Origin of the sequence: Rhizobium sp. ERR 942, assembly GCF_007828395.1 — a bacterium.
In the GTDB taxonomy this organism is placed as follows: Bacteria; Pseudomonadota; Alphaproteobacteria; order Rhizobiales; family Rhizobiaceae; genus Rhizobium; species Rhizobium dioscoreae.
Window position 1 is genome coordinate 1 of sequence record NZ_VIUA01000006.1, and the last position, 110,561, is coordinate 110,561.

Annotated in this window: 115 protein-coding genes and 3 pseudogenes (1 of these 118 running past the window's edge); 47 read left to right on the forward strand and 71 right to left on the reverse strand. The window is 59.6% G+C overall.

The window, feature by feature from the left end; all coding sequences use genetic code 11:
- The 3 genes from FBZ97_RS23250 to FBZ97_RS23260 form a co-directional block, all read right to left on the reverse strand.
- A partial coding sequence (locus tag FBZ97_RS23250) for a DUF4180 domain-containing protein (RefSeq protein WP_145322117.1) occupies positions 1–462 on the reverse strand: 462 nt, incomplete at its 3' end.
- Positions 463–626: 164 nt separating this feature from the next.
- Entirely contained in the window at positions 627–1,130 is a 504-nt protein-coding gene (locus FBZ97_RS23255; RefSeq protein WP_145322119.1) for a hypothetical protein, read from the reverse strand.
- Positions 1,131–1,206: 76 nt separating this feature from the next.
- Positions 1,207–1,551, reverse strand: coding sequence for a hypothetical protein (locus tag FBZ97_RS23260; RefSeq protein ID WP_233788606.1), 345 nt, complete (start codon positions 1,549–1,551; stop codon positions 1,207–1,209).
- 153 nt (positions 1,552–1,704) lie between these two features.
- On the opposite strand from FBZ97_RS23260, the gene FBZ97_RS23265 reads away from it, so the two are divergent.
- Together FBZ97_RS23265 and FBZ97_RS23270 are read left to right on the forward strand one after the other, a co-directional pair.
- Positions 1,705–2,676 carry a LysR family transcriptional regulator gene (locus tag FBZ97_RS23265; protein WP_145322121.1) on the forward strand — a complete coding sequence of 324 codons (972 nt, stop codon included), beginning with the start codon at positions 1,705–1,707 and terminating at the stop codon, positions 2,674–2,676.
- A 293-nt stretch (positions 2,677–2,969) separates the two neighbouring features.
- Positions 2,970–3,410, forward strand: coding sequence for a hypothetical protein (locus FBZ97_RS23270; protein ID WP_069611058.1), 441 nt, complete (start codon positions 2,970–2,972; stop codon positions 3,408–3,410).
- Positions 3,411–3,697: 287 nt separating this feature from the next.
- Here FBZ97_RS23270 and FBZ97_RS23275 read toward each other — a convergent pair whose 3' ends face one another.
- Positions 3,698–4,420, reverse strand: coding sequence for an SDR family oxidoreductase (locus FBZ97_RS23275; protein WP_145322123.1), 723 nt, complete (start codon positions 4,418–4,420; stop codon positions 3,698–3,700).
- 23 nt (positions 4,421–4,443) lie between these two features.
- On the opposite strand from FBZ97_RS23275, the gene FBZ97_RS23280 reads away from it, so the two are divergent.
- Complete coding sequence (locus FBZ97_RS23280; RefSeq protein WP_246661831.1) at positions 4,444–5,475, forward strand: AraC family transcriptional regulator; 1,032 nt, start codon at positions 4,444–4,446, stop codon at positions 5,473–5,475.
- Between the two features lie 201 nt (positions 5,476–5,676).
- Here FBZ97_RS23280 and FBZ97_RS23285 read toward each other — a convergent pair whose 3' ends face one another.
- Complete coding sequence (locus tag FBZ97_RS23285) at positions 5,677–6,726, reverse strand: aldo/keto reductase (RefSeq protein WP_145322125.1); 1,050 nt, start codon at positions 6,724–6,726, stop codon at positions 5,677–5,679.
- A gap of 81 nt (positions 6,727–6,807) precedes the next feature.
- On the opposite strand from FBZ97_RS23285, the gene FBZ97_RS23290 reads away from it, so the two are divergent.
- The gene (locus FBZ97_RS23290) at positions 6,808–7,371 is read left to right on the forward strand and encodes a TetR/AcrR family transcriptional regulator (protein ID WP_145322127.1); all 564 of its coding nucleotides are present in this window, start codon (positions 6,808–6,810) and stop codon (positions 7,369–7,371) included.
- Between the two features lie 235 nt (positions 7,372–7,606).
- Here FBZ97_RS23290 and guaA read toward each other — a convergent pair whose 3' ends face one another.
- The 3 genes from guaA to FBZ97_RS23305 form a co-directional block, all read right to left on the reverse strand.
- Positions 7,607–9,169: a glutamine-hydrolyzing GMP synthase gene (gene guaA / locus FBZ97_RS23295; RefSeq protein ID WP_069611063.1), complete on the reverse strand. Its 1,563-nt coding sequence runs from the start codon at positions 9,167–9,169 to the stop codon at positions 7,607–7,609.
- Between the two features lie 103 nt (positions 9,170–9,272).
- Positions 9,273–9,914: a 5'-methylthioadenosine/S-adenosylhomocysteine nucleosidase gene (locus FBZ97_RS23300; RefSeq protein ID WP_069611064.1), complete on the reverse strand. Its 642-nt coding sequence runs from the start codon at positions 9,912–9,914 to the stop codon at positions 9,273–9,275.
- The gene (locus FBZ97_RS23305; RefSeq protein WP_113329908.1) at positions 9,911–10,372 is read right to left on the reverse strand and encodes a PaaI family thioesterase; all 462 of its coding nucleotides are present in this window, start codon (positions 10,370–10,372) and stop codon (positions 9,911–9,913) included. The genes FBZ97_RS23300 and FBZ97_RS23305 overlap by 4 nt, the downstream gene beginning before the upstream one ends.
- A gap of 162 nt (positions 10,373–10,534) precedes the next feature.
- On the opposite strand from FBZ97_RS23305, the gene FBZ97_RS23310 reads away from it, so the two are divergent.
- A complete protein-coding gene (locus FBZ97_RS23310; protein ID WP_145322742.1) occupies positions 10,535–11,611 on the forward strand; it encodes a DUF2252 family protein in 1,077 nt (358 codons plus the stop codon).
- A gap of 14 nt (positions 11,612–11,625) precedes the next feature.
- Here the strand turns inward: FBZ97_RS23310 and FBZ97_RS23315 are convergent, their stop codons facing one another.
- The 10 genes from FBZ97_RS23315 to FBZ97_RS23365 form a co-directional block, all read right to left on the reverse strand.
- Complete coding sequence (locus tag FBZ97_RS23315; RefSeq protein WP_145322129.1) at positions 11,626–12,429, reverse strand: alpha/beta hydrolase; 804 nt, start codon at positions 12,427–12,429, stop codon at positions 11,626–11,628.
- 532 nt (positions 12,430–12,961) lie between these two features.
- Entirely contained in the window at positions 12,962–14,047 is a 1,086-nt protein-coding gene (locus FBZ97_RS23325) for a DUF1513 domain-containing protein (RefSeq protein ID WP_145322131.1), read from the reverse strand.
- Between the two features lie 5 nt (positions 14,048–14,052).
- On the reverse strand, positions 14,053–15,162 hold the full coding sequence (locus FBZ97_RS23330; protein WP_145322133.1) for an imelysin family protein: 1,110 nt from the start codon (positions 15,160–15,162) through the stop codon (positions 14,053–14,055).
- On the reverse strand, positions 15,162–16,721 hold the full coding sequence (locus FBZ97_RS23335) for a di-heme oxidoredictase family protein (RefSeq protein WP_145322744.1): 1,560 nt from the start codon (positions 16,719–16,721) through the stop codon (positions 15,162–15,164). Before FBZ97_RS23335 ends, FBZ97_RS23330 begins: the two co-directional genes overlap by 1 nt.
- A gap of 45 nt (positions 16,722–16,766) precedes the next feature.
- The gene (locus FBZ97_RS23340) at positions 16,767–18,056 is read right to left on the reverse strand and encodes an imelysin family protein (RefSeq protein ID WP_145322135.1); all 1,290 of its coding nucleotides are present in this window, start codon (positions 18,054–18,056) and stop codon (positions 16,767–16,769) included.
- Positions 18,057–18,277: 221 nt separating this feature from the next.
- The gene (locus FBZ97_RS23345) at positions 18,278–19,567 is read right to left on the reverse strand and encodes an RsmB/NOP family class I SAM-dependent RNA methyltransferase (protein ID WP_145322137.1); all 1,290 of its coding nucleotides are present in this window, start codon (positions 19,565–19,567) and stop codon (positions 18,278–18,280) included.
- Positions 19,568–19,775: 208 nt separating this feature from the next.
- The gene (locus FBZ97_RS23350) at positions 19,776–20,144 is read right to left on the reverse strand and encodes a septal ring lytic transglycosylase RlpA family protein (protein ID WP_069611070.1); all 369 of its coding nucleotides are present in this window, start codon (positions 20,142–20,144) and stop codon (positions 19,776–19,778) included.
- A 398-nt stretch (positions 20,145–20,542) separates the two neighbouring features.
- On the reverse strand, positions 20,543–21,415 hold the full coding sequence (locus FBZ97_RS23355; protein ID WP_145322746.1) for an SDR family NAD(P)-dependent oxidoreductase: 873 nt from the start codon (positions 21,413–21,415) through the stop codon (positions 20,543–20,545).
- Positions 21,415–22,572, reverse strand: a complete 1,158-nt coding sequence (queG, locus tag FBZ97_RS23360; protein ID WP_145322139.1) for a tRNA epoxyqueuosine(34) reductase QueG — start codon at positions 22,570–22,572, stop codon at positions 21,415–21,417. The genes FBZ97_RS23355 and queG overlap by 1 nt, the downstream gene beginning before the upstream one ends.
- Before the next feature lie 75 nt (positions 22,573–22,647).
- Positions 22,648–23,340, reverse strand: a complete 693-nt coding sequence (locus FBZ97_RS23365; RefSeq protein WP_015338534.1) for a glutathione S-transferase family protein — start codon at positions 23,338–23,340, stop codon at positions 22,648–22,650.
- A 151-nt stretch (positions 23,341–23,491) separates the two neighbouring features.
- On the opposite strand from FBZ97_RS23365, the gene FBZ97_RS23370 reads away from it, so the two are divergent.
- On the forward strand, positions 23,492–24,289 hold the full coding sequence (locus FBZ97_RS23370; protein WP_069611073.1) for an undecaprenyl-diphosphate phosphatase: 798 nt from the start codon (positions 23,492–23,494) through the stop codon (positions 24,287–24,289).
- A 68-nt stretch (positions 24,290–24,357) separates the two neighbouring features.
- On the opposite strand, the gene FBZ97_RS34515 is transcribed toward FBZ97_RS23370, so the two are convergent.
- The 7 genes from FBZ97_RS34515 to dnaN all read right to left on the reverse strand — a co-directional run bounded on the left by FBZ97_RS34515 (position 24,358) and on the right by dnaN (position 29,393).
- Positions 24,358–24,522: a hypothetical protein gene (locus FBZ97_RS34515; protein ID WP_047628464.1), complete on the reverse strand. Its 165-nt coding sequence runs from the start codon at positions 24,520–24,522 to the stop codon at positions 24,358–24,360.
- 288 nt (positions 24,523–24,810) lie between these two features.
- Positions 24,811–25,791, reverse strand: a complete 981-nt coding sequence (locus tag FBZ97_RS23375; protein WP_113351375.1) for a complex I NDUFA9 subunit family protein — start codon at positions 25,789–25,791, stop codon at positions 24,811–24,813.
- A 112-nt stretch (positions 25,792–25,903) separates the two neighbouring features.
- Positions 25,904–26,191 (reverse strand): DUF1330 domain-containing protein, encoded by a 288-nt coding sequence (locus FBZ97_RS23380; RefSeq protein WP_015338538.1) that lies wholly within the window; start codon positions 26,189–26,191, stop codon positions 25,904–25,906.
- Between the two features lie 27 nt (positions 26,192–26,218).
- Positions 26,219–26,911, reverse strand: a complete 693-nt coding sequence (gene pyrF, locus FBZ97_RS23385) for an orotidine-5'-phosphate decarboxylase (RefSeq protein WP_113329917.1) — start codon at positions 26,909–26,911, stop codon at positions 26,219–26,221.
- 1 nt (position 26,912) lies between these two features.
- Positions 26,913–27,500 (reverse strand): histidine phosphatase family protein, encoded by a 588-nt coding sequence (locus FBZ97_RS23390; protein ID WP_145322141.1) that lies wholly within the window; start codon positions 27,498–27,500, stop codon positions 26,913–26,915.
- Positions 27,501–27,519: 19 nt separating this feature from the next.
- A complete protein-coding gene (pmtA, locus tag FBZ97_RS23395; protein ID WP_145322143.1) occupies positions 27,520–28,113 on the reverse strand; it encodes a phospholipid N-methyltransferase PmtA in 594 nt (197 codons plus the stop codon).
- A 161-nt stretch (positions 28,114–28,274) separates the two neighbouring features.
- Positions 28,275–29,393, reverse strand: coding sequence for a DNA polymerase III subunit beta (gene dnaN / locus FBZ97_RS23400; protein ID WP_113329920.1), 1,119 nt, complete (start codon positions 29,391–29,393; stop codon positions 28,275–28,277).
- A 252-nt stretch (positions 29,394–29,645) separates the two neighbouring features.
- Between dnaN and rsmI the strand changes: the two genes are divergently transcribed.
- From rsmI to FBZ97_RS23455, 11 genes and pseudogenes are all read left to right on the forward strand, one after another.
- Positions 29,646–30,554, forward strand: a complete 909-nt coding sequence (gene rsmI / locus FBZ97_RS23405; RefSeq protein ID WP_145322145.1) for a 16S rRNA (cytidine(1402)-2'-O)-methyltransferase — start codon at positions 29,646–29,648, stop codon at positions 30,552–30,554.
- Positions 30,547–30,927 (forward strand): YraN family protein, encoded by a 381-nt coding sequence (locus tag FBZ97_RS23410; RefSeq protein ID WP_246661832.1) that lies wholly within the window; start codon positions 30,547–30,549, stop codon positions 30,925–30,927. The genes rsmI and FBZ97_RS23410 overlap by 8 nt, the downstream gene beginning before the upstream one ends.
- Before the next feature lie 100 nt (positions 30,928–31,027).
- Complete coding sequence (locus FBZ97_RS23415) at positions 31,028–32,023, forward strand: endonuclease/exonuclease/phosphatase family protein (RefSeq protein ID WP_145322147.1); 996 nt, start codon at positions 31,028–31,030, stop codon at positions 32,021–32,023.
- A 98-nt stretch (positions 32,024–32,121) separates the two neighbouring features.
- Positions 32,122–32,625: a cupin domain-containing protein gene (locus FBZ97_RS23420; protein ID WP_113329924.1), complete on the forward strand. Its 504-nt coding sequence runs from the start codon at positions 32,122–32,124 to the stop codon at positions 32,623–32,625.
- Positions 32,626–32,714: 89 nt separating this feature from the next.
- Complete coding sequence (gene gshB, locus FBZ97_RS23425) at positions 32,715–33,662, forward strand: glutathione synthase (RefSeq protein WP_145322149.1); 948 nt, start codon at positions 32,715–32,717, stop codon at positions 33,660–33,662.
- Between the two features lie 191 nt (positions 33,663–33,853).
- Positions 33,854–34,492: pseudogene (locus FBZ97_RS23430) on the forward strand (magnesium chelatase domain-containing protein); the annotation flags it as partial.
- Positions 34,493–34,884: 392 nt separating this feature from the next.
- Positions 34,885–38,256: a type ISP restriction/modification enzyme gene (locus tag FBZ97_RS23435; RefSeq protein ID WP_145322151.1), complete on the forward strand. Its 3,372-nt coding sequence runs from the start codon at positions 34,885–34,887 to the stop codon at positions 38,254–38,256.
- Between the two features lie 601 nt (positions 38,257–38,857).
- On the forward strand, positions 38,858–39,157 hold the full coding sequence (locus FBZ97_RS23440; protein WP_145322153.1) for a helix-turn-helix transcriptional regulator: 300 nt from the start codon (positions 38,858–38,860) through the stop codon (positions 39,155–39,157).
- Positions 39,147–40,076, forward strand: coding sequence for a reverse transcriptase family protein (locus tag FBZ97_RS23445; protein ID WP_145322155.1), 930 nt, complete (start codon positions 39,147–39,149; stop codon positions 40,074–40,076). Before FBZ97_RS23440 ends, FBZ97_RS23445 begins: the two co-directional genes overlap by 11 nt.
- Positions 40,077–40,177: 101 nt before the next feature.
- Complete coding sequence (locus FBZ97_RS23450) at positions 40,178–40,930, forward strand: hypothetical protein (protein ID WP_145322157.1); 753 nt, start codon at positions 40,178–40,180, stop codon at positions 40,928–40,930.
- A gap of 191 nt (positions 40,931–41,121) precedes the next feature.
- Positions 41,122–41,454, forward strand: a complete 333-nt coding sequence (locus tag FBZ97_RS23455; protein ID WP_145322159.1) for a hypothetical protein — start codon at positions 41,122–41,124, stop codon at positions 41,452–41,454.
- 76 nt (positions 41,455–41,530) lie between these two features.
- Here the strand turns inward: FBZ97_RS23455 and FBZ97_RS23460 are convergent, their stop codons facing one another.
- Entirely contained in the window at positions 41,531–41,911 is a 381-nt protein-coding gene (locus FBZ97_RS23460) for a putative Ig domain-containing protein (RefSeq protein ID WP_145322161.1), read from the reverse strand.
- Positions 41,904–43,163, reverse strand: a complete 1,260-nt coding sequence (locus FBZ97_RS23465; RefSeq protein WP_145322163.1) for a plasmid recombination protein — start codon at positions 43,161–43,163, stop codon at positions 41,904–41,906. The genes FBZ97_RS23460 and FBZ97_RS23465 overlap by 8 nt, the downstream gene beginning before the upstream one ends.
- A 118-nt stretch (positions 43,164–43,281) precedes the next feature.
- Between FBZ97_RS23465 and FBZ97_RS23470 the strand changes: the two genes are divergently transcribed.
- Together FBZ97_RS23470 and FBZ97_RS23475 are read left to right on the forward strand one after the other, a co-directional pair.
- The gene (locus tag FBZ97_RS23470) at positions 43,282–43,926 is read left to right on the forward strand and encodes a hypothetical protein (RefSeq protein ID WP_145322165.1); all 645 of its coding nucleotides are present in this window, start codon (positions 43,282–43,284) and stop codon (positions 43,924–43,926) included.
- The gene (locus FBZ97_RS23475) at positions 43,889–44,791 is read left to right on the forward strand and encodes a Kiwa anti-phage protein KwaB-like domain-containing protein (RefSeq protein WP_186449539.1); all 903 of its coding nucleotides are present in this window, start codon (positions 43,889–43,891) and stop codon (positions 44,789–44,791) included. The genes FBZ97_RS23470 and FBZ97_RS23475 overlap by 38 nt, the downstream gene beginning before the upstream one ends.
- 156 nt (positions 44,792–44,947) lie before the next feature.
- Here FBZ97_RS23475 and FBZ97_RS23480 read toward each other — a convergent pair whose 3' ends face one another.
- The 3 genes from FBZ97_RS23480 to FBZ97_RS23490 all read right to left on the reverse strand — a co-directional run bounded on the left by FBZ97_RS23480 (position 44,948) and on the right by FBZ97_RS23490 (position 47,697).
- Positions 44,948–46,768: a protein rep gene (locus FBZ97_RS23480; protein ID WP_145322169.1), complete on the reverse strand. Its 1,821-nt coding sequence runs from the start codon at positions 46,766–46,768 to the stop codon at positions 44,948–44,950.
- 433 nt (positions 46,769–47,201) lie between these two features.
- Positions 47,202–47,384, reverse strand: coding sequence for a hypothetical protein (locus FBZ97_RS23485; RefSeq protein WP_145322171.1), 183 nt, complete (start codon positions 47,382–47,384; stop codon positions 47,202–47,204).
- Entirely contained in the window at positions 47,377–47,697 is a 321-nt protein-coding gene (locus tag FBZ97_RS23490) for a hypothetical protein (protein WP_140828234.1), read from the reverse strand. The genes FBZ97_RS23485 and FBZ97_RS23490 overlap by 8 nt, the downstream gene beginning before the upstream one ends.
- 977 nt (positions 47,698–48,674) lie before the next feature.
- Here FBZ97_RS23490 and FBZ97_RS23495 point away from each other — a divergent pair.
- Entirely contained in the window at positions 48,675–48,947 is a 273-nt protein-coding gene (locus FBZ97_RS23495) for a hypothetical protein (RefSeq protein ID WP_145322173.1), read from the forward strand.
- Here the strand turns inward: FBZ97_RS23495 and FBZ97_RS23500 are convergent.
- Positions 48,907–50,589: a recombinase family protein gene (locus tag FBZ97_RS23500; protein ID WP_246661845.1), complete on the reverse strand. Its 1,683-nt coding sequence runs from the start codon at positions 50,587–50,589 to the stop codon at positions 48,907–48,909. The two genes, FBZ97_RS23495 and FBZ97_RS23500, sit on opposite strands and share 41 nt — an antisense overlap.
- On the opposite strand from FBZ97_RS23500, the pseudogene FBZ97_RS23505 reads away from it, so the two are divergent.
- Positions 50,590–51,492 (forward strand): annotated as a pseudogene (locus FBZ97_RS23505) (ATP-binding protein); the annotation flags it as partial. It abuts the gene before it with no gap.
- Positions 51,493–51,595: 103 nt separating this feature from the next.
- Here FBZ97_RS23505 and cysK read toward each other — a convergent pair.
- Positions 51,596–52,564, reverse strand: a complete 969-nt coding sequence (gene cysK / locus FBZ97_RS23510; RefSeq protein WP_145322177.1) for a cysteine synthase A — start codon at positions 52,562–52,564, stop codon at positions 51,596–51,598.
- Positions 52,565–52,700: 136 nt separating this feature from the next.
- Positions 52,701–53,318, reverse strand: a complete 618-nt coding sequence (locus FBZ97_RS23515) for a LysE family translocator (RefSeq protein ID WP_145322180.1) — start codon at positions 53,316–53,318, stop codon at positions 52,701–52,703.
- Positions 53,319–53,447: 129 nt separating this feature from the next.
- Between FBZ97_RS23515 and FBZ97_RS23520 the strand changes: the two genes are divergently transcribed.
- Genes FBZ97_RS23520 through FBZ97_RS23530 form a run of 3 tightly spaced genes read left to right on the forward strand, consistent with a single transcriptional unit; the run spans position 53,448 to position 55,286 of the window.
- Positions 53,448–54,005: a cysteine hydrolase family protein gene (locus FBZ97_RS23520; protein ID WP_145322182.1), complete on the forward strand. Its 558-nt coding sequence runs from the start codon at positions 53,448–53,450 to the stop codon at positions 54,003–54,005.
- A gap of 22 nt (positions 54,006–54,027) precedes the next feature.
- Positions 54,028–54,660: a LysE family translocator gene (locus FBZ97_RS23525; protein WP_113329929.1), complete on the forward strand. Its 633-nt coding sequence runs from the start codon at positions 54,028–54,030 to the stop codon at positions 54,658–54,660.
- A gap of 38 nt (positions 54,661–54,698) precedes the next feature.
- Positions 54,699–55,286 carry a hypothetical protein gene (locus tag FBZ97_RS23530; RefSeq protein ID WP_246661833.1) on the forward strand — a complete coding sequence of 196 codons (588 nt, stop codon included), beginning with the start codon at positions 54,699–54,701 and terminating at the stop codon, positions 55,284–55,286.
- A gap of 2 nt (positions 55,287–55,288) precedes the next feature.
- Here FBZ97_RS23530 and FBZ97_RS23535 read toward each other — a convergent pair whose 3' ends face one another.
- The gene (locus FBZ97_RS23535; RefSeq protein ID WP_113329931.1) at positions 55,289–55,591 is read right to left on the reverse strand and encodes an NIPSNAP family protein; all 303 of its coding nucleotides are present in this window, start codon (positions 55,589–55,591) and stop codon (positions 55,289–55,291) included.
- On the reverse strand, positions 55,588–56,502 hold the full coding sequence (locus FBZ97_RS23540) for a DMT family transporter (protein ID WP_145322185.1): 915 nt from the start codon (positions 56,500–56,502) through the stop codon (positions 55,588–55,590). Before FBZ97_RS23540 ends, FBZ97_RS23535 begins: the two co-directional genes overlap by 4 nt.
- A gap of 108 nt (positions 56,503–56,610) precedes the next feature.
- On the opposite strand from FBZ97_RS23540, the gene FBZ97_RS23545 reads away from it, so the two are divergent.
- A complete protein-coding gene (locus FBZ97_RS23545) occupies positions 56,611–57,075 on the forward strand; it encodes an Lrp/AsnC family transcriptional regulator (RefSeq protein ID WP_113351363.1) in 465 nt (154 codons plus the stop codon).
- A 77-nt stretch (positions 57,076–57,152) separates the two neighbouring features.
- Here FBZ97_RS23545 and FBZ97_RS23550 read toward each other — a convergent pair whose 3' ends face one another.
- Together FBZ97_RS23550 and dut are read right to left on the reverse strand one after the other, a co-directional pair.
- Positions 57,153–58,046 carry a GNAT family N-acetyltransferase gene (locus tag FBZ97_RS23550; protein WP_145322187.1) on the reverse strand — a complete coding sequence of 298 codons (894 nt, stop codon included), beginning with the start codon at positions 58,044–58,046 and terminating at the stop codon, positions 57,153–57,155.
- Entirely contained in the window at positions 58,046–58,516 is a 471-nt protein-coding gene (gene dut / locus FBZ97_RS23555) for a dUTP diphosphatase (protein ID WP_145322189.1), read from the reverse strand. The genes FBZ97_RS23550 and dut overlap by 1 nt, the downstream gene beginning before the upstream one ends.
- Before the next feature lie 91 nt (positions 58,517–58,607).
- On the opposite strand from dut, the gene FBZ97_RS23560 reads away from it, so the two are divergent.
- Positions 58,608–60,191, forward strand: coding sequence for a peptide chain release factor 3 (locus FBZ97_RS23560; protein WP_113329936.1), 1,584 nt, complete (start codon positions 58,608–58,610; stop codon positions 60,189–60,191).
- A 39-nt stretch (positions 60,192–60,230) separates the two neighbouring features.
- On the opposite strand, the gene FBZ97_RS23565 is transcribed toward FBZ97_RS23560, so the two are convergent.
- Entirely contained in the window at positions 60,231–60,536 is a 306-nt protein-coding gene (locus tag FBZ97_RS23565) for a hypothetical protein (protein ID WP_246661834.1), read from the reverse strand.
- A gap of 142 nt (positions 60,537–60,678) precedes the next feature.
- Entirely contained in the window at positions 60,679–61,071 is a 393-nt protein-coding gene (locus tag FBZ97_RS23570; protein ID WP_145322191.1) for a nuclear transport factor 2 family protein, read from the reverse strand.
- Positions 61,072–61,373: 302 nt separating this feature from the next.
- Between FBZ97_RS23570 and FBZ97_RS23575 the strand changes: the two genes are divergently transcribed.
- Both FBZ97_RS23575 and tsaA read left to right on the forward strand, forming a co-directional pair.
- A complete protein-coding gene (locus FBZ97_RS23575; protein ID WP_145322193.1) occupies positions 61,374–62,399 on the forward strand; it encodes an iron ABC transporter substrate-binding protein in 1,026 nt (341 codons plus the stop codon).
- A gap of 23 nt (positions 62,400–62,422) precedes the next feature.
- Positions 62,423–62,953: a tRNA (N6-threonylcarbamoyladenosine(37)-N6)-methyltransferase TrmO gene (gene tsaA, locus FBZ97_RS23580; protein ID WP_145322195.1), complete on the forward strand. Its 531-nt coding sequence runs from the start codon at positions 62,423–62,425 to the stop codon at positions 62,951–62,953.
- Positions 62,954–63,007: 54 nt separating this feature from the next.
- On the opposite strand, the gene FBZ97_RS23585 is transcribed toward tsaA, so the two are convergent.
- The 3 genes from FBZ97_RS23585 to FBZ97_RS23595 all read right to left on the reverse strand — a co-directional run bounded on the left by FBZ97_RS23585 (position 63,008) and on the right by FBZ97_RS23595 (position 65,764).
- Positions 63,008–63,217, reverse strand: coding sequence for a molybdopterin-binding protein (locus tag FBZ97_RS23585; protein ID WP_047628419.1), 210 nt, complete (start codon positions 63,215–63,217; stop codon positions 63,008–63,010).
- 64 nt (positions 63,218–63,281) lie between these two features.
- Positions 63,282–64,796, reverse strand: coding sequence for a choline-sulfatase (betC, locus tag FBZ97_RS23590; protein WP_145322197.1), 1,515 nt, complete (start codon positions 64,794–64,796; stop codon positions 63,282–63,284).
- Positions 64,797–64,816: 20 nt separating this feature from the next.
- Positions 64,817–65,764 carry a choline ABC transporter substrate-binding protein gene (locus FBZ97_RS23595; protein WP_186449542.1) on the reverse strand — a complete coding sequence of 316 codons (948 nt, stop codon included), beginning with the start codon at positions 65,762–65,764 and terminating at the stop codon, positions 64,817–64,819.
- 99 nt (positions 65,765–65,863) lie between these two features.
- On the opposite strand from FBZ97_RS23595, the gene FBZ97_RS23600 reads away from it, so the two are divergent.
- Positions 65,864–66,766: a LysR family transcriptional regulator gene (locus tag FBZ97_RS23600; protein WP_145322199.1), complete on the forward strand. Its 903-nt coding sequence runs from the start codon at positions 65,864–65,866 to the stop codon at positions 66,764–66,766.
- Between the two features lie 10 nt (positions 66,767–66,776).
- On the opposite strand, the gene otsA is transcribed toward FBZ97_RS23600, so the two are convergent.
- Positions 66,777–68,153 (reverse strand): alpha,alpha-trehalose-phosphate synthase (UDP-forming), encoded by a 1,377-nt coding sequence (otsA, locus tag FBZ97_RS23605; RefSeq protein WP_145322201.1) that lies wholly within the window; start codon positions 68,151–68,153, stop codon positions 66,777–66,779.
- A gap of 47 nt (positions 68,154–68,200) precedes the next feature.
- Positions 68,201–68,995 (reverse strand): trehalose-phosphatase, encoded by a 795-nt coding sequence (gene otsB, locus FBZ97_RS23610; protein WP_113329946.1) that lies wholly within the window; start codon positions 68,993–68,995, stop codon positions 68,201–68,203.
- Positions 68,996–69,543: 548 nt separating this feature from the next.
- Between otsB and FBZ97_RS23615 the strand changes: the two genes are divergently transcribed.
- Entirely contained in the window at positions 69,544–70,359 is an 816-nt protein-coding gene (locus FBZ97_RS23615) for a class II glutamine amidotransferase (protein ID WP_145322203.1), read from the forward strand.
- Here FBZ97_RS23615 and coaBC read toward each other — a convergent pair.
- Positions 70,346–71,557 (reverse strand): bifunctional phosphopantothenoylcysteine decarboxylase/phosphopantothenate--cysteine ligase CoaBC, encoded by a 1,212-nt coding sequence (gene coaBC, locus FBZ97_RS23620; protein ID WP_145322205.1) that lies wholly within the window; start codon positions 71,555–71,557, stop codon positions 70,346–70,348. The genes FBZ97_RS23615 and coaBC overlap by 14 nt on opposite strands.
- A gap of 236 nt (positions 71,558–71,793) precedes the next feature.
- Here coaBC and FBZ97_RS23625 point away from each other — a divergent pair, with 236 nt between their 5' ends.
- Positions 71,794–72,240, forward strand: coding sequence for an ester cyclase (locus FBZ97_RS23625; protein ID WP_181592401.1), 447 nt, complete (start codon positions 71,794–71,796; stop codon positions 72,238–72,240).
- A gap of 139 nt (positions 72,241–72,379) precedes the next feature.
- Here the strand turns inward: FBZ97_RS23625 and FBZ97_RS23630 are convergent, their stop codons facing one another.
- Complete coding sequence (locus tag FBZ97_RS23630; RefSeq protein WP_145322207.1) at positions 72,380–73,144, reverse strand: SDR family oxidoreductase; 765 nt, start codon at positions 73,142–73,144, stop codon at positions 72,380–72,382.
- 119 nt (positions 73,145–73,263) lie between these two features.
- On the opposite strand from FBZ97_RS23630, the gene FBZ97_RS23635 reads away from it, so the two are divergent.
- Positions 73,264–74,169: a LysR family transcriptional regulator gene (locus FBZ97_RS23635; RefSeq protein WP_145322209.1), complete on the forward strand. Its 906-nt coding sequence runs from the start codon at positions 73,264–73,266 to the stop codon at positions 74,167–74,169.
- Here the strand turns inward: FBZ97_RS23635 and FBZ97_RS23640 are convergent, their stop codons facing one another.
- On the reverse strand, positions 74,170–75,045 hold the full coding sequence (locus FBZ97_RS23640; protein ID WP_113329952.1) for a LysR family transcriptional regulator: 876 nt from the start codon (positions 75,043–75,045) through the stop codon (positions 74,170–74,172).
- A gap of 98 nt (positions 75,046–75,143) precedes the next feature.
- Here FBZ97_RS23640 and FBZ97_RS23645 point away from each other — a divergent pair, with 98 nt between their 5' ends.
- The 5 genes from FBZ97_RS23645 (at position 75,144) to FBZ97_RS23665 (ending at position 78,138) form a co-directional block, all read left to right on the forward strand.
- On the forward strand, positions 75,144–76,427 hold the full coding sequence (locus tag FBZ97_RS23645) for an MFS transporter (protein WP_145322211.1): 1,284 nt from the start codon (positions 75,144–75,146) through the stop codon (positions 76,425–76,427).
- Between the two features lie 15 nt (positions 76,428–76,442).
- Positions 76,443–76,829, forward strand: a complete 387-nt coding sequence (locus tag FBZ97_RS23650) for a VOC family protein (protein WP_145322213.1) — start codon at positions 76,443–76,445, stop codon at positions 76,827–76,829.
- Between the two features lie 91 nt (positions 76,830–76,920).
- A complete protein-coding gene (locus FBZ97_RS23655) occupies positions 76,921–77,262 on the forward strand; it encodes a metalloregulator ArsR/SmtB family transcription factor (RefSeq protein ID WP_145322215.1) in 342 nt (113 codons plus the stop codon).
- Positions 77,246–77,728, forward strand: a complete 483-nt coding sequence (locus tag FBZ97_RS23660) for an SRPBCC domain-containing protein (RefSeq protein WP_113351344.1) — start codon at positions 77,246–77,248, stop codon at positions 77,726–77,728. Before FBZ97_RS23655 ends, FBZ97_RS23660 begins: the two co-directional genes overlap by 17 nt.
- A gap of 5 nt (positions 77,729–77,733) precedes the next feature.
- On the forward strand, positions 77,734–78,138 hold the full coding sequence (locus FBZ97_RS23665) for a GFA family protein (RefSeq protein ID WP_145322217.1): 405 nt from the start codon (positions 77,734–77,736) through the stop codon (positions 78,136–78,138).
- Here FBZ97_RS23665 and FBZ97_RS23670 read toward each other — a convergent pair.
- The 11 genes and pseudogenes from FBZ97_RS23670 to ubiE all read right to left on the reverse strand — a co-directional run bounded on the left by FBZ97_RS23670 (position 78,135) and on the right by ubiE (position 89,845).
- A complete protein-coding gene (locus FBZ97_RS23670) occupies positions 78,135–78,539 on the reverse strand; it encodes a type II toxin-antitoxin system VapC family toxin (protein WP_145322219.1) in 405 nt (134 codons plus the stop codon). The genes FBZ97_RS23665 and FBZ97_RS23670 overlap by 4 nt on opposite strands.
- Positions 78,536–78,778, reverse strand: a complete 243-nt coding sequence (gene vapB / locus FBZ97_RS23675) for a type II toxin-antitoxin system VapB family antitoxin (RefSeq protein WP_145322221.1) — start codon at positions 78,776–78,778, stop codon at positions 78,536–78,538. Before vapB ends, FBZ97_RS23670 begins: the two co-directional genes overlap by 4 nt.
- 65 nt (positions 78,779–78,843) lie before the next feature.
- Positions 78,844–79,518 carry a hypothetical protein gene (locus FBZ97_RS23680; RefSeq protein ID WP_145322223.1) on the reverse strand — a complete coding sequence of 225 codons (675 nt, stop codon included), beginning with the start codon at positions 79,516–79,518 and terminating at the stop codon, positions 78,844–78,846.
- Positions 79,519–79,589: 71 nt separating this feature from the next.
- Complete coding sequence (locus FBZ97_RS23685) at positions 79,590–81,251, reverse strand: urocanate hydratase (RefSeq protein ID WP_145322225.1); 1,662 nt, start codon at positions 81,249–81,251, stop codon at positions 79,590–79,592.
- Between the two features lie 239 nt (positions 81,252–81,490).
- Positions 81,491–81,820: a TfoX/Sxy family protein gene (locus FBZ97_RS23690; protein ID WP_113351339.1), complete on the reverse strand. Its 330-nt coding sequence runs from the start codon at positions 81,818–81,820 to the stop codon at positions 81,491–81,493.
- A gap of 30 nt (positions 81,821–81,850) precedes the next feature.
- Complete coding sequence (locus FBZ97_RS23695; RefSeq protein WP_145322227.1) at positions 81,851–82,951, reverse strand: DUF917 domain-containing protein; 1,101 nt, start codon at positions 82,949–82,951, stop codon at positions 81,851–81,853.
- A pseudogene (locus FBZ97_RS23700) lies at positions 82,935–84,229 on the reverse strand (Zn-dependent hydrolase); the annotation flags it as partial. The pseudogene FBZ97_RS23700 and the gene FBZ97_RS23695, both read right to left, overlap by 17 nt.
- The gene (locus FBZ97_RS23705; protein ID WP_113329964.1) at positions 84,229–85,611 is read right to left on the reverse strand and encodes an amidohydrolase family protein; all 1,383 of its coding nucleotides are present in this window, start codon (positions 85,609–85,611) and stop codon (positions 84,229–84,231) included. The gene FBZ97_RS23705 and the pseudogene FBZ97_RS23700, both read right to left, overlap by 1 nt.
- A gap of 27 nt (positions 85,612–85,638) precedes the next feature.
- A complete protein-coding gene (locus FBZ97_RS23710) occupies positions 85,639–87,222 on the reverse strand; it encodes an aromatic amino acid lyase (protein WP_145322231.1) in 1,584 nt (527 codons plus the stop codon).
- Between the two features lie 209 nt (positions 87,223–87,431).
- A complete protein-coding gene (gene ubiB, locus FBZ97_RS23715; protein ID WP_145322233.1) occupies positions 87,432–89,006 on the reverse strand; it encodes a 2-polyprenylphenol 6-hydroxylase in 1,575 nt (524 codons plus the stop codon).
- 62 nt (positions 89,007–89,068) lie between these two features.
- A complete protein-coding gene (ubiE, locus tag FBZ97_RS23720) occupies positions 89,069–89,845 on the reverse strand; it encodes a bifunctional demethylmenaquinone methyltransferase/2-methoxy-6-polyprenyl-1,4-benzoquinol methylase UbiE (RefSeq protein ID WP_145322235.1) in 777 nt (258 codons plus the stop codon).
- Between the two features lie 246 nt (positions 89,846–90,091).
- Between ubiE and mutM the strand changes: the two genes are divergently transcribed.
- From mutM to dnaA, 4 genes are all read left to right on the forward strand, one after another.
- The gene (mutM, locus tag FBZ97_RS23725) at positions 90,092–90,982 is read left to right on the forward strand and encodes a bifunctional DNA-formamidopyrimidine glycosylase/DNA-(apurinic or apyrimidinic site) lyase (protein WP_145322238.1); all 891 of its coding nucleotides are present in this window, start codon (positions 90,092–90,094) and stop codon (positions 90,980–90,982) included.
- Between the two features lie 34 nt (positions 90,983–91,016).
- A complete protein-coding gene (locus FBZ97_RS23730) occupies positions 91,017–91,790 on the forward strand; it encodes an enoyl-CoA hydratase (protein WP_145322240.1) in 774 nt (257 codons plus the stop codon).
- A gap of 193 nt (positions 91,791–91,983) precedes the next feature.
- Positions 91,984–92,259: a 30S ribosomal protein S20 gene (gene rpsT / locus FBZ97_RS23735; RefSeq protein ID WP_004108374.1), complete on the forward strand. Its 276-nt coding sequence runs from the start codon at positions 91,984–91,986 to the stop codon at positions 92,257–92,259.
- Positions 92,260–93,130: 871 nt separating this feature from the next.
- A complete protein-coding gene (gene dnaA / locus FBZ97_RS23740) occupies positions 93,131–94,681 on the forward strand; it encodes a chromosomal replication initiator protein DnaA (RefSeq protein WP_069611125.1) in 1,551 nt (516 codons plus the stop codon).
- A gap of 78 nt (positions 94,682–94,759) precedes the next feature.
- Here dnaA and gcvA read toward each other — a convergent pair whose 3' ends face one another.
- Complete coding sequence (gene gcvA / locus FBZ97_RS23745) at positions 94,760–95,656, reverse strand: transcriptional regulator GcvA (RefSeq protein WP_186449543.1); 897 nt, start codon at positions 95,654–95,656, stop codon at positions 94,760–94,762.
- A gap of 155 nt (positions 95,657–95,811) precedes the next feature.
- Here gcvA and FBZ97_RS23750 point away from each other — a divergent pair, with 155 nt between their 5' ends.
- Positions 95,812–96,741, forward strand: coding sequence for a DMT family transporter (locus FBZ97_RS23750; protein ID WP_145322244.1), 930 nt, complete (start codon positions 95,812–95,814; stop codon positions 96,739–96,741).
- 294 nt (positions 96,742–97,035) lie between these two features.
- Here FBZ97_RS23750 and hemW read toward each other — a convergent pair whose 3' ends face one another.
- The 4 genes from hemW to rph all read right to left on the reverse strand — a co-directional run bounded on the left by hemW (position 97,036) and on the right by rph (position 100,228).
- The gene (gene hemW / locus FBZ97_RS23755) at positions 97,036–98,211 is read right to left on the reverse strand and encodes a radical SAM family heme chaperone HemW (protein WP_145322752.1); all 1,176 of its coding nucleotides are present in this window, start codon (positions 98,209–98,211) and stop codon (positions 97,036–97,038) included.
- 36 nt (positions 98,212–98,247) lie between these two features.
- On the reverse strand, positions 98,248–98,892 hold the full coding sequence (gene rdgB, locus FBZ97_RS23760) for an RdgB/HAM1 family non-canonical purine NTP pyrophosphatase (RefSeq protein WP_113351329.1): 645 nt from the start codon (positions 98,890–98,892) through the stop codon (positions 98,248–98,250).
- Positions 98,893–98,903: 11 nt separating this feature from the next.
- Positions 98,904–99,320 carry a VOC family protein gene (locus FBZ97_RS23765; RefSeq protein ID WP_113351328.1) on the reverse strand — a complete coding sequence of 139 codons (417 nt, stop codon included), beginning with the start codon at positions 99,318–99,320 and terminating at the stop codon, positions 98,904–98,906.
- Positions 99,321–99,511: 191 nt separating this feature from the next.
- Positions 99,512–100,228: a ribonuclease PH gene (gene rph, locus FBZ97_RS23770; RefSeq protein ID WP_145322246.1), complete on the reverse strand. Its 717-nt coding sequence runs from the start codon at positions 100,226–100,228 to the stop codon at positions 99,512–99,514.
- Between the two features lie 172 nt (positions 100,229–100,400).
- On the opposite strand from rph, the gene hrcA reads away from it, so the two are divergent.
- Positions 100,401–101,489, forward strand: coding sequence for a heat-inducible transcriptional repressor HrcA (gene hrcA, locus FBZ97_RS23775; protein WP_069611131.1), 1,089 nt, complete (start codon positions 100,401–100,403; stop codon positions 101,487–101,489).
- A gap of 22 nt (positions 101,490–101,511) precedes the next feature.
- On the opposite strand, the gene FBZ97_RS23780 is transcribed toward hrcA, so the two are convergent.
- Positions 101,512–101,946 carry a GFA family protein gene (locus FBZ97_RS23780; RefSeq protein ID WP_145322248.1) on the reverse strand — a complete coding sequence of 145 codons (435 nt, stop codon included), beginning with the start codon at positions 101,944–101,946 and terminating at the stop codon, positions 101,512–101,514.
- A gap of 215 nt (positions 101,947–102,161) precedes the next feature.
- On the opposite strand from FBZ97_RS23780, the gene grpE reads away from it, so the two are divergent.
- The gene (grpE, locus tag FBZ97_RS23785) at positions 102,162–102,803 is read left to right on the forward strand and encodes a nucleotide exchange factor GrpE (RefSeq protein ID WP_112722001.1); all 642 of its coding nucleotides are present in this window, start codon (positions 102,162–102,164) and stop codon (positions 102,801–102,803) included.
- A gap of 92 nt (positions 102,804–102,895) precedes the next feature.
- Here grpE and ptsN read toward each other — a convergent pair whose 3' ends face one another.
- The 6 genes from ptsN to lptC form a co-directional block, all read right to left on the reverse strand.
- Positions 102,896–103,360 (reverse strand): PTS IIA-like nitrogen regulatory protein PtsN, encoded by a 465-nt coding sequence (gene ptsN / locus FBZ97_RS23790; protein WP_113329975.1) that lies wholly within the window; start codon positions 103,358–103,360, stop codon positions 102,896–102,898.
- A gap of 88 nt (positions 103,361–103,448) precedes the next feature.
- Complete coding sequence (raiA, locus tag FBZ97_RS23795) at positions 103,449–104,024, reverse strand: ribosome-associated translation inhibitor RaiA (RefSeq protein WP_095433787.1); 576 nt, start codon at positions 104,022–104,024, stop codon at positions 103,449–103,451.
- Between the two features lie 249 nt (positions 104,025–104,273).
- Positions 104,274–105,833: an RNA polymerase factor sigma-54 gene (rpoN, locus tag FBZ97_RS23800; protein WP_145322250.1), complete on the reverse strand. Its 1,560-nt coding sequence runs from the start codon at positions 105,831–105,833 to the stop codon at positions 104,274–104,276.
- Positions 105,834–106,028: 195 nt separating this feature from the next.
- On the reverse strand, positions 106,029–106,808 hold the full coding sequence (gene lptB / locus FBZ97_RS23805; RefSeq protein WP_167078315.1) for an LPS export ABC transporter ATP-binding protein: 780 nt from the start codon (positions 106,806–106,808) through the stop codon (positions 106,029–106,031).
- A 46-nt stretch (positions 106,809–106,854) separates the two neighbouring features.
- On the reverse strand, positions 106,855–107,508 hold the full coding sequence (locus FBZ97_RS23810; RefSeq protein ID WP_145322252.1) for an LptA/OstA family protein: 654 nt from the start codon (positions 107,506–107,508) through the stop codon (positions 106,855–106,857).
- A complete protein-coding gene (gene lptC / locus FBZ97_RS23815; protein ID WP_113329978.1) occupies positions 107,505–108,191 on the reverse strand; it encodes an LPS export ABC transporter periplasmic protein LptC in 687 nt (228 codons plus the stop codon). The genes FBZ97_RS23810 and lptC overlap by 4 nt, the downstream gene beginning before the upstream one ends.
- Before the next feature lie 324 nt (positions 108,192–108,515).
- Here lptC and sppA point away from each other — a divergent pair, with 324 nt between their 5' ends.
- The 3 genes from sppA (at position 108,516) to FBZ97_RS23830 (ending at position 110,307) form a co-directional block, all read left to right on the forward strand.
- Positions 108,516–109,472 carry a signal peptide peptidase SppA gene (gene sppA, locus FBZ97_RS23820; protein ID WP_145322254.1) on the forward strand — a complete coding sequence of 319 codons (957 nt, stop codon included), beginning with the start codon at positions 108,516–108,518 and terminating at the stop codon, positions 109,470–109,472.
- Positions 109,473–109,498: 26 nt separating this feature from the next.
- Entirely contained in the window at positions 109,499–109,807 is a 309-nt protein-coding gene (locus FBZ97_RS23825; RefSeq protein WP_015338608.1) for an integration host factor subunit beta, read from the forward strand.
- A 167-nt stretch (positions 109,808–109,974) separates the two neighbouring features.
- Positions 109,975–110,307, forward strand: coding sequence for a LapA family protein (locus tag FBZ97_RS23830; RefSeq protein WP_069611376.1), 333 nt, complete (start codon positions 109,975–109,977; stop codon positions 110,305–110,307).
- On the opposite strand, the gene FBZ97_RS23835 is transcribed toward FBZ97_RS23830, so the two are convergent.
- Positions 110,299–110,561, reverse strand: the 3' portion of a protein-coding gene (locus FBZ97_RS23835) for a GNAT family N-acetyltransferase (protein WP_145322256.1). It continues 196 nt past the right edge of the window; 263 of the gene's 459 nt are visible here — the last part of the coding sequence; its start codon lies beyond the right edge, outside the window; the stop codon is at positions 110,299–110,301. The two genes, FBZ97_RS23830 and FBZ97_RS23835, sit on opposite strands and share 9 nt — an antisense overlap.

Here is a 110,561-nt window from a genome sequence, read left to right on the forward strand (position 1 = left end):
GCAAGGTGGCTCAGACCATGGGTTCGATACAAAATCGAAAAGGCAAGCTATGAAACTATGATTGAACTTGACGGCGAAATCCTCATGTGAGCTTTGGGCATTCTGCTGCAGGCGCTCCGCAAGCGCATCCAGATCGGGCAGAAACCAGACCTCGCGACCCCTATTGGATTCATAGACGAAATCGCGCAGGGCATTACTGTCCGCGATCCATCCGGAGACGTCGCCGAGAATAACGAGCTGTGAACGATAGTTGACGAATTTCTGGATGATTGCGCCGGCAATGCGGGTTGAGAGCCGGAAAAACTCCTCGCTCAGCCGTGATGTCGGAACGACCACCAGCTGTGCTTCAGCGTCCCACGCAGCGCTGATCCAATCATTCACATCCCTTTCGCTGGCGAGCAGCGGACCGTTGTCATCGCCGATAACGACTTTTCGGCCGGAAAATTCTTTGACGGTGTACATGCTGGTTCGACTTTGCATTCCATCGAGGGAAAGGTTGTTTGTTGTTGCTCTAAGTTGATAGTGGTTTCAAGGCGTCAGTCACCATCCTTATGCTTCATTGATATCCGCAATTCTTTTTCGGAGATCGGAGCCAAATCCTAGCCTAAGGCGTTATCGCCGCTGCGTCATATCACTTGATCTGATGATCTCGTCCGCAATAGGACGATGAAGGCGAGAACGTGACTCACAAGGAGCAGCGGCACGTAAAGCGTCGGTATATAAATGCCTGCGCCGAAGAGACCGGGATTTCCGATTTTCGTTACGCCCATGTAATAGGCATTCAGAAGATCCAGAGTTCCCCAGATGTTGAATATCCAGACAACCGGAATGGCGATCGGCGACCGCCAGGAAAGGGCGGCCATGGAAGCGAGCGCGAGTATAGCCGAGATGAGATCGCCCCATCCGACCTTGTTGGCAAAATCCGAGCTCAACTGCGGAGATACGAATCCGGATACCAGAAAATTCATCCCCAAGAACCGGAACGCATGGAAAGCAGCAAGAAGTCTTAGAGCCTCATAACGCCGCATTGTGCGAAGCGCTGGCCAGACATAGACATAGGCTATCACCGAACTTGTCAGGAAGGCGCCGGCGACACTTAGAACGAATGGGAGATTGAGTTCCGGTGGCATCTCGGTTTCCTTCGTGTTTATCTTTCTGGTCTGACGGCATCGAAATCAATAAGTGTATTTCGCTGCCTTCGGGCGTTTAGGCATTGGCCAAGAGCAGGCGGAGCGGCAAAAGCGGACCGATCGCGATATATTCGTGATCCATGAGATTTTGCTTGGCCAACGGCAAGCCTTCCATGATTGCGTGAGCGTCGGCGACATCTCTCGAATCCAGCAGGAACACGGCTCCCCGGCCATCGCCTCGCGAATACCATTCGCGTATTTTTCCATCGAGATAGAGCTGCGCGGTCCGCCGGATTTCATCTGGCATGATAGCCATCACCCGCTCGCGTGTGACGCCCGCCTTCACGGTGAGGATGACCATCACTCCGGTGACTACGGGTGAGACGGCTTGCGCTTGAGCAGGGGTTGCGTGATCGTTCATGGAAGTAGCTCCTGTAAGAGTAAAGACCAGGAAGAGGTTGCAGAGCCGGGACGTCACAAACGTTCGGGCTTGGCGTTTGCGATGCTCCCGATTTGCAACTCACGTATAAGGCCACTTTCCATGAGCGACTATTCTCGATAATGTCGACGAGTTATGAAGCAGAACTTCACAGTCAGACAGGGTGCACTCGATGGCGTGGAGGCCTTTCTGAGCGTCGCCCAGCATTGCAGTTTTCGCAAAGCAGCGGCCGAACTTGGGGTAACGCCATCGGCAATCAGCCAGGCGGTACGCTCACTTGAGGCGCGCGTCGGCGCCGCACTTTTTATTCGCACGACGCGCAGTGTCAGCCTGAGCGAAGCCGGCGAACGATTTCACTTGCGCGCAAAGCCTGCTTTCGAGGAGCTTGTCGCGGCAAGCGAGGTCGCGCGTGACCTTGGGCAGCGGCCTGCGGGACTGCTGCGCCTCACCGTACCGCGGGCAGTGATGCCAATCCTGCTGGAGCCGCTGATCGCATCCTTCTGCCAAGCTTATCCTCAGGTCGAGGTGGAGATCGCCGCAAGCGCAGATCTGGTCGATATCGCTGCCGAGGGATTTGACGCCGGCATCCGGCTGGGGCAGTTCATTGCCGCTGACATGGTTGCGGTTCGGCTTACCCCGCCCTTTCCGCTGGTGGTCGTTGGTACCCCCGAGTATCTTCGCCGGCGGGGAAGGCCCGAACGTATCGATGATCTGCGCCAGCACGCCTGTTTGCGCATGCGCCGCTCGGACGCGTCGATCGCACCATGGTCCTTTGTCGATGGCAACAGGCCGATCGAGGCAATCGTCTCAGGCCCGCTGATCGCTCGTGATTTTCCCACCATTCTTGGTGCGGCCGGGGAGGATATGGGACTTGCACAAGTGCCTGAGCCGATTGCCCTCAGCCTGATGAAAGCAGACAAGCTCGTGCAGGTTCTGGAGTCATTCGCGCCGTTGGCGCCGGGAGTGTTTCTATACTATCCCAACCGCCATCAAATGATGCCGAAGCTGCGTGCTTTTATTGATCACGTAAAAAGCCATTCGGGCGCTATCAGCAAAACACAAAGACGCATCGATGACAAACGAACACGCGAGCCGAAAAAGCGCTGATGTCGGAGGCGTTGACCGGATTGAATTGAAGTTACCAGGTGCTGCGGGCCAGGATGTGAGGTCTCGACTGCGGTTGCAAGGGCGCCATTGCATCTGATACGCCGCGCTGATCTGTTTCATTCAGCGCTACCACCTTCTCATTTCCATTCGGTTGTCTGGATGTATTCTAACGCTTTGTTTTAATGTGTTTTGGAACTAAAGGTCGTGCGAGACCGTTTATCTCTGACTTTGACACGGCGCTGACGTCGTGCCCGGCCGGCTGGGTAAGCGGCGCTTTTGAGGAGTGTCTTAATATGAGGATTTCATCTGGATTTCGTTCGGTCGCGGTTGCCGCTATTGCTGCCGCGGGGATCGGCTTTGCCGGCGTCGCGCATGCCGATAGCGGCACGATCCGCTTTTCTGTCTATAAGGCGGCTTTCTTCGTCGGCGGCTCCGGAGGCGAGGGCACACTGACCTTCCATGGCCGCAAATATCCCATCTCGATCGGCGGCATCTCGGGCGGCCTCGCCTTTGGTGCCTCCAAGACCTATTTCCAGGGCACAGTGCGCAATATTCGCCGCGCCCGCGATGTAGGCGGTGTCTACGGTGCTGCCGGCGGCGGCGGCGCGATCGGCAAGGGTGCTCAGATGATCGTCATGACCAATGACAAGGGCGCCCAGCTCGAACTGACAGGCAGGCAGGTCGGCCTGCAGGTCAACGCCGATCTCAGCGGCCTGAGCATCACGGTGAAGTAAGGTCACCAGTCCAAGCCTATGGTGCAGAAGAGCCCGATCGGCGGAATTAGCGTTCGGGCTTTTCAGGAGAAGGTATGGTTTCCTCCTTCTTTCCATGCCTCGGAAGCGCGCGATGAACAGCTTCTCCGTCGGCGTCAGATGTCGTATAGCCGCCACCCTTGACGAAGTACCAAGCCAGCCCGCTGGTACCAGTATTGCGCTGGTCATTGGAACGGGCCACGATGACGTTGTCGGCCTGGCACGGGGAGAACGATTGCTGCTCCCGGTATTGCTAAAAACAAAAGGCTCTAGACGAGCACGGCACCGCCATCCACGATTACGGATTGGCCGGTGACATAGGCATTGCGCATGAACGACAGGTACGCTTCAGCGATATCCGACGGCTCGCCGACACGTCCCACGGGCAACTTCCCGCCCACCGAGCGGAAGATCTGGTCCCGTGCCTCGGATGGGATACCGGACCACAGATCGGTGGCAACCATTCCGGGCGTCACAACATTGACGCGCAGAGGCGCGAGATCGAGGGCAAGCGCGCGGGTCAGGGATTCGATTGCGCCGCAAATGCTTGCCGCGAAGGCAAAACCTGCCGGCGGCCGCCGGGCCGAGGTTCCGCTTGTCAACACGATGGACCCGCCATCGCGCATGTGTGGCTGTGCCGCCTTCACGGCAGCGACCGCACCCCAATAGCGCAATTCAAAAAAGCTGCGTGCGGTCGCCAGATCGATTTCGACGACGGGCTTGCCGAACGGCAAAGGCTCGCCTGCAGTGAAGACCAGGTGGTCGAACGCGCCGAGCGTCGAGAAGAATGCCGAGAGGGACTCCATCGACCTTATATCGACGACCGCACCTGTGGCGGTTCCTTCCGGTAAACGCGTGATGGCGCCCGCGACATTCTCTTGTTGGCTGGAAGCGATGATAACGTGAGCCCCTTCATGGACGGCTCCTTGAGCCACCGCAAAGCCGATACCACGAGATCCGCCAAGGATCGCGACCCGCTTGTTATGCAACATGACTTTTCCTTTCGCAGATGCAGATGGGTTATCCGTTGAGTGCGGCCCGCCTCTTGAAGGAAAGACTACTTCGATCTAATCATTCGATCGATAATGTATCTTGCATATTAATTTATCAATCGGCCAAAAATTTGGATCCTTTTCTCGACCTCATCCACCTGCTTCGTCCGCGCGCCACGCTCTGGGGCGGGATCGAGGGCTATGGCCGATGGGCGGTGTCGTTCCGCAAACGGGACGACCTGCTGTTCTGCTGGCTGGAGCGCGGCGCCTGCCAGCTGATCCGAGCCGACAAGGAACCGCTCCTGCTGCAGGAAGGCGACTTCGTCCTCATCAGAACCGACAAGAGCTTTGTCCTTGCCTCGGACGCGCAAGCTGCTGCTCAGGACAGCGAGGCGATGGTCGCAGCCACAGGTAAAACGCTTCTGAGGATGGGTGCAGGCTCGGAAGCGCCTGTGGTATTACGTGGCGGGCGGTTCGTCTTCGATACGGCGAATGAGGGCCTCCTCACTTGGCTCATGCCATCCTTTGTCCATGTCATGCGTGATGACGTCTCCTCTTGGCGTGTTCGCAGTTTGCTGAGCTTGAACCTGTCGGAGTCATCGCAACCGAGAGCCGGTAGCGACTTCGTCATTACGCGCTTGATGGAATTGACATTTGTCGAGATTCTTCGCGGCGCCGTCCCTGACGCAACCCGGGAGCACAGGGGCTTGCTCGCCGGATTGAATGACCCCGTGACAGCCCGGGCGCTGACGGCACTGCACGAAGACGCCGCGAAAGACTGGACGCTGGCAGACTTGGCGCGGCTCTGCGGTGTTTCCCGATCCAGCCTTTCGAGCCGGTTCCGCAGCGTGGTCGGCATGGCGCCGATCGGCTATCTTCAGCACTGGCGTATGGCCGTTGCGAAGGATGCGTTGCGTCGCGGTGACAAAACTATTGGCGAGATCGGGCTCGCCATAGGCTTCCTGTCACCAAGCGCCTTTAGCACCGCCTTCACCCGATTTGTCGGCGTCTCGCCCAAGACGTTCGCCGCGCGGGAGCGCCAAGCCCCGTCGTGAACGTGTGCCCTCGATAGCAATTGTCCCGAGCCAGCCACCGTTCCAGGCGCACGCGCGCCTAGAGCCGGATGATTTTAGGTCGAGCCGACCTAAAATCTGAAATCCGTTCCAGAACCAAAGAAGTAGAGCGTGATGTCGTTCGAAATCCCCTCATACTTTTAGGCATCACGCTCTAACGCAGGGGACCGGAAGCGGACAGACCTAAACGAGAGGAGCATCCCTTTTGAAGCCAGTCGATGCTTCGATGGAGCGATGCAACAAAGCCGGAATAGATACTCCCTGTTGATCCAGGCGGGGCGTGTAAGCCTTCTCGAGTCGCTCCGCCTCCTCGTCGCTCAACACGACCGACAGCGAAGCCACGGCATCGTCGATATGCTTGGTCTTCAGTGCGCCCACGATCGGCGCAGCGACCACGCGATTTCGACGTAACCACGCCAGGGAAATCTCGGCAGCGCCGACATTACGTTCCGCGGCGATGGCATTCACCGCTTCGACGATTGCCCGATCGCTGGCCGCCGTATCCGGATTTTGCTGGGCACCGGACGGTTCGGTCTCCGTCCGCGTCGTCGTCATCCCCCATGGGCGGGCCAATTTCCCACGCGCGAGCGGACTGTAGATCAGGGTCGACACACCCTCATCGGCACAGAGCGGGATCATCTCGCGTTCTTCTTCGCGCGCGACCAGATTGTAATTGTGCTGCATAGAGATGAAGCGCATCCAGCCGTTGGACTTCTGGATGTGCAACGCTTTGGCAAACTCCCACGCCTTCATCGACGAGGCGCCGAGATAGCGTACCTTGCCCGCTTTCACGGCGTCGTGAAGCGCTTCGAGCGTTTCCTCCCACGGGGTCAGCTGGTCGCGGCGGTGTATCTGGTAGAGATCGATATAGTCTGTGCCGAGCCGCCGCAGGCTGTGATCAAGTTCAGCCATGATGGCCTTGCGCGATAGCCCGATCGCATTGGGGCCGTTGCGTGTCGCGCCCGCAACCTTGGTGGCGATGACGACAGCATCCCGGTTCACGAAATCCTTGATCGCGCGCCCGAGGAATTCCTCGCTTGTGCCGGTAGAGTACATGTTGGCTGTGTCGAAGAAGTTGATCCCGGTCCTGAGGGCGTGATGGATCAACTCCCGGCTCGAGCTTTCTTCCACTGACCAGGCCGGATGGCCCTTGGCCGGATCGCCGAACCCCATGCAACCGATGCAGACGGGCGACACGTCGAGTCCCGAGTTGCCGAGCTTTACATATTGCATAAACGCCTCCACCGTATAGAAACGGACATATGTCCGATTTCTCGATATGGATATGGACAATTGTCCGTTTAGTCAAGGCTGATGACCGAAACCCATAAGCGTCGCGCCGACGCCCGCACCAATCGCGACCGCATCCTGGCTGTCGCACGAGACGCCCTTGCAATCGATCCAACGGCCTCGCTGCATTCCATCGCCAAGGCCGCGGGCGTGGGGCAGGGCACGCTGTACCGCCACTTCCCGACCCGGGAATCGCTCGTCCTCGGCATCTATCGCGACAGTATCGACGAGCTGGTGAGCCTCGCACCGTCGCTCCTCGAGGCGTTCAAGCCACTCGAAGCCTTCCGAAGATGGGCGGAGCGGTTCGTCGATTACGGCCGCAAGAAGCACGGTGTCGCGGATATGCTGCGGGCCGCCATGACCGACCAGGACTTTCGGGAAACCTATTGGCCCATGGTCGACGCCGTCAGGCTTCTGATGGACGCTTGCGTCGATGCGGGCGAGGTCTCGAAGCCGGTCGACGCCGAGGACTTTCTGCAGTTGCTGGCCTTGCTCACCCAACTACCGCCTACAGCGGAAGGCACAGCACGCAGCGAGCGCCTACTAAAGCTAGCCTTCCACGGGCTGGAGCGAAGTGAGGATCACTGAGGCTGCCGGTAACTCGGACGATTGGCAGCTTACTCGTCGCTCACAGCCAGAAGCCGATTGACCTCCAAGGTCCCAAACGTAGCCGGCGCAATTGTAACGTTGAGGAGAAATCCAGCCGGTGCGCGCCTGCGTCAAAAGGTTAGCGAAGGGCCTGGCTGTCGCTCAATTGCTATTCCGTGCTACCGACGGAGCAACTTACACTACAATAGCCAAAACTATCTGGCTGTATCCCCCGTCACTCCCACTCGATCGTGCCGGGCGGCTTCGAAGTGACGTCGTAGACCACGCGGTTGATGCCGCGGACTTCGTTGATGATGCGGGTCGCGGCGCGGCCGAGGAATTCCATGTCGTAGTGATAGAAATCCGCCGTCATGCCGTCGACGGAGGTGACGGCGCGCAGCGCGCAGACGAATTCGTAGGTGCGGCCGTCGCCCATGACGCCGACGGTTTGGACCGGCAGCAGTACCGCGAAGGCCTGCCAGATCGCGTCGTAAAGGCCGGCCTTGCGGATTTCGTCGAGATAGATGGCATCGGCTTCGCGCAGGATTTCCAACTTCTCGCGCGTGATGCCGCCCGGGCAACGGATCGCGAGGCCGGGACCGGGGAAGGGATGGCGGCCGATGAAGCTGTCGGGCAGGCCAAGCTCTTTGCCGAGCACGCGCACTTCGTCCTTGAAGAGTTCGCGCAGCGGCTCGACGAGCTGCATCTTCATGCGCTCCGGCAGGCCGCCCACATTGTGGTGCGACTTGATGGTGACCGAGGGACCGCCGGTGAAGGAAACGCTCTCGATGACGTCGGGATAGAGCGTGCCCTGGCCAAGGAAATCGGCACCGCCGAGCTTCTTGGCCTCATCCTCGAAGGTCTCGATGAAGAGGCGGCCGATGATCTTGCGCTTGGTTTCGGGGTCGGAAACACCCTCGAGCTCGCCGATGAAGCGGTCGGAAGCATCGACATGGATCAAATGCAGGTTGTAGTGCTCGCGGAACATGGCGACGACGTTTGCCGCCTCGTCCTTGCGCATCAGGCCGTGATCGACGAGAATGCAGGTCAGCTGGTCGCCGACTGCTTCGTGGATCAGCAGCGCGGCAACGGAGGAATCGACACCACCGGAAAGAGCGCAGATGACGCGCTTGTCGCCGACCTGATCGCGGATCGCCTGAACCGCCTTGGCGCGATAGGCCGACATCGACCAGTCGCCCTTGATGCCGGCGATATTGTGGATGAAGTTGCCGATCAGCTTGGCGCCATCGGGCGTATGCACGACTTCCGGATGGAACTGCACGCCGTAATATTTGCGCTTCTCGTCGGCGATAAAGGCGTAAGGCGCATTCGAGGACGTCGCGACCACTTCGAAACCTTCCGGCAGCGCGGTGACGCGGTCGCCGTGGCTCATCCAGACCTGATGGCGCGAACCGTTGGACCACAATCCTTCGAAGAGAGCGCAATCCTTGTCAACTTCCAGGAAGGCGCGGCCGAATTCACGGTGATGGCCGCTCTCGACCTTGCCGCCGAGCTGCATGCACATGGTCTGCTGGCCGTAGCAGATGCCGAAGACCGGGATGCCGCTGTCGAAGATGATCTGCGGCGCCCGCGGCGAGCCTTCGTCCACGGTCGAGGCCGGACTGCCCGACAGAATCACGGCCTTCGGCTGCAGCCGCTTGAAGCCAGCTTCGGCGGATTGGAAGGGAACGATTTCGCAGTAGACGCCCGCTTCGCGCACACGCCGTGCGATGAGCTGCGTCACCTGGCTGCCAAAATCGACGATGAGAACGGTATCGGGATGTGCTGTCTGGGTCATGACGAGCCTTTAATGAAAAGCGCTTTCCCTGGCAATCGGGCAAATCACGCGAGAGCCGATTTTATTGTCCCGATTGTCCTTACTTTGCTTAGTTTCTGGCCCCTCAGAACCAGAATACGCCGTCTTCCAGCGCCGTAAACAGGCCGTCGACGGCATAGGAGAGTTTGCGGTCGATCACATGCAGATATTCCGTCCAGTCGGAAATGTGCTGCAGATCGACCTTCCCGTCGGAAATGCCCCGCAGGCCGATCAGCGGCAGGCCATAGGTCTGGCAGGCGCGCAGCACCGCGAAGGTTTCCATGTCGACCATGTCGGTGCCAATGCGCTCATAGGCCTCCGCGCCGGAGACGATATTAGCGCCGGTCGAAAGGCTGCCCTCGGCAATGGTCGGGATGCGCAGCGGCAGTTCGATCGTCGCGGGCAGATCGAGAAAGGGCGTACGGCCCTTTTCGAAGCCGAGCGGCGAGGCATCCATGTCGCGGTAGGAAACCGAGGTGACCTGATAGACTTCCGTCTGTTCCAGCCTGGCGGAACCAGCCGAGCCGAGCGACACCACGAGATCGGGAAGATCGCCCTGGGCTTCGAGCTGTGCGAAGGCGCGGGTGAGCGCGATGGCCGCCTCGACCGGGCCGACGCCCGTCATCAGCGGATCGATGCGCGAGCGCAGGAAGGGTCCATATTCGGCCTCGGCGGCCATGACGAACAGGATCGATTTGCCCGATACCCGCTTCAGTTCGAATTTCATCCGCTAATTCCCTCTCTGCCCCGGATGACCATCATCGTTCCCGTCATCGAGGCGATCAGCTTGGCTGGCCCATCGCCGATGGCATAGCCGCGTCCGTCGGCGACGATGATCGTCGTGCCGGGCTTGGTGACATCGCCGCGAAACAGGAAGCGCTCACCGCGCCCCGGCGACATCAGATTGATCTTGAATTCGATCGTGAGGATCGATGCGGAAGGGTCGATGACGCTATAGGCGGCAAAGCCGCAGGCCGAATCCAGCGCCGCGGCGATGATGCCGGCGTGCAATATGCCATGCTGCTGCGTCAGCTTGATATCGAAGGGCAGCTCGATCTCGACCGTTCCGTGCTCGACGCGCGTCAGCTCTGCGCCGATTGTCGCCATGGCGGCCTGCCGCTCGAAGCTGGTCCTGATACGGCTCCGAAAATCGCCGCTGGTCCCCGTATCGTCTGCCCCTGTCATGCCGTCCCCTTTCGCGGGTGCGAAATTGGCACGGGGAGGCGGTTTGGACAAGGGTTATCCGGTGGAAAAGCGGAGGCGTTCCAGCCTCCACTCCGGACATCGAATTTCCACGATCGGATCGTCATGCTATCCGAAGCGATGATGCTTGTGGCGAGGGCGCAGATGACGACGATCCGGCAATCGGTGGATGCCTACGAGACCTGGATGCGGGCGCAGCTCGGCGCCGATCTGGTCGAGGCGGGTCTGGCAAAGAAGCACAAGCTGATGAAGGCCGACAGCTTCTCCTTCCTGCGCGGTACCTATTGGCGCTGGGCGGAAACCATCCTCGACGTCTGCCCCGAGCTCAAGAGCGCGCCGCAATTGCTGGCGATCGGCGATACGCATCTGGAAAATTTCGGCACCTGGCGCGATGAAGAAGGCCGCCTCGTCTGGGGCGCCAATGATTTCGACGAGGCGGCCGTCATGCCCTATGCGCTCGATCTTGTACGCCTTGCCACGAGTGCCATGCTGGCGCGCGGCGAGGACGGCCCGACGCTGCGTGTTGTTGCCGACAGCATCCTCGCCGGCTATCGCCGCGGACTGCGCCAGCCGTCTCCCGTCATTCTCGAGCGCGATTACAAATGGCTGCGCAATGCCGTCTTGCTGCCGAACGCCGAGCGCAAAGCCTTTTGGGAGAAATACCGCAACCTGCCGCCGGCGACGGATCCCGTGGCGGACCGCTACCTCAAGGCACTGCGCAAGGCATTGCCCGAACCAGCGACGACATTCGAGCCGAAACCGCGTCTGGCCGGCACCGGCAGCCTGGGCCGTCCGCGCTTCATCGCCTATGTCGAATGGCGCGGCGGCCCGGTACTGCGCGAGGTCAAGGCGCTTCTGCAATCCGGCTGGTCGCTGAAGCACGATCCGTCGGACAGGACGATCCGGACGGGTGTTATCGCCGGCGGGCGGGCGCGCTCACCCGATCCGCGCTATCAGGTGGACGGAGGCTTGCTGGTGCGCCGGCTCTCGCCCAACAGCCGCAAGATCGAAGTCGACGGTGATGCCGAGGTGCTGCTGTCGCCTGACATGCTCGATCTGATGGGGTTTGAAATCGCCAATTGCCACGCCAACGACGCTTCGCTCGTTCCCGGTATTCTGGCCGATCTCGATGCGCGCAATGCCGATTGGCTGCGTGTGGCCGCCAAGGCGGCGGCCGCTGCGGTCACGGCGGAGCAGGTGGAATTTGCGGGAAGAGGCTAAGGCCGGCGAACCGGTCAATGCCCAGCAGCTTCCAGGATCAGATGGGCGATCGTATCGGGATGCGAGATCAGCGAGAGATGGCTAGCCTTCACTTCGATGGTCTTGGCACCCATGCGCTTGGCCATGAAGCGCTCCAGATCCGGATTGATCGTCCTGTCTTCGGTGGAGACCGCATACCAGCTGGGCTTGCTGCGCCAGGCGGCCTGCGTGGTCTTGCCGGACAGAAGCGCCTTCTGGAAGGGCTGCTGCACGGCATAGAGCACCTCGGCCTTGGCCTTAGGCAAGTCGCCGGCGAAGTCGCGCAGGAACGCTTCCTCGGTCAGCCGTCCTTCGTCGCCATCAAAGACGATGCCGGCTGATGCCGGCGGTGTCGGATACGTCTTGGCGAGCGCCGTATAGTCTTCGCCGGCATCCGGTGCGCGGGCGGCGACATAGACGAGCGCGGAAACCTTCGGATGCACACCGGCTTCGGTGACGATCATGCCGGAGAAGGAATGGCCGACGAGGACAGTCGGGCCGTCCTGACGATCGAGAACCCGCTGCGCGGCCCCCACCGCTTCCGGAAGTGTCGTCAACGGATTTTGTACCGCCGTGCAGTTCAGCCCCCTGGACTGCAGCCGGGCGATAACCTCCGTCCAGCAGGAGCCGTCTGCGAAAAGTCCGTGGGCCAGGACGACATTGCGTGCCTTCAATGGCGCAGACTTAACCGCTCCGGATGCGGGTTTCGCATTGCTGGCGGCCACGCCGCGCGCGGAAACGAGGGAGGCAGCGGCGCCGGCGATAATGGCGGTCGAGAAACTCCGTCTGGTCATCATCATGATCGTGATCCTTATGGTTGGAGGATTAATAGGCGCCAGAAAGCCGTCCGCGCCGAATGTCGGAGCGGCAAAGCTTCTGAAATTCTGTATGTCTCGGAGCGGCATATGATCAAACGCGCGGATCAAATATGGCCGATCCTGTATTCCTGTTCAGCGTCGAGCTTACCTTGTGTATGCAAAGCGGAGGCTGTTGATTGTTTGTGTATTCTAAGTGGCGGATTTGGTCAATAATTGGATGCGTAACGGTTGCGTGATGGGTTATATGTATGCGAACACAATGAGGTGATATGCTTTTGCATACAGCCTTGGTTGACCTTGCCGAGGTGGGAGCGATGGTGGGCGACGCGGTTGAAGATCGCGAGTTGCTGTCGGAGCGTATTCACAGCCCGAAGCCATCGTGCAGGCTATAGCGGAAGAGGATGGGGAAATGGCGTCGCGGCCCATGCGGATACATGATGCTAAATGCCGCGACGGCATTGCGGCGCTTTATCGAGGCAGCAAGCTTACCTGAGCATTGCAGCCAAAGTCCGGCTCAGCCGCGGGCGATCCGCACGATATGCTGATCCCAGGCGACATCGCTGTGCGCACCGAGGAAATTGCCGTCGTAGGATGAGACGGCAAAACCATGCCGTGCCGGCGCGATGCCAGCCGCATCGGCGATGCTCTCCACCTTCAGCACCTGGCCCGTCGTCGCATCGAGCGTCACCGAAGTTCCTTCGATCGGTGATGTCACACCGACCAGATTTTCGGCGCGATTGACGGCGATGGCGCCGACGTAATTGCCGAGTGCTTGCGTCGTCTCGTCGGGCAGGGTGACGAAACTCAGGTCCTCGCCTCTCGCGAAATGGCCGACAAGCGGCGGCAGGTCGTTGCGATGTCCTTCGTATTGGCAAGCGAACCAGACGCGCCCGCTGGCGTCGATATCGACATGCCGGGTCGAGACCTGGGCATATTGCGCCGGCAGCGTATGCTTCTCGAGCAGCCTGCCGCTCGCAGCGTCGATCAGCGTCAGCGACGGTTCCATATGATCGAGATTGAGCTTGGTGCGGCCGAAATCCGGATGGGTCTCGATGCCGCCATTGGCGACGATCAGGAATCTGCCATCGTCTGAAACCGTCATGTCGTGCGGACCGACGCCATAGGTGTCGTATTCGCCGATGCGGGCAAAGTGGTTGCCGGCATCATAGAGCCCGATGATGCCGCGATTATAGTCGAAATCGTTCTCGCTGGCATAGAGCAGCCTGCCATCCGGCGAAAACGTGCCGTGCCCGTAGAAATGCCGGCCTTCTCTAGCGGAAATGACGATCGGCTCGGCCTTGTTCCAGGGATCGAAGATCATCGCATAGGTGCCGGGCCGGCGCGCGAAGGCGACGGTCTTGCCGGTCGCCTTTGAGAAGGCCATGCCATGGGCGCGGGCGGGCAGCGCCACCTGGTCGACGATGTAGCCCTGTTCTGTCACGGTCGCCACGGCAAAGGAACCATCGGCACTTCGAATGCCGGAAGCATAGACCGCATCGGCCCGCTCCAGCGCCATCAAGGCACCGGGCTTCAGGGCCGCCAGGAAGGTCAGCCCCGCGGCTTTGACAAAAGTTCTCCGATCGATCAGGCCGCTGCGCATCGCGCTCAGTCCCCGTCGGCGAAGGAGAAGCCGGCCGAAAGACCGATGGCGCCGCCATACTGGTCGCTGAAGCCGGTAGCGAGATCGCGGCTGATGGAAAGCAGCTTGTCGATCTTGGCGCGTTCCGCGTCGTTGCCGATGGCGGCTTCGATATCCGGGTTGATTGTTGGCGCGGTGGTCGCGAGTTCGTTCAGCAGCCCGTCGATCTTGATAGCGACATCACGCTTGTCTGATGGCAGCAGGCTTGCCATGTCGGCCTTTTCCCACAGCGTCTTGATGCCCTCGACATTGCCGGTGAACGACGTCCAGGTGTTGCCCGAGCGCCAGTAGATCGCCATCTTCGGCCGCGCCGCTGCCGGGTCGCCCTTGTAGAAGGTTTCCAGCCGCTGGTCGCGCATATTGGCGGCGCTGTGCACGAGGATGCCGAGCAGTGCGGTGACAGCCTCCTTGTTGTCCATGAAATCGTCGCTGGTCTTGCCCGGGAATTTCCAGGATTTCTGCACGCCGTCGGGCGCGTCCCATTCGTCGGCGATTTCCTTGGCGGTGTTTTCGATGTTGCCGGCAACCGCCGCGCCATAGCGGCAGCGGAAGCTCTGCTTCTCCTTGCCGAGGACATCGGAGCCGTTGCCGAAAAGTACATATTCCAGCGCCGTCATGCTCATCAGCGCCACGCTCTTGCCGGCGACGGCTTCGACGGTCGTATCCTGCTCGTCCGCTTTGGCGATCAGCGCCTGTACCTGCTTGAGGCCGACGCCCTTGCGGTCGGGATAGAAGAGGATGTGTTCGAAGCGGTTCTGTTCGATGATCGGGCCGGTATCGACGATCTCGATGCGTGACCAGCTCTTCACGGTGTCGCCGAAAGCCGATTTGGCGCCGGAAAGGGTGGCGTCCGTGGGATCGGCGCAAAGCGTCTTCATCGCGACAGTCAGTTTCGAGGCGGAGTCGTGCATGGCGCGGTAGCCGGGACGAATCACGTCATCCACCGCCTTCTGCAGGGTGGCTGGCACCGCTGCCTCATTCAAGCCCGTACCAGCGGTCGTCGCATCCTCGGCATGGGCAGGCAGGGCCGCAACGGTAAGCAGCAGGCCGAATGCAAGGCGTTTCCATTGGCGCATCAGAGGGACTCCAGAAAGTTGACGAGGGCTTGCCGGTCGTCCTTCGAAAGACCGGCGAATGCGTTGCGGGCTTTTTCCGCCTCTCCTCCATGCCAGAGGATGGCTTCGGTCAGCGTACGGGCGCGGCCGTCATGCAGATAGGCCTGCCGGCCGCTCACCGTCTGTGTCAGGCCTATACCCCACAGCGGCGGCGTGCGCCAATCGCGACCGGATGCCACGCCCACCTGCTGCCCATCCGAAAGACCTTCGCCCATGTCGTGCAGCAGGAAATCGGAATAGGGCCAGATCAGCTGGAAAGCCTGCGGCGAAACCTTGCCGTCGCTGCCCTTCAAGCCGTCCCGCGTCACAAATTTCGGTATGTGGCAGGCAGCGCAGCCGGAGCGGTAAAACATCTCCTTGCCGTGCAGCACGGCGGGCTGACTTGTCGAGCGACGAGCGGGCACAGCAAGATTCTCGGAATAGAAGGTGACAAGAGGCAGCACGGGATCCGGCGCCTCCGTGTCGCCCAGCCGCTTCTGCACGCCAGTCGGCATTGTCAGGCAGCGAGCTTCCTTGGGCGTGCAGTCGCCATAGGGGTTTGGCCGGTCCGGCGTCGAAATGCCGATATCGGCGGAAAAGGCGTCGGCCACCTGGTCGCGCACGGTGGCGTTCTGTGCTTTCCAGCCGAATCGGCCGAGCGCGATCTTACCAGTGCGATGATCGCGGACGATGGCGGGGCGACCGCGTATGCCGGTGCCTTTCCTGTCGTCCGGGTCGGCATTGGCGAGAATATCGGCATCCGGAATGGCTTCGATCAGCCCGAGCCCGATCATCGGCGGCGCGATACGTGGCGAAAGGGTGGTGCTTGCATCCATCGGCCCGTAGGCGAGATCGCTGACGTCGTAATGGGGCTTGCGCAAGATCACGGTTTCCCCGCCGGCAAGCGTCACCGTCTCCTCGCTATAGCTGACGGTCACCTTGCCTTCGGCCGCAAGGCCGGGGACGGCTAGATCCTGCAGCTGTGCCCCGTACGTCGAATCCGGAAAATTGAGCGCGTGAAAATCCTTGACGGCCTGCTCTTCCTCTGGCGTCACGGCAGGCCGTGCAAGGCGCAAGACCATCGAGGTCGCGGCAGCCCCCGCTTCCTCGGGCGGATGGCCGCGCCCGTCGCGGATATGGCAGCTCTGGCAAGAGCGGGCATTGAACAGCGGCCCCAGGCCGTCGGATGCTTGCGTGGAGGAGGGGGCGGAGACCCAAAGCTTGCGGAAGAGTGCATTGCCGAGATGAAAGTCCTGGCCCTGTTCCTGGTTTAGCTTGGCCGAAGGCTGGGAGAAAATATCGCGCGTGATCTTGTCGATCGAGGTCAGACCACCACCCTGCATCGTTTCATAGGGTTCGGCCTTGACGAAGTTGCTAGTTGCGCGAGTCACGTCGCGCACGCGCTTCAGCTCTTCCGTAGAGAGATCGCTACGCGTGCTCGGAAAATCGAGAATATCGGCGGCTGCCAGCGTGATGGAAAAAACCAAAAAACCCGCAGCGAGGGCGGGCAAAAGGGCGCGATTGGCCGGGATGCGTGTCATGGGTGTCGGGGCGGCAACGCCTTGTCGCGCTGCCGCCATCCCTTGTTACTTCTTGGTGAAGACGGCGTTCGGGTTGTCCAGGCTGTCCGAACCTTCGAGCTTGATCGTGCCGAGATCGAGAGCGGCGATGACCCGCTGGATGCTCTTCGTCTGGTCGAGCAGGCCGTCGATGGCCTTCTGCACGGTGGCGTTGCCTTCCTTGTTGCCCTCGCCGATCATCTGGTCGTATTTCTCGACCGTCTCGCCGCGATGCACCATCGCCTTCATGGCGGCAAGCGTCGCGTCGAGCTTGCCTTCCATTTCCTTGTCGAGCGCCGGATCCTTGGCCTTGACCAGATCGTGCAGCGACGGGCCCTTCAGCTTGGTGCCGTCGACGCGAGTGTAATTGCCGGTATAGGCAGACGCGATGCCGATGGCGTCGCCATTGTGCTCGTTATAGGTATTGTCGGAGAAGCAATCCTGCTCTTCTTCCGGATCGTGCAGCAGCAAGCCGAGCTTCATGCGCTCGCCGGCAAGTTCACCGTAGGAAAGCGAGCCCATGCCGGTCAGGATGGTGGTCAGGCCGGCCTTCGGATCGGCTTCCACATGCTTGGTGGCTTCGCCGTCCGCCGCCCACTTGTCGGTCATCTCCTGCAAATCCGAAACCAGCAGCGTCGAGGCCGATTTCAGATATTCGGCGCGGCGGTCGCAATTGCCGTGCGTGCAATTCTTCAGATCGTAATCGGTGGCGGGACGTTCGCCGGCGCCGGCACCCGTGCCGTGCAGGTCCTGTCCCCACAATAGGAACTCGATGGCGTGATAACCCGTCGCGACATTGGCTTCGACGCCACCGGCCTGATGCAGCGTACCCGAGAGGAATTCCGGCGTCAGATGCGAGGCGTCGACATCCTTGCCGTTGATCTTGATCGTCTTGTTGGCGATGACGTTCGCGACATAGAGCGCGTTCTCATCGCTTTCCGTGCCGTAGGAGGCGTCGACATAATCGATCAGTCCCTCGTCCAGCGGCCAGGAATTGACCTTGCCTTCCCAATCGTCGACGATCGGGTTGCCGAAGCGGTAGACTTCCGTCTGCGCATAGGGAACACGGGCCTTGATCCAGGCCGCACGTGCCGCCTTCAGCGTCTTGTCGCTGGGGTTGGCGAGCAGAGCATCGATCGCCTTGTCGAGTGCTTTCGCTGTCGTCAGCGCATCCTCATATTTGGCATGTGCCAGGTCCGCATAGTGCTTGAGAACGGCGGCCGGCTCGGGAGCGGCTGCGAGAGCCGGCAGGCTGAATGCGGCGGTCGTGACCACGGCCACCGCGAGCGCGGCGCCAATTCTGTTTTTCAGTTTCATGTTCCTCTCCTGTGACAGCGGGGGCACCGTCAAAACTTGGCAATTTGTGTCATGTATGAAAAACAAACTTGTGTCAAACGCTCTAGTTTAGAACGATTTTAAGGCGACGGGCCAAGGATTTAACGTCGCAAGCGAAATGGGTTTGCTTGCGAATGCGCAGCTATAGGCCGTTTGGATATTGCGTCAGCAGGGTAGTGGAAGCAGGCTCGATCGCCGCCAGCTCACATCTTCCGCTGCAGGCGGCTGAAGAAGAAGCCGTCGGTATCGGTAGAGGCCGGCGTCAGGGTAATGGTCTTGCCGTCGGAGGAGCGGGGCTTTGCGGCATCCTTGCCGAACAGCGTCTCCCAGGAGCTCAGGGTTTCCACCACTTCGAAATCCGGATTCTGGGCGGCGAAACGGTTCACCTGTGCCTCATTCTCCTCCGGCAGCACCGAGCAGGTGACATAGAGCAGAGCGCCGCCGGGGCGGACGAATTCGCCGGCCTGCGCCAGGGCTTCCTGTTGCTGGCTGGTGCGTTCGTCGAGGTTTTTCTGTGTCAGCCGCCATTTGGTATCGGGACGACGCCGCCAGGTGCCGGTGCCGGTGCAGGGAGCATCGACCAGAACCTTGTCGAACTTGCCGCGCAGTTGAAGCAGGCTATTGCGGTCGTCGTGGACCTGAACGTTGCGGGTGCCTGCTCGCTTCAGGCGCTCTATGATCGGCGCCAGCCGCCGCCGGTCGCTGTCATAGGCATGGACCTGGCCCTTGTTGTGCATCGCGGCCGACATGGCGAGCGTCTTGCCGCCACCGCCTGCGCAATAATCGAGCACCTGGTCGCCTTCATCAGGCAGGACCAGATCGGCGACGATCTGCGAGCCTTCATCCTGCACCTCGAACCAGCCCTTCTGGAACGAAAGTTCGGCCGTGACGTTCGGCAGGCGGGATGCGCCTTCTCCGGCGGGAATACGGATGCCGAAACGGGCGATGTTCGATGGCTGTCCGCCGGCGCGCTCCAGTGCCTTCACGACTTTGGCGCGCTCGGCCTTCAGCGCATTGGCGCGAAGGTCGAGCGTCGGGCGCTCGGCAAGGGCCTTAGCTTCGGCAAGCCAGCCATCGCCGAAGGCTTGGCTGAAGGAGGGCTCGACCCATTCGGGAATATCGCCCTGGATGTGATGGGGCGCATCTTCGAGCTTGCGGGCCGCAAAAACGGCCAATGTTTCGGCGCTCGGCGCCTCGGGTGCGAATTTATCGCCGTCCAGCTCAGCAGCCAGCGCCTCCGGCGTCAGGCCCCATTGGCGGAAGAGTACGGCATGGGCAAGCGCGGACGCGCTGTCGTCTTCCATCAGCCAGGCATGCGAAAGCCGCATGCGCAGGGCGTCATAGACGATGTTGCCGATCGCGGCCCTGTCGCCGGAGCCAGCGAAGCGATGGGCCAGGCCCCAATCCTTCAGGGCATCGGCCACCGGTCGCTTGCGCGCTTCGATATCGGCAAGAACTTCGATGGCCCCCTGCAATCGGCCGCCCAGACGCATTCACACTCTCCTGCTCGCGCGTGACCCGGAACCCGTTGGAGCTCATCTTGGGACTCTGCGCCCTACCAAAAATCGCTGACGGCTCGCCAATCCGCGTAAATGGTGCCCAAGGCGGCGGATTTTGAGACGTCTCAATCGCGTGGTAGCCGCGATTGGCCGAGAGAGCAAGCGTCATGCCGATTTGCCGGATGGTTCCGGCTTTCGGCGATTACTTCGAGGCGACGACCTCGTAACAGACTTTCGCGGTACCCGAAGCGACCATGCCGATGTTCTGTGCGGCAGCGCGGGAGAGATCGAGAACACGTCCGCGAATGAAAGGCCCACGGTCGTTGATGCGAACGACGACGCTGCGGCCATTGTGCTTGTTGGTGACCCTGAGACGCGTGCCGAAGGCGAGCGAGCGGTGGGCTGCAGTAAGATTTCTGGAACTCATACGTTCCCCGGAAGCAGTTCGGGAGCTTCCCCCATACCATGAAGCGCCTCCGCAGCCAGCGGATGCAAATGCCGGAGTCGAAACGACAGCAATGGAGGCGGATATAGTTGCGGCGATTGCCAAAGAACGTGCGATTTTCTTCAAACCGATTTTTCCCTCAAGCTATTGAACTTGCGCCCTGGGTAGGCGGCGGGGCTTAAATCAGGCCAAAAATGGCGAAAAAGTGCCACCATCGATCACGGAATGTTACAATATGTAACATTTGTGATATTAAGGGAATACTGGGGCTATTCAGCGGATTTGCTTGATTGTGGAAAAAACCCAATAAAATCAGTTAAAAATGGAACGAATTTTCTCGTAAGCATCGACCGATGCCAGGCATCACAAAAATCGGAAAAATAATTTTCCGGCTTTGCCATAATCGCTGCCGCATTTGTGCAATTTTAGAGGTCATTAACCATAAATGCGGAGTAAATTGAACTAAGGCAGCCGGCTAAGTAGGAATTTTCATGCGATATAGCGGGGATATCGGGAGCAATTTCTCAGCCGCGCCATGCTCTAGAGGACCAGAGTTCGGCAAGCGACTTGCGATACTCTGGATAGCGGAACTGGAAGCCGAGCGCGCGCAGTTTCGCGTTCGAAACGCGCTTGTTCTCGCCATAGAAGGAGCGTGCCATCGGCGTCAGCTCAGCTGTTTCGAAAGGCTGTTCCGGTGGCGGTTCGACGCCCATCAGGCGGGCGGCCTCGGCAACGACATCCTGCGGCGGTGCAGGTTCGTCATCGGTGACATTATATATGCCGCCGAGCTTGCGATCGGACAGGAAGCGGGCGCAGGCGCCGATATCTTCGACGCGGATGCGATTGAACACTTGGTTCGCCTTGATGAGCCGCCGCGCGGTTCCCTTTTCCAGATTGCAGAAGGCATTGCGGCCCGGGCCGTAAATGCCGGAAAGCCGCAGCACGGCAACGGGGAGGCCGAGCCGGATGCCGACGCGCAGCCAGCCGTCTTCTGCCTCTACCCGCTCGACGGAGCGATCGGCGATTGGATGCAGTGATGTCTGCTCGCTGACCCAGGCGCCCTTATGGTCGCCATAGACCCCGACGGTCGAGAGATAGCAGATCCATTCCAGCTTCGGCACCAAGGCCTTGAGATTGAGCTGCGCCAGCCGCAGTAGCGGATCGCCTGATTTGCCCGGTGCGATCGATTGCACCAGATGCGTGGCGCTTTGCATCGCCTCCGAGAGAGCCGGGTCGAGGGTCTCGCCATCGAAGACGAAGGCCTCGATGCCATCTTTCGTCAGCTGCTCGGCCTTGTCGGCGGAGCGGGTGGTGCCGGTGATGCGAATGCCGGAGCCGGCGAAGGCCTTGGCGATGGCCGTTCCGGAATAGCCGCAGCCGAAAATCATCACATGCATCACGATACCCCTGCCAGTTTCCATTCGGCGCGGACTTCTTCGTCCGCCTCGTCATTTCTTTCTGCCGCAAACGCGTGGAATTCGCCAGCCGTCATCAGCCGGGACAGCGCCCAGACCGCCATGCCGCGCACGACTGGCGAGGGGTCTCCAGCCAGTTGGCGACATCTCTCTATAAGGAAGCGATCGCGCGAATTGCCGGCAGCGATCAGCACATTGCGGATGAAGCGGTCGCGACCGATACGCTTGACCGGCGAACCGCTGAAGAATGTGCGGAAGCTTGCATCATCCAGATCGAGCAGGAAGGCGATGGACGGTTCCTTGAGATCATCCCGAGCCAACAGCTTCATCTCCGAGGCGGCACTGGCGAACTTGTTCCAGGGGCAGGCGGCAAGACAGTCGTCGCAGCCGTAGATGCGGTTGCCGATCAACGGCCGAAGCTCAGGATCGATCGGACCCTTGTGCTCAATGGTCAGATAGGAAATGCAGCGACGCGCATCGAGCTGATAGGGGGCCGGGAAGGCAGCGGTCGGGCAGACGTCAAGGCAAGCCCGGCAGGAGCCGCAATGGTCTATCTCCGGCTCATCGGGCTCGAGATCGGCCGTGGTGAACATCGAGCCGAGAAAGAGCCAGGAGCCAAAGCCACGGCTGACGAGATTGGTATGCTTGCCCTGCCAGCCGAGGCCAGCAGCCTCTGCGAGCGGCTTCTCCATGACCGGTGCGGTATCGACGAAGACCTTGACGTCCTCTTTCGAGCGCGCCGCGAAGCGGGTGGCGATCTCCTTCAGCCGTCCTTTTATGACATCGTGGTAGTCACGGTTCCGGGCGTAGACCGATATTGCCGCCTTATCCCTCTTCTCCAGGATGCCGCGCGGGTCTTCCTCGGGGCCGTAATTGAGGCCGAAGACGACGATGGACCGCGTCTCGCTCCAGAGTACGCGCGGATCGCCTCGGCGGTCGCGGGTCTCCTCCATCCAGCCCATGGTGCCGTGATAGCCCTTGTCGAGAAACTGGCTGAGCCGGACGGCCGCTTCCGGAATGGCATCCGGCCTGGTGATGCGACAGAGATCGAAACCCTGAGCACGCGCTTCCTCTCGCACGAAAGCCGTCAGCGTGCTTCTGCGCTTGTCCACTTTTTCCGTTTCGCGATCATCGGGCATATCGAGCCCTCGTCATAGCAATTCCAGGATAAGGTGCGTTAGCGGTTTTCCGTTCGGAATTGCGTGAAAAACGCCCTAGAAATCCAGATCGGCGTAATGTGAGACCGGGGTGACACCGCGCACACGCTCCGCCAGGATCGGCCGGAAGGAAGGGCGCGACTTCAGCCGCTGATACCATTCCTTGGCAACAGGCGATTCCGTCCAGTCGATCTCGCCCAGATAATCTAGCACGGAAACCGAGGCCGCGGCGGCGAGATCGGCATAGCTCAGCCGCTCGCCGGCCAGCCACTGCCGCGAACCTGCGAGCCAGGAGAGATACTTCATGTGCTGGCGGATATTGCCGCGCGCCATGCGCATGACTTTGGAATCGGGCGCGCCGCCGCCCTGTTCGGCGGTCATCTGAAGCTTGAAGACACGCTCGCGCGTCAGCGGCCGCGTCACATCCTGCTCCATCTTCTGCATGAACCATTCCGTCAGCCGGCGGATTTCGGCGCGCTGGAACGGATCTTCGGCCAGAAGCCGGCGATCGCGCTTCAGAACGCCATGCGTCTCATCGAGATATTCGGAGATGACCGAAGCGCCGCAGAGCGCCCGCATGCTGTCATCGACGTAGACGGGTAGGGTGCCAGCTGGGTTCAGCGCCAGGAAATCGCGGCGCTTTTCCCAGGTCTGTTCCTCGATCAGCTCCGTCTGATAGCCATATTCCGTCAGGATCAGACGAACGAACCGGGAGGAAGATGACATTGGGTGATGATACAGCGTCGGCATTGGTACTCGGGTGTTTCTGATTGATGCTACGGAAGTCTTTTCGGTCGCGATCCTGCGGCCCTAGTCATTTGTCATCGGTTGAAGCTATAGGATCTTGGCTTAGTTTGCACAAGCGAATCGGGCCGCCCTGCCGTTAGACAAAGGACACGATATGGCTGAACAAATTGTTATCGCGTTGGTTTTAGGCCTTGTAGAGGGGCTTACGGAGTTCATTCCGGTCTCCTCGACAGGCCATCTGATACTGCTTGGACATTTTCTTGGCTTTAAATCGGCCGGTACTTTTGAAGTTTTGATCCAACTCGGCGCGATTCTCGCCATTCTGCTTGTCTATTTCAATCGCCTCGTCCAGATCGCCAAGGCGCTCCCCGTCAGCGCCAAGGCTCGTCACTTCGTGCTCGCTGTCCTTTTCGGCTTCCTGCCCGCCGCCGTCATCGGCGCACTGGCGCATGATTTCATCAAGACCGTGCTGTTCGATTCGCCGAAAGTCATCTGTATCTCGCTGATCCTCGGCGGTATCGTCCTGCTCGTCATCGACAGGATCGAGTTCAAGCCGAAATACACCAGCGCCTATGAATTTTCCTGGCCCATGGCGGTCAAGATCGGCTTCTTCCAGTGCCTGGCTATGATCCCGGGAACGTCACGCTCCGGTTCCACCATCGTCGGTGCCCTGTTGCTCGGTGCCGATAAGCGTTCGGCCGCCGAGTTTTCCTTCTTCCTCGCCATGCCGACAATGGTCGGCGCCTTCACGCTGGATTTGTGGAAGAGCCGCCACGATCTCAGCTTCGCCGATGGTCAGCTGATCGTCATCGGCTTCTTCATGGCCTTTATTTCGGCGCTGTTCGTGGTGCGCGCGCTGCTCGACTTCGTATCCCGCCGTGGTTACGCACCCTTCGCATGGTGGCGCATTGCAGTCGGCGCAATCGGTCTCATCGGTCTCTATTTCGGCTGAGACCGATCGTCGGGCTGATATCCTGGAAAAAGTGAAGGCCGGTCAAAACCGGCCTTTTTCATACCCGATCAGTTCGGGGAGGACGCGTCGATGGAACCCGTCGTGCAGGGGTCGACGCCATAGGTTGGCGCACATTCGCCCTTGATCGAGGCGATGCTGCCGCGAGCCACGAAGGAGCCTGCGAGAATCACCAGTGCCGCGCACGCAAACAGAAGCGCGATAGACTTGCCCATCGAAGAATGCCTTTCCGCAGAAGTGTGAAGCGCGCCGCGAACCGGTTCATTGTCCAAGCCTGAGACGCGCGGCTGTGTTAGTCAGTGGAATGAGCAATAGCAATAAATGTTCATATTAAATTTGACGTTAATGCTACTATTTCCGCACTGCGTCTTTTAAGCAACGCTGAGCTGTGAATGGCGCGGCTCCGCCAGCGTCGTAAAGTACGATCCTGCCTTCGCGGAGCAGCAAAAAACGCCGCCCGGCAGAACCGTGCGGCGCTTGAACTTCATGAGATGGCCGAATCGTCAGGCGGCTTTGCCCGAGCCGGTAAACTGGCCCTGCGGACGGTAACGCACCAGGTAGGACGGCAGCACGGAGACGAGCAGTGTCGGCAGCAGTCCGATGCCCTTCAGGGTGCGTCCTTCTGCTTCCGCCTGCTGGGAAACGACATTGTCGCTCTTCAGCAGCGTTACCTGATCGGCGGTGATTGGCGGCTTGATGAGCGGCACCAGCGAGGCGACCGAGCCGATCAGCGAAGCCAGGCCGAACGGAATGGAGACGAGCGACTTCTTCCGGTTGATGACGGCAAGCGTGGTCTCGAGACATTCGCGGAAGGACAACACTTCCGGACCGCCGAGCTCATAGGTCGTGCCGGCCTTCAGTTTTCCGTCGACGCTGCGGGCGACGGTTTCCGCGATGTCCTGCACATAGACCGGCTGGAACTTGGTCTTGCCGCCACCGATCAGCGGCAGGAAGGGCGCGGTGCGCGACATGTCAGCGAACTTGTTGAAGAATTCATCTTCCGGACCGAACACGATCGAAGGACGCAGGATGATTGCATCCGGCTTGATCGATAGGATGGCGGCTTCGGCGCGTGCCTTGGTTCGGGCATAGGCCGAGGGCGAATTGGCATCGGCGCTGAGGGAGGAAATATGCGTCAGCGAAGCGCCCGCATTGCGGGCGGCTTCCGCAATCGCCTTGGCACCGAATTCCTGTACAGCGTCGAACGTGTTGCGGCCGCTTTCAGCGAGGATGCCGACGCAGTTGACGACATGCTGAGCGCCTTCAACGGCACGGTCGATGGAGTTACGGTAGCGTACATTGGCCTGGACGATCGAAATCTGGCCGAGATTGCCGAGTGGCTGCAGGAAACCGGCAAGATCGGGGCGGCGAACAGCGACACGGATGCGATAGCCGCGCTTGGCAAGCGCACGCACGGTGTGTCGCCCGATGAAACCTGATCCTCCGAACACGGTGACGAGCGGCGGGAGGTTGGACAGGGTCATGGCAGGCTCCTCGAAAGGCTTTGATTGGGCTTATCTGGTTTCGTCTTAGCCGATCCGCGCGCCGAGGTGAAGTGCTATCGCGCTGCATTGCAGCGGCCGCTTTTCAAAGGGTTTAAACCCCTTCAACAACGACCATTTCCGCGTCTGCCACCTGCTGCCGGATTTTGGCCGCGATCTGATATTCCGGCGAATTGTAGCAATCGACGGCGTGCTGCAGCGACGGGAATTCGATAACGACGTTGCGGCCGCGTGCCTGTCCCTCGAGCGGCGTAAACGCGCCGCCGCGCGCCAGGAAATTCGCGCCGTATTTCTCGAAGGCGGGCTTCGCGGCGGCGACGTAGTCCTTGTAGCGCTCGGGGTCGCGGACATCCACGCGCGCGATCCAATATCCCTTTGCCATATCGACCTCCCGGATTGTTGTGGTGGTTTAAAGTGCAGCGTCCATTTCGGCGAGAATGGCGTGGGCGGCTTGCCTCGGATCGGCCGCCTTGACGATCGGCCGTGCGACGACCAGATGGCTGGAGCCGGCCTTGATGGCAGCGGCCGGCGTCATCACGCGCTTCTGGTCGCCCTTATCGCTCCCTGCCGGGCGGATGCCGGGGGTCACCAGCGCCATATCCGGCCCGATGATCTTGCGGACGGCGGCGGACTCTTCGGCCGAGCAGACAATGCCGCCCATGCCGGCCAGATGGGCCTGTTCGGCCCGGCGCAGCACCAGCGTATGCGGGTCATATTCGTAACCGGCGGCGATGAGATCGCCTTCGTCCATCGAGGTCAGCACGGTGACACCGAGCAGGCAGAGGTCGGAGCCCTTCGCCGCTTCGACAGCCGCCTTCATGGCTTTCGGATAGGCGTGCAGCGTCAGCATCGACATGCCCATCTTGACGATGTTCTCCACGCCGGAGGCGACAGTATTGTCGATGTCGAGCAGCTTCATATCGAGGAAGATCTTCTTGCCGCTGGCGGCAAGGTCGCGCGCGAATTCTAGGCCGCCGGCAAAGGCGAGCTGATAGCCGATCTTGTAATAGAGAATATCGTCGCCGAGGGCGCCGACCACTTTTTCGGCCTCCTGAAGGTTTGGAACATCCAGTCCAACGATCAAGCGGTCGCGTGCGGTCATATCAAGCCCATCCCATCCAATCTTCCATGGGTGTCCAGTCGCATGAGACGGCGCGCTTCGCAAGATCGAAACAGAAAAGATTGCCGCCCCCTGGCGGTTGATCCCCCTGCCGCGCGATCGGCTTTCCCTCCAGATGGCATTTCAGCAGCGTGCCGACGCCGCCATGGCCGACGAAGGCGATCGGCACGTTCGGATCGTGCCGCGCAAGAACGGCCTCGACGTTGGAGACGATTCTCGCCTGTGCATCGACGGCGCGCTCCCAGCCCTTGAAGCTCTCATGCGGGTTGGCGAAGAACCAGTCCGCTGCCTTCTCAAACTCCGGCGGCGCCAGAAAACCTGTGGCACTGCGGTCGTTTTCATGCATGGCCTCGATGACCTCGATCGGCGCACCGCTTGCCGTCGCCAGAGCCTCGGCCGTCTCGATCGCCTTGCGTTCGCCGCTTGAGACGATGAGGCTCAGCTTGCCCGCCCAAGGCCGGCTTGCCGCCAGCCGCGCCCGCTCGGCGCCAATGTCGGATAAGCCCCATTGCGGCACCGGCACATTCGCGTCGATGCGCACCTGCGGATGCGTAATATAAAGAGCGTACATGGATCTCTCAGCGATTGCCTCAGCCGCGGCTATAGACCCATAGCTGGGCCGGCGGAATATTGCGGACGATGAAGTCGTAGTGGCGGATATGATAGCGATCCGGCTTGGCGATGATCGGCGAGACCGGGCCGTAGGAGATCTGCACCACCGGCCGGCCGGCCGGCATGCGGTCCAGCAGGCTTTCCAGCAACGCGACGCGCGCCTTCATCGGGAAATTGAGGAGAGGAATGCCCGAGACGACGGAATCGAAGGTCTGCCCACGCAGTACGCCGAGCGTCGTATCGAGATCGAAGGCGTCGCCATTGATGAAATTGACGCCGGGATAACGGCGGACAAGATGATTGTAGAAGTCCGTGGAATATTCGATGGCGACGAGATTTTGGGGCTCTACGCCGCGTTCGAGGATCGCCTTGGTGATCGCCCCGGTTCCCGGCCCAAGCTCCAGCACAGGCAGACCTGATTGTGGGTTGATGACACCAGCCATCTTGCGGGCCGTGATCGACGACGTAGGAACGATCGAGCCGACGGTCTTGGGGCCTTGCATCATGCCCTTGAAGAAACGGATCTCCTCGTCGAACTTCTTGCCTAGCCGTTCCTTGAGACGCAGCGCCATGCTCTCCCCCCCATCAGATGTTACCGTCGCGACTTACATATTGCTTCTCTAGGATCTTGCAACGGAGTGACGCAATAACAAGAGAAAATGTCGCAATCGACAAAAGACCAAATAAAAGCGCCCTTGCGTAGGTTAAACGCATGAAGGGCGCTTTAGTTTCGCTACACCCGCATCGGCATCAGCACATAAAGCGCGTCGTCGCCAGCTGTGTCGCGGATGAGCGTCGGCGAGCCGGCGTCGGCCAGCAGGAATATGGCTGCGTCGCCGGAAAGCTGCGCGGTAATGTCGAGCAGGTACTTGGCGTTGAAGCCGATTTCCATTGGGTCCATCTCGTAACCGACGGCGACTTCCTCGGTCGCGCTGCCCGAATCCGGATTGTTGACGGTCAGCAGCAGCTGGCCGTCAGACAGGGCTAGCTTCACAGCCCGGCCGCGCTCCGAAGAGATCGTCGACACGCGGTCGACGGCCTGGGCGAAGGTCTGGCAATCGACCCGCATTTCCTTGTCATTGTTGGCCGGAATGACGCGCTGATAGTCCGGGAAGGTGCCGTCGATAAGCTTCGAGGTCATGACGATGGAACCGATGGTCAGGCGGATCTTCGCGTCGGAGACTTCGACGGTCACGATCGCATCCGGCGTGTCCACGAGCTTCTGCAGTTCACCCACCGTCTTGCGCGGGATGATGATCCCGGGCATGCCTTCGGAGCCAGAGGGAGCGCTGACATCGGCGCGTGCCAGGCGATGGCCGTCCGTGGCGACGGCCCTGAGCTTCAGGTCGCCGCCGCTTTCGATCGTGTGGAAGAAGATGCCGTTGAGATAGTAGCGCGTCTCCTCCGTGGAGATCGCAAACTGCGTGCGGTCGATGAGCATCTTCAGATCGCTCGCCTTCAGCTTGAAGGAATGGCTGAAGCTGCCGGCAGTGAGATCCGGGAAATCGGATTCCGGCAGGCATTGCAGCGAGAACTTCGAGCGCCCGGAGGCAACCGTCATCGAGCTGCCATCGGTGTTGGTGGCGAGAAGCACTTCCGAGCCGTCGGGAAGCTTGCGCACGATATCGTAGAGCAGATGCGCGGGAACCGTGGTGGCGCCTGCCTGTTCGACATTGGCGGGCGTTGCCTCGGTGATTTCGAGGTCAAGGTCGGTCGCCTTCATGTCGAGGTTCGTGCCATCGGCCTTGAGCAGCACGTTGGACAGGATCGGGATCGTGTTGCGACGCTCGACCACGCGATGCACGTGGTTCAGCGACTTCAGGAGGTTCGACCGCTCAATTGTAATACGCATGGATGCTACCGCTTTCGACCGTGACTAGCCGGGCGGCCCGAGGCGCCCGAGCGACATGTTTTCGGACAAGGCCCGAAAGATTGGACAGGCAACTTGGCAGACTTCTCCATCCGAATGCAAGAGGCATAGACGTTTTGCCTAGCGCCAATTCGCCATTTCGACGGCAATGCTCCACAGGAATTGCACCGCTCTTGCCGTCTGTGCGCACCTCGCCCATAAAGGCTGCTTATCCGAGATGAATTCAGGACCGGCATGAGCGAAGATCAATCAGGCAGCGGAGCGCGCAGTTTCCGCCTGCACAACAATCAGATCCCGGCCCGTCCTCTCGAACCGGCGCTCTATCTGGTCGCCACCCCGATTGGCAATCTCGGCGACATCACGCTGCGGGCGCTGGAGACGCTGGCTGGTGCCGATGTGCTCGCCTGCGAGGATACGCGCGTGACGCGCGTCCTGCTCGATCGCTATGGCATCCAGAACAAGCCCTACGCCTACCACGAGCACAATGCCGATGAGGCCGGGCCGCGGCTTCTGCAGGCTTTGGAGGCCGGCCGATCTGTTGCGCTGGTCTCCGATGCCGGCACGCCGCTTGTCTCCGATCCCGGCTATCGGCTTGCGCTGCAGGCGATCGAAGCGGGATACAAGGTCGTGCCCATTCCCGGCGCCTCCGCACCGCTGGCGGCTCTGGTCGGCTCCGGCCTGCCGAACGATGCCTTCTTCTTCGCCGGTTTCCTGCCTGCCAAGGACAAGGGCCGCCGCGACCGTCTGGCCGAACTGGCAGCCGTACCGGCGACCCTCATCTTCTTTGAATCGCCGCATCGCATTGCCGCCACCCTTGCCGCCGCCGCCGATGTGCTTGGCGGTGAGCGCGCGGGCGCCGTCTGCCGCGAGCTGACGAAGACCTTCGAGGAATTCCGGCGCGGCACATTGTCCGAACTCGCGTCATTCTATGACGCAGTCGATAATGTAAAGGGCGAGATCGTCTGGCTTGTGGGACCGCCGGCGGAAAGCGTTGCGGCGGAGGCCGATGTCGATGCCATCCTCGCCGATCTCTCAGGGACGATGCCGACAGCCAAGGCCGCGACCGAGGCTGCGCGCCTCACCGGCCTGCCGCGAAAGGAGCTGTACCAGCGCCTGCTCGACATGAAGGAGCGCCATGGCTGATATGAAGCCCGGGTCCGGCGAGAAGCTGAAGCGGCAAAAGGCCTGGCGTCGCGGCCATGTGGCCGAATATCTCGCGGCCGCCTTCCTGATGCTCAAGGGCTATCGCATCCTGGCCGTCCGCCACCGCACCAAGCTCGGTGAAATCGATATCGTCGCCCGCAAGGGTGATCTCGCCATCTTTGTCGAGGTCAAGTCGCGGCGCGGCGCACAGGAGGCGATCGATGCAGTTTCCCTCTCGTCGCAAAACCGCATCCGTGCTGCGAGCGACCTATGGCTCGCCCGACAGCCGGATTTTGCCCGCCTGTCGCAACGCTATGACATCGTCGCCATGCTGCCCGGCCGCTGGCCGCAGCATTTTCCGGATGCGTTTTGAACACGGCGTTACAGGACCGTCATAAAATCAGCCTATTGCCGGACCGATAAGCGTTTGCGATTTCCGCCGCGCTCACAATGCTATTTTGACAGGCTTCAATATGATCCGCAACATCGTTTCCGCATTCACCGTTCCCTCGCAGGAAGAGCGCGAGAGCTTTATTTCACTCGAAAGGACCGCGGTCGTTCACGCCGAGAAGCTTGCATCGCTCGCCTGCCTGAATACGGTGCGCGTCGGCGGGGCGGATGCCAAGGTCGAGGTTCTCTCCTTCCCCTTTACCGTCGCAGCCTGGAATCTGGAGCGCTGCCTCTTTCCCGAAGAAAGCGCGGCCAAGCTGCGGGAAACCGGCGCGCTGCTCGTCCTATTGTCGGAGATGGATTATGGCATGGCCCGCACCGAGCAGCGCGACCCGACGGCGATCATCGCCGGCGAACTCGGCATGAACTACGCCTATGGTGTCGAATTCCTCGAACTCAGTCTCGGTTCGGAAATCGAACGCTCCTACTGCAAGGACGATTTCAACGAGAAGGGCTTTCATGGCAACGCCCTGATGGCCTCCGTCGCCCTAAAGGATGCCTTCATGATCCGTCTGCCCGGCGAGGCCGTCTGGTTCAATGACAGCAACGAGCAGCCGCGCATTGGCGATCGTTGCGCTGTCGGCGCCATTGTTGAGACGGAAGCTGGTCCCATGATCGCCGTTTCCGTTCACCTTGAGAGCGTCGCAACCGCAGCCTATCGCGAGCGGCAGTTGGCGGCGTTGATCGATGAAGTCGAGGCCTTCGCACCCGATCTGCCGATCTTGATCGGCGGCGATCTCAACACCGGCAATCACACGGGCGGCGATTTCTCCACCGATACGCTGTTCGCCATGGCCGAAGGCCGAGGCTTCGAGTGCCATGGCGGGCCGCTCGATCAGACGAGCACGCGCCCGAGCCTGATCACGCGCTTTCCCGATCGCGCCATGAAACTCGACTGGTTCATCACCCGCGGCTTGAAGATCGGCGAAAGCCACCTTGTTTCCTCCCTGAACGGAGAAGGCAAGCCGCTCTCCGACCACGATATGGTCGTCTGCACAATCGAGGGTTTTTCCGCCTGATCGCTGCAATCGTTAAAATGCGCTCGGTTTCATGAACTTTCCCCTTACCCGTTCCATGCGATGAGATCGCAGACGCACATGGAATTTTGGGGGATTGCATGGTCTTGAAACTGATGTTGGCGAGCATGGCGGCCTTTGCCACCCGTGCCGCGCCGGTTGTGCTCGCGATGCCGCAGTCGAAAAGCTTCGTGGCGGGCGCCAGCAACGAAATGGAAATGAAGCCATCGCCGATCGAACCCTCCTGGGTTTTGTCGGGTAATCCGGTCGCCCGTATCGCCGAGCACTCGCGGGGGCAGGACGATGCCGCAATGACGGCGCTGTGGGATTGCACCGCGGGCGAGTTCCGCTGGTATTTCGGCTGGGACGAAACGGTGATGATCCTTGAGGGCGAGGTGCATATCACCACGGAAGACGGCGTCGAGCGGACGCTCAGCGCCGGCGATGTCGCTTATTTTGCCGGCGGCACCTGGGCGACATGGCGCATCGATCGCTACCTGCGCAAGGTTGCCTTTCTGCGCAAGCCGTTCCCGAAGCCTCTGACCATGGCTTATCGCCTGCGCAACTTCGTCCGCCAGGGCGGCGCACAAGGCCTTGCTGCCTAAGCGGCCACTTGAGGGAAGCCATTGAATAGCCGTTGCGTTTGGATGCAGGCCGACCTACATCTGTCCGCAAATCCGAGCGAGGGCTGACTATGGCTGGTATCAAGAATGTTGCGGTCCAGATGGACCATGTGAAAAGCATCAACATTGCGGGTGACTCCACCTTCGCCATGAGCCTCGAGGCGCAGAACCGGGGCTACAGGCTCTTCCACTATACGCCGGAGCGGCTGAGCATGCGCGACGGCAAGGTCTATGCCTCCGTCGAGCCGATGATCTTGCGTGACGTCAAGGGCGATCATTTCGAGCTCGGCGAGCCGGAGCGCGTGGATCTTTCCACCATGGACGTGGTGCTGCTGCGCCAGGATCCGCCATTCGACATGGCTTATATTACCTCGACGCATCTGCTCGAGCGCATCCATCCGAAAACGCTCGTGGTCAACGATCCGGCCTGGGTGCGCAACTCGCCGGAAAAAATCTTCGTCACCGAATTTGCCGATCTCATGCCGAAGACGCTCATCACCCGCGATCCGGCTGAAATCCGCCGTTTCCGCGATGAAATGGGCGATATCATCCTGAAGCCGCTCTACGGCAATGGCGGCGCCGGCGTCTTCCACTCGACGCGTGACGACCGCAATCTCTCGTCGCTGTTGGAAATGTTCGGCCAGCTCTTCCGTGAGCCCTTCATTGCCCAGCAATACCTGCCTGACGTGCGCAAGGGCGACAAGCGCATCATCCTCGTCGATGGCGAAGCTGTGGGCGCGATCAACCGCGTGCCGGCAGAGCATGACGCCCGCTCCAACATGCATGTCGGCGGCCGCGCCGAAGCCACCGAGCTAACAGCGCGCGAACAGGAAATCTGCAAGCGCATTGGACCGGCACTTAAGGAACGCGGCTTCCTGCTCGTCGGCATCGACGTCATTGGCGACTACATGACCGAGATCAACGTGACGTCGCCGACTGGCATCCGCGAAGTCAAGCGCTTCGGTGGCGCCGATATCGCCAGCCTGCTCTGGGACGCGATCGAGGCCAAGCGAGCCTGATCGGCAGTTCCCCGCCACGCTTTCGGCTGAACGATCTAGTCACCCCGCATGTCGTTGATTTCGATATGCGGGGTGAAATTTTTGTTCGTTTCTTGTTCTTGTTTCATTCTTTGTCTTATGCCAGATTGCAACCCGAAGTTTGCTGATCGGGGCACGTAACGGCAAACGGGTTCGGCGACAGGGGATAGGGAATGGTAGCGCGCGTCAGTACGGTGGCATTTCAGGGCATTGAGGGCGTACCCGTCGAAGTGCAAGTGATGATCGCGCCGGGCAAGGTGCTGATGCATATCGTCGGTCTGCCGGACAAGGCTGTCGCGGAGAGCCGTGAGAGGGTTCAGGCAGCACTACACGCCTCTGGCCTTGCCTTGCCGCCGAAGAAAGTCACCGTCAATCTCGCACCGGCGGATCTGCCCAAAGAGGGCAGTCACTTCGATCTTGCCATCGCGCTTGGTCTAATGGCGGCGCTCGGTGCGATCCCAGCCGATGCCCTGTCCTCCTACACCGTCATCGGCGAACTCAATCTCGATGGCACGATCGCGCCCGTTGCCGGCGCTCTTCCCGCGGCGATCGCTGCCAATGCCATGGGCAAGGGGCTGATCTGCCCGGCCGAAAGCGGACCGGAAGCGGCCTGGGCCGGCAAGGAGATCGATATTCTGGCGCCGCGCAGCCTGATTGCGCTCGCCAACCACTTTCGCGGCACGCAGGTCCTGTCACGGCCGGAACCGTCAGTCCGCGCCAATGCCGCCAACCTACCCGATCTTGCCGATATCAAGGGGCAAGAAAGCGCCAAACGCGCTCTGGAAGTTGCGGCCGCCGGTGGCCATAATTTGTTTCCATTGTGTTGCATATAACATACTGAAAAATATAGATTCACATCTGCGAATTGGATTGTGCATGGGCTGGCGCACAGATCAGGCGTACGAAGACGAGCAAAGGCGAGCTTTCAAAGAGTGGAAGGCATCGCTTTCGTGGGCAGAGTTTGCTGCTTGGCAATGGGCGCGAGGGGGGGCGTTTTTGACTGGCATTTTTGCCGGAGTTGTCACCGCTCTCTACCACGTTTTGACGTAGCCGCTGTCAGTCGCGATACTTTTTCATAGGTTGGTGCATACGCCGACCGATTACCGAAGCTCAGTGAATTTCACACTTCGCGGCCTCACAGGGATTCCGCAGTTCGAGGTTGCCTGCTACTGCTGCTTAAGCAACTTCGGGTGTTGAGGGAAAAATGGAACTAGAAACTTTAGAGGCTTTCGCTGAAGCGTTGACAGCTAAGTTCGCGCTGCCGGGTTCGGCCTCACCTGAGGATCAGTTGAAGCCCCTTGTTGCTGACCTCTTCAAGGTGACCGGTTCTAAGTATCACTTAACCGTTGAAACCCGCACAGAAACCCATCTGTCAGACCACAAGGTCCGACCTGACATAGCGATCTATGTGGGGGGGCTAATCTGCGGATACGTTGAATTGAAGGCTCCCGGTCTTGGGGCCAATGCGCCGAAGCTCACGGGTGAACATAACAAGAAACAATGGGAAAAGCTCAAAGGGTTGCCCAACCTAATCTACACGGATGGGAGGGAATGGGCTCTCTATAGGACGGGGGAGAGACCCGTAGAACAGCCCATCGTCAAATTGGACGGCGACCCTACGAAGGTAGGTAGGACCGCAGCAACAAAGGGTAATTCCGAGGACCTGGGGCGTCTATTCCGAGATTTTCTCGGTTGGCAACCTATCGTCCCCCATACGCCATCCGGCCTTGCCAGATACCTCGCTCCACTAAGTCGTTTCCTCCGGTCCGAGGTAGAAAGCGCACTCGACCAATCCGGTTCAGCTGTCGAACTTCTAGCGAACGAGTGGAGACAATTTTTCTTCCCTGCCGCAGACAACGCCCGTTTCGCCGATGCGTACGCCCAGACTGTGACTTACGCGATGCTGCTGGCCCGGCTCTCCGGCGCGGCTAAGCTAGAACCTGCGGAAGCGGCAAAGACACTGGACAAGAACAACGGTTTGTTGGCTAGAACCCTAGAACTCTTGGGCCAGAAGGCCGCGCGCGATGAACTGGCTGTCGGCTTCGAGATGTTGCAGCGTTCGCTTGAAGCCCTCAATCCGCACGATTTCCTGAAGTCCAAGCCCGATTTGTGGCTCTACTTCTACGAAGATTTTCTTGCAGCTTATGACCCGAAGTTGCGGAAAGACTACGGGGTCTATTACACGCCGCGCCAAGTTGTCGAGTTCCAAGTACGCCTGGCCTCAGAACTGCTGGAAAAGCGTTTTGGTAAGAAGCTGGGCTTTGCTGACGATGGGGTTGTTTTTCTTGATCCAGCAGTTGGCACTGGAACTTATCCGGTTGCAGCGGTGAAGCATGGGCTAGAGAAGGTGAGAGCTAGATCAGGTTCAGGCGCGGTTCCTGCTCGTGCCCGTCAAATGGCCGAGAATATGCACGGATTTGAAGTATTGGTAGGTCCATATGCCGTTGCCCATCTTCGCCTGACGCAGGCGCTGGAAGGTGCGATGAATGATGCGAAGGCGGCGGAAGACCCAGAGGAAAAGCTCGCGAAGCGGCTGAACATCTATCTAGCGGATACGCTGGAGAGCCCAAACAAAGCGCCACCAGGCGGTCTTGACCTTACCCATAAGGCGCTAACGCAAGAACATGAAGCTGCAAGAAAGGTCAAGCAGGGCGGCGACATCCTCGTGTGCCTAGGCAATCCTCCGTATGATCGCCAGCAGATTGACCCGGATGATACCACTACGCAGCGCAAAGGTGGCTGGGTTCGCTTTGGGGATCAAATAAAGGGCGGCGCAAAAATAGATGCACAGGGGGAGCGTGCAATATTTAAGGACTTCACCGATCCTGCAACTAAAGCAGGTTCCGGAGTGCATCTAAAGAATCTTTACAACGACTATGTATATTTTTGGCGTTGGGCACTTTGGAGATTGTTTGAGAAGCAAGATTGCGGGGGGATAATTACTTTTATAACCGCGTCAAGTTTCCTGGGTGGCCCAGCTTTTGTTGGCATGCGGGAATATATGAGGAGGGAATTTGACGAACTGTATATAATCAATCTGGGCGGCGACCTCCTTGGCACAAGGAAAACACCCAACGTATTCAATATTCAGACGCCGGTTGCAATTGCACTGGGCGTCCGCGCAAAAGAACGAAATATAGACAGTCCTGCTACCGTAAAATATCTGCGTGTTGAGGCGGAGGATCGCAAAGGGAAACTCGACATCCTGGACGGGCTTGGAGATATCTCCTCGCTTCCTTGGGAAGACGTGTCTGATGGCTGGATGGACCCCTTCTATCCGAGGTCGGATGTGTCATATTTCCTTTGGCCGGAACTGACAGATATTTTCCCCTGGCAACATAGCGGAGCGCAGTTCAAGCGAGTTTGGCCAATCGGAGAAAATAAAGACGTCCTCGAAAAGCGTTGGAACGAATTCCGCCACTCTACCGCTGAAAAGCGAAAGAAGCTCTTCAAAGAAACAAGAGACAGGAAAATTCAGAAGAAATACGATAGTTTTTCTGGAAGTTCCCTGGGGCCTTTGGTCGACATTGCGTCAGGTGACCCTGCCCCGAGTGTAGAGCGATATTGTTACCGCTCTTTTGATAGACACTATGCATTTATAGACAATCGGCTAGGCGATTACCTACGTCCACCACTCGTGAATGCGCGTGGGGATAAAAATCTGTTCTTCGCGGCGTTGATGACTAAAATGCTGGGCGTCGGTGCGGCGATTGTTGCTACTTCCGATTTGCCGGACCTTGATGTGTTCTGCGGGCGCGGTGGCAAAGATGTCATTCCACTCTACCGCGATGCCAGCGGCAGCGAGCCGAACGTGACCGGAGGGCTCCTGACAACTATCGGCGAAGTTTATGGCACTACCCCCTCACCTGAGGACCTTGCCGCCTATGTCTACGCAACCCTTGGCGGGCAGTCCTATAGCCGCCGTTTCTGGAATGAACTCGAAACCCCCGGTCCGCGCGTGCCTTTGACCAAAGACAGTGCAACTTTCGCTGAAGCCGCGAGCCTGGGCCGTAAGCTTATATGGCTGCATACCTACGCCGAACGTTTTCGCGGCACGGGTCGCGGCGACGAAATCGTGCCAGGGACGTCCAAAGTTATCAAGGGCGTGTCTGACAATCCGGCTAGTTATCCAGACGCTTATACTTATGATCCTGTTACTCAAGAAATCACTGTTGGTGATGGCCGGTTCGGCCCCGTCACAGCGAAGGTCTGGGAGTTCGAGGTATCGGGCCTTAAGGTGGTGCAGTCGTGGCTGGGCTACCGGATGAAAAAACGTGCAGGCAAGAAGTCTTCCCCTTTGGATGACATCCGCCCGGAACGGTGGACCGCACGGATGAGCGACGAACTCCTGGAATTGTTGTGGGTGCTGGAGGCAACCCTTGCAATGGAGCCCGAGCTTGAGAACGTGCTCGATAAAGTGGTGGCTGGAACCTGCTTCACTGCAGCCGAACTGCCGACGCCTCATGCGGATGAACGCAAAGCACCGGGGTCGGTCAGCACGGCTGGAGGCTTGCTTGAGCTGATGGGAGTCGATGACGATATCGACGAAGGTGATGAAGAAGATGAGGACGCGTGAAAAGGGCTAGGTTCCGGCCGAGGGACTCCTTCTTTATTGTATGAAAGATGCGGCAGAGGTAAAAAAATTCGCTTTTAGCGAACATAGTTCTTGATTGTCGAACATCTTATAGCTATATATCTCTCTAGATCACGAGCGGAAGAAGTCGTCATTTTCAGGCCATTCGCGTAAGCGAGTGCCGTGGAGGGCCTTTGTGTCCTCTGATCTTACCCGGCCGCCCGAGGCCCCGAGGAGGGGACGACGACGGCGGGCGAAGCAGAAGCAACCCCGACGAGCGGGTTGCTTCTAGGTAGAAGGTGCGTGCTGCTGGTTCCGATTCTGTTTGGCGACGACCCTCAGGGATGGTCCCGAGGGCAAACAGAAGGAACTATTATGTCTATAGAAGAAAGTGATCGCCAGCAGCAGCGGCTAAGGAGCGGAACAAAGAGAAACTGGAAACAGTTTCTCCGGTGGAGTTGGAGACAGCTCCGAAGTCCGCGAATGTTGAAGCTCGCTTTTCGGGCAGCTTTGACCGTATATCGCCTTTGGCGTGTATGCCACGATATCTTCGGATCGTCGTGATAAGCCGTTAACCTAATATCTACAAGGAAAGGAGCGTATCATGTTGTCCGAGGCCTTGAGATTAATCAGGGTTTTTCACGACCTTAAGCAAGTCGAGCTAGCCGAAAAATTGGGGATTTCAAAATCCCATTTGTCCGAAATCGAGAGTGGTACCAAGACGCCCTCCCTGGAGATCATCGAACGGTATTCGAAAAATTTTGGCATCCCCGTTTCATCTATTATGTTTTTCGCAGAAAACATCGAGGACGCGGAAAAAGGTAAAAAGGCCAAGGCTTATATAGCCACTAAGGTAATAAACTTCTTGCAACTTATCGAGAAAAACTCGTCTCATGCCGCCTAAGCAGCAGCGTCATTTCTATAAACTACAAGATAGTGCTTTATACAATGTGACGACGAAGAAAAGGCTCGCAGAGGTCTTGCTGTGTTCGCCTGATGACTTGAAGAATGTGCTTGCCACGAAAGTTCGATACAAAAACCGTTGGAAACCGAAGGACAGTGATACGGCACCATGGCTGACACAGCCACCACCGCCGGAAGAGGCAGCCAACTACCGTCCGATTGATATCCCAATTCCATCGTTGAAAAGGCTGCAAGCACGGATCGCATATCTGCTTTCGCGAATAGAGCCACCGAGTTTTTTGTTCAGCCCGGTTAAAGGACTTTCCTATGTTGACAATGCGCGGCGGCACGTCGGCAGCCGTGCGTTCTGGCTCTTAGATGTAGCAGATTACTTTCCGAGTTGTCGGGCCGACAGGGTGGCTTGGTTTTTTCGTACAGAGATGAAATGCGCGCCGGACGTCGCTGCGATTTTGGTTGCTCTAACTACTGACAAGGAGCGGTTGCCCCAAGGTTCCCCGTGTAGCCCGATCTTGGCTTACTTTTGTAACATGGTGATGTGGAACGATATAGCGACCACAGTCGAAAATGCGGGGTGCGTTCTGAGTGTCTATGCGGATGACATAACGATCTCCGGTGCGAATGTCCCAGGTCAACTAATTTGGCAGGTCAAGAAGACAATCCATAAAAACGGCTTTCGGCTGAAACGAGAAAAGGAACTAAGCCTTCTTGATCGTCCTGCCGACATCACCGGCGTGATCGTTCGGAATGGCCAACTGAAACTACCTAATCGGCAGCTTAAGAAGCTGGTCGAGCTTGTCGAAAAGCACAAGAGCGAAACCAAAAAGAAAGAGCTTGCCAAACTTTTCAATCAAATACAGGGCCGTTTAGCCCAGCGTAAGCAGGTCGAAAACGCGAATTGAGTTCGTTGTGGGTCGAAGTTGCGAGAAGCTGCCGACCTAAACGCATATGGTGTCTTGCATGATTAGTGGAAATCCTCGGCGTAGGATTTCGGAAGACCGCCATGCAACAACTTACGCCCGCCCAACAATTGAGAGTCAACAAGCGCGAAGAACGACGCCGCCGTGAACGGCAGCGGCGCGAGGACGAGTACCGCAGGCGCATAGAACGGCTTCGCCGTCAGATCGAAGAGGCGCGGAAACGGCGTCAACGCATGCTGTTGCTTTTCTTGCTTGCTGTGCTGGCGATGCAGGAATCCCTTCTTGCAGCGTTCACACGCTCGATTTCGTACCGCCCCGATCCCATTACTGACCCGGCAGAATGGACGCCGGACCCAAACAAGGACTTTGCACCCGCCCCTGGCAATGATGACCATTGCGACGGCTATTCCTATGAGCAGTGGAACCGAATGCTGGAGGAGCGCGGCATTCGGTTGAGTCGCAAAGCAGAGCTAAAAGCAGAATGGGAAGCCGATCCAGAACGCGTGCATTTCCCAACGCGATATCAGGAGTGGGGCTACAAACCGTTCTTGACTGAGATCATGAACGACTTGACGGACCAGCGCTATCAGCCGGACGCCCTGACCGGCCTCAAGCTCCTGTCACCGCCCGAGACTCACCAGTATCTGGATGAAGTCTATGCGGTCAATCCGCTCGACCTGCTGCACTGCCGTGCGGCGTTGAGCGCGGACATCGTGAGAAATTTCCAAAGTCGCGCCGTCGTTTGGGAGGAACACAAAAAGCAGGCCGCCGAGGAAGCGCGGAAGGCAAAAAATGATAAAAAACCGGATGACAACGAAAAAAGTTTTGATCCGTGAGAACTCCTTTATCGCGAAATTTCAAATCGTTAAAAATTACGCGCATGATTTAAATTACTCACGCAAAGGAATTCTTTTTAGGGAAAGTAGTGTCAACATTTCTATTTGAAATTTAGAAGGTTTTTTAGCGTATTGACATTTTATTCTCAAATGTTGCTTTTCATCTGCGTTGACGAATAAGAGGTATGGCAATGACGGATGCGATGCGATCAGCGAAAATCGATCATCTTGTAAACAAGATTGACTGGGCAGGAGGCAAGGATTGGACAGACGCATACGGAAAGCGCAGCAGTCCACATGACGGCTACTGCGAGATAGATGAATTCATACTGGAATTCGAGTATCTGCCCAACTTTGGAAAATACGTGTACTGGATCGCCGCACTCGTGGGCTTTAACGAGGAATCGACTGAAATATTGGATGTAATCCTCCCACCAGCTTTTGCCGATACAGAACACGAGGCGAAGCGTTGTGCTCTATTGGCACTCGTGGACCTGCTATGCGGTCCACGCCTTGCTTCCTAAAAGCACTTCTGTTTGAGGTGCAGTGGCGGCTCCGACGACACCGCCACCGCCCCCACGCTCTTAGCCGCAGAGCGCATTACGAAACGGCCATCGACACCACCAAATCAACGTAAAAACCGTCTTTCGTTGCGCGGACGGTGATATCGTGGTTTCCCGTGACCGCTGCGACACCGACGATTCTGCCGGTCGCCGAGTCAAAGAGAAGGCCGGGCGGCAATGGCTGCGACACTGAAAACGAATAACCTGAAACATCACCAACAGGTTTGATAAGCACCGACATACCACCGGAAACGCTAATCGGCTCGTAACGGATTCCGAAAGCAGGTTGCGCCGGTTCCAGGGGCGGCACAGGATCAGATGCGGTCAGCGTACCAGTTGTTGGCGACCGCCAGACGATTTCGCCAGCGGAGGCGCTGGACGCGATTAGAATCGTGGCGGCAAATATCAGTTTAAGCATCACGTTTTTCCTTTTTTGCAAAATTGGGTTTCAAAACCAGCTTTGGCGCAGGTGAAAGGTCTGGCGTGGACTGGTCGGCGACAGGTGAAAGCATCGACCGTAGCCGGTCGCGTTCGATTCCAGCCCGCATCGCTGCGTCTTGTGCTTCTCTTGCCTTCCGCTCTGCTTCGAAGCGCTGAAGCTCGGCTTCAAGCTGCCGTCGCTCGGCATCCTTTGCCTTGTCACGCCAACGGCCTATTTCACCTGAAAGGTCAGACCGGATTTGCTCGACCAGTTTTGATTTACGGAATCCGTCCCAAATTGCCCGCAGGCGACCGGCCCAGCCGCTATATTTTTCGGCATCGATCATCGCCGCCCGCGCGTGCTCTTGCTCCTGCCGTGCGCGATCCTGCGCAGCCAGCGCAGCGGCAGCAGCTTTACGAGCAGCCTCCTGTTGGCGAGCAGCATCGGCGGCGACCGTGGCGGCGTCAGCTTTCGTTTTGGCGATAAAGGTTTCGCCGTCCGCCTTGACCTTCCGTGCTTGTTGAACTGTTTTTTGTAGGGCTTTCGCTTGTACCTGTTCCCGCTGCCACTCGTCACGCGTCAGGCGGCGGCGTTGAGGACCGAGCCGCGTCAATCCGCATGGGACAGCGACCGCCTGATGATAGCTATCCTGCCATTCTCGCATCGCTTGCTTATAGGCTGCGTCCGCTCGTTTTAAGAGAGCTTTCTTGTCCTCATCAACCTTGCCGCCCGTGTCCATGATGACGCGTTTGGCGGTGACGCCAGGGTGAAACTTTGCGGCTCTCAATTCTGGATCAGAGATCGGCAGGACATACGCATGGAGGTGATAATGGGATTCATCTTCGTGGCGGATGATCGATTTCAGGTCGTCGCTGTACTGGTCTTGCAACCACGCAATGGTCCGGCGCTCCCATTGTTCAGCCTCCCTCCGCTTGCTGGGATCGGCGCGGATTTCGTCCATAGTGAAAGGATGCGAGGCGACAACCGTGTGCAAGGTTTTTTGATCTTGCCGGATTTTTCGGCTCTTGCCGCCTTTCACCGCGACGCAGGCAGACGCCACGGATGTATCATGCAGTTCCTGTGTCTGATCTATGCCAACGCCAAAAACGACAATGGGAGGCGCAGGCCTCGTAACGTGAACCGAGGACTCCGGCTTGCGAGATGCCTCTGCAAAAACAAAATCGGTACCACGGCCCTTGGCGTCGGGTTTCCTTGAATAAGATTCGAGGTGTACGAACTGGTAGCCCATTGCCATCTCCTTGTATGGCAAAAGGATCGCGGCGTTGGCTGCAAGAAACCACGTTGAGCGAAGGCGGGACTTGAAGATAGCTAGAAGTTGTGCAACTGGTCGATAGGGAGGATGGGCAATGCAGTTGAGGCTATGGGCGGCAATCGTTATCTTTGCTGGTTCCTACTTCCCGCTATCATTGATCCTGTTGGCACAGGATTTTGAATACAAGTACCTATCACGAGAATTCTGCGCAGAAATTTTTACCGAACCCGGACGTTGTACCCTCCCGTTTTCGAATCCGAAGATATCACTTTCGATATTTGTCTTTTGCCTTTTAAGTTTGCTTGCAACTTTATTGATATTTCGTCTAACGAAAGCAAAGAGAAAATTAGAAATCATAAAAGCTAAATACGTCCCAACGGAGTTGATGAATTATACGCTGCCTTATGTCGTTTCTTTTATGGGGGTTGGATACTCAGAGCAAAGTAAATTCGTTGGAATGATTGTTTTCCTATTTTGGATTTTCTGGATTACCTACAAATCCGGTCAATTAATAATGAATCCAATTTTGATAGTTCTCGACTGGAGATTGTACGATGTGACGTTCAAGCATGATGGGGAAAGCTTTGAGCACGATTGTCTTGTTTTAGCTGACAGCGAATTAAATGCTGGGGACGAAGTCCGGTACGGTGCGATTCAAGATGTCATGGTCGTGCGAAAGGAAAGGCGGAAAGGGGGGATTCATGACGGAACTCGCGAACCTCAAAGCGTTCAATGTTGAGGAAGCCGATTTAACACTTTGGACGTTCAAAGGTACGATTCCAGCAGTCAATGGCCATTGGATCGAGACAACAGACGACCTCGATCAAGAGCTAAAACGTGTTTTTCTGTCTCAGCTCCAAGGGTTTTCAGAGGAGCAAGATTATAGTCTTCTTGCCCAGAACAACGAAGAAAGCGTCCTGACGCTTCCTTCTGACGAAACCGATGTGCATGTGATCGCTGAGGCGATTGGCCAGGTTACCAATGGACGCAAGACACGCTCAGTGAAAACACTGCGCAACGCCAAATTCTATGTTGTTAGATTTGTTCGGGATGGGCAGGTGGTATTCGCCGCGCGAAGAACCGATCCATCGTGGAGAACCAAAGCAGCCACCAGTGTTTTAACGGCTATCTACAAGGATCGAGAACTTGACCTCGCTGAAGACGACGGATTCAAAATCCACAGGACATTTGATTTCTTTTGCATCAACGGCGAGTTGCTTGTTTCTGACAAACGAAACTTTGAAACAATATTGAACTATCGAGCTGCTCATGAGAATGATTTTGCTGAAATGCAGGCGGAGGCAGAGTTTGCCGAGGTCTTTTCTGACTTGGCACCGTTGAGCGAGTTCGTCGGTACAAATCGGCTTCAACTGCGCCGCATGTCTGCGATCCGTTCGAAATCGTTTTATAAAGATGCGGCGTTCATGAGTAATCTGCGGCTTCGTTTCGCGGAGTATGAGCTTAACATTGTCTTCGATGCTGACGGGAAGATCGTCCCGACGCCGGAGACATGTCGAGACATTCTAACGGCTCTCCTCGATCATCGGTTACGTTCAGGATTTTCCGGGAACACATACGACGTTCCTGATGCGGTTCAAGTTTGAGTTCAGGGGTAGCAAAGCTGTAGTGACCGACTAACGCATTCTTCGAAGGCGTCGGCCATTCCATGGAGGGACCTTCAGCCGGACCTTGCCGGGGACCTCCTCCGAGGGACGATTTCATCGAGAGCCTTCCGGCAGACCCCTCCATATCCGGGGAGGCTACGCCGCGAGTGCTTGCCAGATTTCCGCAAACGGCGGAAACACACATGGCAACCCTTTCGGACGCCCCTTGTCATCCGGTGCGCCCATGGCGTCGGCCTTAGCCCGGTGCGCGTCGAGCACTGCCTGCACCGCCCGTCCTTTGCTGCCGCGAAACTGTAACACGGCCACTTGTTCAATCTCGTTGATCAGATCACCCAGCGTTGGCGCGTGGAACTTAGGCGGCAGCATCACGGGATGCGACGGCAACGGCTCCCGCTGTATCTGCTCGAAGTCCCGTTCCATTTGCTGCGTTTCCGGCGATTTGACCGGCTCCTCCTCCTTCTCGCCAAGGAAACGCCGCACCATCCCGTCAATCTCTTGCCAGGGCTGGCAATGTCCAACTGCTCGTAACACATCAGGCGCATAGCCCATCCGCAGTACCCGATGCCAACGCTTCGTTTCCAGACTGCCGACAACGATAGTGCCGTTGTCCTCGTCATCGGGCTCCCCTTCGCCTTCCTTTCCATCCGCATCTGGCTGAATGCCGAGTTTGTCGGCCAGGGCCTTTGTGATGATGCAGGACCTTGTTCCGGGCATAACGCTTGCATATTCGGCAAACTTTGCTGCCGCGATCTTATCGCCGCGTCCAGCCCGCGCTGCCAAGTCCCATGGGGTCATGCCGCCGATCCGCCGATTTTTTGTGCGGGTCTTCGTCGCACCAGCGGCGGCAACTTCCCATGCCCCGGACCCCTTAGCAATATAGTCGGCGAGGTCTTCACGACGCCAAACGACCTGCACGTCCTGAGCTTCGCGAAGCGCGGTGGGCTCGTCTTTTTCCCCATAGTACCGGCGCTGGACGTTACCGCCTTCGCGTTGGATATACGCCAAATAACGATTGATGATCCATTCACCAGCGGCTTTCGCACGCTCTTCGGCGGTCGACACGCCGTCGTCCTTCTCGATCATCGGGACAGCCAGGTGAAGATGAAAATGCCATCCAGCCTTCATACTCCACGTCACCTCCGGGCCAACCAATACGCCCTGGATATCGTGACGCTTGACGGCCAAAGCCCAAGGTTTGCCCTGACGCACCTTTGTACAAGCGTTGGTCACGAGCTTTTTCAAATCCTTCAGCTCGTCCTCTGGACCGTGCCGAACCGTCAAGGTGATGAAAACGACTTGCCCGCCTTTCCTCTCTGTTGCGTCGAAAACCCGCTGGACGCTCTCAGCCCGTTTAGCAGCGCAGCGGGGCGCGCAAGTCGGGCAAAGCCAAGGGCTGTCGCAATAAAAGACGCCCCGAATGCCCGGTCTGCCATCCTGATTATAGAAAGTTACAAACGGGGCTTCCGATCCGTCTTCGCAACGCTTCGCCGTGCCACATTTGCAGACCCCCGGAGTTTTCCCTCCTGCTGGCATTGCCGCACGGAGGACATTGGCGACGGTGTGCTTCAGTCTCCATCTCTGGATTTGTCGACTGTCGTTAGATGTCCTTTGTTCGGTCTCTTCCTTTTGCGGAGCCCCCACGCCGTCACCTGAAGGTGTCAACGTAGCGTCTCCTTTATCGAGACGGGCCTTTTCGGCCCCGTTCTGCGCGGCCTGCGGCCTTGCTTTGTCGGCCTCTAGATTCTTGGAAACGGCAGCACGAATAGCCCGTTCGCCGCCGGAGAACGAATTGATTTCAGGTGCAGTTGGGAGATCGTCGAATAGCTTTGAAATGGCGCGGTCATTTGACCTGCGGCGACCGGAAACTTCTGGCTTCCGATTAATGTCAACATTTCTTTTTTGAAAATCGTCTGTCGGTGTGTTTTGGGCTGGGCTTTTTGCCAGCCCGGCGCTCACTTAATCGTCAATGGGAGCTTTACAACAAACATGTTTTTGTTCATCTTTATTAAACAATAGTCGAAAACACCGCTGAGGGTTCCAGCCCTGTGACGCGGTGTTTTTTTATGGTCAGAGGAAAAACTTTCGGCGTCAATCGATCAGACGCCGAGAGTATCATCGAGTGCTACGGTTGCGAATGTCGGGTGAACACCATGGTCAAAGACCGCGAGACGTTGCCATCTATCGAGCATCCGCCAGATAGCCTCGTCGCTCCAGTTTGCGTTCCAGACCCTGGCCCCGACAATGAAGGCAACCGCCATATGGATAGTGGATGAGCATTGGAGATCATGGATCGGCGTGCCACGCGCAACAGCGGCTACGCACTGCCCAATCTCCAAATATACGCTGTCGTGACGGATAGATCGGTCATCCTTTGAAAGCTGTCTGAACATCAATCCAAATCCTTTTCACGCAGCAGCCCCATAAGTTCATCCATAGTGATGGTCTCGTCAGGGGAGCTATCGAGCTTTTCGCCGACAGCCGCCCAAAATTCGGGCGGCTGATCTTTCACCAACGCAGCCAGTCGTTCCGTACGGTGGCGCTCAAGTAGTTCGAGGAAATCCAGCTCAGCCATTCAGAACAGTCCCATCGGAGAGAACCACAGTGAGGCGTCCCTCTTTTCGCAGCTCCTCGGTAAGGCGTCTGTCTTCAGCCTCTTCCTTGGCGAGCCATCTGGCATATTTGGATTTCGGTCTATGATGAACGACGGCCTTCTTTTGGACCTCATCCAACATCTCCCAGGCTTGTCGATCAGAGAACTCGACGTTGGTGAGGCACTTGCCGACAATCAAACCAACAGCGACGCGGACGGTGGTCGAGCCCTTTATTTGCTCAAGTGGTGTACCGGTCGCGATTTCCTCGACCTTCGTAGCAATCTGGTGAAACATGGTCTCCCTTTCCAAATTTTGGCAAGGCTTCGCCCCTTCCCGTGGAGACGGGAAGCAGAGTTGCTGATGATAGTTGAAAGCGAGAGCGCACGAATGCGCTCCCTGACTCTGCGTTTGCAGAGAAAGGCCACTGTCGATGACAGAAGCGGGACATCCCTGCTGACGCAGGGAATAAGAGCCGCCTATACGGCGGAAAAACACGACCGGTTCAGGGCCGCATGTACTTTCAGAGCCACCTGCACGGCGGTGAAAGTCCGTTCGTTCAAATCCACGCCAAGTTTGGACACAGGCGATAGGAAAGACCGATCAAGCTGAATAAAAGTCCGAGAACTTTAATTCCAATCCCCCTAGGGGTGACAAAAAAACCTGATCGGCTTTCCTGCAAACAAAGGTAGGTGAAGAGCGAAAATAGCGCAAGAGGCGGATTAAAAAGCCAATGAAAACAAAGCAAAGTGCAAAATGCAAGTTGCATTTTGCTTTCTGTTATTCCGTTGACAAACAACCGTTTTCAGAAAATTTTCCTCGAAATCAGGTCCCGAAACCTGCCTTAAAAAAAATTTTGCTGACGTACCTCGCGGGGGCTTTGCCCCTGTCGCGGCCTGCGGCCTTGCCCGCCTCCACCCTCATTGCCGGGGGGCTAGTCCGGAGCAGGGCATTGCGGGCTTTGCCCTCCTTGTCCTGCTCCGGTTGCGGTAGGATTTGTCGCTCCGGTCAGTCAAGGGTTCGCTACGCACCGTCCTCGCCATGCTCGGCCTTGCGGCCTGTGCGTGGCTCTGGGCGGCCCCTTGACAGCCCTCCCGCTCGGTTTGGCACCCAAAGCAAGGCAAGCGGCTTCTTCTACAAACCGATAAAATCCAATCAATTCGATTAACGGATGCTATCCCAAAGCCGACATCAAAATTGGGCAAAGGATTCTCAAGAATCTCGTTTTCTGCTATGTTTTTCTCAACAAATTCAATAAGAAAGCGGAGCATTCAATGCGGCAAGCGATCACGAGAATCAAAGGGCTGACGGTTAATATCGAAGTCGTTGAGGTTTACCAAACGGACCAACACGGCGGCATCCTCTGCTACGTGGCGACGATTTACATTCAAGCACCCGGAAGCGCAGACAAGAGGCTGGTCCGTAAGAGCCGGTTACCCGGTGCGGCAACGGCGTTGAAGGCCGAAATCAAAAGGGATGGTTTACGGGCGTTTGACCGGATGCTGGTCAATCCTGATCATCGGCAGCCTCGATCTCTTCATCCGTGAAGAACCGTGCTCCCAACTGTATCTTTCGCCCTGTAGTAGGTTGTACGGTTTCTTCGCCTAAGCATTGGGCTATAGCTTTAAGCACGGTAGAAGTGGTTGGCATCGGCTTTTCAGAAAAGCCACCGCCACCGACGCGGATATATTCTACCCCATCAGGTGACACACGGATTTCCGTGAATAGGGCACGAACAGCGTTGGCCGCTTGTGTGCGAAGTTGGATATCGTCCGGCTCCTGCAAAAGCCGCCGTGCCAATTCTCCAACTTCCTGTCGGCCATGTCTGTACCGGGCAGCGTAGGATACTTTTTGCGACATTAGTTGATTTCGACTTATGTCGGATTTCAAAGTTTTTCGCTGCTTCTCCAGCTTTTGTACGCGTCGTTCCAAAATATCGCTCAGGCCTGTGCGCTCAATTGCATCAGCTATTTTCTCGATGCGATCTTCAACATCCGCGAGCTGGTCCCTCAGGCTGGAATTACGTGTCGCGTGCTCGTCATCACTTAGTCCCTTTGTCCCATTGGTCGACAGGATCGCGTGGCTCTGCAAAACCTCATAAGTGTACTTTTCGGTGTGCAGGCATCCGCCATCCAGCAAGGATTTTCCACAACGCAGGAAAGGCCTTCCGCCCTTCTTTCCCTTGTCGATGTAGTGCATCCCACCGCCACAGGTGCTGCACTTTACCAAGCCAGATAGCACGTTCCTATGCTTTCCGGCCGGAGCGCGTACATTGCTGGTCGCACGGGACGAGACGACTGCTCGCGCTTTGTAAAAGGTCTCACGATCTACAACCGCAGGAAAATAATCCTCGATGGTTTCAGAGGCTGTTTCATCGGAGCCACCTGCTCTTTTGCTCCGAGGCGTGTACTCCCCGAAAACCGCCGGATTTTCCAAAATTTTCTTGATGTAAGAATCGTGCCAGATTGAGCGTTTGCCCTTTTTGCTGGTCCATGATTGAACACCCATTTGGTTTAGGCGTTTTGCAATGCTACGTGTTCCCAGGCCCTCAATCGCCCACGCGAAAATACTCTGTACGACAGTCGCCCGCTCCGGAATCGCAACATAGCGTTGTCCCACCTTCGCCAGCCATGCGGGGCATATCTTTGTCATTGCAACTTTGTCAGATTCAGCAAGTCGCCGCTTTTTCTCCCACGCTTGGCTGACGCGGTCGGATTTGATTGCTGACTCGTCGTGAGATCGCATCATTAATGCGATGCTGACGATGAGTTCCGTGGGACTCTGCGCAATTGATGCGTCGGAGTAGATTTTGTTGTCGGACAAAGTAGCAAGGATGATGCCGTGTTCGATCAGCGTCAGAAATAGCCGCAAAGCAACATGGACCTGCTCGCGCGATAGGCGATCAAGGCTCTCCACAATGAGGTACGAACCTTTTTGAATTTCACCCGCTTCGACTTTAGCTAAAAACGCGCCGAGGCTCCCTTTTTCCTTATTGCTTCCGCGATAAGCTGATATGCCTTCGTCTTTGAGAGATTCATCTAGAGCCAGATCATGAGCGGCAGCGAATGCTCTTGCTTTATCGATTTGGCGGCGAAGGCTGTCGCCCTTTGCCTGCTCTGGCGTTGAAAAGCGGACGTAAGAATAAGCTGTCTTCATATCGGCACCATAAAAACAAAAGGTTACAAGCAACATAACAGGCTGTTCGTCGGACCGCCCGGCTCCGGCAAATCCATGCTCGCCTCGCGCCTGCCGTCGATCCTGCCGCCCTTGTCGACGAATGAACTGCTGGAAGTGTCGATGATCCATTCGATCGCCGGCCAGCTTTCCGGCGGCAAGCTCTCGGACCGGCGGCCCTATCGCGCACCGCATCATTCCGCCACCATGGCGGCGCTCGTCGGTGGCGGCCTGCGCGCCAGGCCGGGCGAAGTCTCACTCGCCCATCACGGCATTCTGTTCCTCGATGAGCTGCCGGAGTTTTCGCTGCAGGCACTCGATGCGCTGCGCCAGCCACTGGAAACCGGCGAGTGCGTCATTGCCAGAGCAAACCACCGTGTCTCCTATCCGGCCGGCATCCAGCTTGTCGCGGCCATGAACCCCTGCCGCTGCGGCATGGCCGGCGAGCCGGGTCATACCTGCGCCCGAGGACCGCGTTGCGCTTCCGATTATCAGGGCCGCATTTCCGGCCCCTTGCTCGATCGCATCGATATCCGCATCGACGTGCCGGCGGTCTCCGCCGCCGACCTCATCCGGCCGACAGCCTCGGAAAGCAGCGCCGATGTCGCACTCCGCGTGGCACGTGCCCGCGAGCGGCAGCGGGAACGCTTCGAACGAGCCGGCATGAAGGATGTCAGCACCAATGCCCGCTGCTCGACGGCGATGATCGAAACCATCGCCGAGCCGGATGCCGCCGGCCTGCAATTGCTGCGCGATGCGGCTGAGAAGATGAAATTCTCGGCCCGCGGCTATCATCGCATTCTCAAGGTGGCGCGCACTCTCGCCGATCTCGACGACAAGCCGACCGTCGGGCGCATCCATCTCGCCGAAGCCATCTCCTATCGCATCGCCGGAGAGCGGCTGACCGCGCATGCCTGACAATGCGGGACTCTACAACATCTGATCGTCTCCAGCCGGCCTAAATGAAAAAAGGGGTGCCGAAACACCCCCTTTTTCCAAATCAAGATGGCGAATGGCTTTGTCAGCCGCCAAGACCCTCGAAGAGCGCCGTCGAGAGATAGCGCTCGGCGAAGGACGGGATGACGACGACGATAGTCTTGCCTTCGTTTTCGGGACGCTGGCCGATCTTGATGGCCGCTGTGAGCGCCGCGCCGGAGGAGATGCCGACCGGCACGCCTTCGAGCTTGGCGACGAGCCGCGCCTGCTGGAACGCCTCGTCATTGCTGACGGTCACCACCTCGTCATAGACATGCGTATCGAGAACTTTTGGCGCGAAGCCGGCGCCGATGCCCTGGATCTTGTGGGGTCCGGGATTGCCGCCGGACAGAACTGGCGAATCCGCCGGCTCGACCGCGATGACCTTGATGTCGGGCTTGCGTGCTTTCAGCACCTGGCCGACACCGGTGATCGTGCCGCCGGTGCCGATACCGGAAACGAAGATATCGACCTTGCCTTCGGTGTCGTTCCAGATTTCTTCGGCCGTCGTCTTGCGATGGATTTCCGGATTGGCCGGATTTTCGAACTGCTGTGGAATAATCGCATCCGGCAGCGACGCGGCCAGCTCTTCGGCCTTGGCGATCGCGCCCTTCATACCCTTCGGTCCCTCAGTCAGCACCAGCTCGGCGCCAAGCAGCGCCAGCATCTTGCGACGCTCGATCGACATGGTTTCCGGCATGGTGAGGATCAGCCTATAGCCCTTGGCGGCAGCGGCAAAGGCGAGCGCAATGCCCGTGTTGCCCGAGGTCGGCTCGATCAGCACGGACCGGCCGGGAGCGATCTTGCCCTGGGCTTCCAGGCTCTCGATCATAGCGACGCCGATACGGTCCTTCACCGAAGCGATTGGATTGAAGAATTCGAGCTTTGCCAGGATGTTGGCCTTGACGCCCTTCTCCTTCGCCAGCTTGTCGAGGCGCACGATCGGCGTATCGCCGATGGTCTCGGTGATCGAGGCATAGACGCGGCCGCGGCCGGGTTTGCGGGTGTCGGACATGGGTAGCTCTCCCTATATTGGAATTATGCAATGACAATAGGATCAAACGCCCGCGGAAACCAGAGTGCGCAGCCGTTCCTCGCGTGAAGCACGTGAGAAAAGAATCTCATAACGGTCTTACTTAAGGATGTTTTTTTCAGGCGGTGCGCATGGCGATGAAGGCAGCGGTCGCGGCGAGGATGCTGGCGGCGACCCGGTTCAGGATCTGCAGCGCCCTCGGCTTCCTGAGAAAGGTGCGCGCTCGCGACGCCAGCAGCATATAGGGCACCAGAACGATCAGAAGGACGATGAAAGTCGCCGTCACCAGCGTCGCATATTCGCGCAGCCCGATGCTGCCGATATCGATCAGGGTCGGCACCAGCGCAACATAGAAAAGCATGGTCTTGGGGTTGCCGAGCGTGACAAGCAGGCCGGAGAGGAAGGACATGCCGGCGCTGTTCGATTTCTTCGCGGCGATGTCGGTCGCAAGCAGGCCCGCTGTCCAGAGCTTCCAGGCGATATAGCCGAGATAAAGCGCACCGGCGATCTTGATGACGATGAAGACCTCGGTGAAGGTCTGCGCGACAAAGGCAAGCCCGAGGATGACGGCCGTCAGGTAGATGGTGTCGCCGAGCACAAGGCCGAGGCCCATGAAGAAGGTCTCGCGAAAGCCGGAGCCGAGGGCGCGCGCCACGATTGCCGTGATACCAGGACCCGGGATCGCAGCGGCGATGAAGAGGGCGCCGCAATAGGCAAACAAGGCCGCGAGCGTCATGGAATTCTCCTCCTGAGATGGTATTCGCTCTATCTCACCACCTTTGCGTTTTCAAGCGATTGCGCTGGTGCAGCGAACATATTACCAAGGCATTAACGCCGCGTCGCAACTGCTTTGCACAAGGATATCATGTCTTCCGCATTGCTCCTGATCGATCTTCAGAACTCCATCCTGACGGGCCTCGGCACGCCGGATCGTCAGCCCGTGATAGATGCCGCACTGGAGGGGGTTGTCACTAGGCTGGCGGCGCTGAAGCACAAGGCGCGTGCCGCCGGCATTCCCACCTTCATCGTCCAGCATGACGGCGGCCCCACCCATCGTTTGGCCAAACGCAGCGAAGGCTGGCAGTTGCGCCGGGAGATCGCGCCGGAAGCCGGCGATGCCGTCGTGCACAAGACGAGCTGTGATTCCTTCTTCGAGACGGATCTGGAGGCAAAGCTGCGAGCGCGTGGCGTCACTCATCTCATCGTCGGCGGCTGCATGACGCAGTTCTGCGTCGATACGACCGTGCGGCGCGCCGTCTCACTCGGTTTCGATGTCTCGCTGATCTCCGACGGACACACCACGGCGGATATGGGCAAACTGAGCTTCGAAGAGATTGTCACCCATCACAATATGCTGCTTGACGGTTTCGATGCCGGGCCGCATGAAATCAAGCTGGTTGCATCCACCGAAATCTCCTTCTGAAGCCCTTCCTGCCGGAGCCTCCATGCCGCATCTGACCAGCATGATCACCTTTGCCCTGATCGCTCTCGGCATGGTGCTGACACCCGGGCCGAACATGATCTATCTGGTGTCGCGCTCCATCTCGCAGGGGCCTGCGGCAGGCCTGATCTCCCTTGGCGGTGTCGCCTGCGGCTTCCTTTTTTACATGCTCTCGGCCGCACTCGGCATTACCGCTTTCGTCTTTGCCGTGCCTTTTGCCTATGATGCGCTGAGGCTGGCGGGTGCCGCCTATCTTGGATGGCTCGCCTGGAATGCGCTGAAACCCGGTGGCCGTTCGGCCTTTCAGGTGCGCGAGCTGCCGAAGGATAGCGCGCGCCGGCTCTTCACGATGGGGCTGGTGACCAGCCTGCTCAATCCGAAAGTGGCGATCCTTTATTTGTCGCTGCTGCCGCAGTTCGTCGATCCTAGCGCCGGTAGCGTCTTCACCCAGTCGATCATTCTCGGCTTTGCACAGATCATCATCAGCGTGACATTCAATGCTATCTTCGCGCTGAGTGCCGGCTGGATCGCGATGTTCCTCACCCGCCGTCCGTCCTTCGCGCTGGTGCAGCGCTGGCTGATGGGCACTGTGCTTGCCGGGCTCGCTGTGCGCATGGCTTTTGAGGCTCAGCGCTAATGCGAGTTGTGTCAACAGCAGTCACCGCCGGTCTTCTGATGTTAGCAACCTTCGCGTCGCCTACCTCGGCAGCGGAGAAGGACGTGCAGACGATCGTCTTCATGCGCCATGGCGAAAAGCCGGAAGCAGGTCTCGGCCAACTGAGCTGCCAAGGTCTCAACCGGTCTTTGGCTCTGCCCTCGGTGCTAAGCAAGCTCTTCGGCAAGCCTGCCGCGATCTTTGCGCCGGATCCGTCGAAGCGAAAGGACGATTCCGGCACCTCCTACGATTACATCCGGCCGCTCGCGACTATCGAACCGACGGCAATCGCCTTTGGAATGCCTGTCGATACCAGCTTCGGCTATAAGGATATCGATGATCTGAAAGCCGAGCTGAAGAAGTCGAAATATGCCGGCAAGCTGGTCTTCGTGACCTGGGAGCATAAGCAGATCGTCGATCTCGCCCGCCAGCTGATGAGCGAGAATGGTGGCGATGAAAAAGCGGTGCCGAAATGGCATGGCAAGGATTTCGACAGCCTCTACGTGCTGCGGATCGGCGGAGGCAAGGCGAGATCGGCGGCAACATTCGAAAAGATGGCGGAAGGTCTCGACGATCGCTCCGAACTCTGTCCGAATCCGGCTAAATAGCCTTAGAACACTGGTCGCATGAAGCTGCGTTCGTAGCTGAGGATGCAGCGCGTTTCCTCGCCATAGGCAAGGGCGGCCTGGCATTCAGCATCTTCGGGTATTTTCAGCCGATATTCCTCATAGGCGGCAAGGCTCGGGAAGCTGAAGAGCGCCAAGGCGATGTTGCTGGCGCCTTCATGCGGCATGAAATAGCCGTGATGCGTGCCGCCCATGCGGTTGACCAGCGGAATCCAGAGCTTGGCGTAATGCTCGAACTGGGCAAGCTTATAGGGATCGATAACGTAGCGAAGATAGCAGGTGATCATTCGGCGACTCCCTTGGAAACATGGTGGTTTCTATTCCAGGGCAGGGGGATCGTCCATCCCAGATTCATGCCGGCAGCAGCCGCGAGAATGATGACTGCGCCGAGGATCTGCGCCAGGCCAAGCACATGGCCGAAGGCGAAGCGATCGACCACGATGGCAGCGATTGGATAGACGAAGGAGAGCGCCCCGGTCAGATGCGTCGGCAGCTTCTGAATGGCGCCATAGAGCAACACATACATCAACCCGGTATGGACCACGCCCATGGTGACGAGGATCGACCATCCCCCGGCATCCTGGGGGGCGGCCGAGAAATCGGTAAAGGGCGCTAACATGAGGATGCCAGTAGAGACCTGAATGAGCGCGATCAGGTGTGGCGGCGTACCTTTCAGCCATTTGGCGGCGATCGCCGCCAGCGCATAGAAGAAGGCCGCACCCAGCGAGAGCAGGATGCCGATCGCATAGCTTCCACCACTCGCTGCCCCCGCCGGCTTGCCTTCGACGATCACGGCCATGCCGGCAAAGGCGAGGCCTAACCAGAAGAGCTTGGTGAAAGTGATCCGTTCGCCCAGGAACAACGCGCCGAGACCCAGCAGCATGAAGGGCTGCGTGTTGTAGATGGTCGTGGCGATGGAAATGGAGGCGTGGGAATAGGCCGCGAAAAGCAGCAGCCAGTTGAGCACGATGGCGATCCCGCCACCGACGGCGATGGAGAATGTCTTCAGATTGAGGATGCCGGGACGCAGCAGGCCCATGGTCCCGCAGATAACGAGCAGTGTCAGCGCCCCGAAGAAGCAGCGCCAGAAGACGACGCCAGTCACGGCTTGCCCGGACATCAGCACGAACCAGCCGATGGTGCCTGAAATCAGCATCGCCGCCGTCATTTCCACCGTGCCGCGCTTAATTTCGCTCATTGCCTTTGCTCCCGTCTATCTACCCCAATCATATTGCGGTATCGGAGCTGGTGATATAGGTTTAGTAAGGCAATAGAGCTCAGATGCCTAAATAAATGAGGGTGAATGATGGGTGTTCCTAATGCAAGCCTGGGTCTGGATGAGATCGATCAGCGGATGCTGGAGTCGCTGGCGCGCAATGCCCGCATATCGCTGAAGGAACTGGCGGAAGCGGCCGGCCTGTCGTCGCCGAGTGCGGGGGAACGTCTGCGGCGCTTGGAGGAGCGCGGCATCATCTCGGCCTTCACCGTCGATATCGCGCCGGAGGCTATCGGCTATCCCCTGCAGGCGATCGTCCGCATCCGGCCTCTGCCTGGCCAGCTGCATGTCGTCGAGCGCATCATTCAGGAGACGCCGGAGTTCATCGAATGCGACAAGGTCACTGGCGACGATTGTTTCATCGGGCGCCTGGTGGTGCGGTCGATGAGCGAGCTCGATGGGATATTGGACAAGATCACCGAGCGGGCCGAGACGAACACATCGATGATAAAGGCGACACCGGTCAAGCGCCGGCTGCCGCCGCTTTCGCGCTAGAGCAATCCTTGGGAAAGTGGGCAGCAGTTTTCCGTTGGGAATTGCGGAATCCAACAAGCTAGAGCCGCTTAACGGCTCTAGAATTCCGCCATGGGCGAAAGCATGAGCGGCCCGGCAATATCATGGGCCGCTTTACCGCGTGCCATTAGCGTCGTGTAACCCTCGTAGGGCTGCAGCGATACCTGGCAATCCAGCCGATCCGGTGAAAAGCAGATCTCGATGCGATCGGGTTCGATATCAAGCGCGGACAGGATGGCCGCCAGAGAGGGGATGGCCGTTGCCACGACATCGAGAAGCCAGAGAGTCGCGCCGTCGAACGTCCATGCGATGACCATTTCATCCCCCAATGCCGTCAGGCGGATCGCGGTGTTGAAGGAGGCATTCAGCAGAAACATCTCCATCTGTCTGACAACGGCAAATTGGGCAGAGACCGGCTGCCGGTTTTGCAGCAGCGTCTTGACCAGGCGCAGATCATCAGGCGCTTCGAGCGACAGTTGCCGGGCAGCCGAGTCGGCTTTTCCAAGCTTCGGCATCTCCGCGACGAAGACATGTTGCGGTAGAGAGCGAAAGCCGTAACGCGCATAAAGCGCAGGCTTGTCGGTGAGCAGGAGATCGAGCTCGTAGCCCTCCGCCTGGGTGCGAGCAAAGGCACGCTGCATGAGATCGCGATAGAGCCCGCGCCCACGCCATTCAGGCCGCACCGCGCCAGACTGATATCCCGCTGCCCTGACGGCACGGCCGTTGACGATCAGTGGCATGGAGAAGGCGGTGAAATTGGCGATGCAACGGCGATCGGCATCGAAATAGCCAAACGGCATGCTTGTGGGATCAGGGCCACCCAATCGATCCTGAATACCGACGTCGATGGAGAACGTATCTTCAAGCAGGTCGGCAAGACCCTTCCACGCAGCTTGATCGCCGAAATAGTCCTGTCGTAAGGTCAGGCCATGCGTCTGGGCAATCTCCGACATCACACGCCGGTCGAGCCGAAACCGCCTGCGCCGCGCGTGGTTTCGCTGATCTCAGCAATCTCGGCGATACGCACCTGCATGACTGGCGCTATAACCATCTGCGCGATGCGCATGCCGCGAGTGATCTCGAACGCCTCCTCGCTAAGGTTGGCCAGCAGCACCTTCACTTCGCCGCGATAGTCGCTGTCAACTGTGCCGGGCGAGTTCAGGCAGGTAATCCCATGCTTGAAGGCAAGTCCTGAACGCGGGCGGATCTGTGCCTCGAAGCCTTCAGGAACTTCGAAGACAAAACCCGTTGGAACGAGAACCCGATTCCACGGTGCGATCGTCAGCGTCGCACCATCGTCGATGGCAGCGCGCAGGTCCATACCGGCCGCGCCCTTGGTTTCGTAGGCGGGTAGTTCCAGGCCCTCCCCATGCGGCAGGCGGACGAGGTTCAGGGTCGGAGTGATGTCGGTGTGAATGGTCATGCGGCAATAGTTTGCGTTTGAAAGCCGGAGGTCAATTGCATTTGGGGCTTTGAGTCGCTAGATACGGCCGCAATTCACAGGATTCACACGCATGGCTGAAAGTCTCGCCGAGGCGGTTTCCCGCCGCCGCACATTCGCTATTATCGCTCACCCGGACGCGGGCAAGACAACGCTCACCGAAAAGCTGTTGCTGTTCGGCGGTGCCATCCAGCTTGCCGGCGAAGTCAAGGCGAAGAAGGATCGCATGCAGACGCGCTCCGACTGGATGAAGATCGAGCGCGAGCGCGGCATCTCGGTCGTGACTTCGGTCATGACCTTCGAGTATGAAGGCAACGTCTTCAACATCCTCGATACGCCCGGTCACGAAGACTTCGCCGACGACACCTATCGTACGCTGACGGCCGTCGACGCCGCGGTCATGGTCATCGACGCCGCCAAGGGTATCGAGCCGCGAACGCTGAAGCTGTTCGAAGTCTGCCGCATGCGCGACATCCCGATCATCACCTTCATCAACAAGATGGACCGCGAAAGCCGCGATCCCTTCGAAATTCTCGATGAAGTCGAAGAGAAGCTGGCGCTGGATACGGCTCCGGTCACTTGGCCGATCGGTCGCTCCAAGACTTTCTGCGGCTCCTACCATCTGGCCGACAATACGGTGCGCGGTTCCGATACCGAGGTCGAGGCGACCAAGGTGAACGGCCCACAGGCGGTCGCCGACCGGCTGCCGGAAAACGAGCGCCAGGCCTTTATCGACGAGACGGAACTGGCGATCGAAGCCTGCCGTCCCTTCGACCGGGTCTCCTTCCTCGAAGGCCACATGACACCGGTCTTCTTCGGCTCGGCGCTGCGCAATTTCGGCGTGCGCGATCTCATCAATGCGCTCGGTGCATTCGCGCCGCCGCCGCGCGATCAGGTCGCCGACATCAGAACGGTGCACGCGACCGACGACAAGATGACGGCCTTCGTCTTCAAGATCCAGGCCAACATGGACCCGAACCACCGCGACCGCATCGCCTTTGCCCGCATCTGCTCCGGCAAGCTGGAGCGTGGCATGAAGGCGCGGCTGTCGCGCACCGGTAAGCAGCTGGGCCTCACTGCGCCGCAATTCTTCTTCGCCTCGCAGCGCCAGCTCGCCGACACGGCCTATGCCGGCGATGTCGTCGGCATTCCGAACCACGGAACGCTGCGCATCGGCGATACGCTGACGGAAGGCGAATCCCTGGTCTTTCAGGGCGTGCCGAACTTCTCGCCGGAAATCCTGCGCCGTGTTCGTCTTGAAGATGCGATGAAGGCAAAGAAGCTCAAGGAAGCCTTGCAGCAGATGGCCGAAGAAGGCGTCGTGCAGCTCTTCTCGCCCGAAGATGGCTCGCCCGCCATTGTCGGCGTCGTCGGCGCCTTGCAGCTCGATGTGCTGAAGGAGCGCCTGATGGCCGAATACGGCCTGCCGGTGTCGTTCGAAATGTCGCGCTTTTCGGTCTGCCGCTGGATCTCGGCCGACCAGTCCGCCGATCTCGAAAAGTTCGTCACCGCCCGTCGCGGCGACATCGCCCGCGATCTCGATGGCGATCCGGTCTTCCTCGCCCAGGACGGCTTCTCGCTGCGCTATGAAGCGGAACGTTATCCGGCCATCAAGATGGCCGCGATCAAGGAATATCACGCCGTCAAGGCGGCTTGATATCGAAGACGTTGCAGCCGCAGGCGACGAGCCTGTGGCTCACGGCGCTATTGTACTCATCAGCTCCGCGTAGCGCGCCTCGGTGGCCTCATCCAGCGGAAACATGCATTCGACCCGCAGCTCCTGCGTCGTGATCATCTGCGCGGTGCCGACCGTCGTCACCAAAGAGAAAAATCTCAGGACATGCCTGTCCTTCACGAAGGATAAAGGGATCAGCGGCGCATTCTCGAGCGCCGGCGATGTCTGCCATTCGGAATTCACATCGGGGTAGGCGAGCAGACTGTCGATCAGCTCCTTCGTCCGTAATGCCGGTGTCGAGCGAAAGCTCGAGCTGGCTCTTGCCACGCGTGTCGCGCCATGCACGTAGCTGCGGTCCCAACTCGTTTGGCAATCTCAGTTCTGCGGGGAACGAACTCATCCTGCAAAGCCTCGCTTCGTCCGTTTGGTATGGCGGGGCTGTATTCGGCATCCCCGCCAGCCTCAGTTCTTATGAGAAGGCAACAGGTCCGACCGAACCGTACCAGTGGCGCACTTTCGTCGGATCTGCCTCATCCATGTAAAAGAAGTGCGTCATGACCGGCTTGACCACCGCCTGCGTGCGATCATTCGGGCTCATTGTGACGGTTCCTCGGAACACCTTGAGCGATCCGGCGTCCCAATATTCGGTGACATCATGCGATGCCGTGAAACCGGTGTCGATGAAAGCGCGCAAGTTCCGGCGAATGGTTTCGCGTCCCTTCCAGTCGGCAATGCCGAGATTGCATGTGGCGTCTTCCGCGAGACAATCAAAGCCTTCGCCGAAGGTCTTGTCGTCGATTTCGCGCCAGAAGGCGAGCAGCCATTGCGGGGCTTCCGTCTTGGTGAATGACATGGTCGTCATGGAATTCTCCTAAGCCTGCCTTTGGAATGATGTCGTGGCCATTGACGTCATCCCGGAAGGCTTTCTTTCGTTGAAGGGCTGAAAAGCTCTTCCTGCAAGAAGATGGTCGTTAGATACCCCGAGACGGATGCCGCTCTCAATTACATGCGATGTAATGAAAGCATGGTCCATGAGCTCTCAAGTCGAGGTGATTGGTTCGGATGCGTTTCATTTTGGAATAGTGCCATCGCGATGTTCCATCCGATATAGCGCTATGCCATAGTGCCGCCCCGAGGTCCCCTCGATCAGAACGAGCAGCTTTCATGATGAAATTTCTTGCGGTTCTTGCTCTGGCCGTTGTCGGCCTGATGCCGGTCGCAGCCGAGGCGCGAATCATCACCGATGCGGCCGGACGCACGGTGTCTGTGCCGGATAAGATCAACCGCATTCTGGTGGCCGGGCCGCCGGCAACAGCGCTGGTCTATGTGCTGGCGCCCGAAAAACTGGTGGGTTGGGTTCATGCCCCTGATGATGCCGCCAAGGCCTATCTGATGCCGTCGGTGCGGTCGCTGCCGACAATCGGGCGCCTGACGGGCAAGGACGGCACGGTCAGCGCACAGGCAGTCATCGATGCCAAGCCGGACATCATTCTCGATGCCGGCACGGTCGACCCGACCTACAAGGCGCTCGCCGACAAGGTGCAATCGGAAACGCACATTCCGTATATCCTTGTGGATGGCAGCTTCGCCCGCACGGCCGATACGCTTCGCGACGTCGGCGCACTGATCGGTGTCGAGGACCGTGCGAACAAGCTTGCCGACTATGCCGATTCAGCAATCAAGGATCTGAACGACAAGCTCGCGACGCTGCCGAACGATCCACGACCACGCGTCTATTATGGCCGTGGTGCCGATGGCCTCGAAACCGGGCTTTCCGGCTCGATCAATCTCGAGATCCTCGATGCCGTTGGCACGATGAATGTCGCCGCCGCTGCCGGCAAGGGTGGCCTCGCCAAGGTAACGCCGCAGCAGGTCGCCGGCTGGAACCCAGATATCATCATCGCCGAGAGCCCTGCCTTTGCCGCCTCGGTGAAAAACGATCCGCAATGGGCCGGCATCAAGGCCGTCAAGGACGGCAGGATCTTCGTGCCGCCGTCTCTGCCTTTCGGCTGGTTCGATTCCCCGCCCGGCGTCAATCGGCTGCTCGGCGTGCGCTGGATGGAGAAGTTGCTCTATCCGAAGCTCTTCCGCAGCGATTTTTCCGACGATGTGAAGGAATTCTACAAGCTGTTCTACCAGGTCGATCTGACCGACGATCAGCTGACGGCATTGCTGAGGGGCATGAAGTAACCACTCTGATAAGGAAGGCGTTCATGGTCCGGGAGAACGAAATTCGCGAAAACGAGGTGGCTGTCGAGCCGCCCGCAGCCTCGGATGCCGGTCTTATCTTCATCGGGCGCATTTCGACACCCTGGACATCGCGCATGGAAACGCCGCGTCAGGGTCGGCACGACGGCCCGATCTGCCGGATCGAGATCTTCGAGCCCTGGGGGGCAGCGTTGAAAGGTGTGGAAGCCTTTGAGCGGTTGGAAGTTCTCTATTGGCTGGATCGGTCTCGCCGGGATCTCGTGCTGCAGAGCCCGGCCAGCAACGGCAAGGTACACGGCACTTTTTCGCTGCGCTCGCCAGTACGGCCGAACCCCATCGGCACCTCTATCGTCAAATTGGAAGCCGTCGAAGGTGCCGCGCTGCTGGTGCGTGGCCTCGATTGTCTTGATGGTACGCCGCTACTCGATCTGAAGCCGGATCGCACTCTGTTCAAACCGATCGCGCCGCCACAGCCCGGAGATTTCCAGACCGGCGACGGCGAGACGGTGCATTACTGCCAGAAGCGCGATGCTTAATTGTTTCACGCAATTCCTGACGGAAAACCGCTGCGCACCTATCCTGCAATTGCTTTAGTCGACTGCAACCATCACGTCGGACGCCTTGATGACGGCATAGGCTGAGGAGCCTACCGTCAGGCCCAGCTCGTCGACAGCCTCGTTAGTGATCGAGGAGGTGACGATCGAACCGTTGCCGATATCGATGCGGACATGCGCCGTCGTCGCGCCCTTGGTGATTTCGACGACCTTGCCCTTGAGGCGGTTTCTAGCACTGATTTTCATGGATGTTTCTCCCTTGTGACCGGCGCGACAATATCGTCGTCTCCGGCGACGGGCCATCGAAATCCTATTCGCCGCGCGGATAGCGCTGGTTTTCCTCCAGCACGTTGAGGTCCATATGGTTGCGCATGTAGCGCTCCGAAGCCTTTTGCAGAGGCTGGTAGTCCCACGGGTAATAGGCGCCGTTGCGCAGCGCCGTGTAGACCACCCATCTCCGTGCCTGGCTTTCGCGCACGGCAGCGTCGAAGCTTGAAAGATCCCAGCGGGCCATGGCCTGCGTCGTCAATCTCTCCAGCGTTTCCGCATAGGCCGGGTTGCCTGCCAGATTGGTCAGCTCCTTCGGGTCGGCGTCGATGTCGAAGAGCATCGGCGGATCCTTCTCGCAAAGGGTCAGCTTATAATTGCCGTCGCGTAAGGCCACCAACGGCGCTTCCGAGCCTTCCGCGGCATATTCCATCGGCACGGGACTGCGGCCTCCGGTTCCAAGAGCCAGCGGCGTCAAGTCCTCGCCATCGGTCCAGCGGCGCAGCGATGCGATGTCGATCCCGGCAAGGGCGGCAAGCGTCGGCGTCACGTCGAGCGTCGACACCGGCTGGTCGATCCGCTTCGGTTGCCAGCCGGGGGCTGCGATCATCAGCGGCACGCGGGCCGATCCTTCGAAGAAGTTCATCTTGAACCACAGGCCGCGCTCGCCGAGCATGTCGCCGTGGTCGGAGACGAAGAGGATGATCGTGTTGTCGGCCATACGGCCGCGCTCGAGCGTTTCCAGGATTTCGCCGATCTTCTCATCGACATAGGAGATATTGGCGAAATAACCGCGGCGTGCCCTGCGGATCTGCTCCGGCGTGATGTCGAAGGCAGTGTGGTCGCAGGCCTTCATCAGCCGCTGCGAATGCGGGTCCTGTTGCTCGAATGGAATTTCGCCGACTTCGGGATCGAGCGCCGGGCAATCTTCGTAGAGATCCCAGAAGCGGCGGCGCGCGACATAGGGGTCGTGCGGATGCGTGAAGCTGACCGTCAGGCACCATGGCCTTTCGTCTTGGCGGCGGGAGAGATCGTAAAGCTTGCGGGTCGCGTGATAGGCAACCTCGTCGTCATATTCCATCTGGTTGGTGATCTCGGCGACACCTGCCCCGGTGACCGAGCCGAGATTGTGATACCACCAGTCAATGCGCTCGCCGGGCTTCGTATAGTCAGGCGTCCAGCCGAAATCGGCGGGGTAGATGTCTGTCGTCAGCCGCTCCTCGAAACCGTGCATCTGATCCGGACCGACGAAATGCATCTTGCCAGAGAGTGCTGTCTGGTAGCCGGCGGCGCGCAGATGGTGGGCGAACGTCGGAATGTCCGAGCAGAATTCGGCGGCATTGTCATAGACGCGCGTGCGGCTCGGTAACTGTCCGGACATGAAGGAAGCCCGCGCCGGCGCGCAGAGCGGGCTTGCCGTATAGCTATTGGCAAAGCGAACGGAGCGCTTCGCCAGAGCCTTCAGGACCGGCGCATGCAGGAACTCGGCCGGGCCGTCGGGGAAGAACGTCCCGTTGAACTGATCGACCATGAGGATAAGGATATTTGGGCGGGACATGCAGATGTCTTTCTTGCGGGTCAGAGGCCGATGGCGGCTTTGACGGCCTCGAGGCCAGGCTTGCCGTCGATAGTGGTGACGCCGGAAAGCCAGGGCGTCAAGGCGTCCGGATGCGCCTTCAGCCAGGCAGTGGCCGCGTCCTTGGCGCTCTCGCCGCCGAGGATCGATCCCATAAGCGAATTCTCCATGCCGATGTCGAAGGTTAGGTTATGGAAGAGCTTGGCGGCGTTCGGGCATTGCGCCGACCAGCCGGTGCGCGCCAGCGTGTAGACCTCGGCGCCGCCGTAATTCGCGCCGAAATAGGCATCGCCACCGGAAAGATAAGCGATCTTGAACCGCTCGTTCATGGGATGCGGCGCCCAGGCGAGGAAGACGATCGCCTGCTTGTCCTTCGATGCGCGCTCCACTTGCGACAGCATGGCCTGCTCGCTCGATTCCACCAGTTCCCAACCCTTCAGGCCGAAGTCGTTAGCGTCGATCATCTTCTGGATATTGGCATTCGCGGGCGCGCCCGGCTCGATGCCGTAGATCTTGCGGCCGAAATCGTCGCCATACTTCTGCAGGTCGGAAAAATCCTTGATGCCCTTGTCGGCGACGTAGGTGGGAACGGCGAGCGTGAACTTCGCGCCCTGAAGGTTACGGTTTAGCACTTCGGCTGCCTTCACCTTATTGAGATCGTCGACGAAGGCCTTCTGCGCCGGCATCCAGTTGCCGAGGAAAACGTCGATCTCGCCTGTCTTCATCGCCTGGTAGCCGATGGGTACGGAGAGCGTCTTGATGTCGGGCTCGTAGCCGAGCGCGGTTAAGAGCACGCCGGTCACGCCGTTGGTTGACGTGATATCGGTCCAGCCGGGGTCCGAAAGGTGGATCGTCTTGCAGCTGTCGCCATCAGCCCGGGCGATGCCGGCAAGGGAAAGGACGGAAAGAAGAGCGCTGGCGGCGAGCCGTCCCATTGCAGAGATGCGCATGACGATGGTTCCCTCTTGTTATTGGATTATTTTATTGAACATCACTAGAGTTCCCGCTGTGAAGCTGGCATTTTTCGATGGATGCCAAAAGGAAATTTTATGGTTGAACGTCTCGTCGATCTCGGTTGGCTGCGGATATTCCTGGAAGTGGGCCGTTCCGGTAGCCTCTCTGCGGCTGCCGCAGCGCTTGGCCTGACGCAACCGGCCGTCAGCTATCAGATCCGCCGCATTGAGGAGCAGATGGGTGTGCCCCTGTTTCGCCGCCAGCATCGCGGCGTTGTGCTCTCGCCGGAAGGGCAGCGCCTGTTCGAGATCGTCGAAAAATCCGTCGGCAGCGTCGACCATCTGGTGCGCAGTTTCCGCGCCGAGGCGGAACGGCCATCCGTTCGCCTGCGCACGGATTATGCTTTTTCCGCGCTGTGGCTCATTCCGCGCATGCATGCGTTTCGGTTGCTTCACCCAGAAGTGGATATCCAGATCGTCGCCACACAGCGGCTGGATCGTGGCGCGCCGGAAAGTGGCGATATCGCCGTCTTCTTCGGCACGCGCAGCGAATTCGGTCCCGCCGCCACCTTGCTTTTGCCGGAAAAGGTCGTGCCGATCTGTACCAGGGGTTTCGCGGAGCGTCACGGCCCGTTCACCGATCCCTCGCAGCTCGCAGGCACCACGCTCGTCCATCTCGATTCGGAGATGCCATCGCCCTGGTTCGACTGGGAAAGCTATCTTTCTGCCTTCGGCATTGCCCGCGACGCCTATGCCGGCCGCGGCGATCTGCGCTTCAACACTTATTCGCTGGTTGTGCAGGCAGCGCTCAGCGAGCAGGGCGTTGCCATTGGCTGGATGGGCCTTGTCGATTCTCTGCTTGCCGCCCGGACGCTAGTGACGGCCGGCCCGATGCTGGAGGCGCCGGAGCGCGGTTATTGGCTGCTGCCGCCGGCCGCCGCGAACCCGCAGGCGGAGCGGCTGGCGCAATGGCTGCTCACCGAAGCCGCCGCCGGATGATCATCATGCTCTATTCCGCCGTAAGATCGGCAAGAAACGTCTCGCACCAGCGCGATACGTCATTTTCAAGCAGATAATCCATCATGCCGCGCCAGCGTTCCTGCCGCTCCTGCAGCGGCATGTTGATGGCCCGCGCCAGCGCGTTGGCGGTGCCGTCGACATCATAGGGGTTGACCAGCAGAGCACCTTTTAGCTTACGCGCCGCCCCGGCAAAGCGGGACAGAACCAGCACGCCGGGATTGTCCGGGTCTTGCGCCGCGACATATTCCTTGGCAACCAGGTTCATGCCGTCGCGTAGCGGCGTCACGAGCCCAACTTTCGCAATCCGGTAAAGTCCTGCCAGGATCGGGCGGCTGATCGAGCGGTTGATATAGCGGATCGGCACCCAATCGACCGTCCCGATCGCGCCGTTGACCCGGCCCGCCTGTTCGGCAACCGCGTTTTGCATCGCCTCGTATTCGGGGACTTCCGAGCGCGATTTCGGCGTGATCTGCAGATAGGTGATACTGCGTTGGTGAGCGGGATTGTTGGTGATGAAGCGTTCGAAGGCATCGATGCGCTGTGTGATGCCCTTGGAGTAATCCAGTCGGTCGACGCCCAGGATAAGGTCGCGGCCCTCGATGCTTTGCCGCACCTTCTGCACCATGCTGTGCGACGCGGCCCTGCGGGCAAATTCGGCAAAGCCGGCTGTCTCGATGCCGATCGAGTAAGCGCCGCCGCGAAAATCATGGCCGTGGGCGCTGAAATGGCCGGGACTTTTCTCGATACCCATTCCCTCGCGCTTCAGGCAACCTGCAAAGTTCTCAAGATCATGGTCCGTCTGAAAACCGAGCAGGTCGTAGGAAGAAAGGCCACGCATGATCTCCTCATGCACCGGCATGGCAAGCACGACGTCCGCCGGCGGCCAGGGAATGTGCAGGAAGAAGCCGATGCGGTTCTTCAAGCCCATCTGCCGCAGCTCTGCCGCCAGTGGAATGAGATGATAGTCGTGCACCCAAATAATGTCGTCAGGTTCGATCAGCGGTGCGAGCCGGTGGGCAAAGAAGCGGTTGACGCGGAAATAGCCGGTCATTTCCTTGCGGGCATATTCGGCGAGATCGAGTCGGTAATGACAGATCGGCCAGAGCACGCGGTTGGCAAAGCCCTGATAATATTCCTCGACATCGGTCTGGGTCAGATCGGTCAGCGCATAGGTGATGTTGCCGTCCTGCGTCATCTTCAGCGGCTCAGGCTCGACGTCGCCGCTCGATTTGCCGGACCAGCCCATCCAGATGCCGCCGCGCTCCGCAAGCGCAGCCTGCAGTGCCACCGCAAGGCCGCCTGCCGCAGCGGCACCTTTATGGTCGGGCACGGAAACGCGGTTAGAAACAATGATGAGTCGACTCACGAATTCTTCCTTTCGAGAAGGCTGGTAGACATCGCCATGATCGAAAATTACTTGACGAGCGTTCCCAGCACGTCCCTTAAACGCGCAGGTGAGCCAATGGATGCACGCGCCAGTGTTTTTCCGTTGGCATCGCCGATGCGCACGGATTGGCCGCCGAGACGGTTGGCGGCGGCAAACATGGTCTCGTCGGTCACGTCGTCGCCGATCGCGACCGGGCGGCGCCCCTCGAAAGGCGTTTCGGCAAGAAACGCCTCGACGGCATGTCCCTTGCTGGCGTGGGAAGGGCAGATTTCGAGGACCATCTTGCCGCGCTGCAGATTCCAGTCGGGACCGGCTTCTTCCAGATGGCGTTGCATGACTTCGCCGATTTCGGCCTCGTATGCGGGTGCGTGCCGAAAGTGAACCGCGACCGCAGCCCCCTTGTCCTCGACAATGGCGCCGGGCCAGGCGAGCGCTTCGTGCCGAATGACCTGCTTCATCTCCTGGAAGGCAGGCGGAATATGCGCGCGCCGCAGCCGTCCCGCCGCATCGCGGCGTTCCGCGCCATGCAAGCCGGCGACGGGAAAGCGGAATGGGGCAAAAAGGGGATCGACGAATTCGATGGCGCGGCCCGTCACCAAGGCGAGCGCGCCTCCAAGCTGACGAGAGAGCGCATGCAGCGTGCCGGGCAGATAGTCGGGCACGACGATCGCTTCCGGCCTTTCGGCGAGATCGAGCAGGGTTCCGTCAATATCGAGGAACAAGGCCCAGTCCTGCGGATACAATGAGAGTGCGGTAAGGGCCGGCTCGTTCAGCGGCCTCGGTTTGGCTTCACCCTGTTCGGGCTGTTCCTGAGAAGACATGCTGGGTTAGCTAAGGCGCTCTTCTCGTTTGGCAAGGCAAAAAATAACAGCTCAAAATCAAAAGGGGCCGCCTTAAGCGACCCCCCATGAGCTTTGGCCCGTAACTGGCCTGAAGCGGCGAACGCTTCGGGAAGGTGTTGATCAGAGCGAGGGCTGCCTCGCAACGCTCACAACCATTTCCATGCCGTATACAAAGACCGAAATCTCACTAGACATTGGATCACCTTCCTTTCGTTACGTTTCAGACAAGCTTAACGTAGCTCAAATTTGACTTGATGCAAGAGGCACGGCCTCAGGGAGCTTCACACTTATTGTCGCAGTGAAATGTGTTGCCCGCCGCATCTCGAGCAAGAGCCCTGCCGTAGCGGCCTTCACGAAGAAAATGTTGCGATGCGAAACGTGAACGGACGAAGCGTCAAATATCTGTCATCTTGCGCCGCACGGCATGGAAAATTAAGACTTTATTACCCATTCCGCATAAACAATCGTCCAAGATTTGCCATTCTCCCGCGGGACAGAAAGACAGCGGGAATCGGAGTAGAAGACGCATGTGTCGCTGGGCAGCCTATCGTGGAGACCCCCTCTATCTGGAGGAGCTGGTGTCTTCGCCCGCCCACTCCCTGATCGAACAATCCCATTGCGCCACGCGCGCCAAGACGGCGACCAATGGTGACGGCTTCGGCATCGCCTGGTATGGCGATCGGCCGGAACCGGGCCGTTACCGCGATATCCTGCCGGCCTGGTCCGATTGCAATCTGAAGAGCCTGGCGCGGCAGATCCGTTCGCCGCTCTTCCTCGCCCACGTCCGTGCTGCCACAGGCGGCGGCACACGCCGCGACAATTGCCATCCCTTTGTTTTCGAGAACTGGTCATTCCAGCACAACGGCCAGATTTCCAATTTCGACCGCCTGCGCCGGCCGATGGAAGCCATGCTCGACGACCGGCTGTTCCATGCCCGCAGCGGCACCACCGATTCCGAGCTCCTGTTCCTGTTGGCGATGCAATTCGGTCTCATGACAAATCCGACCGTGGCGATCGCGCAGACCATCGGCTTCGTCGAAGGCCTGTCGCTGCATCTGACGGGTTCGGTACTGGTGCGCTTCACGGCGGCCTTCTCCGACGGTAAGTCGCTCTACGCCATCCGCTATGCGACCGATCGCAAGGCGCCGACGCTGTATGCCTCTCCGGTCGGGTCAGGCTATTGCCTCGTGTCGGAGCCGCTGAACGACGATGTCGATGCCTGGCGCGAGATCCCCGATGGCAGCGCCGTTCTGATCGACGATACGGGCGTCCATGTCACGCCCTTCCAGCCGGAAGAGCATGCCGCCGGAGAGATCCGGACGCCGGCTGCTATTCCTGCTTGAGCTGTTCCGATATCAGCGCCGCCAGCCGCACCGCCACCTCATCCTTGTCGAGATCCGGCCACTGCTCGACGCCGTGATGGCTGATAATCTTCACGCGATTGCGCGTGCCGCCCATGATGCCGGTTGCGGGCGAGACGTCGTTGGCGACGATGAAGTCGGCGCCCTTGCGCTCTAACTTCGCACGGGCATTGCTCTCGACATCCTGGGTTTCGGCCGCAAAGCCGATGACGAGTTTCGGCCGCTGTGTATGATGGCCGACGGTTTTCAATATGTCCGGATTTTCGGTGAGCGCCAGCGTTGGGATCGATTCGCCTGGATGCTTCTTGATCTTCTGATCGGAAGCGGAAGCGACGCGCCAGTCCGCGACCGCGGCCACCATGACGGCGATATCGGCCGGCAGAGCAGCCAGAACGGCATCGCGCATCTCGTCTGCCCGTTCGACGTGGATCACGTTGAGACCGACCGGATCGGGTATGGTGACCGGGCCGGAGACGAGCGTGACATCGGCGCCGAGCGCAGCAAGCGCCGCTGCGATGGCATGGCCCTGCCGTCCTGACGAGCGGTTGGCGATGTAGCGCACGGGATCGATCGGTTCATGCGTCGGCCCGGAGGTGACGACCGCCTTCCTGCCGGCAAGCGGCTTGGTGCCGTCATCCAGCCGACGCTCGACGGCGGCGACGATATCGAGCGGCTCCGCCATCCGGCCAGCGCCGCTCTCGCCGCTCTCGGCCATTTCGCCGGTCATAGGACCGACGAAGGCGATGCCGTCGCTGCGTAGAGTTTCGACGTTGCGCCTGGTGGCGGGATGGGCCCACATCTTCGGGTTCATCGCGGGGGCTGCGAGGACTGCCCGGTCGGTGGCGAGCAATATGGTCGAGGCGAGATCGTCGGCCAGCCCGTTCGCCATCTTGGCGAGCAGATCGGCAGTCGCCGGCGCGATCAGCACGAGATCACAGTCGCGCGCCAGCCTGATATGGCCGACATCTTGCTCGTCCTCTCGCGAAAACAGATCGGTGAAGACATGGTCGGCGGCCAGCGCGCCGACGGCAAGCGGCGTGATGAACTGCTGCGCACCAGCCGTCATGACCGGCCGGACGCTTGCGCCGCGCTCGCGCAGCCGGCGGATGAGATCGAGGCTTTTATAGGCCGCGATACCGCCGGAGATAATGAGAAGGATGCGCTTTCCTACGAGAACCATGTCTGAACCCGTCGCCTGTTCTTTTAGCGATAAGCCTAAGCCTTTGGTGTGTCATAGGCAATCGCCGCGTGCTTCCATCGAGCTCGGCGTGTCGGTGATTGCGATGCGGGCGATCGGATTTTTGGCTATTTGCAGCCAATGATCACGCCGGCATCACCGACTTGTCATTTGCGGGCATCTTCGCCCTCGACGAAAGTGAACGTGTTAACGACCAAAGGAGCAACGCCTTGAAACTGATGAAAGTCGCGGTCATCGCCCTGCCAATCATGGCTGCCGCCATGCCGGCCTTTGCCGAGCGTGCCTATTCACCACAGGAGCAGAAGAACAAGGAAATCGTTCTGGACTTCTACCAGAAGGCGCTGAACGACAAGGATTTCGACGCGGCTTCCAAATATCTCGGCAAGTACATCCAGCATAATCCTCTTGCCGCCGATGGGCCGGAAGGCCTGCGCGGTTTCCTGGATTACCTAAAGAAAAACTATCCGCAGTCGAAGAGCGAGATCAAGCGCGTGATGGTCGATGGCGATTATGTGATCCTGCGCGTCCACGCCATTCGCCAGCCGGGCGATCGCGGTAGCGCCATCGTCGATATCTTCCGCGTCGAGGACAACAAGATCCAAGAACATTGGGATTCGGTGCAGCCGATCCCCGAGACCTCGAAGAACAGCAATACGATGTTCTGAGTGGAAAGCCGTGGGGGAATAGAATTCGCGGCTCATGCAAAGCATTCCGGCGACATGATCTCGCAACCGTTTATACGCCGCGGGATCATGTCGCGTTCCGAAGCTGCCGGCGTGATAATTTCGTCGGCAAAACACCCGGTCAGGTTCGCGTAATCGACAGGCCGCCGTCGACGAGCGATGCCGTGCCGCTCACGAAGCTTGCATCATCGGAGGCGAGATAAAGGACCGAGCGAGCAATTTCTTCCGGGCCGGCGACGCGCTTCAGCGCATGCAGGTTGGTGATGAAAGCCTGCTTTTCGGCCGTGTCGTTCATATCGCGATACATATCGGTATCGACGGCACCCGGCAGGACGGCATTGACGCGGACATTCTGCGGGCCGAATTCGGCGGCGAGCGTTTGCGTCAGGCCGATCAGGCCGGATTTGCTGGCGGCGTAGGCCGCGACGCCCGGGAAGCTGACGGTATGGCCGACGAAAGTCGACGTGAAAATCTCGGAACCGCCGCCGTGCTTGATCATTTCGCCGATCTGGTGCTTGGCGGCCAGGAAGGACGCGGTGAGGTTGATCGCCAGCGCTTCGGAAAAGCCTGCCTCCGAAACCTCGGTGCTGGGACCGGCCTCGCCGAGCGTGCCGGCATTGTTGAAGGCGATATCAAGCTTGCCGTAGCGCTCGACTGCAAGGGCGACCAGCGCCTTGTGGTAGTCTTCCGAGCGCACATCGCCGGCCAAGACCGCTGCTTCTCCGCCGGCGGCCTTGATCTCAGCGGCAAGGCTTTCCAGCTCTGCAACACGGCGAGCGCCGACGACAACCTTTGCGCCTTCGGCGGCAAAGAGCTTTGCCGTGGCGCGGCCGATGCCGGAGCTGGCGCCGGTGACGATTGCGACTTTTCCATTCAAACGGTTCATTGTTCCATCTCCTGTGTGAGGATGTGTCTTTCGGTTTGTCCGATACGAGGAAGATGGCCTTTTCCGATCGTTCGGATTAGTCTTCAAAAAGAGGAATTCGAATTCGGAGTTTCCGAACGATGCTGAAGATCGACGGGATCGTGACATTCGTGACCGTAGCCGAGGCCGGCTCGATCAGCGAGGCGGCGCGACGCCTGCGCCTGTCGAAATCCGTGGTCAGCGAGCGCCTGTCGGAAATGGAGAAAGCATTGGGGGCAACCCTGCTTCATCGCACGACCCGCAAGCTGACGCTGACGGAAGATGGCACCGCTTTCCTGCAGCGCGCCACACGCATCGCGCAGGAGGTGCGCGAGGCGGCGGCCGATCTTGCCGAGCGGCGCGGCACGCTGATGGGGCCTCTGCGCATTGCCGCACCCGTCACCTTCGGCCGCCTGCATCTGGGGCCGGCCCTCTATCCGTTTCTCGCCGATCATCCGGAGATCGAGCTGACGCTTGATCTCGACGACCGTCGGGTCGATGCCGCTTCGGATGGCTATGATGCGATCATACGCCATGGCCAGATCGCCGACTCGCGCCTCGTCGCCTGGAAGCTCGCCCGCAGCCGCCGCCTTCTCGTGGCCTCGCCGGATTATCTCACCCGTCACGGCAAACCCGCTTCGCTCTCCGATCTCGAGGATCACCGCGGGATTTTCTACACCAATCGCGGCGTCGCGGACTGGCGTTTCGAGCGACCAGAGGGCGCCGTCGTCATTCGTGCGAAGCTGGCGCTGGGCGTCAACAATGGCGATGTCCTCCACGATGCCGCGATTGCCGGCCTCGGTATCGCCTTGCTGCCGGCCTTCATTGCCGCGCCTTCGGTGAGGGACGGGCGGCTTGTCGAGATCGATGTCGGCTACCGGCCGGAGCCGGAATTCATCTTCATGGCCCATCCGGAGGGACGCAATCCCTCGGCCAAGCTGCGCGCCATCGCCGATCATCTAAAAAAAGCGTTCGGCGATCCGCCCTATTGGGAGCGGAACAAATAATTACGCAATCAGGCTCATGAGGTTGGCGATAACAGGTGATCGCTGCGCCTTGAGGCTGGCGAGGCCGAGCCGCGCTACGACGGGTGGCCCATCGATTTGCCGATAGGCGACGCCGTCGAGCTTGATCTGTGCGATCGAAGCCGGAACGATGGAAACGCCCAAGTTTGCGGCGACGAGATTGACGACGGATGGGATCTGCGGGGCTTCCTGCGTCACCACGAGGTCGAAGCCCGCTTCGCGGCAAGCACCAACGATATCGTCATAGAGGCTGAGCCCCACCATGCGCGGGAAGAGGATGAAGGGTTCGCCTGCGAGCGCCGCGATCGGGACGCGTTCCTTCTTCGCCAGCGGATGATGGGCCGGCAGCGCGATCAGCATCGGCTCGTCGGCAAAGCGTTTCAGCCGCACGTCTCTGGGATCTTCAAGGCCTGGGCGAATGAAGGCAGCATCGATCTCGCCGCGCGTCAGCCGCTCCATCAGCGCATTGGTGTTCATCTCTGTGAGTGACAGCCGCACCTCGGGCCAGTGCCGCCGAAACTCGCGAATGGTTGATGTGACGATTATGTTGAAGGCCGAGGATGCGGTGAAGCCGAGTGACAGGCGACCGATCTCGCCGCGATTGGCGCGCTGGGCGGCAAGCTTCGCCTTTTCCGCCGCGTCGATCGCAGTTCTAGCCTCGGCCAGAAAAGCCTCGCCGGCTGCCGTCAGTTCTGCGCCATGCGGTACGCGGTGGAACAGTTGCGCGCCCACCTCGTTTTCCAGGTCCCGGATCTGCTGGCTGAGCGGCGGCTGGCCGATGCCGAGGCTGGCCGCTGCGCGGGTGAAGTTTCCCGCTTCCGCCAGCGCCAGAAAATAGCGGATATGACGCAGCTCCATCGCTATCTCCAAAAGCTATTGAGATCGCCTGTTCCATATATTGGACTAATGGCGCCGAGCTGGCTAGATTCTAAGGCAAGAAAGGTCAGGTGCCACCAATGTCTCGCGCCGCTGGCAAGCAGGAAATCGTTGCCTCCGAAGTTTCGTCTGGTCCCGAATTGACACTCGTCAGGAACGAGCCGCCGACCGACACCCGCCAGTTTCTGACGCGCGGCACGCCTGCCTTCCGCCGCGCGACCATTGGGCTGTTTCTCTCCGGTTTCGCCACTTTCTCGCTGCTCTATTGTGTCCAGCCGCTGATGCCGATCTTCTCTGAGGATTTCGGTGTCACGCCGGCTGCAAGCTCGCTGTCGCTATCGCTTTCGACTGGCTTCCTGGCCTTCGCGATCTTCGGCGCAGCCGCCGTTTCCGAAAGCCTCGGCCGCCGCAGCCTGATGTTCATTTCGCTGCTCGGCGCGGCCATCTGCACGATCGTCTGCGCGGTGTCGCCGAGCTGGCATATGCTTCTCGCCGTCCGCGCTCTTGAGGGCTTTCTCTTGGGCGGCGTGCCAGCTGTCGCCATGACCTATCTGGCCGAGGAAATCGAACCGCGCGGCCTCGGCGGCGCCATGGGCCTCTATATCGCCGGCAACGCCTTTGGCGGCATGGCCGGGCGCGTGGTGACCGGTACGATCGCCGAATATCTGAGTTGGCGGCCGGCATTGGCAGCGGTCGGCATTCTCGGCCTTGTCGCCGCCGTCGGCTTCCTTTATCTCCTGCCGCCGTCGCGCAATTTCACCCCACGCAAGGGTTTTGATGTTGCCTTCCACCTGAAGGCCTGGAGCGGTCACTTCAGCAATGCGGCGTTGCCGCTGCTCTTTGCCATCGGCTTTCTCGTCATGGGCTCCTTCGTCACCGTCTATAACTATGCCGGCTTCCGTTTGGTCGCTGACCCCTATGATCTCAGCCAGACCGAATTGGGCCTGATCTTCACCGCCTATCTCTTCGGGATCGTCGCATCCTGGGCGGCTGGCCTGCTCGGCGATCGCATTGGCCATTTCGTCGTGCTGCCGGTGGGCGTGCTGATCGCCGCGCTCGGGGCGGCGGTGACGCTTTCCAGCTCCTTGCCGCTGATCATTCTCGGCATCATCCTGGTGACGATCGGTTTCTTCATGACCCATTCCGTTGCCAGCGCGCTTGTGGGGCGGCTGGCCCATGGCTTCAAGGGCCATGCCTCCTCGCTCTACCTGCTGGCCTATTATCTCGGCTCCAGCATTGCGGGCTCGGTCGGAGGCTATTTCTGGCTTGCCGATGGCTGGAATGCCGTGGTTGCCTTCATCCTCGTCATGCTGGCACTCTGTCTCGTCAGCGCCCTTGTCGTCGCCAAGCTGGCGCGCCGTTGAGGCCGGGGAGCCGTCATGATCCTTATCGACCATCTCGATCATCTGGTGCTCACTGTCGCAAGCATCGAGGAGACTTGCGATTTCTATGCCCGTGTCCTCGGAATGGGCGTTGAAACTTTCGGGGAAGGCCGCAAGGCCCTGACCTTCAGTAATCAGAAGATCAATCTGCATCGCGCCGGACATGAATTCGAGCCTAAGGCTGAACGGCCGGCACCGGGCTCGGCCGATCTTTGCTTCATCAGCACAACGTCTCTGGATGAGGTCATTGCTCACTTGCAGGCAGAGGGCGTTGTAATTGAAGAGGGCCCGGTGCGCCGAACCGGCGCGACCGGCCCCATTCTCTCGGTTTATTTCCGCGACCCCGATCAAAACCTGATCGAAGTGTCCAACGTCATTCCCTGAGATCGGGCGTCAGAAAGCCCTTCTTGACATCGTTTGCTTGCGCCATGTATTAAACCAATAAGTTAATTAACTTCATGGTTTATTGAGTCGTATGGACACATTGAGCACAACCCTCTCGGCTCTTGCCGATCCTACCCGCCGGGCGATCCTGGCTCGGCTGTCGACCGGCGAGGCATCCGTCTCGGAACTGGCCGAACCCTTCGACATGTCGCTGGTCGCCGTTTCCAAGCATCTGAAAGTGCTGGAAAGAGCAGGTCTGATCTCGAAGGGCCGGGAAGCGCAATGGCGACCCTGCCGGCTGGAACCTAAACCGCTGCGGCAGGTGGATGACTGGCTGGAGAGTTACCGGCAGTTCTGGAACGACAATCTCGATCGCCTGGAAGCCTATGCGGCGTTATTGCAAAAGGGAGGAATGGATGACCCCAGCAATTGAGGGCGGCAGCATGCGACCGCTACGCGAGATCGTGCTGACCCGCGAAATAGCCGCGCCGCGCGACTTGCTGTTTCGTCTCTGGACGGAGCCGGAGCATATGGTGCGTTGGTGGGCGCCCCAGAACATGACGACGCCATCCGTCTTTGTCGACCTGCGGGAAGGGGGCGCCTGGCGGCACTGCATTCTCACGCCGGAAGGTAGGGAATATTGGAGCCATGGCCGCTATCTGGAGATCGTCCCGCCCGAGCGCCTCGTCTTCACCTTCGCCTGGGAAAATCAGGAGGGTAGGGCCGAACATCCGATGCAGGTGACCGTGGAATTCCATGAGCTTGGCGAGAAGACGCGCCTCGTCTTCCGAAAGGCCGAATTGCCTGACGAGACCGAACTGAAGCTGCAGACCGGCGGCTGGGAACAGGCCTTGGACAAATATGTCGCTTACGCAGAAGCCACCTCAAGGGAAGGATGAGAGTGATGAAGAAGACCTATCATGGAAGCTGCCATTGCGGCGCGGTAAGCTACGAAGCCGATCTCGATCTGCAGGGTGGCACCTTCAAGTGCAATTGCTCGATCTGCAAGAAGAAGCGCAATTGGCTGGCTGTCGCCACGCCGGCCGATTTCCGCCTGACCTCGGGTGAGGACAGCATCGGCGAATATCAATTCGGCCCGCGCATTCTTCATCATCTCTTCTGCAAGACTTGCGGCATCAGCTCCTTCAACTGGGGTGAAAATCCCGCACTCGGCGGCAAGTTCTATGCGATCAGCATCAGCTGCCTGGACGATGCCACCGATGAGGAACTCGCCTCGCTTCCCGTCGGCTACTTCGATGGCCGCGACGACCGCTTCGATCGTGCACCGGAAGAAACGCGTTATCTTTAGCCGCTCGGCAAGGACTCCCAGTCTTCGAAACGCAGCTTTTGAACCCGTCCAAATTCTCTGACATTGTGCGTTATCAGGATCAGATCGCGGGCGACCGCCTGTCCCGCGATCAAAACGTCATAGGCACCGATCGGTGTGCCGAGGGAAGCAAGGGCCGCTCGAATTTCGCCGGCTACACGGGCATCTTGCTTATCGAAATCCAGCGTCTCGAATTGCAAGGCATCGACACGTGCCAGATTGTCGGAAACGCGCTGCCCCTTATAGGCACCATAAAACAGCTCGTGTGCGACGATGGCCGGAATGGCGAAATCCTGCGGCTTGTGCCTGCGAAGCTCGTTGACGAAGCCCGGGTGTCCTTTCATCAGCGCGATGACGGCATTGCTGTCGAGCAGATATTTCACTTGAAGATATCCAACTCGGGGCGTTGCTGCTCAGCCGGTTGCTCGGTCGCTGCTTCTACAAAGTCATCATCGACCGGACCTGTTACGGCTTCCAGCCAGTCCCAATCTTCGGGGATCGGCTCCAGAATGATTGCCCTTCCCTGCCGGCGGATGCGCACTTCCTCGCCGTCGAGGCGGAATTCCTTCGGCAAGCGCACGGCCTGCGAGCGGCCGGACCAGAAGATCTTTGCGGTGTCCATGCCATAACTCCCTTGAGATATGACATTGATATATAGCATCTCAAGTCTGATTTCAATTCGAGGCGTTACGATCCCGATCTTGTCGCGAGCCAAATGACGTGGCGCGCGCCTGTCTTGCCATTGGCGCGCGTATTGACCACCTCGGCGGCAAAACCGCTGTCGCGCAGCCGCCGTGTGAAGCGGTCGTCGGGTCCCGAAGACCAGACGGCGAGGACACCGCCGGAACGCAGCGCATCGCGCGCCGCTTTCAGGCCCTGATAATCGTAAAGCCCGTCATTGGCTTCAGACGTAATGCCATCCGGGCCGTTGTCGACATCGAGCAGAATGGCGTCGTAGGCTGCCTTGCGAGCGCGGATGAGTGGACGCACATCGCCTTCATGAATGGCGACGCGCGGATCGTCGAGGCAGCCGTCGAAGACCGTTGCCATCGGCCCGCGTGCCCAGGTCACGACAGCCGGCACCAGTTCCGCGACCGTGACCTTGGCGTCTGCGCCGAGTTCGCCGAGTGCCGCCCGCAGGGTAAAGCCCATGCCGAGGCCGCCGATCAGGACGTGCGGCGCCTTCCGGCCCTTGATCTTCTCGCAGGAAAGTGTCGCAAGCGCCCGTTCGGAGCCGCTCAGCCGGCTGTTCATCAGCTCGTTGGTGCCGAGCATGATGGAAAATTCTTGGCCACGCTGCTTCAGGCGCAGCTCGCCGCCGCCGGGGATTTTCGCAGTATCAAGCAAGGTCCAGGGGATCACGGGCAACTCTTAAAGGTCGTTTCGAATTGCCCGGGACCATAGTCTTTCAAGGCCGCCAAGAACAGATGCCGCTATCCAAGCCGAATATACGGCACATCCTTTTTCGCAACTTCATCAAGCGCTTCCTCGTAGCCGGCATCGGCATAGCGCATGACGCCGAGCGCCGTGTCGTTGGTGAGCGCATGGTCAAGCCGTTCGTCGGCGGCTTGCGTGCCGTCGGCGACCACGGTGACGCCGCAGCTCGTCATGTAGCCGGCATAGCCGCCGCCGCCGGAATGGACGACGACGAGATCGGCCATGGACGAGCAGAGCATCATGGCGTCGATCAGCGGCCAGTCGGCAATCGCGTCGGAGCCGTCCTTCATGCGCTCGGTCATGATGTTCGGATGCGCCATGGCGCCGGCATCGAGATGGTCGCGCGAAAAGGCGATCGGACCCTTCAGCTCGCCGCTTGTCACAAGCTCGTTGACGCGGCGGGCAAGCGCCGTGCGCTCGCCATGGCCGAGCCAGGCAATACGCGCCGGCAGCCCTTCGAAAGGCACGTGCTGGCGGGCAAGCTTGATCCAGTTGGTGATAATCTTGTTGTCCGGGAACATTTCCAGCAGCAGATCGTCGATGCGGGCGATATCGCTTTCCTCGCCTGAAAGCGCCATCCAGCGGAAGGGCCCGATGGCACGGCAGAAGAGCGGCCGCAGATAGGCTTCGGTGAAGATCGGAATATCGAAGGCATTGGCGACGCCGCCTTCCTTCGCCTGTGTGCGGATCAGGTTGCCGTTGTCGAAGACTTCGGAGCCTTTTTTCTGGAAGTCCAGCATGGCCTTCACGTGTTCGACGATCGAGGCGCGGCTGGCCGCCATGAGCTGGCCCTGGCCGTCATCGCGGAGATCCCGAACTTGCTGCAGGCTCATGCCCTTCGGCACGTAACCATAGACGAGATCGTGCGCCGAGGTCTGGTCGGTGACAATATCGGGCACGATGCCGCGTCGCGCGATCTCTGGATAGATCTCGGCCGCATTGCCGACGAGGCCGACGGAAAGCGCCCGCTTTTCCTTGACGGCGGCGTCGATCATCGCCAGCGCCGAATCGAGATCCGGAGCGATTTCCTGCAGGTAGCCTATTTCCTGGCGCTTCCTCGCGCGCTCGGCATCGATATCGACGCAGAGGATCGCCGCCCCCGCCATGCGACCGGCGAGCGGCTGCGCGCCGCCCATTCCGCCGAGACCCGCCGTCAGCACAAAGCGGCCGAAGAGATCGCCGCCAAAGCGGCGCTCGGCGATTCGCATGAAGATTTCGTAGGTGCCCTGGATGACGCCCTGGCTGCCGATATATTGCCAGGCGCCGGCCGTCAGGCCACCCCAACAGATCAAGCCCTTGCGCTGCAATTCGTAGAAGACTTCCGCCTTCGCCCATTGCCCGACGATGTTGCAGTTCGCCATGATGACGAGCGGCGCCTTGTCATGCGTGCGGATGAGGCCAATCGGCTTGCCGGATTGGATGAGCAGGGTCTGGTTCTCATCCATTTCGGTCAGCGCCTTGACGATGCCCTTATACGCCGCCCAGTTGCGCGCTGCCTTGCCGAGGGCGGCGTAGACGACGAGATTGTCGGGATCTTCGCCGACCGAAAGCACGTTTTCGAGCAGGCGCAACAGGGCCTCCTGTCGCCAGCCCTTGGCACGCAGCTCCGGTCCGCCCGGAATGGGGAATTTCGGGTGACGTGGATTGGCTTTCGGCATGATTGCTTTTCCTCTTGTTTGATAGTCTCTCCTTCTCCCCAGCGGGGGTTCGAAGGACAGGTCGAGACCCGTGGCTCGACCCCGGTTGGTGGCCCGAAGGGTCGGATGAGGGGGCGATGCGGCACATATCGTCTTCGCGTACCGCTCAGACGTTCGCTCCTTAGTCTCTCATCCCCTCATCTGTCCTGACGGACATCTTCTCCCCGCTGGGGAGAAGAGGAGTGTTCTTCAATACGCGTTCACTTCGGCGGCAGGCCTTCGACGAAGTCTAGCGCAGCCAGAAGCAGCCGCTTGCGCAGCATGTCATTGCCATAGGCTTCCGGCCCGGCGCGCACCCATCCCAGCATTTTTCGGCCGCCCAACTGCATGGGTTTGACGTCACGCTGCTCCAGCGCCCAGGCATCGTTGCCTTTGCCAAGGCGGATCAGCATCCCATCATCACGGGCGCCGCACATGAGATGGCCATTGAGCAGAAAGGCCCAGCCGCCGAACATTCCTTTCTCCCTGAGCCCGGGCCGTCGCCCGAGCTCTTCTCTCAGCAATTCTTCAAGACCTGCGTCACGAGCCATCTGCGCCTCCCGCGCTTCCAAGCTTTCCCGTCAGTTCTTCTTGGCGGCGAGAGCGTATTTCGCGATCTCGATACCCATGGCTTTTTCGACAGAGGGATAGACCGTGGGGTCGAGCACGCTGGCAGACAGCGGAATGATATCCATCGGTACATGCAGGATGAAGACTGTCATACCCTCTTGCAGCTGGCCGACGCTCAGAGGTTCGCCTTCCGGCGACAGCGTGGTGATGACGGAGGGGAAGGTTGCCAGGCGCTTGCTGCCGGCATCCTCGACGGCCATGTATTCGTTCATCACATGCATGATGACGGCCTTGTCGCCGCTGCCGACCGTAATGGTGCCGATGTCGAAGGCTTCCTTCGTGTAGACGACGTCCTTCTTTGTGATCGTACCTTCGGCCAGGATATGGCCGCCTGTTGTCTTGCAGATGGCGTCGATGACCGCGCTGCCACCCTTCTTTTCCGCCTCGATGATTGCCTCGCCGAGCGAAAGCGCCATGGAGATGCCGCCGAGCGCCGCATGCGTGCGGACGTAGGAAGCGCGAAGTGGGTTGCGGCAGGAGGCGATGAAGCCGCCGGACTGATCGGAGGCCGCACGCAGGATCGGCGAAATCTTCGCCGTCGCGCCCTTCACGACCAGTTCGATATAGCGGTTCTCGGCGCGGTTGCCGCCGACGGCGGTCTGGATCATCTGCTCGGGCGAACCCGCCATGCCGATCGATCCCATATCACCGGTCGGATGGGCGCGGATGTCACCCACCGCGTCCACCACCTTCGTTCCGAGGATCGCCGACGGTAGCCAGCCGTTCAGCGTCGAGGACCTGCCGTTCTGGCCGATGATCAGGCCGGAAAGCTTTTCGCCAAGCTCGTCCTGCAGCAGCTGCACGGCTTTCACGTAATCGATGCCTTGCATCTCCCACGGGGTGGTGGAGGCCGGCGCGCCGATGGCGGCAGCCGTGGCGATCCAATCATTGTCGTTCAATTCGTCGATCGACACCAGCTCCGGCTTGCCAACATTGACGGCTGCATAGCCCAGCATGCGGCCATGATCGGCCCAGCCGCCACCGCCTGCGGCGTAAACGGAGCCGCCCTTGACGGCCGCTTCCACATCCTTGGCAACGAGTATGCGTCCCATCGGCTACTCCCGGTTCTGTTTGAGGTTCTTGTCCATGTCGCGCACCGCTTCGAAAAGCACGGCGGCGCCCATGGCGATGTCGTCATTCTCGGCCCATTCCTCGGCGCAATGGCTGCGGCCTTCCTTGCAGGGCACGAAGATCATGGCGGCCGGTGCGACCTTAGCGATCCAGGCCGTGTCGTGACCGGCGCCGGAGGCCATACGGCGATGTTTGGCGCCGACAGTCTCGCAGGCACGTTCGAGCGTTTCGAGCAGTACCGGAGCGCCCGGCGTCGGCATGTTGTCGGAGACACGCACCGGCGCGTTGATCGTGACGCCAAAATCGGCGGCGATGGTCTTCACCTCACCGTCGATCCAGGCCAGGAAATCCTCCATGTCGCTGCGGATTTCGGCGCGGCCGTCGATCAGGAGCACGACCTTGGATGGCACGACATTGGCGGCATTCGGCTCGATGCGGAATTCGCCGACGGTCGCGGCGAAATGGCCCGGCGTTTTCGCCTGCTCCGCCGCGCGTTGACGAATATCGAGGACGAGCTGCGAGGCCGCCACCAGCGCATCTGCACGGCGGTCCATCGGCGTCGTTCCGGCATGGTCGGCGCGGCCTTCCACGGTGATTTCGATGCGGGTGATGCCGGCGATCGCGGTGACGATGCCGATATCCTTGTTCTCGGCTTCCAGCACCGGGCCCTGCTCGATATGCAGCTCCAGGAAGCCGGCGAGATCCGGCCGTTTCTGGGAGAGCAGCACGGAGGGATCGCCGCCAACCTCGGCAATTCCTTCAGAAAGCGTGCGGTCGCCGCTCACGCGGGAGAGCCAGGCCTCGGGGATCTGCCCGGTCATGCCGCGGCTGCCGATGCAGGATACCCCGAAAATGCTGACTTCCTCGGCGAGGAAGTCGACGATCTCCAGATCATGGTCGAGCTCGATACCGCGATCCTTCAAGGAGCGCGCAACTTCGAGCGCTGCGATCGTGCCAGCAATGCCATCGAAACGGCCCCCGTCGGGCACGGTGTCGGAATGCGAGCCGAGAAGGATCGTGCCGAGGCCGGACTTTGCGCCGGGACGCCGGCCGATCAGATTGCCGGCGGCATCGATCCGCGTCTCAAGCCCTGCCGCCTTCATCCGTGCTTCGATATAGGCACGCCCTTCGAGGAAGAGCGGCGAGAAGGCGCGGCGCGTCCACGGGTGGCCCGGATCAGTGATGCCGGCCAGCGTATCGATATCCTCGGCGATACGGTCGGCGTTTACAGGCAGGTTGTGGCGCTTGGTTTCGGTCATCAGGCTGCATCTCCGGCAATGACTTGGCGAGGCAAGGGACGGACAAAGCTGCCGGAGCCGGGTTCGGCCAGCACCTTCTGTCCCTCGGTGATCTGCTTGCCTCTAAGATAGGCGGCGGACACAGTCCAGGGCAGGCGGATGCCGTTATAGGGGCTCCAGCCGACGACGTTATTGCCGCTGGCCGCCGCGTCATAGATCGTTTCGCGCGGTTCCAGAACGACGATATCGGCGTCCTTGCCCGGCGTCAGCGCGCCTTTGATATGGTCGAGGCGGAAATGCTTAGCTGGGTTTTCCGCCATCAGCTTCGCCGCCCAGGTCAGCGGCACGCCGCGCTCCAGAGCACCCTTTACGAAGAGCGGCACCATGACCTCCAGTCCCGGCACGCCGGAAGCATTCGCCAGCATATCCGGATTGGTTTTGCGGTTTTCCGACCAGCTGACATGATCGGTCGAGACGAGCCAGACATTGCCCTCCGCCACCTTGCGCCACAAGGTTTCCACTTCGGCGCGGGGGCGGATCGGTGGATTAATTTTCGCCTTGCCGCCAAGGCGCCGCACATCGTTTTCCTCATCGAGCGTCAGGTAATGGATGCAGCACTCGACCGTCGCTTCGAAACCGTCGCGGCGATAGGCGCGGGCGATGTCATAGCCGCGCCCCAGCGAGCAATGGACGACATGCGCTGGGCAGCCGGTATCCGCGCCCGTCTCGAAGATCGTGTGCATGGCCAGAAGCTCGGTGATAGGCGGGCGGGACAGGCCGTGGGCGCGATAGTCGGTGATACCGCTCGCCTTCACCTGCTCCATGTAGGTGCGGACCGCTTCATCATCCTCGTTGTGCACGCCGGCTGTCAGGCCCGTGGGCGCGATGGCGGCAAAGCAAGCCTCGAGCAGGGCGGGCGGAATGCGCGGGAAACGCTTGGGGTCGGTGCCGAAGGTGGAGAATTTGAAGGCGGCGACACCGGCCTCGACCATCTCGGCGATGCGCGCCGGGCCTTCTTCCGGATCGACCGTGCCGTAGAGGGCAAAGTCGACGCGCGATTGCGGCGCGGCATGGTCGATCTTCTTCTTCACCGCCGCTGCCGAGCAGACGAGATTGCCTTCGTCATAGGGCATGTCGACGATGGTGGTGACGCCGCCGGCGGCTGCCGAGCGCGTCGACCAGACGAAATCCTCCTGGTCTTTCTGGGAGAGCGAGTGGACTTGCGCGTCGATTGCGCCAGGCAGGATCAGTGCCTTGCCGAGCAAATGCCGCTCGCGCGCGGCCGGGGGCACGCCGATGCCGATCTCGGCGATCTTGCCATCGCGCACGGCGACATAGCCGGCTTCTACAATGCGTTCAGGCAGAACCACAGTGCCTTGCAGAACAAGATCGAAATCGGCCATGTGCGTTCTCTCCGCTCGTCGGTTGGTTCAGATGGCAATGGTGTCGCGATAAAGCCGCTCTTCAACCCGCTCCAGCGAGCCGAGCGCGAAGAAATCATCATAGGCGAGGATTGGCTTGTGGGCGATCAATTCTGAAACGAAAGCCTCCGAGCCCAGCTCCTCCTCGATCGCCTCGACTTCGGCCGAAAGCGGCCGATCGACAACATAGAAGTCGGCATGCTTGCGCACGACGTCGTAGAGCATACGTGCCACGCCCTCGGGCTTGTCGCCGAGAATGTCCATCGCCTGCGCAGATAATAGGGCCTCAAGGGCGGCAAGACGCTTCAGTGCCCGCATCTGCCGCTCGAAACGCTCGATGACCAGCGGCAGGAAGGCGGCCTCGTCTTCCATGCCGGCGGCAACCACAAGCGACTGCGCCGAGACCGGATTGGACATGGAGAGCACGCGCGAGAATATCTCGCCGGCAAGCTTGATGATGGGGCCGAAGCCGGTTGCGATCCTGCCTTCCGGCACGAGATTGACAGGCAGGCCGCGCCGCTGGCCGTTGCCGAGCAAGACGCAGCGATTGAAGGCATTGCGGGCGGCATGGGCCATGCAGATGACCGCCGCTTCCAGAAGCACGGTGACATCGAGCGGAAGAGAGCCGCCTGAGGTCATCACGCGACCGTCGACGATGACCGGGTTGTCATCCGAACGGCCGGTCGCGGCCAGAATCTTATGGCCGGCGGTCAGGAGGTTTTCGATGACGGCGCCGAAGACCTGGGCGATCATGCGCAGGCTGAGCGGGTCCTGCACATGGGTGGCGACCGGCCAGGGCCATTCTTCCGAGGCGTTACAGAGCCAGGCACCGATCAGGGCTTCGCGCGCGGTGCCGACATGGCGCACGGAAATCCACGGATCGCGAGAGGCGCCGAGCGCGCCAGCGGCCATCATGCCAGTCGCAAGCAGCACGCGGATCGAGGCGGCGGCGTTGCGGGTCGTCTCGGCAGCGGCTGCGAAGCTGACCGCATTGACGCTGAGCGAGGCCAAGCTGTCGCGCGGCATCATCCTGACCGGAGCGATGCCGGCGGCATCGAAGGCATCGGCAGCCTGCATGCGTCGGCCGCGATAGACGGCTTCTCCAACGCCGGTCAGAACCGCGCCGATCTGGCCCATCAGACCGATATCCGCGCAGCCGATCGAGCCCGTGCGCCTGACGACGGGAATGACATCCGAGCTCAAGAGCTGCAGATAGGCTTCGATCAATTCTTGCGAACAACCGACCTGACCGGTGAGAGCCGTATTGACGCGGATCGCCATGGCATTGCGGACGACCGACATGGAGAAGGGGGCGCCTGTGCCGAAATGATGGGCGCGCACGAGACCGAGATTGAAGGCATCGAGATCTTCAGGGGACCATTCGACATCTTTCATGGCTCCGACACCCGTTGTCGAGCCGTAGACCGGCATGCCCGATTGAATGGTGCTTTCGAGAACGTTGCGCGCCAGTCGCACCCGCGCCATGCCGCTTTCCGATGCCGACGGCAGCACCGCCCCCGCGCCGATCCGCACCAGATCGCTGAACCCAAGGGGTTGTCCGGTGAGTTCGATGCCGGCTCTCTGACGCTCCATCGCTGCTGTTCTCCTTTTTTGCAAGGCTATGCGAGCCTTATCGTCAATGGGATATCCCAAATGGCGAACACCTTGATCCGTGCCGGACAGACTGATTTTGAGACGAGTGCGCACATCGCGCAACTCTATGTTTGCGCGCGCATGCGGCTTCCCGCACCGGCCAAGCTATTTCGGCCGAGGCGAGAAAGAAGCATCAGAAAGCTTGGCGATCAGCCAAGATGCCAGGCGATGTAAAGCAGCGTCAGCGCAATCACCCAAAGCGCGAAGCGGCCGGAGCGGCTGTGCTTGGCCTCGGCCTTGCCGATCGCTTCGGCGGTCTGCGGATCGAAGCGCAGGCCGTTTTCGCTCATATGCAGCAGTTCGTGGTGGAATTTTTCGGTCTTGGCCGCAATCTCAGGCGCGGCTTCGGCGAGCTTCACAGCTGCCTTCAAACCATCCTTCAGATCGGTCATGATCCGCTTCGGGCCGAGATTGGTGCGGATCCAGTCGCCGACCACCGGTTCGGATGCTTTCCACATGTTGAAGCGCGGATTGAGCATGCGCGATACGCCCTCGACCACGACCATGGTTTTCTGCAGCATCACCAGCTCGGGCCGCGTTTCCATGTCGAAGAGTTCGGTCACTTCGAAGAGCAGGGTCAGAAGCTTGCCCATGGAGATGGTTTCGGCCGGCTGGCCATGGATCGGCTCGCCGATGGCACGGATGGCCTGCGCAAAACTCTCGGTATTGTGATGGGCAGGTACGTAGCCGGCTTCGAAATGTACTTCGGCCACCCGGATATAATCGCGGGTGATGAAGCCGTACAGGATTTCGGCGAGGAAGCGGCGCTCCTTCTTTCCGAGACGGCCGACGATGCCCATGTCGACGGCGACGATCATGCCCGTGGGATCGACGAAGAGATTGCCGGGATGCATGTCGGCATGGAAGAAGCCGTCGCGCAGCGTGTGACGCAGAAAGGACTGGATCAGCGTATCGGCGAGTGCGTTGAGATCGTGTCCGGCGGCTTTTAAGCCCTCGACGTCGGACATCTTCACGCCGTCGATCCACTCCATGGTGATGACGTCGCGGCCGGTACGCTCCCAGTCGACCTTCGGAACGCGGAAGCCGGGATCCTTCTCGGTGTTTTCGGCGATCTCGGAGAGCGCGGCGGCTTCCAGCCGCAGATCCATCTCGACCTTCGTGGTCTGCTCGAGCGTCTTGGTCACTTCCACGGGTCGGAGGCGCCGGCTGGAGGGCATAAACCGCTCCTGCATACCCGCCACGAGATACATTGCCTTGATATCGTTAGAAAAACGCTGGCGCACGCCAGGCCGGACCACCTTGACGGCAACGCGCTTGCGCCCTTCGGCCGTGTCGACCTCCGCCGGATGCACCTGCGCTATCGAAGCGGCGGCAATCGGCTCGCCGAAGCTGGCGTAGAGATCGTCGATCCGCCGCCCGAGCGACGCCTCGATCGCCGCCGTCGCCATAGTATGCGGAAAAAAAGCCATCCTGTCCTGAAGCTTCGACAGGTCGTTCGCCATGTCGACGCCGACGACATCGGGTCGAGTCGCCAGGAACTGGCCGATCTTCACATAGGAAGGCCCGAGCCGCTCGACTGCCTGGGCAAGCCGGTCGCTGCGGGCCTGGCTCTTCGCCTTCCGGCGGGCAAAGATGCTGACGAAGGATTTGGCAAGGCTGACGGAGGGCGGCAGCCCTTCCGATGGCAGCGCCATGACCACGCCTTCGCGCACGAGCACCCAGCCGACCCGAACAAGGCCGAAATATGCGCTGAAAGCACTCATATCGTCTCAAGGTCTCGGAATATGGAGGCCAAAAGCCGGGTCGGGTGACTGGATATCATGCTTCAGAGCTTCCAGCCGGAGTGCAGCGCGGCAATGCCGCCGGTGTAATTGGTGAAGCACACGCGCGCGAAGCCGGCCTCGCGGATCATCGTCGCGAAGTCCTGCTGGTTCGGGAACTTGCGGATCGATTCCACCAGATATTGATAGGGCTCGGCATCACCCGTGATCGCCTTGCCGAACTTCGGAATGGCGTTGAAGGACCAGGCGTCGTAGACGCGGTCGAGCAGCGGCAGGTCGACTTCGGAGAATTCGAGCACGAGCAGCCGGCCGCCGCGCTTCAGCACGCGATAGGCTTCCTTTAATGCCACATCGATATGTGGAACGTTGCGGATGCCGAAGGCGATCGTATAGGCGTCGAAGGAATTCGGCTCGAAAGGCAGTTCCTCGGCATTCGCCTCGACGAAAGTGAGATTGTCGGAGAGCTTCTTCTTTTCGGCGCGTTCGGCACCGACGCCGAGCATCGAGCCATTAATGTCGAGCACCGTCGCGTGCGCCATCCGGTTCGAGGCCTCGACAATACGGAAGGCGATATCGCCCGTGCCGCCGGCAACATCGAGCACCTTGTAGGCGGGATCCTTGCGCGGGTTGAGCGCCGCGACCATCGCATCCTTCCAGGCGCGATGCATGCCCATGGACATGACGTCGTTCATGACGTCGTAGCGCTTGGCGACCTTGTGGAACACCTCGTTGACGAGGCCCTGCTTTTCACCATCGGCTACTTCGCGGAAGCCATAGGATGTTTCCATGCCGCCATCGGCGGAGGTGCGGCTGTCTGCCATCGGCTCAACTCCGTTACATTACAGCGCCACGCGTCATTTATGGCGCGTAAAGGTCGCTGTAACACTTTAAACTTGCTGCATAATTCTCTCCTTAAATCGATTCCGGTCTAAGGAATTATGCAGTATTCAGCGGCGGACCATAGCGAAATCGCGTTTGCCACGCTATCTCATCAGCCAGATCACCAGCCGCAATGCCTTGGGCTATAGCTCAGATCATAAGCGGTTGAAACATAAAGATGGATAGCCATGCCGGAATTACCAGAGGTCGAAACCGTCAGACGCGGGCTGGCACCTTCCATGGAAGGTGCGGTTCTCAAGGAATTGGAGCTGCGCCGCAACGATCTGCGCTTTCCTTTCCCTGTCGATTTCGCTGAGGCCGTTTGGGGTCGCGGCATCACGTCGCTATCGCGCCGTGCCAAATACCTGCTGATCGATCTTGATGATGGCAAGACGATCGTCGCGCATCTCGGCATGTCCGGTTCGTTTCGGGTCGAAGCCGGTCGGGAGGCGCGAACGCCGGGCGAATTCCATCATCCCCGTTCCAAGGACGAGAAGCACGATCATGTGGTCTTCCATCTGGCGAGCGCTGGCGGTGATGCACGCGTCATCTACAACGACCCACGTCGCTTTGGCTTCATGGACATGGTCAGGCGGACCGAGATGGCCAGCCATCCCTTCTTCCGCGATCTCGGGCCGGAACCCACGGGCAATGAACTCGATGTCGATTATCTGGCTAAGCGTTTCGCCGGCAAGGCGCAGCCGCTGAAGAGCGCGCTGCTGGACCAGAAGAACATCGCCGGTCTCGGCAATATATATGTGTGCGAGGCGCTGTGGCGCTCTCACCTGTCGCCGTTGCGCGCCGCCGGCACGCTGGTTATGGATACCGGCAAACCGACCGAAGCGCTACTGGCGCTGGTCGAGGCGATCCGCGAGGTCATTGCCGATGCGATAGCCGCAGGCGGTTCGTCGTTGCGCGATCATATCCAGACGGACGGTTCGCTCGGCTATTTCCAGCATTCCTTTTCCGTCTATGATCGTGAAAGCCAGCCTTGCAGTACGCCCGGTTGCGGCGGTACGGTCAGTCGCATCGTCCAGGCGGGGCGCTCTTCTTTCTACTGCGCTTCCTGCCAAGGCTGATTGAAGGTCCAAAGCTGGTAAAAGGGAGAGAGACGTGGCTTACGAAACCCTCATCGTCGAAACACATGGGGCCGTCGGTCTCATCAGGATCAATCGGCCGCAGGCGCTGAATGCGCTGAATTCAACGGTCCTCTCCGAATTAAAGCAGGCCTATGCCGCTTTTCATCTCGATGATGCCATCGGCGCGATCGTGCTCACCGGCTCGGAAAAGGCCTTTGCCGCCGGCGCCGACATCAAGGAAATGCAGTCGCTCGATTTCGTCGACGCTTACAAGAATGACTTCTTCAGCGGCTGGGCCGAGATCGCCAATGCCCGCAAGCCCGTTATCGCGGCGGTCAGCGGCTTCGCGCTCGGCGGCGGCTGCGAGGTGGCGATGATGTGCGATTTCATCATCGCCTCGGAGACCGCCAAATTCGGCCAGCCGGAAATCACGCTCGGCGTCATCCCTGGCATGGGCGGCTCACAGCGACTCACGCGCGCGGTCGGCAAGGCGAAGGCGATGGACCTGGTATTGACCGGTCGCATGATGGATGCGGCAGAGGCGGAACGTTCCGGCCTCGTGGCGCGCGTCGTGCCGGCGGACAAGCTACTCGAGGAGGCGCTGGCCGCCGCCGCCAAGATCGCATCGTTATCGCTTCCCTCGGTGCTGATGGCCAAGGAAGCGGTCAACCGCGCTTTCGAAACCACGCTTGAGGAGGGGTTGCGTTTCGAGCGCCGCCTGTTCCATAGCCTGTTTGCCACAGAGGATCAGAAGGAGGGCATGGCGGCCTTCGTCGAGAAGCGCAAGCCGTCCTTCAAGAACCGCTAAGGGTCGGGATTCAGGAATTACGCGGGTTTGGCGAGAATCCGCGTTGACGACGCGGCTCATTCCGGTTATATGCCCGCCACAGTTTGGAAAGCCGCTCTGGTTTTCCGCAATTGCTCCCGCATTGCTGGATGAAGTGGCCATGGGGCCCGCGCCGCAAGGATGGAGTTTTGTTCGAATTCTAAGAGAGGCATACATGGCCAATACTACCTCGGCGAAAAAAGCGACCCGCAAGATCGCCCGCCGCACCGATGTCAACAAGGCTCGTCGCTCGCGCGTTCGCACGTTCGTTCGCCAGGTCGAAGAAGCCATCGCATCGGGTGATGCAGATCGCGCAAAGGCAGCTTTCGTTGCTGCTCAGCCGGAACTGGCTCGCGCAGCCACCAAGGGCGTGCTTCACGCCAACACCGCTTCCCGCAAGGTTTCGCGTCTTGCCAAGCGTGTGAAGGCCCTTTCGGCCCCGACCGCATAATCTTTCGTTAACGATTTAATCGTTAGAGTTAAGCCCGGCCCTCGCGCCGGGCTTTTTGGATTCGGCCAAAAAAATGCCGCATTGCCAAAAATGGCCGGCCGATCATGTCATTGACGTGACAGAAATATACCTTTGGAAACAGAGGGTTGCGGCAGGATATCCCAGCGCTGGGTGATCTGCATGACGCATTGCCGGCTCACAACTGAGTCAAGGGATTTTTTATTTTTTTTCTTTTGAAAGCTGTGGGAATCGCGTTCGACAGGAATCTCTTTGATTCAACAGCGATTCTTTTTTGAAGGGCTTGTGACAGTCAAAAATGGCCTCCGGAGTCAATGGCCGCCTCTTAATTTTGTGTAAAATTCATCGTTGATATCTGCCTTCGATCCTGCCTAAATGGATTTCAACAAGGGGCGCGGATCTCACCTTAAACGGCTTCGGCAAACACCGTCACGTATGGCGGTGGAGGTGGTTTTGTCTCTTGTGACGGAGCAGTTCAGTTCCGTTTTTTCAAACAGTTGACGAGTAAGAACCGGAAGCGGCGACGCTTGCGGAACGAGGAAGCTTGTCTGTCCTTTGCGGCCCAAATCATTGGCGCGGCTGCAGGGAGGGGAGAAAAATTGACAGCCATTGGAGCGGTCAGTCGGAATACGAGGGCCGATTGATGCTCCGGTTACAGACGCCGAGACGAAGGCTGCTTTAAAGAGCGGTTTTTGCCACAGTGTTCCTGTAAAGCCCGCAGGCCGGGCGTGGCTGATGAACCGGTATGCGGCGCAGCTTGGACAACGAGCGTGACCGTCATGCCATGGCGAAGAACCAAGGGCGGCAGTGATGTGCTCCCGCCCTATAAAGAGACTGTGGAAGGCGGCACTATATGCAGATACATACGAGGGCGACGGGTGCGTTGGAAAATGGGGACAATGCGCAGGCGTTCGGTGCGGTTTGCTTAGAAGCGGCGGGGGAAAAGGGTGACGTGGCGCAAAGTAACTTGTTCGAGCGCGTCAGCGCGCGCTTGAAGGCTCAGGTCGGACCCGATGTCTATGCCAGCTGGTTTGCGCGGCTCAAGCTTCATTCGGTATCGAAGAGCGTCGTTCGCCTCACGGTCCCGACGACATTTCTGAAGTCCTGGATCAACAATCGCTATCTCGATCTCATCACCAGCCTGTTCCAGGCTGAGGATGCCGAGATCCTCAAAGTCGAAATTCTGGTGCGCACCGCGACCCGGCAGGGCGCGAAGCCATGCGCCGATGAGCAGCCGGCGGTGCCGGATCAAACGGCTGTCGCGCCGATCCGCCGCGCCGTCGCCCAGCCGGCTGGCCAGGTCGTCGCCCAGGCGGTGAGCGCGGCTGCGGCTGCCCGGCCCGCGACGGCGGGTGCGCCGCTCTTCGGCTCTCCGCTCGATTCCCGCTTCACCTTCGATACGTTCGTCGAAGGCAGCTCGAACCGCGTCAGCCTTGCCGCGGCAAAGACCATCGCCGAAGCCGGCTCCGGCGCCGTGCGTTTCAATCCGCTCTTCGTCCATGCGACCGTTGGTCTCGGCAAGACGCATCTGCTGCAGGCGATCGCCAATGCAGCGGTGCAGAACCCGCGCGGCCTGCGTGTCGTCTATCTGACGGCGGAATACTTCATGTGGCGCTTCGCAACCGCTATCCGCGATAATGACGCGCTGACGCTGAAGGACTCGCTGCGCAATATCGACCTGCTCATCATCGACGACATGCAGTTCCTGCAGGGCAAGATGATCCAGCACGAGTTCTGCCATCTGTTGAACATGCTGCTCGACAGCGCCAAGCAGGTCGTCGTTGCTGCCGATCGCGCTCCCTGGGAGCTGGAATCGCTCGATCCCCGCGTTCGTTCGCGCCTGCAGGGCGGTGTAGCGATCGAAGTCGAGGCGCCGGACTATGAAATGCGCCTTGAGATCCTCAAGCGCCGTCTCGATGCTGCCCGTCAGGATGATCCGTCGCTGGAAATCCCGGCCGAAATCCTCTCGCATGTCGCCCGCAATGTCACCGCCAGCGGCCGCGAGCTGGAAGGAGCCTTCAACCAGCTTATCTTCCGCCGCTCCTTCGAGCCGAACCTGACGGTAGAGCGCGTCGACGAGCTGCTGGCGCATCTGGTCGGCTCCGGCGAGCCGCGCCGCGTCCGCATCGAGGACATCCAGCGCATCGTCGCCCGCCACTACAATGTGTCGCGCCAGGAACTGGTTTCGAACCGCCGTACGCGCGTCATCGTTAAGCCACGCCAGATCGCCATGTACCTGTCGAAGACGCTGACACCGCGTTCCTTCCCGGAAATCGGCCGTCGCTTCGGTGGCCGCGATCACACCACGGTCCTGCATGCGGTGCGCAAGATCGAGGAACTGATCGCCGGCGACAGCAAGCTGTCGCACGAGATCGAGCTGCTGAAGCGCCTCATCAACGAGTAAGCCGAGCGATCGGCATTCACCACATAGTCTACGGCCGGCTTGATCCCCGGCCGTTTCTTTTTGCGCTCCAAGCGCGCTTTAGGTCGGCGGCGTCGTGCGCGATACCTCTGAAAACAGCCAGGCGCGCAGGGCCGCGACGGCCGGCCTTTCCAGCGCACCCGGCTGATAGACGAGATGATAGGCGAGCGCGCTCGCAAATCCGGTCGGGAAAGGCGCAACGAGCGTGCCCTCAGCCAGCTCCTGCTCCACGAAGGACCGGCGCATCAGCGCGATACCGAGGCCTGCCTTCATGGCGTGATAAGCGCCCATGCCATCGGTGAAGACCGGTCCGTGCATGGCATCCACCCGCGTGGCGCCGACCGCCTTCAGCCAGAGCTCCCAGTCGCGCCGATAGACATCGTGGATCAGCGTCAGGCCGGCCAAGTCATCTACAGCGGGAGAGGGGCCAAGCGCCGCTGCCATTTCCGGCGCGCAGACCGGCACATATTCGTCATCGAGAAATCTCTCGCTTGCCAGTCCCTCGTAGCCGCCGAGGCCGTGGCGAATGGCAATGTCGATCCCATCCCGCTGGAAATCCATCATGCGATAGGAAGCGCTGATGCGCAGGTCGATATCGGGATGGGCCTCCTCGAAGCGCCGCAGCCGCGGCACCAGCCAGTGCGTGGCAAAGCCGGCAGTGCAGGTAAGGGTCAGCACCGTATCCTTGGCGCGCATCGCCAGGGCCGCTGTCGCCTCGCGGATGAGGCGGAAGGCCGTTCGCATTGTCGCGAAATACTCGGCGCCTTCACTCGTCAGCGCCAGGCTGCGGGCTCGCCGCTCGAAAAGCCGTACCCCGAGGCTGCTTTCGAGGTCGCGGATCTGCAGGCTGATGGCGCCTGGCGTCACACGCAGCTCGCTTGCAGCCAGCGTCATGCTGAGATGCCGGGCGGAGGCCTCGAAGGCGCGCAGCGCCGAAAGGGATGGCAGTTGATCCATGATGATTGAGCTCAGCTAAACCATAATTCGAAAAAGACTCGTTTGCCAGAGCCTCCATATAGCGCAATTATTCCAGCAATTACGGTGGTTGGCAATCATGTCGCGATTGGCAACAAATAAGTAAAACTCAATCAGCTGATGCTGGAGATGATCAGATGGCACAGAAATCCATGGGCGCGGTCGAATGGAGCATGCTGGTGGGGCTATCCATCCTATGGGGCGGCTCCTTCCTGTTCAACGGCATTCTGGTGCGCGAGCTGCCGCCCTTCACCATCGTCACAGCGCGCGTCGCACTCGCCGCTATTGCTCTGCATTTCATCGTGCGTGCCACCGGACATGCGATGCCGAAAGACCGTCAGACCTGGCTCGCCTTCTTCGGCATGGGCTTCCTCAACAATATCATTCCTTTCCTGCTGATCGTCTGGGGGCAAACCCATATCGCCAGCGGGCTTGCCTCGATCCTCAACGCCACCACGCCGCTCTTCGCCGTCGTCGTCGCCCATTTCCTGACGGAAGATGAGAAGATGACCGGCAATCGGCTGATCGGCGTCATCGTCGGCTTTGTCGGCGTGGCCCTGATGATCGGCACGTCGGTGCTGGCAAGCCTTGGCTCCAACGTGCTGGCGCAGCTGGCCGTACTGGGTGCCGCCTTCAGCTATTCGCTCGCCGGCATATTCGGCCGCCGCTTCCGCCGCATGGGGCTGGCACCGATCATTCCGGCCGCCGGTCAGGTTACGGGCTCGGCGATAATGCTGCTGCCAATCGCGCTCTTCGTCGATCGCCCGTGGACGCTGGCAATGCCGTCCACCGAGACTTGGGCGGCGCTGGCCGGCCTGGCCATCCTGTCGACCGCCATCGCCTATGTGTTGTTCTTCCGCATCCTGGCGACGGCCGGCGCCACCAATCTGATGCTGGTGACTTTCCTGATCCCCGTCAGCGCCATACTGCTCGGCGCGCTCATTCTCGGCGAAAGCCTGCAGCCGAAGCATTTCATCGGCATGGCCCTGATAGCGGTGGGTCTGGCGGCAATCGATGGCCGCCTCTTCACCCTTCCCTCGAGGGTAGGACCATTGCATATGAAATAGAAGGTGCCCCTCACCCCAGCCCTCTCCCCGTTTTGACGGGGAGAGGGGGCGATCTCATCAACTCCCTTCGCCCCGCGTGCGGGGAGAAGGTGGACTCGAACAGTTGAGCGAAGCGAACTGTGAGAGGACGGATGAGGGGCTAACCTGTCCATATGCGATTACCCTTCCCTTGAGGGGGAGGGTCGGCACGTAGTGCCGGGGGTGGGGCGATCTCGTCAACAGCCGAGTCATCATCTCACATGCGGGATCACCCCCATCCGCCGCTTCGTGACGCCCCTCTCGAGGGGAAAGTGGTCAGCAGGCGAGATCGGCGACGACCGAGTCGAGAACCAGCATTCCCGCCGCCGTGCAGCGCAGGCGGGAATTGCCGATCCGCTCTATGAAGCCGTGTTCCAGTAAAAACGCTTCGCGCTGCGGGTCGGGATCGCGGCCGGAAAGCTGCTGCCAGCGGGCGAGATCGACGCCCTCCCGCAGCCGCAGGCCCATCAGCAGCAATTCGTCGGCCTGTTCATCAAACCCAAGCATTTCCTGGTCGACCATGCCGTGCCCGTCCCGCTCGACCATCTCGAGCCAGCTTTCCGGCTTGCGCTCGGTCGCGGTCGCCAGCTTCTGCGGGCCTCTGGTAAGGCGGCCATGGGCGCCGGGGCCGATCCCGGCATAGTCTCCGTAGCGCCAATAGGTGAGATTGTGCCGGCTCTCGGCGCCGGGGCGCGCGTGATTGGAAACCTCATAGGCCGGCATACCCTCGCGCTCGGTGATCTCCTGCGTCGCTTCATAAAGCAGCGCCGACTGATCGCCATCGGGCACGATCAGCTTTCCGGCCTTATGAAGGCCGTAGAAGGGCGTGCCTTCCTCGATCGTCAGCTGATAGAGCGAGAGGTGATCGACCGCATAGGAGATTGCCTCCTTCAGCTCGCGCTCCCATTCCTCGACGGTCTGGTTGGGGCGGGCATAGATGAGGTCGAAGGACATGCGCGGGAAGATCTCGCGCGCCAGCCTGATCGCCTTCAGCGCATCCTCGACATTGTGCAGACGTCCGAGGAACTTCAGGTCGCGGTCGTTCAGTGCCTGCACGCCCATCGACACGCGATTGACGCCGGCGGCGCGATAGCCGCGAAAGCGCTCGGCCTCGACGCTCGAGGGATTGGCCTCCATGGTGATCTCGATACCGTCGGGCACATGCCATGTCCTAGCAATGCTATCGAGCACTGCGCCGACCGTTTCCGGCTTCATCAGCGATGGCGTGCCGCCGCCGAGGAAGACGCTTGTCACTGTCTTCGGGCCGCTGATCATGCGCATCGTCGCCATTTCCTTCAGAAAGGCGGCGGCAAAGCGCTCCTGATCGACAGGCTGATGGCGGACATGGCTGTTGAAATCGCAGTAGGGACACTTGGCCGCGCAAAAGGGCCAATGCACATAGACGCCGAAACCGGGTTCGCCGGTATCGGGCAGCAATTGCGCCCCGTGCATCAGATCTTGTGTGTCCACGATTTCCACGGGATTAGCTTACGCCTCCAGGCAGGTTTCGACAAAGATCTTGAAGGCGCGGGCGCGGTGCGACAGCGCCTGCTCGTCGCCGGGCTTCCAGCCATGCTTTTGCTCGGCGCTCATTTCGCCGAATGTGGTCTGGTATCCCTCCGGCTGGAAGACCGGGTCGTAGCCGAAGCCCTGGCTGCCGCGCGGCGGCCAGACGACCGTGCCTTCCACTTCGCCGCGGAAAAGCTCGGTATGTCCATCCGGCCAAGCAAGGCAGAGCACGCTGACGAAGCGGGCCGTGCGGCTCTCCGGCGTGGTGGCGCCGGCCTTTTCCAGGGCGGTTTCGACCTTCCGCATGGCCATGGCGAAGTCACGCGTCCCGTCAGCCGTCTCCGCCCAATTGGCCGTATAGACGCCGGGATCGCCGCCGAGTGCATCGATAACCAGACCGGAATCGTCCGAGAGTGCCGGCAGGCCGGAGGCATTGGCGGAGGCCAGCGCCTTGATCGTCGCATTTTCTTCGAAGGTCGTGCCCGTTTCGTCCGGTTCGATGAAGTTGAGATCGGCGGCGGACTTGGCGGTAAAGCCGAGCGGCCCGATCAGATCGCGTATTTCCTGGATCTTGCCGGCATTGTGGCTGGCGACGACGATAGTCTTAGTATCGAGCTTGCGCATGTGCTGTCCTGTCATAGGCCCCAGATGCGGGGTTCGGCGCATTCCAGACTGTTGCCGGCCGGATCGCGAAAATAGATCGAACGGCCGCCATTCGGCCAGTGAAAATCGGCTTCGATATCGACACCGGCAGCCTTCAGCCTCTCGGCCATGGCCTCGATATCGTTGCCATCGACACGGAAGCAAACGTGACCATGACCCTTAGTCCCATGCGGCGGCACGGGCAGGGCGCCCGGCTCGTGCGGCTTGACCGTTTCTTCACTGTTGAAGATCAGGAGCACACCCGGCCCGCAGCGATAGAAGACGTGGCGGTTGCCGCCTCGCGATATCTTCTTCAACCCGAGTACGCCGCTATAAAAGGCTTCGGCGGCATCGAGATCGTCTGCATAGAGGGCAGTTTCAAGAACGCCTGTGAGTGTCGCATTGCTCAACGGATTAGCCCCTCACCCTCTCCCCGCTCGCGGGGCGAGGGAACGACCTCATATATGGGCGCCTCCCGATTCCCGCGAAGCTGAGAGATGACGGCAGGTGCGCCTTGCCCCTTCTCCCCGTCTCGACGGGGAGAAGGTGGCCGATAGGCCGGATGAGGGGCAGGCTGCACGCTCCGCATTCGTTGATATCCTCAGGCGATGGCCTGCTTCTGCAGCTCCACCAGTTCGGCAATGCCGTTTTTGGCCAGATGCATCAGCGTGGCGAATTCTTCTTCGCTGAAGGGGCCGCCCTCAGCCGTTCCCTGGATCTCGACGATGCCGCCCTTGCCGGTCATGACGAAATTGGCGTCGGTCTCCGCCGAGGAATCCTCAAGATAGTCGAGATCGATGACGGGCTGATCGGCAAAGATACCGCAGGAGATAGCGGCGATGTGATCTTTCAGCACGCGCTCGACCTTGACCATGTTGCGGCTTTCCATCCACTTCAGGCAGTCATAGAGCGCGATCCAGCCGCCGGTGATCGAGGCCGTGCGCGTGCCGCCATCGGCCTGGATGACGTCGCAGTCGACGGTGATCTGGCGCTCGCCCAATTCCTTGAGGTCGACGACAGCGCGCAGCGAACGGCCGATGAGGCGCTGGATTTCCTGCGTGCGGCCGCCCTGCTTGCCGGCAGCTGCTTCGCGCTTCATGCGCTCGCCTGTCGCGCGCGGCAGCATGCCGTATTCCGCCGTGACCCAGCCTTTGCCGCTGTTGCGCAGCCATGGCGGCGTCTTGTCTTCCAGGCTTGCCGTGCAGAGCACATGCGTATCGCCGAATTTCACCAGGCAGGAGCCTTCCGCATGCTTGGAAAAATTGCGCTCGAACGACACCTTGCGCATCTGGTCGGTTTTTCTGCCTGAAGGCCGCATTCCACTCTCCTGAATGTTCGTTGACCGCTTCTACGACCCGCAGGCCGCTTTTGCAAAGGAAAAGCAGGCCGCAAAGACGCTCAGCGGCGACGGCGACATTTTTCCCTTTTGCCATTGCTAACTGAATGATTATATTTTGCCTAAGGCTCAACGGAATGGATCTGACAGCGAAATGGTATTCACGACATCGTCGGTCTCGGATGTCATTGCTGCACTGGACGAACGCTCCAAGGAAATCTTCCGCCGCATCGTCGAAGGCTATCTGGAAAATGGTGAGCCCCTGGGCTCGCGCAATCTTTCACGCCTGCTGCCCATGTCGCTGTCGCCGGCTTCCGTGCGCAATGTCATGAGCGATCTGGAGGAGCTGGGACTCATCTATTCGCCGCATGTGAGCGCCGGGCGCTTGCCGACTCAGGTCGGTCTGCGCTTCTTCGTCGATGCTTTCATGCAGGTCGGGGATCTCTCCGCCGAGGATCGAGCCAATATCGATCGGCAGGTGCGCGGCGGCAATCGTGACCAGCCGGTGGAATCGATGATGTCGGAAGCAAGCCGGGTGCTATCGGGCATTTCGCGCGGTGCCGGGCTCGTCATTACCTCCAAGAGCGATCCCGTTCTCAAGCATGTGGAATTTATCCGGCTGGAGCCGACCAAGGCGCTCGCCGTGCTCGTCGGCGAGCACGATCAAGTGGAAAACCGCATCATCGAGCTGCCGGCCGGCACGACCTCGTCGCAGCTGACGGAGGCCGCCAACTTCCTCAACGCCCATATGACCGGCCAGACGATGCCGGAATTGCGGCGGCAATTGCAGAGCCTCAAGGAAAGCGTGCGCCAGGAGCTGGACAGCCTGTCGCATCAGCTGGTCGAGCGCGGTATTGCCGTATGGTCCGGCGGCGATGACGACGGCAAGCCGACGCAGCTGATCGTGCGCGGCCACTCCAACCTGCTGGCCGAAATCGGCGGCGCGGAGGATCTGGATCGCCTGCGCCTCCTCTTCGATGATCTCGAAAAGAAGGACAGCCTCATCGAGATCCTCAATCTTGCCGAAAGCGGACCGGGCGTGCGCATCTTCATCGGCTCGGAAAACAAGCTCTTCTCACTGTCCGGCTCCTCGCTCATCGTCGCACCCTATCGCGACGAGGACGATCGCATCGTCGGCGCGGTCGGCGTCATCGGCCCGACGCGGCTGAATTATGCGCGCATCGTGCCCATGGTCGATTATACCGCTCAGCTGATTTCCCGGCTGTCCCGGCCTGGAATCTGAGGAGCGGATTTAGCTGCTGCGGTCAATCGGGAAGCAAAGTTCCAGATCCGCCCATCTCGGCTGGAAAGTCCTTCTGCTTTGGCAGCCCGTCTCTCAGATGCAGCACTGTCGTCTCGTAGTTGACATGCATGCCAGGCTGAAAATCGAGGTCGGGAAGGACCGCTGCATAGACGTCCGTGACGCCCCACGGCGGATGCTCGGTCAAAAGATGGCCGCCGCAGACCGTGCACCACTTGCGCACGCTCTTTTCGGTTTTCTGATAACTGCCGATTTTGTCCGCGCCCTTGGTGATGTGAACGGCTTCCGGCGGCCAGAGCGAGAAGGCATTGACCGGCCCTGCCGACCATTCCCGACAGGACTCGCAATGACAGTAACCCATCGCCATTGGCTCGCCATCGACTGCGATTTCCACCGCGCCACAGAAACACTTGCCTGAAAGGGATTTGCCGTTAGACATTGATGTCACCTCACGCTGTGCTGAGATGCAGTTCAGCATACCCCCAGGAAGGAGGGCTGAACAGTCGACGTCTTGAACAGCGTCCGGGAGCGGCGAGCCGTATTGCCGCCGCCGCAAAGCCAGGATTTGGCTGTTCTTCTCGACAAAGCCTTGATTTTTTCCGGCCAAACCTCGATATCGGGCACATCCAAAGACCAAGCAATTCGGAGACCGTCATGACCGACGAAACAACAAAAACCGGACCTGACGCCACGGCGGCTGACACGTCAGCGGATTTCGCGCAGGATGCAGCGGAAACCGTTGATGCAGCCGAGCCGTCTCAGCCAGATCCGGTTGAGCTGCTGAAGGCCGAGAACGGCGAACTGCGTGATCGCTACCTTCGCCTTGCTGCCGAGATGGACAACCTCCGTCGCCGCACCGAGCGCGACGTGAAGGATGCAAAGTCCTATTCCGTGGCAAGCTTTGCCCGCGACATGCTCTCGGTGGCCGACAACCTGCGCCGCACGCTGGATGCCATTCCGGCCGACGCCCGTGATGGCGCCGATGCCGGCCTGAAGACGCTGATCGAAGGTGTCGAGATGACCGAGCGTTCAATGCTCTCGGCCCTTGAGCGTCATGGTGTGCGTCAGCTCGAGCCGATCGGGCAGAAGTTCGATCCCAATTTCCATCAGGCCATGTTCGAAGTGCCGAACCCGGAAGTGCCGAACAACACTGTCGTCCAGGTGGTGCAGGCCGGTTTCGTCATCGGCGACCGCGTTCTGCGCCCGGCCATGGTCGGCGTCGCCAAGGGTGGCCCGAAGATCGTCGAAAATGCCGAGCAGGGCGCCAACAGCCCGCTGGACGAGAAAGACGCCTGATCTTTTTTGGCAACGCCAATAAAAGAAGAGAGCCGGACGATCTCGGATCATCCGGCTCTTATTTTTGCCTTGGTCCAGTGTAATCCAAGCGGTTAGGCGGCGTTGGATGCCTGCTCTTCGTTGAGGAAGGCGTAGATGGCGGTGGCGGAATCGGTGGCGCGGAGCTTCGCGACGAGATCCTGGTCCCGCAGAACGCGGGCGATGCGCGAGAGCGCCTTCAGGTGGTCCGCGCCGGCACCTTCAGGTGCGAGCAGCAGGAAGACGAGATCGACAGGCTGGTCGTCCAGCGCCTCGAAATCGACGGGCGCTTCAAGGCGCGCGAAAATGCCGGCGATGGACTTGATGCTGGCAAGCTTGCCGTGGGGAATGGCGATACCGTTGCCGACGCCGGTGGAGCCGAGGCGCTCGCGCTGCAGCACGACGTCGAAGATTTCGCGCTCGGGCAGTCCGGTGAGCTTGGAGGCTTTGGCGGCCAGCTCCTGAAGCAGTTGTTTTTTGGAATTTGCCTTCAAGGCGGGGATGATCGCATCTTGCTGTAGCAAATCTGCCAATGCCATTCTCTTTATCCTTCGTGTCGCCGAGAACCGATGACGGGCAAGCGGCGGCCAGCTGCGATGATGCGCAGCCGCCGCTTATCTTCTATTCTCAGCCTTTGATATTGGCTGCGTCGATCCAGCCAATGTTGCCGTCCTGACGGCGATAGACGATGTTCAAGTGTTCGTTGCCGGGGCTGCGGAAGAGCAGCAGCGGCTCGTCGGTCATGTCGAGCGCCATCACGGCGGTCGCCACCGACATGGTTTTCAGTTGTTTCGTGCTCTCTGCGACGATTGCCGGCGCGAAGTCGGCAGGGATCTCCTCGTCGTCATCGGGAACGCCGTCCATGACGGTGTAGGCGACTTCCGCCTGACCGTTCACGTGATTGCCTGCCTGATGGTCCTTGAGTTTGCGCTTGTAACGACGCAGGCGCTTTTCGATACGCTCGGAGGCAGCGTCGAAAGCAAGCTGCGGGTCCATGGCTTCGCCGGCAGCATGCAATACGACACCGCTATCGAGGTGAAGCTTGCAATCGGCCGCAAAACGCGAACTGGACTTCTGCACAGTTACCTGACCCGAATACCCCCCGTCGAAGTATTTGGTCACGGCCATACCGATCTGGTCCTCGATCCGCTGACGGAAGGAGTCACCAATTTCCATATGTTTACCGGAGACACGCACACTCATGGAGTTTCCCTTCTTGTAGTGGTTATTGCGCGTATCAGTTTACGCCAAGCCTCAAGCTCATCCAAGCACTTCACGCAGTCAAAGGCAAATTGCGTATATCGACCGCCTTTTGGATGGTGGGGATAAGTTTCATGGTCGTGCTGTCCTGCAGCGATTGCGGCGGGCTTCTAGCCCTGCCTCATACGAAAGTCAACTGCATCTTAACGGACCGTTAGGAGTTTGACATCCTGTGGTTGAAGGTTGCCGGCGTCAGAAACCAGAAACTTTGGCTAGAGCCCGCTTCTCTCGGCGCCGTTGCACGGAGGAGGGGATGTTCATGGCTTCGCGGTACTTTGCAACCGTGCGGCGAGCAAGCTCTATCCCGCCCTTCTTCAGCGTATCGACGATATCGTCGTCGGAGAGGACCGCATCCGGGCTCTCGTTCGAGATCAGCAGACGGATCTTGTGGCGCACGGCCTCTGCAGAATGGCTGTCTCCGCCCTCGACGGCGCCGATCGAAACCGTGAAGAAATATTTGAGCTCGAACAGCCCGCGTGGCGTCAGCATGTACTTGTTCGAGGTCACGCGGCTGACCGTCGATTCATGCATCTTGATGGCATCCGCCACGGTTTTCAGGTTGAGCGGCCGCAGATGGTCGACGCCATGCAGCAGGAACGCGTCCTGTTGCCGCACGATCTCGCTTGCCACCTTCATGATCGTCTTGGCGCGCTGGTCCAGGCTGCGGGTCAACCAGTTGGCATTCTGCAGGCATTCCGAAAGAAAGGCATGGTCCTGGCTGGTCTTGGAGACGGAGGCGAAATAGGACTGGCTCACCAATACCCGCGGCAGCGCATCGGGATTGAGTTCTACCAGCCAGCTACCGTCCGCTGAGGGACGCACGACGATATCGGGCATGATCGCCTCCGATATGTCTGTTTCGAAACCGCTGCCGGGCTTCGGGTTGAGCTGGCGGATTTCCGCCATCATGTCGAGCAGGTCTTCCTCATCGACGCCGCAGAGCCGCTTCAGCGTGGCGAAATCGCGCCGGGCAAGCAGCTCGAGATTCTCGATCAACCGCTCCATGGCGGGATCGAAGCGATCCTTCTGCCGGAGCTGGATTGCCAGGCATTCGCTGAGGGAGCGGGCAAAGACGCCGGGCGGATCGAGTTGCTGCAAGGCCTCCAGCACGCGCTCGACGTCGGCAAGCGTCGCACCAAGGCGTTCGGCCGTCTCACCGAGTTCGCCGCGCAGATAGCCACAGTCGTCGAGCTGGTCGACGAGATGCTGGGCGATCAGCCGGTCGCCCATGGCGGGAAGCGAGAAGGGAATCTGTTCGTTGAGATGATCGCGCAGCGACACCTGGCCCGCGACGAAATCGTCCAGGTCGTAGCCTTCACCGGCATCGCCGCCGGGCATGGACTTCCACTGGCTGAGCAGCTCCGGCGCATCGGCGCGCTGCGGGTTGCCGTCATCGGGAAAGACGTCGCTGAAATTGGTGTCGAGCTCGTCGCTCAGCCGGTTGGCGTTGCCGGTATTGTCGCTCTCGTACCAATCGCTCGCAAGATCGCCGGCATTGCGTTCGGAGCCATCCTCGCCATGGGCTTCTTCCATGGTCTCGAAGCGTTCGTCCCTGGCCTCGCGATCGCCGCCGCTGCCTATATCCTCGTCATTTGACGCAAATTCCAGCAGCGGATTCTTTTCGACTTCCTGTGCGATGAACTGCGTGAGCTCGAAATGCGTCATCTGCAGCAACTGGATGGATTGCATCAGTTGCGGTGTCATCACCAGGCTCTGGCTTTGGCGCAGGAAAAGATTGGCCGATAATGCCATGGCGGACGCGGGACTCCCCTTGAACTCCTCGGGAATCCGCGCCTCTTTTCACTAAAATTCTCGCGAAATTCCAACTGGCCCAAAAATTGCTTTTTTATTGGATTTGGTCAAGCGGAACTGTGAAGCCGAAGTAAATTTCCGGCGCGCGGTAGCATTCGCTAATATTGGCGGATGGGAGGACGGAATTTCAGCCTATCAGAGGCTGAAATTGTCGCCCAGATACAGCTTGCGTACTTCAGGATTGCTGACGATGTCGTTCGCCCTGCCATGGGTCAGGACTTCACCCGCATGGATGATATAGGCGCGGTCGATCAGGCCGAGCGTCTCGCGCACATTGTGGTCCGTGATCAACACGCCGATGCCGCGCGCCGTCAGGTGATGCACGAGGTTCTGAATGTCGGCGACCGAGATCGGGTCGACGCCGGCAAAAGGTTCGTCGAGCAGCATGAAGGTCGGATCGGTGGCCAGCGCGCGGGCGATTTCCAGGCGCCGCCGCTCGCCGCCTGAAAGCGCGATCGCCGGCACGCTGCGCAGATTGCGAATGTGGAATTCCTCCAGCAATTCGTCGATCTTGCGTTCCCGCTTCGTCTTGTCCCTTTCGTGGACTTCGAGCACGGCGCGGATGTTTTCTTCCACGGTCAGTCCACGGAAGATCGAGGCTTCCTGCGGCAGGTAGCCGACACCGAGCCGCGCCCGGCGATACATCGGCATCGAGGTAACATTGTTGCCGTCGATCTCGATCGTGCCTTCATCGACCGGCACCAGTCCGGTGATCATGTAGAAGCACGTCGTCTTGCCGGCGCCGTTCGGCCCCAGCAGCCCGACTGCCTCGCCGCGGCGCACCACCAGCGAAACACCGTTGACGACACGTCGCGTCCGGTAGGTCTTGGTGAGGCCCCGGGCGATCAGCGTGCCCTTATAGCGTGCCTTGTCCGCGGCCGGTGCGCTCGATGCCGCAGAAGACGGCCCGGGCACGCCGGGCAAGGTGGAAGTGGTCGATGTCGTCACGAGGGGGCCGGTATCAGTTTTTCTTTTGTTGTTGTTGCTGCACTTGCTGCGACTTCGGGTCGAGCTGAATCTGGACGCGACCGCCACAGGAATCCAGCTGTGCTTCACCCGTCGCCATATGCACGGTGAGCTGGCAGCCTGTGAAAACATTCGGTCCGTCGGTCAGAACCACCTTCTTGCCTTTGAGGATCGCAAGCTGGTTGGCCATGTCGAAGGAGCCGTCCTCCGCCGTCGCGGTCTGCGTTCCGGAAACGAGGTAGACCTTGTCGGTGACCAGAATGTGGTCGATGTTGGCATCGCCCGACACGAGCGACTGGTTCTGCTCCTTGGCAGCCTTGGCGACCGGATTGTCGGGCTGCTTGGCATCTCCTGCCTGCTTCTTCTTGTAGAAGACCGTCATCTTGCCGGCCTGCATGGTCGTGGTGCCCTGGACCACCTTGACATTGCCGGTGAAGACCGCCTGGCTCTCCTGGTCATGGATCTCGAGCTTGTCGCTTTCGATCTGGATCGGTTGATCCTTGGAGAGGGCAAGACCCGGCATCGAGCTGGTCGTCGACTGCGCGCCGGCGTTTGCGGCCGCAAAGAAGACGGCTGCGCCAAAAGCACAGAGAAGGCCGGCCTTGCGCAAGCCGGAATTGAAAATTGAATTAGACCAATACTTTATCATGAACCGCCCGGCTTCTGTTGGCTATCTGAATTATGGAGAGCGGCAGGTTCGATGTTCATCCGAACCTGCCCGTCGAATTCGATTACGCTCCCCTTATCCGTCATCTTGAGCGAACGCGCAACAACCGACATACCACCGCGGGTGATAGCAACCTCGTCCTGGCTGGAAAGGTCCCCCTTCTTCACATCCAGGAAGGCGGTCTTGAATTCGGCGTGCAGCCCGTTGTCCATCAGGATGGTAAAGGGCTCGGTCAGCTTCAGTGTATCGGCCTGGCGGTCGAAATCCGCGCTCGCGGCCGTAACATGGGCGATCACGTCGGTATTGACCGGCATTGATGCCTTGATGGTCTTGAGCGTGATCATGTTGGGATTCTTGATATCCTGAAGCGCTTTTTCGGCAAGCAGCGAGTAGTTGATACCATCCTTGTTGCGCCCGGCAATAGCGGGGCGTTCCATGACGACCTTGCCATCCTCGATCTTGGCGCCCTCGATCTGGATGTTTGCCGGCAGATAGGCGCGGATGACGGAGACGGCAATAAAAAGGAGCGAGATGATGATGGCGGCAAGCGGCAGCAGCACCCTGAGCCGCTTTACGCGGTTAGAATGGAAAATCGCGTCTTTATACGCGTTCCGTTCCGGCACCGAGCGTATTGCCTCGCCGGGGGGCTCGATCGTATTGAGCATGCAACAGGTCCGTCTTTTATGATCCGGAGAACCGCATTCACGCTATGCGAGGCTGTGCCAAAAAGCCTATCGGATCGTTTCGCATTATTGCACTGGCTTGCCAATATGGATTTTTTCCTGCTGTGGGCGAATTTTAGCAGAAAAATATACCATAAGCCGGTTTCATCAGGTCGGGCGATGTCCTATCTCATGAACCAGCAGAGCGGCGTCCGTCGACGACATCGAAAACGGGAAACGCTTTTCTCTAAGGATTGTGCCCGTTTCAAGGTGTCATACATCCGGTTTGTGGCGCTTTCAATTTGTTGCAGGGAGAAATAAGGCGTGATGGACAGTTCTGCAATCGCGGATCGGCGACAATTGCGCCGCAAGGTTGGTTTCTGGCGCATTGTTGCCGTTTTGCTCCTTGTGGCATTGGGTTTTGCGCTTTATCGCTTTGTTTCGGCCGACCTGCCGGATGCGCGGGGCCCGCAGATCGCCCGCGTCAAGATTTCCGGGCTCATTCAGGATGATCCGGAGCTGCTGGAGCGGCTGAAGAAGATCCGCGACAATGATCAGGTCAAGGCGCTGATCGTGTCGATCTCTTCGACCGGCGGAACGACCTATGGCGGCGAACGCATCTTCAAGGCGATCCGCGCCGTCGCCGCCAAGAAGCCGGTCGTATCGGACATCCGCACCGTCGCAGCTTCTGCCGGCTACATGATAGCGACAGCCGGCGATGATATCGTTGCGGGCGATACCTCCATCACCGGGTCGATCGGCGTCATCTTCCAGTATCCGCAGGTCAAGGACCTGCTCGACAAGGTCGGCGTTTCGCTCGATGAGATCAAGTCGGCACCGCTGAAGGCCGAACCGTCGCCCTTCCATCCTGCCAGCGAAGACGCCAAGAACATGATCCGCAACATGGTCATGGATAGCTATGGCTGGTTCGTCGATCTGGTGGCGGATCGCCGCAAGCTGTCGCGCGACGAAGTGCTGAAGCTTGCCGACGGCAGCATCTTCACCGGCCGCCAGGCGCTTCAGAACAAGCTGATTGACACACTCGGCGGCGAGGACGAAATCCTCGCCTATCTCGAAACGCGCAAGGTCAAGAAGGATCTGCCCATCGTCGATTGGAAGCCGGAAGACAAAACTTCGTCCTTCTTTTGGCCGGGTGCCGCTTCCTGGTTGCTAAATCGTCTCGGTTATGATGATTTTGTTAAAGGAGAGAGTCTCCAGAAAATCATGACCGATAAGTTGTTTCTTGACGGCCTGCTTTCTGTTTGGCAGGGTGCAGCCAATTGATAAATCAATGATTTAAGGGGATAGCTGTGATCAAGTCGGAACTGGTGCAGATTGTTGCCGCCCGCAACCCGCATCTCTATCACCGCGACGTCGAAAATATCGTCAATGCTGTCTTGGATGAGATCACCGATGCGCTCGCAGCGGGAAACCGGGTTGAGCTTCGCGGCTTCGGTGCTTTTTCCGTCAAGAACCGGCCTTCGCGCTCAGGTCGCAACCCGCGCACCGGCGATACGGTCTTCGTCGAAGAAAAATGGGTTCCCTTCTTCAAGACCGGCAAGGAATTGCGCGAGCGCCTGAATCCGGGCGCCGGCGACGACGAGGAAGACGACAACTGATCGGGCCAGTCCGGTCGAGTTTCCCCAAATGCGCCGACGGAAATAGTTGTCGGACATGATTGTGCCGCGACGCGGTGGCACTTGAATTCAGCCGTCTCTTTTCTATTCTGCGGCTGAAGGCGGCTTGGGTGCGGGACATCCATGGCCGCGGACAAAGGAGCTGCGCAATGGCCAAGAAGATCGTCAATCTGCTGATATTGCTGCCGCTCGGCATCATCCTCATCATATTCTGCGTCGCCAACAGGCAATCCGTGACATTGGCCCTCAATCCGTTCCGACCGGAAGATCAGGTGCTGTCGCTGAATGCGCCGCTGTTCGTTTTGCTATTTGTGGCGCTGATCCTCGGTATGATCGTCGGGGCCGCGGTCACCTGGTTCAATCAGGGAAAGCATCGCAAACGTGCCCGCAATCAATCGCGGGAAGCGGTGCGCTGGCAGGCCGAAGCCGATAAGCATCGCACGCGTGCCGAAGAAATCGCCGGGCAGCTGCCGTCAAAGTGACGTGAAGTCGGCGAGCCGCATCTCTTTATAGTCGCCCTCCGGCGAGGCGCCGTCGCCGATGATCTCGAAGCCGAGCCTCCTATAAAAAGCCATGGCGCGGACGTTTTTGACCAGGCATTTCAGCCGGTAGCGACGCCGAGGCCAATCGGGCAGGCCGGCAAGCAGCGCCTTGCCGACGCCGCGGCCCTGGAAGGCCGGCAGAACATAAAGCATATGGATGAAGTCATCCGGCTCCCAGACTGCGGCAAAGCCGG

Coding starts and splice junctions, on each gene's coding strand:
- FBZ97_RS23255 (WP_145322119.1), bottom strand. CDS start 1,130: ATGCCACCGGAACTCAATCTCCCATTCGTTCTAAGTGTCGCCGGCGCC.
- FBZ97_RS23260 (WP_233788606.1), bottom strand. CDS start 1,551: ATGAACGATCACGCAACCCCTGCTCAAGCGCAAGCCGTCTCACCCGTA.
- FBZ97_RS23265 (WP_145322121.1), top strand. CDS start 1,705: ATGAAGCAGAACTTCACAGTCAGACAGGGTGCACTCGATGGCGTGGAG.
- FBZ97_RS23270 (WP_069611058.1), top strand. CDS start 2,970: ATGAGGATTTCATCTGGATTTCGTTCGGTCGCGGTTGCCGCTATTGCT.
- FBZ97_RS23275 (WP_145322123.1), bottom strand. CDS start 4,420: ATGTTGCATAACAAGCGGGTCGCGATCCTTGGCGGATCTCGTGGTATC.
- FBZ97_RS23280 (WP_246661831.1), top strand. CDS start 4,444: ATGGGTTATCCGTTGAGTGCGGCCCGCCTCTTGAAGGAAAGACTACTT.
- FBZ97_RS23285 (WP_145322125.1), bottom strand. CDS start 6,726: ATGCAATATGTAAAGCTCGGCAACTCGGGACTCGACGTGTCGCCCGTC.
- FBZ97_RS23290 (WP_145322127.1), top strand. CDS start 6,808: ATGACCGAAACCCATAAGCGTCGCGCCGACGCCCGCACCAATCGCGAC.
- guaA (WP_069611063.1), bottom strand. CDS start 9,169: ATGACCCAGACAGCACATCCCGATACCGTTCTCATCGTCGATTTTGGC.
- FBZ97_RS23300 (WP_069611064.1), bottom strand. CDS start 9,914: ATGAAATTCGAACTGAAGCGGGTATCGGGCAAATCGATCCTGTTCGTC.
- FBZ97_RS23305 (WP_113329908.1), bottom strand. CDS start 10,372: ATGACAGGGGCAGACGATACGGGGACCAGCGGCGATTTTCGGAGCCGT.
- FBZ97_RS23310 (WP_145322742.1), top strand. CDS start 10,535: ATGACGACGATCCGGCAATCGGTGGATGCCTACGAGACCTGGATGCGG.
- FBZ97_RS23315 (WP_145322129.1), bottom strand. CDS start 12,429: ATGATGATGACCAGACGGAGTTTCTCGACCGCCATTATCGCCGGCGCC.
- FBZ97_RS23325 (WP_145322131.1), bottom strand. CDS start 14,047: ATGCGCAGCGGCCTGATCGATCGGAGAACTTTTGTCAAAGCCGCGGGG.
- FBZ97_RS23330 (WP_145322133.1), bottom strand. CDS start 15,162: ATGCGCCAATGGAAACGCCTTGCATTCGGCCTGCTGCTTACCGTTGCG.
- FBZ97_RS23335 (WP_145322744.1), bottom strand. CDS start 16,721: ATGACACGCATCCCGGCCAATCGCGCCCTTTTGCCCGCCCTCGCTGCG.
- FBZ97_RS23340 (WP_145322135.1), bottom strand. CDS start 18,056: ATGAAACTGAAAAACAGAATTGGCGCCGCGCTCGCGGTGGCCGTGGTC.
- FBZ97_RS23345 (WP_145322137.1), bottom strand. CDS start 19,567: ATGCGTCTGGGCGGCCGATTGCAGGGGGCCATCGAAGTTCTTGCCGAT.
- FBZ97_RS23355 (WP_145322746.1), bottom strand. CDS start 21,415: ATGCATGTGATGATTTTCGGCTGCGGCTATTCCGGAACGGCCATCGCC.
- queG (WP_145322139.1), bottom strand. CDS start 22,572: ATGCCCGATGATCGCGAAACGGAAAAAGTGGACAAGCGCAGAAGCACG.
- FBZ97_RS23365 (WP_015338534.1), bottom strand. CDS start 23,340: ATGCCGACGCTGTATCATCACCCAATGTCATCTTCCTCCCGGTTCGTT.
- FBZ97_RS23370 (WP_069611073.1), top strand. CDS start 23,492: ATGGCTGAACAAATTGTTATCGCGTTGGTTTTAGGCCTTGTAGAGGGG.
- FBZ97_RS34515 (WP_047628464.1), bottom strand. CDS start 24,522: ATGGGCAAGTCTATCGCGCTTCTGTTTGCGTGCGCGGCACTGGTGATT.
- FBZ97_RS23375 (WP_113351375.1), bottom strand. CDS start 25,791: ATGACCCTGTCCAACCTCCCGCCGCTCGTCACCGTGTTCGGAGGATCA.
- FBZ97_RS23380 (WP_015338538.1), bottom strand. CDS start 26,191: ATGGCAAAGGGATATTGGATCGCGCGCGTGGATGTCCGCGACCCCGAG.
- pyrF (WP_113329917.1), bottom strand. CDS start 26,911: ATGACCGCACGCGACCGCTTGATCGTTGGACTGGATGTTCCAAACCTT.
- FBZ97_RS23390 (WP_145322141.1), bottom strand. CDS start 27,500: ATGTACGCTCTTTATATTACGCATCCGCAGGTGCGCATCGACGCGAAT.
- pmtA (WP_145322143.1), bottom strand. CDS start 28,113: ATGGCGCTGCGTCTCAAGGAACGGCTAGGCAAGAAGTTCGACGAGGAG.
- dnaN (WP_113329920.1), bottom strand. CDS start 29,393: ATGCGTATTACAATTGAGCGGTCGAACCTCCTGAAGTCGCTGAACCAC.
- rsmI (WP_145322145.1), top strand. CDS start 29,646: ATGAGCGAAGATCAATCAGGCAGCGGAGCGCGCAGTTTCCGCCTGCAC.
- FBZ97_RS23410 (WP_246661832.1), top strand. CDS start 30,547: ATGGCTGATATGAAGCCCGGGTCCGGCGAGAAGCTGAAGCGGCAAAAG.
- FBZ97_RS23415 (WP_145322147.1), top strand. CDS start 31,028: ATGATCCGCAACATCGTTTCCGCATTCACCGTTCCCTCGCAGGAAGAG.
- FBZ97_RS23420 (WP_113329924.1), top strand. CDS start 32,122: ATGGTCTTGAAACTGATGTTGGCGAGCATGGCGGCCTTTGCCACCCGT.
- gshB (WP_145322149.1), top strand. CDS start 32,715: ATGGCTGGTATCAAGAATGTTGCGGTCCAGATGGACCATGTGAAAAGC.
- FBZ97_RS23435 (WP_145322151.1), top strand. CDS start 34,885: ATGGAACTAGAAACTTTAGAGGCTTTCGCTGAAGCGTTGACAGCTAAG.
- FBZ97_RS23440 (WP_145322153.1), top strand. CDS start 38,858: ATGTTGTCCGAGGCCTTGAGATTAATCAGGGTTTTTCACGACCTTAAG.
- FBZ97_RS23445 (WP_145322155.1), top strand. CDS start 39,147: ATGCCGCCTAAGCAGCAGCGTCATTTCTATAAACTACAAGATAGTGCT.
- FBZ97_RS23450 (WP_145322157.1), top strand. CDS start 40,178: ATGCAACAACTTACGCCCGCCCAACAATTGAGAGTCAACAAGCGCGAA.
- FBZ97_RS23455 (WP_145322159.1), top strand. CDS start 41,122: ATGACGGATGCGATGCGATCAGCGAAAATCGATCATCTTGTAAACAAG.
- FBZ97_RS23460 (WP_145322161.1), bottom strand. CDS start 41,911: ATGCTTAAACTGATATTTGCCGCCACGATTCTAATCGCGTCCAGCGCC.
- FBZ97_RS23465 (WP_145322163.1), bottom strand. CDS start 43,163: ATGGGCTACCAGTTCGTACACCTCGAATCTTATTCAAGGAAACCCGAC.
- FBZ97_RS23470 (WP_145322165.1), top strand. CDS start 43,282: ATGCAGTTGAGGCTATGGGCGGCAATCGTTATCTTTGCTGGTTCCTAC.
- FBZ97_RS23475 (WP_186449539.1), top strand. CDS start 43,889: ATGACGGAACTCGCGAACCTCAAAGCGTTCAATGTTGAGGAAGCCGAT.
- FBZ97_RS23485 (WP_145322171.1), bottom strand. CDS start 47,384: ATGGCTGAGCTGGATTTCCTCGAACTACTTGAGCGCCACCGTACGGAA.
- FBZ97_RS23490 (WP_140828234.1), bottom strand. CDS start 47,697: ATGTTTCACCAGATTGCTACGAAGGTCGAGGAAATCGCGACCGGTACA.
- FBZ97_RS23495 (WP_145322173.1), top strand. CDS start 48,675: ATGCGGCAAGCGATCACGAGAATCAAAGGGCTGACGGTTAATATCGAA.
- cysK (WP_145322177.1), bottom strand. CDS start 52,564: ATGTCCGACACCCGCAAACCCGGCCGCGGCCGCGTCTATGCCTCGATC.
- FBZ97_RS23515 (WP_145322180.1), bottom strand. CDS start 53,318: ATGACGCTCGCGGCCTTGTTTGCCTATTGCGGCGCCCTCTTCATCGCC.
- FBZ97_RS23520 (WP_145322182.1), top strand. CDS start 53,448: ATGTCTTCCGCATTGCTCCTGATCGATCTTCAGAACTCCATCCTGACG.
- FBZ97_RS23525 (WP_113329929.1), top strand. CDS start 54,028: ATGCCGCATCTGACCAGCATGATCACCTTTGCCCTGATCGCTCTCGGC.
- FBZ97_RS23530 (WP_246661833.1), top strand. CDS start 54,699: ATGTTAGCAACCTTCGCGTCGCCTACCTCGGCAGCGGAGAAGGACGTG.
- FBZ97_RS23535 (WP_113329931.1), bottom strand. CDS start 55,591: ATGATCACCTGCTATCTTCGCTACGTTATCGATCCCTATAAGCTTGCC.
- FBZ97_RS23540 (WP_145322185.1), bottom strand. CDS start 56,502: ATGAGCGAAATTAAGCGCGGCACGGTGGAAATGACGGCGGCGATGCTG.
- FBZ97_RS23545 (WP_113351363.1), top strand. CDS start 56,611: ATGGGTGTTCCTAATGCAAGCCTGGGTCTGGATGAGATCGATCAGCGG.
- FBZ97_RS23550 (WP_145322187.1), bottom strand. CDS start 58,046: ATGTCGGAGATTGCCCAGACGCATGGCCTGACCTTACGACAGGACTAT.
- dut (WP_145322189.1), bottom strand. CDS start 58,516: ATGACCATTCACACCGACATCACTCCGACCCTGAACCTCGTCCGCCTG.
- FBZ97_RS23560 (WP_113329936.1), top strand. CDS start 58,608: ATGGCTGAAAGTCTCGCCGAGGCGGTTTCCCGCCGCCGCACATTCGCT.
- FBZ97_RS23570 (WP_145322191.1), bottom strand. CDS start 61,071: ATGACGACCATGTCATTCACCAAGACGGAAGCCCCGCAATGGCTGCTC.
- FBZ97_RS23575 (WP_145322193.1), top strand. CDS start 61,374: ATGATGAAATTTCTTGCGGTTCTTGCTCTGGCCGTTGTCGGCCTGATG.
- tsaA (WP_145322195.1), top strand. CDS start 62,423: ATGGTCCGGGAGAACGAAATTCGCGAAAACGAGGTGGCTGTCGAGCCG.
- FBZ97_RS23585 (WP_047628419.1), bottom strand. CDS start 63,217: ATGAAAATCAGTGCTAGAAACCGCCTCAAGGGCAAGGTCGTCGAAATC.
- betC (WP_145322197.1), bottom strand. CDS start 64,796: ATGTCCCGCCCAAATATCCTTATCCTCATGGTCGATCAGTTCAACGGG.
- FBZ97_RS23595 (WP_186449542.1), bottom strand. CDS start 65,764: ATGCGCATCTCTGCAATGGGACGGCTCGCCGCCAGCGCTCTTCTTTCC.
- FBZ97_RS23600 (WP_145322199.1), top strand. CDS start 65,864: ATGGTTGAACGTCTCGTCGATCTCGGTTGGCTGCGGATATTCCTGGAA.
- otsB (WP_113329946.1), bottom strand. CDS start 68,995: ATGTCTTCTCAGGAACAGCCCGAACAGGGTGAAGCCAAACCGAGGCCG.
- FBZ97_RS23615 (WP_145322203.1), top strand. CDS start 69,544: ATGTGTCGCTGGGCAGCCTATCGTGGAGACCCCCTCTATCTGGAGGAG.
- coaBC (WP_145322205.1), bottom strand. CDS start 71,557: ATGGTTCTCGTAGGAAAGCGCATCCTTCTCATTATCTCCGGCGGTATC.
- FBZ97_RS23625 (WP_181592401.1), top strand. CDS start 71,794: ATGAAAGTCGCGGTCATCGCCCTGCCAATCATGGCTGCCGCCATGCCG.
- FBZ97_RS23630 (WP_145322207.1), bottom strand. CDS start 73,144: ATGAACCGTTTGAATGGAAAAGTCGCAATCGTCACCGGCGCCAGCTCC.
- FBZ97_RS23635 (WP_145322209.1), top strand. CDS start 73,264: ATGCTGAAGATCGACGGGATCGTGACATTCGTGACCGTAGCCGAGGCC.
- FBZ97_RS23640 (WP_113329952.1), bottom strand. CDS start 75,045: ATGGAGCTGCGTCATATCCGCTATTTTCTGGCGCTGGCGGAAGCGGGA.
- FBZ97_RS23645 (WP_145322211.1), top strand. CDS start 75,144: ATGTCTCGCGCCGCTGGCAAGCAGGAAATCGTTGCCTCCGAAGTTTCG.
- FBZ97_RS23650 (WP_145322213.1), top strand. CDS start 76,443: ATGATCCTTATCGACCATCTCGATCATCTGGTGCTCACTGTCGCAAGC.
- FBZ97_RS23655 (WP_145322215.1), top strand. CDS start 76,921: ATGGACACATTGAGCACAACCCTCTCGGCTCTTGCCGATCCTACCCGC.
- FBZ97_RS23660 (WP_113351344.1), top strand. CDS start 77,246: ATGACCCCAGCAATTGAGGGCGGCAGCATGCGACCGCTACGCGAGATC.
- FBZ97_RS23665 (WP_145322217.1), top strand. CDS start 77,734: ATGAAGAAGACCTATCATGGAAGCTGCCATTGCGGCGCGGTAAGCTAC.
- vapB (WP_145322221.1), bottom strand. CDS start 78,778: ATGGACACCGCAAAGATCTTCTGGTCCGGCCGCTCGCAGGCCGTGCGC.
- FBZ97_RS23685 (WP_145322225.1), bottom strand. CDS start 81,251: ATGCCGAAAGCCAATCCACGTCACCCGAAATTCCCCATTCCGGGCGGA.
- FBZ97_RS23690 (WP_113351339.1), bottom strand. CDS start 81,820: ATGGCTCGTGACGCAGGTCTTGAAGAATTGCTGAGAGAAGAGCTCGGG.
- FBZ97_RS23695 (WP_145322227.1), bottom strand. CDS start 82,951: ATGGGACGCATACTCGTTGCCAAGGATGTGGAAGCGGCCGTCAAGGGC.
- FBZ97_RS23705 (WP_113329964.1), bottom strand. CDS start 85,611: ATGGCCGATTTCGATCTTGTTCTGCAAGGCACTGTGGTTCTGCCTGAA.
- FBZ97_RS23710 (WP_145322231.1), bottom strand. CDS start 87,222: ATGGAGCGTCAGAGAGCCGGCATCGAACTCACCGGACAACCCCTTGGG.
- ubiB (WP_145322233.1), bottom strand. CDS start 89,006: ATGAGTGCTTTCAGCGCATATTTCGGCCTTGTTCGGGTCGGCTGGGTG.
- ubiE (WP_145322235.1), bottom strand. CDS start 89,845: ATGGCAGACAGCCGCACCTCCGCCGATGGCGGCATGGAAACATCCTAT.
- mutM (WP_145322238.1), top strand. CDS start 90,092: ATGCCGGAATTACCAGAGGTCGAAACCGTCAGACGCGGGCTGGCACCT.
- rpsT (WP_004108374.1), top strand. CDS start 91,984: ATGGCCAATACTACCTCGGCGAAAAAAGCGACCCGCAAGATCGCCCGC.
- dnaA (WP_069611125.1), top strand. CDS start 93,131: ATGCAGATACATACGAGGGCGACGGGTGCGTTGGAAAATGGGGACAAT.
- gcvA (WP_186449543.1), bottom strand. CDS start 95,656: ATGGATCAACTGCCATCCCTTTCGGCGCTGCGCGCCTTCGAGGCCTCC.
- FBZ97_RS23750 (WP_145322244.1), top strand. CDS start 95,812: ATGGCACAGAAATCCATGGGCGCGGTCGAATGGAGCATGCTGGTGGGG.
- hemW (WP_145322752.1), bottom strand. CDS start 98,211: ATGCACGGGGCGCAATTGCTGCCCGATACCGGCGAACCCGGTTTCGGC.
- rdgB (WP_113351329.1), bottom strand. CDS start 98,892: ATGCGCAAGCTCGATACTAAGACTATCGTCGTCGCCAGCCACAATGCC.
- rph (WP_145322246.1), bottom strand. CDS start 100,228: ATGCGGCCTTCAGGCAGAAAAACCGACCAGATGCGCAAGGTGTCGTTC.
- hrcA (WP_069611131.1), top strand. CDS start 100,401: ATGGTATTCACGACATCGTCGGTCTCGGATGTCATTGCTGCACTGGAC.
- FBZ97_RS23780 (WP_145322248.1), bottom strand. CDS start 101,946: ATGTCTAACGGCAAATCCCTTTCAGGCAAGTGTTTCTGTGGCGCGGTG.
- grpE (WP_112722001.1), top strand. CDS start 102,162: ATGACCGACGAAACAACAAAAACCGGACCTGACGCCACGGCGGCTGAC.
- ptsN (WP_113329975.1), bottom strand. CDS start 103,360: ATGGCATTGGCAGATTTGCTACAGCAAGATGCGATCATCCCCGCCTTG.
- raiA (WP_095433787.1), bottom strand. CDS start 104,024: ATGAGTGTGCGTGTCTCCGGTAAACATATGGAAATTGGTGACTCCTTC.
- rpoN (WP_145322250.1), bottom strand. CDS start 105,833: ATGGCATTATCGGCCAATCTTTTCCTGCGCCAAAGCCAGAGCCTGGTG.
- FBZ97_RS23810 (WP_145322252.1), bottom strand. CDS start 107,508: ATGATAAAGTATTGGTCTAATTCAATTTTCAATTCCGGCTTGCGCAAG.
- lptC (WP_113329978.1), bottom strand. CDS start 108,191: ATGCTCAATACGATCGAGCCCCCCGGCGAGGCAATACGCTCGGTGCCG.
- sppA (WP_145322254.1), top strand. CDS start 108,516: ATGGACAGTTCTGCAATCGCGGATCGGCGACAATTGCGCCGCAAGGTT.
- FBZ97_RS23830 (WP_069611376.1), top strand. CDS start 109,975: ATGGCCAAGAAGATCGTCAATCTGCTGATATTGCTGCCGCTCGGCATC.